This window comes from Porphyromonas pogonae (assembly GCF_036320655.1).
In the GTDB taxonomy this organism is placed as follows: domain Bacteria; phylum Bacteroidota; class Bacteroidia; order Bacteroidales; family Porphyromonadaceae; genus Porphyromonas; species Porphyromonas pogonae.
In genome coordinates this window covers 980,415-1,095,757 of record NZ_CP143258.1, presented here as the reverse complement: position 1 = coordinate 1,095,757, position 115,343 = coordinate 980,415, and the positions used below count along the sequence as shown (strand labels likewise).

General features: G+C 41.3%; 89 protein-coding genes, 1 tRNA gene, 2 pseudogenes and 2 riboswitches (2 of these 94 cut by a window edge). Of the genes and pseudogenes, 19 read left to right on the top strand and 73 right to left on the bottom strand.

Annotation, left to right across the window (positions count from 1 at the left end; genetic code table 11):
• Both VYJ22_RS04165 and VYJ22_RS04160 read left to right on the top strand, forming a co-directional pair.
• Positions 1-270, top strand: the 3' portion of a protein-coding gene (locus tag VYJ22_RS04165; RefSeq protein ID WP_329905226.1) for a GLPGLI family protein. Its footprint begins 567 nt before the window's first position; 270 of the gene's 837 nt are visible here — the last part of the coding sequence; its start codon lies off the left edge, out of view; the stop codon is at positions 268-270.
• A 10-nt stretch (positions 271-280) separates the two neighbouring features.
• Positions 281-2,893: a carboxypeptidase-like regulatory domain-containing protein gene (locus VYJ22_RS04160; RefSeq protein WP_329905225.1), complete on the top strand. Its 2,613-nt coding sequence runs from the start codon at positions 281-283 to the stop codon at positions 2,891-2,893.
• 174 nt (positions 2,894-3,067) lie between these two features.
• Here the strand turns inward: VYJ22_RS04160 and VYJ22_RS04155 are convergent, their stop codons facing one another.
• The 4 genes from VYJ22_RS04155 to VYJ22_RS04140 form a co-directional block, all read right to left on the bottom strand.
• Positions 3,068-3,535, bottom strand: coding sequence for an energy transducer TonB (locus VYJ22_RS04155; protein WP_329905223.1), 468 nt, complete (start codon positions 3,533-3,535; stop codon positions 3,068-3,070).
• A gap of 106 nt (positions 3,536-3,641) precedes the next feature.
• On the bottom strand, positions 3,642-4,475 hold the full coding sequence (locus tag VYJ22_RS04150) for an energy transducer TonB (RefSeq protein ID WP_329905222.1): 834 nt from the start codon (positions 4,473-4,475) through the stop codon (positions 3,642-3,644).
• Between the two features lie 141 nt (positions 4,476-4,616).
• A complete protein-coding gene (locus tag VYJ22_RS04145) occupies positions 4,617-6,152 on the bottom strand; it encodes a M56 family metallopeptidase (protein ID WP_329905221.1) in 1,536 nt (511 codons plus the stop codon).
• 248 nt (positions 6,153-6,400) lie between these two features.
• Positions 6,401-6,775 carry a BlaI/MecI/CopY family transcriptional regulator gene (locus VYJ22_RS04140; protein WP_329905219.1) on the bottom strand — a complete coding sequence of 125 codons (375 nt, stop codon included), beginning with the start codon at positions 6,773-6,775 and terminating at the stop codon, positions 6,401-6,403.
• 338 nt (positions 6,776-7,113) lie between these two features.
• On the opposite strand from VYJ22_RS04140, the gene VYJ22_RS04135 reads away from it, so the two are divergent.
• The 3 genes from VYJ22_RS04135 (at position 7,114) to pepT (ending at position 11,305) form a co-directional block, all read left to right on the top strand.
• Positions 7,114-7,902: a TIGR02757 family protein gene (locus VYJ22_RS04135; protein ID WP_329905218.1), complete on the top strand. Its 789-nt coding sequence runs from the start codon at positions 7,114-7,116 to the stop codon at positions 7,900-7,902.
• A gap of 195 nt (positions 7,903-8,097) precedes the next feature.
• Positions 8,098-10,083 (top strand): OPT family oligopeptide transporter, encoded by a 1,986-nt coding sequence (locus VYJ22_RS04130; RefSeq protein WP_329905217.1) that lies wholly within the window; start codon positions 8,098-8,100, stop codon positions 10,081-10,083.
• Positions 10,084-10,087: 4 nt separating this feature from the next.
• Entirely contained in the window at positions 10,088-11,305 is a 1,218-nt protein-coding gene (pepT, locus tag VYJ22_RS04125; protein ID WP_329905216.1) for a peptidase T, read from the top strand.
• A 1,031-nt stretch (positions 11,306-12,336) separates the two neighbouring features.
• Here pepT and VYJ22_RS04120 read toward each other — a convergent pair.
• From VYJ22_RS04120 to VYJ22_RS04035, 18 genes and pseudogenes are all read right to left on the bottom strand, one after another.
• Complete coding sequence (locus VYJ22_RS04120; protein ID WP_329905214.1) at positions 12,337-12,483, bottom strand: hypothetical protein; 147 nt, start codon at positions 12,481-12,483, stop codon at positions 12,337-12,339.
• A gap of 305 nt (positions 12,484-12,788) precedes the next feature.
• On the bottom strand, positions 12,789-13,616 hold the full coding sequence (gene murI, locus VYJ22_RS04115; RefSeq protein ID WP_329905213.1) for a glutamate racemase: 828 nt from the start codon (positions 13,614-13,616) through the stop codon (positions 12,789-12,791).
• 105 nt (positions 13,617-13,721) lie between these two features.
• Positions 13,722-14,219, bottom strand: coding sequence for an OmpH family outer membrane protein (locus tag VYJ22_RS04110; RefSeq protein ID WP_329905212.1), 498 nt, complete (start codon positions 14,217-14,219; stop codon positions 13,722-13,724).
• 81 nt (positions 14,220-14,300) lie between these two features.
• Positions 14,301-14,813 carry an OmpH family outer membrane protein gene (locus VYJ22_RS04105; protein WP_329905211.1) on the bottom strand — a complete coding sequence of 171 codons (513 nt, stop codon included), beginning with the start codon at positions 14,811-14,813 and terminating at the stop codon, positions 14,301-14,303.
• Between the two features lie 59 nt (positions 14,814-14,872).
• On the bottom strand, positions 14,873-17,635 hold the full coding sequence (locus VYJ22_RS04100) for a BamA/OMP85 family outer membrane protein (protein ID WP_329905210.1): 2,763 nt from the start codon (positions 17,633-17,635) through the stop codon (positions 14,873-14,875).
• Between the two features lie 25 nt (positions 17,636-17,660).
• On the bottom strand, positions 17,661-18,425 hold the full coding sequence (locus tag VYJ22_RS04095; RefSeq protein WP_329905209.1) for an isoprenyl transferase: 765 nt from the start codon (positions 18,423-18,425) through the stop codon (positions 17,661-17,663).
• A 192-nt stretch (positions 18,426-18,617) separates the two neighbouring features.
• Positions 18,618-20,003, bottom strand: a complete 1,386-nt coding sequence (locus tag VYJ22_RS04090) for a DUF6242 domain-containing protein (RefSeq protein ID WP_329905208.1) — start codon at positions 20,001-20,003, stop codon at positions 18,618-18,620.
• A 161-nt stretch (positions 20,004-20,164) separates the two neighbouring features.
• On the bottom strand, positions 20,165-21,349 hold the full coding sequence (spt, locus tag VYJ22_RS04085) for a serine palmitoyltransferase (protein WP_329905207.1): 1,185 nt from the start codon (positions 21,347-21,349) through the stop codon (positions 20,165-20,167).
• Between the two features lie 814 nt (positions 21,350-22,163).
• The gene (locus tag VYJ22_RS04080; protein WP_329905205.1) at positions 22,164-23,645 is read right to left on the bottom strand and encodes a PepSY-associated TM helix domain-containing protein; all 1,482 of its coding nucleotides are present in this window, start codon (positions 23,643-23,645) and stop codon (positions 22,164-22,166) included.
• A gap of 94 nt (positions 23,646-23,739) precedes the next feature.
• Complete coding sequence (locus tag VYJ22_RS04075; protein ID WP_329905204.1) at positions 23,740-26,085, bottom strand: TonB-dependent receptor; 2,346 nt, start codon at positions 26,083-26,085, stop codon at positions 23,740-23,742.
• A gap of 169 nt (positions 26,086-26,254) precedes the next feature.
• Positions 26,255-26,483, bottom strand: a riboswitch (cobalamin riboswitch).
• A gap of 223 nt (positions 26,484-26,706) precedes the next feature.
• Positions 26,707-27,858: a galactokinase gene (galK, locus tag VYJ22_RS04070; RefSeq protein ID WP_329905203.1), complete on the bottom strand. Its 1,152-nt coding sequence runs from the start codon at positions 27,856-27,858 to the stop codon at positions 26,707-26,709.
• Between the two features lie 119 nt (positions 27,859-27,977).
• A complete protein-coding gene (locus tag VYJ22_RS04065) occupies positions 27,978-29,243 on the bottom strand; it encodes an MFS transporter (RefSeq protein WP_329905202.1) in 1,266 nt (421 codons plus the stop codon).
• An 83-nt stretch (positions 29,244-29,326) separates the two neighbouring features.
• Entirely contained in the window at positions 29,327-30,388 is a 1,062-nt protein-coding gene (locus tag VYJ22_RS04060) for an aldose epimerase family protein (protein WP_329905201.1), read from the bottom strand.
• 538 nt (positions 30,389-30,926) lie between these two features.
• On the bottom strand, positions 30,927-31,709 hold the full coding sequence (gene bioC, locus VYJ22_RS04055; protein ID WP_329905200.1) for a malonyl-ACP O-methyltransferase BioC: 783 nt from the start codon (positions 31,707-31,709) through the stop codon (positions 30,927-30,929).
• Entirely contained in the window at positions 31,700-32,374 is a 675-nt protein-coding gene (locus VYJ22_RS04050; protein ID WP_329905199.1) for a DUF452 family protein, read from the bottom strand. Before VYJ22_RS04050 ends, bioC begins: the two co-directional genes overlap by 10 nt.
• Positions 32,364-33,503, bottom strand: coding sequence for an 8-amino-7-oxononanoate synthase (locus VYJ22_RS04045; protein ID WP_329905568.1), 1,140 nt, complete (start codon positions 33,501-33,503; stop codon positions 32,364-32,366). The genes VYJ22_RS04050 and VYJ22_RS04045 overlap by 11 nt, the downstream gene beginning before the upstream one ends.
• Before the next feature lie 581 nt (positions 33,504-34,084).
• Positions 34,085-34,627: pseudogene (locus VYJ22_RS04040) on the bottom strand (toprim domain-containing protein); the annotation flags it as partial.
• A gap of 362 nt (positions 34,628-34,989) precedes the next feature.
• On the bottom strand, positions 34,990-36,180 hold the full coding sequence (locus tag VYJ22_RS04035) for a VapE domain-containing protein (RefSeq protein ID WP_329905197.1): 1,191 nt from the start codon (positions 36,178-36,180) through the stop codon (positions 34,990-34,992).
• A 479-nt stretch (positions 36,181-36,659) separates the two neighbouring features.
• Here VYJ22_RS04035 and VYJ22_RS04030 point away from each other — a divergent pair, with 479 nt between their 5' ends.
• Positions 36,660-36,932 carry a helix-turn-helix domain-containing protein gene (locus tag VYJ22_RS04030; protein WP_329905196.1) on the top strand — a complete coding sequence of 91 codons (273 nt, stop codon included), beginning with the start codon at positions 36,660-36,662 and terminating at the stop codon, positions 36,930-36,932.
• Between the two features lie 8 nt (positions 36,933-36,940).
• Entirely contained in the window at positions 36,941-37,234 is a 294-nt protein-coding gene (locus tag VYJ22_RS04025; RefSeq protein ID WP_329905194.1) for a helix-turn-helix domain-containing protein, read from the top strand.
• 7 nt (positions 37,235-37,241) lie between these two features.
• Here the strand turns inward: VYJ22_RS04025 and VYJ22_RS04020 are convergent, their stop codons facing one another.
• The 8 genes from VYJ22_RS04020 to VYJ22_RS03985 form a co-directional block, all read right to left on the bottom strand.
• Positions 37,242-37,691 (bottom strand): DUF1648 domain-containing protein, encoded by a 450-nt coding sequence (locus tag VYJ22_RS04020; RefSeq protein ID WP_329905193.1) that lies wholly within the window; start codon positions 37,689-37,691, stop codon positions 37,242-37,244.
• Positions 37,688-38,632 (bottom strand): hypothetical protein, encoded by a 945-nt coding sequence (locus tag VYJ22_RS04015; protein ID WP_329905191.1) that lies wholly within the window; start codon positions 38,630-38,632, stop codon positions 37,688-37,690. The genes VYJ22_RS04020 and VYJ22_RS04015 overlap by 4 nt, the downstream gene beginning before the upstream one ends.
• Before the next feature lie 12 nt (positions 38,633-38,644).
• Positions 38,645-39,664: a radical SAM protein gene (locus tag VYJ22_RS04010; protein ID WP_329905190.1), complete on the bottom strand. Its 1,020-nt coding sequence runs from the start codon at positions 39,662-39,664 to the stop codon at positions 38,645-38,647.
• 280 nt (positions 39,665-39,944) lie between these two features.
• Positions 39,945-41,123: a site-specific integrase gene (locus VYJ22_RS04005; RefSeq protein WP_329905189.1), complete on the bottom strand. Its 1,179-nt coding sequence runs from the start codon at positions 41,121-41,123 to the stop codon at positions 39,945-39,947.
• A 5-nt stretch (positions 41,124-41,128) separates the two neighbouring features.
• Entirely contained in the window at positions 41,129-42,358 is a 1,230-nt protein-coding gene (locus VYJ22_RS04000; protein ID WP_329905188.1) for a site-specific integrase, read from the bottom strand.
• Positions 42,359-43,754: 1,396 nt separating this feature from the next.
• Complete coding sequence (locus VYJ22_RS03995; protein ID WP_329905187.1) at positions 43,755-44,543, bottom strand: TrmH family RNA methyltransferase; 789 nt, start codon at positions 44,541-44,543, stop codon at positions 43,755-43,757.
• Positions 44,533-45,297 (bottom strand): biotin--[acetyl-CoA-carboxylase] ligase, encoded by a 765-nt coding sequence (locus tag VYJ22_RS03990; RefSeq protein ID WP_329905186.1) that lies wholly within the window; start codon positions 45,295-45,297, stop codon positions 44,533-44,535. The genes VYJ22_RS03995 and VYJ22_RS03990 overlap by 11 nt, the downstream gene beginning before the upstream one ends.
• Complete coding sequence (locus tag VYJ22_RS03985; protein WP_329905185.1) at positions 45,294-45,662, bottom strand: MmcQ/YjbR family DNA-binding protein; 369 nt, start codon at positions 45,660-45,662, stop codon at positions 45,294-45,296. Before VYJ22_RS03985 ends, VYJ22_RS03990 begins: the two co-directional genes overlap by 4 nt.
• Before the next feature lie 91 nt (positions 45,663-45,753).
• Between VYJ22_RS03985 and VYJ22_RS03980 the strand changes: the two genes are divergently transcribed.
• Positions 45,754-46,344 (top strand): non-canonical purine NTP diphosphatase, encoded by a 591-nt coding sequence (locus VYJ22_RS03980; protein WP_329905184.1) that lies wholly within the window; start codon positions 45,754-45,756, stop codon positions 46,342-46,344.
• A gap of 33 nt (positions 46,345-46,377) precedes the next feature.
• Positions 46,378-47,778, top strand: coding sequence for a C1 family peptidase (locus VYJ22_RS03975; protein WP_329905183.1), 1,401 nt, complete (start codon positions 46,378-46,380; stop codon positions 47,776-47,778).
• 222 nt (positions 47,779-48,000) lie between these two features.
• Here the strand turns inward: VYJ22_RS03975 and VYJ22_RS03970 are convergent, their stop codons facing one another.
• Entirely contained in the window at positions 48,001-48,267 is a 267-nt protein-coding gene (locus VYJ22_RS03970; RefSeq protein WP_329905182.1) for an HU family DNA-binding protein, read from the bottom strand.
• A gap of 436 nt (positions 48,268-48,703) precedes the next feature.
• On the opposite strand from VYJ22_RS03970, the gene VYJ22_RS03965 reads away from it, so the two are divergent.
• Positions 48,704-49,705 carry a malate dehydrogenase gene (locus VYJ22_RS03965; RefSeq protein ID WP_329905180.1) on the top strand — a complete coding sequence of 334 codons (1,002 nt, stop codon included), beginning with the start codon at positions 48,704-48,706 and terminating at the stop codon, positions 49,703-49,705.
• Between the two features lie 224 nt (positions 49,706-49,929).
• Here the strand turns inward: VYJ22_RS03965 and VYJ22_RS03960 are convergent, their stop codons facing one another.
• The 10 genes from VYJ22_RS03960 to VYJ22_RS03915 all read right to left on the bottom strand — a co-directional run bounded on the left by VYJ22_RS03960 (position 49,930) and on the right by VYJ22_RS03915 (position 63,909).
• Positions 49,930-52,149, bottom strand: coding sequence for a GH92 family glycosyl hydrolase (locus VYJ22_RS03960; protein ID WP_329905179.1), 2,220 nt, complete (start codon positions 52,147-52,149; stop codon positions 49,930-49,932).
• 102 nt (positions 52,150-52,251) lie between these two features.
• Positions 52,252-52,806, bottom strand: coding sequence for a pyruvoyl-dependent arginine decarboxylase (locus VYJ22_RS03955; protein WP_329905178.1), 555 nt, complete (start codon positions 52,804-52,806; stop codon positions 52,252-52,254).
• Positions 52,807-52,873: 67 nt separating this feature from the next.
• Positions 52,874-54,124, bottom strand: coding sequence for an ABC transporter permease (locus tag VYJ22_RS03950; RefSeq protein WP_329905176.1), 1,251 nt, complete (start codon positions 54,122-54,124; stop codon positions 52,874-52,876).
• A 4-nt stretch (positions 54,125-54,128) separates the two neighbouring features.
• Complete coding sequence (locus VYJ22_RS03945) at positions 54,129-55,301, bottom strand: ABC transporter permease (RefSeq protein ID WP_407989323.1); 1,173 nt, start codon at positions 55,299-55,301, stop codon at positions 54,129-54,131.
• Positions 55,301-56,338, bottom strand: coding sequence for an HlyD family secretion protein (locus VYJ22_RS03940; protein ID WP_329905175.1), 1,038 nt, complete (start codon positions 56,336-56,338; stop codon positions 55,301-55,303). Before VYJ22_RS03940 ends, VYJ22_RS03945 begins: the two co-directional genes overlap by 1 nt.
• An 8-nt stretch (positions 56,339-56,346) precedes the next feature.
• Positions 56,347-57,726, bottom strand: a complete 1,380-nt coding sequence (locus tag VYJ22_RS03935; protein WP_329905174.1) for a TolC family protein — start codon at positions 57,724-57,726, stop codon at positions 56,347-56,349.
• A gap of 5 nt (positions 57,727-57,731) precedes the next feature.
• The gene (locus VYJ22_RS03930; RefSeq protein ID WP_329905173.1) at positions 57,732-58,646 is read right to left on the bottom strand and encodes a hypothetical protein; all 915 of its coding nucleotides are present in this window, start codon (positions 58,644-58,646) and stop codon (positions 57,732-57,734) included.
• 44 nt (positions 58,647-58,690) lie between these two features.
• Positions 58,691-59,263 (bottom strand): DUF3256 family protein, encoded by a 573-nt coding sequence (locus VYJ22_RS03925; protein WP_329905172.1) that lies wholly within the window; start codon positions 59,261-59,263, stop codon positions 58,691-58,693.
• 215 nt (positions 59,264-59,478) lie between these two features.
• Positions 59,479-60,240 carry an HAD family hydrolase gene (locus VYJ22_RS03920; RefSeq protein ID WP_329905171.1) on the bottom strand — a complete coding sequence of 254 codons (762 nt, stop codon included), beginning with the start codon at positions 60,238-60,240 and terminating at the stop codon, positions 59,479-59,481.
• Between the two features lie 1,182 nt (positions 60,241-61,422).
• Complete coding sequence (locus VYJ22_RS03915; protein ID WP_329905170.1) at positions 61,423-63,909, bottom strand: TonB-dependent receptor domain-containing protein; 2,487 nt, start codon at positions 63,907-63,909, stop codon at positions 61,423-61,425.
• A gap of 278 nt (positions 63,910-64,187) precedes the next feature.
• Here VYJ22_RS03915 and VYJ22_RS03910 point away from each other — a divergent pair, with 278 nt between their 5' ends.
• Together VYJ22_RS03910 and VYJ22_RS03905 are read left to right on the top strand one after the other, a co-directional pair.
• Complete coding sequence (locus VYJ22_RS03910; protein ID WP_407989319.1) at positions 64,188-65,723, top strand: MBOAT family O-acyltransferase; 1,536 nt, start codon at positions 64,188-64,190, stop codon at positions 65,721-65,723.
• 196 nt (positions 65,724-65,919) lie between these two features.
• Positions 65,920-66,141: riboswitch (cobalamin riboswitch) on the top strand.
• 59 nt (positions 66,142-66,200) lie between these two features.
• Positions 66,201-68,258: a TonB-dependent receptor plug domain-containing protein gene (locus VYJ22_RS03905; RefSeq protein WP_329905169.1), complete on the top strand. Its 2,058-nt coding sequence runs from the start codon at positions 66,201-66,203 to the stop codon at positions 68,256-68,258.
• 93 nt (positions 68,259-68,351) lie between these two features.
• Here the strand turns inward: VYJ22_RS03905 and ybaK are convergent, their stop codons facing one another.
• On the bottom strand, positions 68,352-68,837 hold the full coding sequence (ybaK, locus tag VYJ22_RS03900) for a Cys-tRNA(Pro) deacylase (protein WP_329905168.1): 486 nt from the start codon (positions 68,835-68,837) through the stop codon (positions 68,352-68,354).
• Positions 68,838-69,155: 318 nt separating this feature from the next.
• Here ybaK and VYJ22_RS03895 point away from each other — a divergent pair, with 318 nt between their 5' ends.
• The 3 genes from VYJ22_RS03895 (at position 69,156) to VYJ22_RS03885 (ending at position 73,207) form a co-directional block, all read left to right on the top strand.
• Complete coding sequence (locus tag VYJ22_RS03895; protein WP_329905167.1) at positions 69,156-69,815, top strand: hypothetical protein; 660 nt, start codon at positions 69,156-69,158, stop codon at positions 69,813-69,815.
• A 1,028-nt stretch (positions 69,816-70,843) separates the two neighbouring features.
• On the top strand, positions 70,844-72,193 hold the full coding sequence (locus VYJ22_RS03890) for an IS4 family transposase (RefSeq protein WP_329905166.1): 1,350 nt from the start codon (positions 70,844-70,846) through the stop codon (positions 72,191-72,193).
• Between the two features lie 207 nt (positions 72,194-72,400).
• Entirely contained in the window at positions 72,401-73,207 is an 807-nt protein-coding gene (locus VYJ22_RS03885) for a glycoside hydrolase family 16 protein (RefSeq protein ID WP_407989315.1), read from the top strand.
• Between the two features lie 224 nt (positions 73,208-73,431).
• Here the strand turns inward: VYJ22_RS03885 and secG are convergent, their stop codons facing one another.
• From secG to VYJ22_RS03865, 4 genes are read right to left on the bottom strand one after another with little or no spacing between them, the layout of a single operon-like run.
• Positions 73,432-73,830 carry a preprotein translocase subunit SecG gene (gene secG / locus VYJ22_RS03880; RefSeq protein ID WP_329905164.1) on the bottom strand — a complete coding sequence of 133 codons (399 nt, stop codon included), beginning with the start codon at positions 73,828-73,830 and terminating at the stop codon, positions 73,432-73,434.
• 15 nt (positions 73,831-73,845) lie between these two features.
• Positions 73,846-74,628 carry a tetratricopeptide repeat protein gene (locus tag VYJ22_RS03875; RefSeq protein WP_329905163.1) on the bottom strand — a complete coding sequence of 261 codons (783 nt, stop codon included), beginning with the start codon at positions 74,626-74,628 and terminating at the stop codon, positions 73,846-73,848.
• Positions 74,629-74,634: 6 nt separating this feature from the next.
• The gene (lptE, locus tag VYJ22_RS03870; protein WP_329905162.1) at positions 74,635-75,171 is read right to left on the bottom strand and encodes an LPS assembly lipoprotein LptE; all 537 of its coding nucleotides are present in this window, start codon (positions 75,169-75,171) and stop codon (positions 74,635-74,637) included.
• Positions 75,155-76,447: a sigma-54 interaction domain-containing protein gene (locus VYJ22_RS03865; protein WP_329905161.1), complete on the bottom strand. Its 1,293-nt coding sequence runs from the start codon at positions 76,445-76,447 to the stop codon at positions 75,155-75,157. Before VYJ22_RS03865 ends, lptE begins: the two co-directional genes overlap by 17 nt.
• Positions 76,448-76,558: 111 nt before the next feature.
• On the opposite strand from VYJ22_RS03865, the gene VYJ22_RS03860 reads away from it, so the two are divergent.
• Positions 76,559-77,485: a hydrogen peroxide-inducible genes activator gene (locus VYJ22_RS03860; protein ID WP_329905160.1), complete on the top strand. Its 927-nt coding sequence runs from the start codon at positions 76,559-76,561 to the stop codon at positions 77,483-77,485.
• Between the two features lie 1,057 nt (positions 77,486-78,542).
• Here VYJ22_RS03860 and rpoN read toward each other — a convergent pair.
• Both rpoN and VYJ22_RS03850 read right to left on the bottom strand, forming a co-directional pair.
• A complete protein-coding gene (rpoN, locus tag VYJ22_RS03855) occupies positions 78,543-80,006 on the bottom strand; it encodes an RNA polymerase factor sigma-54 (RefSeq protein WP_329905159.1) in 1,464 nt (487 codons plus the stop codon).
• Positions 80,000-81,313 (bottom strand): UDP-N-acetylmuramoyl-tripeptide--D-alanyl-D-alanine ligase, encoded by a 1,314-nt coding sequence (locus tag VYJ22_RS03850; protein ID WP_329905158.1) that lies wholly within the window; start codon positions 81,311-81,313, stop codon positions 80,000-80,002. Before VYJ22_RS03850 ends, rpoN begins: the two co-directional genes overlap by 7 nt.
• Before the next feature lie 230 nt (positions 81,314-81,543).
• Here VYJ22_RS03850 and VYJ22_RS03845 point away from each other — a divergent pair, with 230 nt between their 5' ends.
• On the top strand, positions 81,544-83,796 hold the full coding sequence (locus tag VYJ22_RS03845; protein WP_329905157.1) for a beta-N-acetylglucosaminidase domain-containing protein: 2,253 nt from the start codon (positions 81,544-81,546) through the stop codon (positions 83,794-83,796).
• A gap of 1,253 nt (positions 83,797-85,049) precedes the next feature.
• Here the strand turns inward: VYJ22_RS03845 and VYJ22_RS03840 are convergent.
• From VYJ22_RS03840 to VYJ22_RS03830, 3 genes are all read right to left on the bottom strand, one after another.
• Positions 85,050-85,607: an RsmD family RNA methyltransferase gene (locus VYJ22_RS03840; RefSeq protein WP_329905155.1), complete on the bottom strand. Its 558-nt coding sequence runs from the start codon at positions 85,605-85,607 to the stop codon at positions 85,050-85,052.
• A gap of 80 nt (positions 85,608-85,687) precedes the next feature.
• A complete protein-coding gene (locus tag VYJ22_RS03835; RefSeq protein ID WP_329905153.1) occupies positions 85,688-86,539 on the bottom strand; it encodes a DUF3822 family protein in 852 nt (283 codons plus the stop codon).
• On the bottom strand, positions 86,539-87,174 hold the full coding sequence (locus tag VYJ22_RS03830; RefSeq protein ID WP_329905151.1) for a hypothetical protein: 636 nt from the start codon (positions 87,172-87,174) through the stop codon (positions 86,539-86,541). The genes VYJ22_RS03835 and VYJ22_RS03830 overlap by 1 nt, the downstream gene beginning before the upstream one ends.
• A gap of 115 nt (positions 87,175-87,289) precedes the next feature.
• On the opposite strand from VYJ22_RS03830, the gene VYJ22_RS03825 reads away from it, so the two are divergent.
• Positions 87,290-88,732 (top strand): ATP-dependent DNA helicase, encoded by a 1,443-nt coding sequence (locus VYJ22_RS03825; RefSeq protein ID WP_329905150.1) that lies wholly within the window; start codon positions 87,290-87,292, stop codon positions 88,730-88,732.
• A gap of 8 nt (positions 88,733-88,740) precedes the next feature.
• Here VYJ22_RS03825 and VYJ22_RS03820 read toward each other — a convergent pair whose 3' ends face one another.
• The 19 genes and pseudogenes from VYJ22_RS03820 to VYJ22_RS11620 all read right to left on the bottom strand — a co-directional run.
• Positions 88,741-89,781, bottom strand: a complete 1,041-nt coding sequence (locus tag VYJ22_RS03820; protein ID WP_329905149.1) for a glycosyltransferase family 2 protein — start codon at positions 89,779-89,781, stop codon at positions 88,741-88,743.
• Positions 89,782-89,834: 53 nt separating this feature from the next.
• Positions 89,835-90,767, bottom strand: a complete 933-nt coding sequence (locus tag VYJ22_RS03815; protein ID WP_329905148.1) for a lysophospholipid acyltransferase family protein — start codon at positions 90,765-90,767, stop codon at positions 89,835-89,837.
• 10 nt (positions 90,768-90,777) lie between these two features.
• Positions 90,778-92,088, bottom strand: a complete 1,311-nt coding sequence (gene mtaB / locus VYJ22_RS03810; RefSeq protein WP_329905147.1) for a tRNA (N(6)-L-threonylcarbamoyladenosine(37)-C(2))-methylthiotransferase MtaB — start codon at positions 92,086-92,088, stop codon at positions 90,778-90,780.
• A 48-nt stretch (positions 92,089-92,136) separates the two neighbouring features.
• Positions 92,137-92,538, bottom strand: a complete 402-nt coding sequence (locus VYJ22_RS03805; protein ID WP_329905146.1) for a hypothetical protein — start codon at positions 92,536-92,538, stop codon at positions 92,137-92,139.
• 8 nt (positions 92,539-92,546) lie between these two features.
• On the bottom strand, positions 92,547-92,912 hold the full coding sequence (locus VYJ22_RS03800; RefSeq protein ID WP_329905145.1) for a DUF3276 family protein: 366 nt from the start codon (positions 92,910-92,912) through the stop codon (positions 92,547-92,549).
• A gap of 261 nt (positions 92,913-93,173) precedes the next feature.
• Positions 93,174-93,740, bottom strand: coding sequence for a xanthine phosphoribosyltransferase (gene xpt, locus VYJ22_RS03795; RefSeq protein WP_329905144.1), 567 nt, complete (start codon positions 93,738-93,740; stop codon positions 93,174-93,176).
• A 30-nt stretch (positions 93,741-93,770) separates the two neighbouring features.
• A complete protein-coding gene (locus tag VYJ22_RS03790) occupies positions 93,771-95,120 on the bottom strand; it encodes a nucleobase:cation symporter-2 family protein (protein ID WP_329905143.1) in 1,350 nt (449 codons plus the stop codon).
• 144 nt (positions 95,121-95,264) lie between these two features.
• Positions 95,265-95,339, bottom strand: a tRNA-Pro gene (locus tag VYJ22_RS03785).
• On the bottom strand, positions 95,330-95,563 hold the full coding sequence (locus VYJ22_RS03780; protein WP_329905141.1) for a hypothetical protein: 234 nt from the start codon (positions 95,561-95,563) through the stop codon (positions 95,330-95,332). Before VYJ22_RS03780 ends, VYJ22_RS03785 begins: the two co-directional genes overlap by 10 nt.
• Positions 95,564-95,604: 41 nt before the next feature.
• Positions 95,605-97,881, bottom strand: a complete 2,277-nt coding sequence (locus VYJ22_RS03775; RefSeq protein ID WP_329905140.1) for a TonB-dependent receptor — start codon at positions 97,879-97,881, stop codon at positions 95,605-95,607.
• Positions 97,882-98,627: 746 nt separating this feature from the next.
• Positions 98,628-99,026 (bottom strand): YraN family protein, encoded by a 399-nt coding sequence (locus VYJ22_RS03770; protein ID WP_329905138.1) that lies wholly within the window; start codon positions 99,024-99,026, stop codon positions 98,628-98,630.
• Positions 98,984-99,982, bottom strand: coding sequence for a GNAT family N-acetyltransferase (locus VYJ22_RS03765; protein WP_329905136.1), 999 nt, complete (start codon positions 99,980-99,982; stop codon positions 98,984-98,986). Before VYJ22_RS03765 ends, VYJ22_RS03770 begins: the two co-directional genes overlap by 43 nt.
• 6 nt (positions 99,983-99,988) lie before the next feature.
• A complete protein-coding gene (locus tag VYJ22_RS03760) occupies positions 99,989-100,810 on the bottom strand; it encodes a 1-acyl-sn-glycerol-3-phosphate acyltransferase (protein WP_329905134.1) in 822 nt (273 codons plus the stop codon).
• Positions 100,811-100,932: 122 nt separating this feature from the next.
• Positions 100,933-102,333, bottom strand: a complete 1,401-nt coding sequence (locus tag VYJ22_RS03755; RefSeq protein ID WP_329905133.1) for a methyltransferase RsmF C-terminal domain-like protein — start codon at positions 102,331-102,333, stop codon at positions 100,933-100,935.
• Entirely contained in the window at positions 102,330-103,040 is a 711-nt protein-coding gene (locus tag VYJ22_RS03750) for an SAM-dependent methyltransferase (protein ID WP_329905132.1), read from the bottom strand. The genes VYJ22_RS03755 and VYJ22_RS03750 overlap by 4 nt, the downstream gene beginning before the upstream one ends.
• A 9-nt stretch (positions 103,041-103,049) precedes the next feature.
• Positions 103,050-104,078 carry a hypothetical protein gene (locus VYJ22_RS03745; protein ID WP_329905131.1) on the bottom strand — a complete coding sequence of 343 codons (1,029 nt, stop codon included), beginning with the start codon at positions 104,076-104,078 and terminating at the stop codon, positions 103,050-103,052.
• Between the two features lie 299 nt (positions 104,079-104,377).
• Positions 104,378-105,925 (bottom strand): RagB/SusD family nutrient uptake outer membrane protein, encoded by a 1,548-nt coding sequence (locus VYJ22_RS03740; protein ID WP_329905130.1) that lies wholly within the window; start codon positions 105,923-105,925, stop codon positions 104,378-104,380.
• Positions 105,926-105,945: 20 nt separating this feature from the next.
• Positions 105,946-108,915: a SusC/RagA family TonB-linked outer membrane protein gene (locus VYJ22_RS03735; protein ID WP_329905128.1), complete on the bottom strand. Its 2,970-nt coding sequence runs from the start codon at positions 108,913-108,915 to the stop codon at positions 105,946-105,948.
• 1,031 nt (positions 108,916-109,946) lie between these two features.
• Positions 109,947-110,119: pseudogene (locus VYJ22_RS11620) on the bottom strand (IS5/IS1182 family transposase); the annotation flags it as partial.
• Between the two features lie 540 nt (positions 110,120-110,659).
• On the opposite strand from VYJ22_RS11620, the gene VYJ22_RS03725 reads away from it, so the two are divergent.
• Positions 110,660-110,821 carry a hypothetical protein gene (locus tag VYJ22_RS03725; RefSeq protein ID WP_329905127.1) on the top strand — a complete coding sequence of 54 codons (162 nt, stop codon included), beginning with the start codon at positions 110,660-110,662 and terminating at the stop codon, positions 110,819-110,821.
• A 335-nt stretch (positions 110,822-111,156) separates the two neighbouring features.
• On the opposite strand, the gene VYJ22_RS03720 is transcribed toward VYJ22_RS03725, so the two are convergent.
• The 3 genes from VYJ22_RS03720 to VYJ22_RS03710 form a co-directional block, all read right to left on the bottom strand.
• The gene (locus VYJ22_RS03720; RefSeq protein ID WP_329905126.1) at positions 111,157-112,416 is read right to left on the bottom strand and encodes a DUF1302 family protein; all 1,260 of its coding nucleotides are present in this window, start codon (positions 112,414-112,416) and stop codon (positions 111,157-111,159) included.
• A complete protein-coding gene (locus tag VYJ22_RS03715; protein ID WP_407989450.1) occupies positions 112,416-113,150 on the bottom strand; it encodes an outer membrane lipoprotein-sorting protein in 735 nt (244 codons plus the stop codon). The genes VYJ22_RS03720 and VYJ22_RS03715 overlap by 1 nt, the downstream gene beginning before the upstream one ends.
• Positions 113,151-113,247: 97 nt before the next feature.
• Positions 113,248-115,343 carry the 3' portion of an efflux RND transporter permease subunit gene (locus VYJ22_RS03710; protein WP_329905124.1) on the bottom strand. It continues 313 nt past the right edge of the window, so 2,096 of the gene's 2,409 nt are visible here — the last part of the coding sequence; its start codon lies beyond the right edge, outside the window — the gene reads right to left on this strand; its stop codon occupies positions 113,248-113,250.

The window sequence follows — 115,343 nt, the reverse complement described above, 5'->3', positions numbered from 1 at the left end:
CCGGGTTTGATCATGGAAGCATACGATAGTGAACGCTTGTATGTTTTTACTGCCGTAGGACTTGAAAAGGTAACAGACAATCCCATAGTCATCATCCGTAACCCCAATATGAAAGGATACGTCAAGACTACCCGCAAAGAATTTCTTAAAGGCAAGGAACAATACACCAAACATCCTATGGCTCACATCGAGGCACAACTGGGGATAAAAATTGGCGATGAGTCACCAAATCAAGAACAGTACGAGCCAATAGAGTTCTTAGAGAAATAAAATATCTACAATGAGACACCACGTAGTCATTATCTTTTTTGTATCACTTCTATGCGCATGGGCTGGCAATGCACAGACTACCCCATTACACGGAATAGTAAGCAGGGCTAAAGACAAAAGTCCTATTGAGGGGGTCATGGTAGTATTGCAGACCCGTAATCCCACTAAAATAATAAGTTATGCTGTGAGTAATGCTGAGGGTGAATATAGCATTCCGTTTATTCCAAGTAATAAACAGTACCAACTCAAATACTCCATGATGAGCTTTGAGACTGTCACGCAACTGGTCTCGAAAGATCGTGATACATATAACGTGGAAATGAAAGAAAAAGCTATTGCACTCAAAGAAGTGGTGATCAAATCTAAAAGCATCATGGACAAAGGAGATACTGTCATTTACAGAGTATCAGCATTTGCAGAGCAACAAGACAAATCACTTGCCGATGTCCTTAAAAGAATGCCGGGGATTGAACTTTCTAAATCAGGACAAATCAAATACAATGGGATACCCATCAATAAATTTTACATCGAAGGAAAAGACATGCTGGGAGACCGATACGGTTTGGCAACCAATAATATCAGCCAAGAAGATGTAGCTCGCATAGAAGTCATGGAAAACCATCAACCAATCAAAGCGTTGGCAGATATCTCATTCTCACAAAATCCGGCAATAAACATCCGCCTCAAAGAAAAAGCGAAATCCCGTTATATTATTGTAGCTCGTATGGGAATAGGGTGTACACCTCTACTTCATCAGGGGGAAATATCTTTGATGCGCTTCAAGAAAAACACTCAAACACTAAACACCTATAAAACAAACAATATCGGTAAAGATGTAACACATGAGACAAGTAATCAAGAAATAAAAGACATGTCTTCCTCCTTCGGAAACAACTATAGACTGAGAGACTACCTGCATACCCAACCTTCGTTATTGACAGATCTTGAAGAAAACCGTAGTTTGTTCAATAATTCGCATGCAATTTCTACAAACAACTTATGGGGTATGGGGAAAAACAGTAATCTCTCTTCTCAATTTACTTATATTCATCATAGATACAATACTGATAGGCAGACCGACGTGACTGACTATACCGTAGACTCTACTATCATCACCGAGAATAAGGAACACGGATACAGTACGAGCAATAAGTTCACCGGTGATCTGATATGGGAAACAAATAGAAGTGAATATTATCTAAAAAATAAGTTTTCTACAGATATAGCCTCTAATCGCACAAGCATAGAGAATGAAGGAACCTATAATAACACCCAAACAGCATCTTTACCATCCATATACTTGATAGATGATCTACATCTGATAAAACGAATTGGCAATAGATACTATACTTTACGGTCATTTAATCGCTATGAAAACAAGCATCACAGGTTGAATATAAGCCGTAGATATAGTGATGTTGATCAAGACATCCAATCCAAAGTATTTTTTACCAATACGCATACGCAATTGGCTTTTTACTTCAGTCCCTTTACTTTATCTATGAAGGTTGGTGTAATAGGTGTATACCGGCATATTAACAGCATGGCTCATGGTTTGGAAAACACGGTACAGTTGCCAGAAAATAATCTATCTATGGAATACCTGCATCCTTACATCTCACCTGAAATATCTTATAAAAAAGGGGAATTAGAGATAAAAGGGACATTGCCTCTCAGCTATGCATCTTACAAATATCATGAACGAGCAGAAGACATAAGGCTCAATCACCAAAATATATACTTTTTTCCCGGTCTATTTATCCGTTACTTCTACTCTCCTCACTTAAATACATCTCTTTCACTAAATATAGGCAAACAACTTCCGGACGAACAAGGAATTTACAAAGGGGCTATTTTGAGCAATTACAGAAATATATTTACGGGAATTATGGATTTTCATACAGGATATGATAAGCGTGTGAGCTGGAATGTATCCTATAAAAACATACTCAAATCCATCTTTGCCAATGCAGGAGTGAGCCGGAACATCTCTTCTTATCCCTATGTAGCTAATAGGAAATTCAAACATGAATATATAATACACGATTACCTTCGCAAAGATAACAATGTAAAGACTTGGATAATAAATGGAAATATCAGTAAAGGGGTGGAATGGCTAAACGGATTTGTATCACTCGCTGCCGATGGGTTGAAATCCCAAGGTTCATCATTCCAAAATAATTCCTTGTATCACTATACGTCACGAATCTATAATATAACACCCAAAATAACAAGCAGACTGAATAGATGGTGCAATCTGACTTATAGCCTTTCTTATTCACAAAATAAAATGACTATTGCCGAACTCAATTTGAGTAATACATTCAATAGAATATGCGGGCAATTCACCCTTGGTATTTCTCCTACAAAAAGTTTGACGGCACGTTTGACAACGGAACACTACCATAACGAATACATAATAAATCAATACAAACATTTCGTATTTACAGATATCGACGTGACTTACAGCCTCCATAGTGGAATAGAGCTTAACCTTGCCGTGAATAACTTATTAGGCCACAATACTTACGACTATACCATCATGGGGAATCTGACTAAAACACAAACCATATATCAAATACGTCCTCGCAATGCTATGGTCAGTATATACTTTAAGTTGTAAGCTGTTAGACAGACGGGAATGGTACGCCCCTGGTAGTCCCACATATCTTAAAGAAAGTTGATAAACAAAATCACCCGCATAAGATTATGGAAATATCAGGGGGTAGTCCTAATGTTTCGTAATGAGATAAAGCCACTTCATCTGCAACGCCCTTACAAGGATCCGCAGATATCTTTACTTATCCTTGTAGAAAATAGCAGCTGGCTTGTGGAATATAAATGGAAGACTGAAACTTGCTTTCTTAGGATTACCGCTTTCGTCCAATGCCGGAAGCCATTTGGGCATCAGAGATATTACCCGTAAAGCTTCATTGTCCAAAATAGGATCTACAGAATGTGCCACTTTAGCATTAGTGATAGTTCCATCAATATTAACATCAAACTTTACAATAACCTGACCATATAACCCTTTTTCTTTGGCCTGATCAGGATATTTGATGTTTTGTCTCATAAACTCCATAAGCGCTTTGTTGCCACCAGGGTACTGAGGTAGAGGCCTTGTGACAGACTGCTGTGCTTGCAAAGTATAGGTGGCTCGAGGTCTTATCTCTTTTTCGCCATTGTACGATGTAGATTGGGCAGCCCATGATGCCCCTACGAACATGAGTACTGCAGACCATGCTTTCATATTAATGTATTTCATCTTCATATCTTTTTTAGTTACCATTCTATTTTTATTTCATAACATTGTATGCACTTATAACGTTTAAAGCAGTAGATATAATATGGATTACTCTGCCAAACTATCCTCAGTATATTTTCCTGTTTGTGGGATTGCTATAATCAAATTTTATATTCATCGTATATTTAGTATTTACCAGCTTACCTTTTTGTACAGCAGGCACAAAGGAAGGCAACAACTTCAATACCCTCAGGGCTTCATGATCCAGCGTAACATCGCCCGATGATTTTTCTATCTTCAAGTCACACACTTTACCCTCTGTATCTACCAGAAACGTGACGGTAGCCACCCCCGTAATATTGTCCCTCAAAGCTCGCTCAGGATACTCTAAGTTCTTATAAATAAATGCAAGTATTCCAGCATCACCACCTGGAAATAGTGGTGTCCTATTGTTTTCGTCCATATATGAATATCTACTTGTCATCGTGGGTTTGTAAGGCCATTGATCCTCTTTATTGCCCCCTTTTTTATAGTCAAAGGTTATAGGCACTACTAACTGGCTCTTAACAGCCTGTCCGTCATAAGAGTCTGGCTCCCATTTTTCAGCTTTCTTTATCACATCCACCAAGGCTCTGTCTATGTAGTCTATGCCTCCACTCTTCAGCACAGTAGTCTCTATCAGATCACCACTCCTGTCAATGACCAATTTCAGCACCACCTTGTATTTCAGCTCACGTTGTATGCTGTCGGGCAGTTTTATGTTTTGCGATATATAGTAGTAGAGCGCTTTCATTCCTCCAGGAAATTTAGCTTTTTTGTCTACATACTCGTATAGTTTATTATCTGAGATACTGTCGGTTATTTTCTCAGTCCCCGAGGCTCTAAGTACGTAGCTCGTGCACTTACCATGATATATATTCAATGTCATGAAGGTGAGTAGCAATATCAGTGTTGTTTTCACGCTGGTGTATATTATAGGTGTTTATTATGTGACCCAAATTTATACAAATATTTCCACTCACGACTCTGATGTACACACGAAAGAGGCACACCATACCCATGGCAGGTGCACCTCTCTACTGTTTTTTATGGAACGATACTATTATTTTTTGTTCAGCATGAATACTACAGGCATCGTATACCTCACACGTACAGGTTTACCATTTTGTTTTCCGGGAATCCATTTAGGCATCGCTTTGATAACGCGCACCGCCTCTGCATCTAAAACAGGATCTACTCCTCGCGCAACTTCGATATCACTTATACTACCGTCTTGATTTACGATATAGCGAACTATTACTTTTCCTTGAATATTTGCCTTGATTGCTGTTTCGGGGTATATCATTGTATTTGCCATGAATTTATACATCTCACCTGTTCCACCGGGAAATAGGGGTTGCTCATCCACAGCTTCAAAAACACCGTCGGACTTAGTCTTTGCTGTAGCGTCTTTAAAGACTTTTTCTTGCTTAGTATTATTCAACTTATATACTACAGGCAAGGCAAATTTACATCTTACAATCTCTCCTTTTTGTTTACCGGGCTTCCACTTAGGCATCCCTTCAATCACACGCAGAGCTTCTTTATCCAAGGATGTATCCACACCTCTCGCGATATTAATATCAGACAAACTACCGTCTTTATTTACAATGAATGTTACTACAACCTTGCCCTGTATATTTTTCTTTTGCGCATCAGCGGGATATTGAATATTTTTCGCCAAATATTTCATCAGTGCTGCTTGACCTCCGGGAAAGCTTGGTAACTGCTCTACTACGGTATACACTTTATCATCCTGAGGAGTCTGAATTTGCAAGAGTGGATTCTCGTTAGCACTCGTAAGTGTTTCTACCGATACGTCAGGAAAAATATTTTCCGTCATAGACATAGGTGCCTGCACAGGCTCGGCTTTTGCCAAAAAGAGATTTCCTGCCGTTATAAGCAATGCCCCCATGGGGATGATTGCTAAATACCCTAACTTAGTTATGGAGCGTGAAGCTTTTTTATTCATCATTTCAATTCTGTTTTTCAAGTTTTGTACATCATTATAAGCACTACACAAAGGCATATGAGGTTGGTTGCTCATTGTCATTGTAAGCAATTGGTATTGATATTTCTTTTTGTCAGTACAACTATTTATCACATCCCTATCTGCCAAGTATTCCAGATTCTCCTTTTGATTATTTATGAGAAGATGGGCCAAGGGATTATACCAATTGGCAATCCTAAATAGTTCTGAGCAGCACACATCAATAAAATGGAATCCACGTACATGAGCAGCTTCATGAATAAGGATATTCTGCATCATATCACTATCCTGAGAATGTGGGGATAGAAATATCTTTCCCAGCGTGCTAAAGGGTGAGATTATGCCTTTGCCTTGTAAGAGTTTGACTTCTATACCGTCATGACGGTATAGATAGCGCGAACCTCGGAGTATCTTGTAGAGTGATACTAGCCTAACTGCTAATATTACCGTATAGATAATTATCCCCAACAACCAGACTCCCACTACAATTTGATGAATACTTAGCTCTTGCCACCAATTACCACTCACACTTTGCACTGTTGTATCAATACCCTCCACTTGTGGTATTTCTATTACAGCTTCGGCTCCTGCAGGTACAGGGCGTGACATGAAAGGTAAATGTAAGTTCAGGGGCAAAAGCATACCTAATATCGGCATCAGTACACAACTTGCCATTGCAGTAAGATGATAAAATCGTCTTAACCCAAATTCAGTATTTCGCCTAAACATCAGCCAATCTATAATGTAGAATAGCATGATGCCTACTGTCGATATTAACAAGAGCACAACGGTTGTCTTCATTGAAATGATGTATTATTAGTCTTAGAATAACTTTTTTACAAAGCACGGACAAAAGCCTATCGACTCTCTCCTTTTTCTATTAGATCTATAACTTCACGGAGTTCCTCTGCCGATATTTTACTCTTTGCAACAAAGTGCTGCACAAGCTCTTTGTAACTTCCGGTAAAAAACTGCTGCACCACTCTGCCTACAGTACTCTCAGAATAATCTTTTTCTGTTATCAAAACACTATACTCATAACACCTACCTTTGTGTACACCTCTTACATATCCTTTCGCTTCGAGGTTCTTCACTATAGAAGCTACTGTAGTATAGGGAGGCTTAGGAGACGGCAACATTTGGATGATATCCCTGATTATTCTTACATGACCAGACCAAAAAGCCCTCATTATACTCTCTTCCTGTGGGGTTAATCTTTCAATTCTATCCATATTTGCAAATATTTATTGTAACGTTACATCACAAAACTACGAAAAAAACGTAACAACACAAAGAAAAAAGAAAAATATTTACGAAAAAATAATAGATAGCTATATATCAATGATAAAAACAAATAAAAGAGTTGATAAAAATGAAAAGCTCAGCATCAATTAAGAATGAATAAACAATGGTAAATAGCAAGACATTAGAAACTATTATTTAATTTAATTACCTTTAAAATAATAAACCAAATCATAAAGAATTGGTAGGATATTAAGTAATAATAGGCTTTGTCAAGTTATAGAACTATTGAAGCTTCATGATACTAACTATCCTCAAATAGAAACTCATGATTTTACCTAATTTACAAGATAACCCAAACGAACTCAAGAGTCTCTTAGATTATCATACAGAAGTAAGTAATAATATCAGATTTATAGAGAAGGATCCGATTTCCATACCACATCTATTCACATCTAAGCAAGACATAGAGATCAGTGGGCTTTTTGCCGCAATTTTGGCTTGGGGACAAAGAAGTACCATCATTGCGAAATGCAATGAACTAATGCAACGCATGGATAATAGTCCATATAATTTTATCAAACATCATAGTGAAGCAGACCTCAAAAATCTTTTAGGCTTCAAGCATCGTACATTCAATGATACTGACCTACTCTACTTCATTAATTTTCTAAAGACTCACTATAGCAAATACAACAGTCTGGAAAATGCTTTCCTTCTCGAATCCAATTGCTTCACAATGGAAAATGCATTAAATAAATTTTCGAATTATTTTACAACGTCATCTTACTTTCCAACTCGTACACGTAAACACATCGCCAGCCCGGAAAGAAAATCAGCATGCAAACGACTCAATATGTATTTGCGATGGATGGTAAGAAAAGATCATAAAGGAGTAGACTTTGGTGTATGGTCACGTATTCCCGGTAAAGCTCTTATTTGTCCCATTGATGTACATGTAGAGCGTACGGCTCGCGCACTGGGATTAATCCGGCGTACGGCTATTGATTGGCAAACAGCCATCGAACTTACAAACAACCTCAGGATATTTGATCCCAATGATCCGGTCAAATATGACTTTGCCCTCTTCTCTATTTCTAACCATGGGTTACTATAATCAGACTAAAAGTATTACCCCCTATAATCAACTGCATAGAAAAAAATTACATCTAATATAATCCCCCACACTGCTTCTTCTCTTATTTTCCTTATAGATAAATAGATGTTGTAAGGAACTTTTGTTATTTTTGTTCAAAGCCTTACACACAAGGCTTCATTAGGCGTTAACATACACTTCATAATCACACCACTTATGGAAGAAGAAAAGATTATCAATAAGCTGCCCGAAAACGCTTATCGGGAGCTTAAACCGGGCGAAGAATACAGCCCGATTATGCCTCCCGGAAAAAATCCGTTAGAGGTCACTCCCTATTCTGTTTCGATGGGGATAGTCATGGCTATCATTTTTTCAGCCGCAGCAGCCTATCTAGGACTCAAAGTAGGTCAGGTATTCGAAGCCGCCATACCCATAGCTATTATTGCCGTGGGTGTAGGAAGTCTTTCAGGAAAGAAAAATGCACTGGGACAAAACGTGATCATCCAATCTATCGGGGCGAGTTCTGGAGTTGTTGTTGCAGGAGCCATATTCACCTTGCCTGCTCTGTATATATTGGGGTTGGAAGCTCAATTTTACCAAATCTTTCTATCATCGCTTATCGGAGGATTTCTCGGCATTTTACTTTTGATTCCTTTCAGAAAATATTTTGTCAAAGATATGCATGGCAAATATCCTTTTCCAGAAGCTACTGCCACAACGGAAGTATTAATTTCAGGGGAAAGCTCCGGCAACCAAACGAAATTGCTTGCCATAAGTGGTCTTATCGGAGGTTTGTATGATTTCATAGTAGGGACTTTCGGTTGGTGGCGCGAAGAGGTATCCACCCGTTTTATGGGTTGGGGACACACTATTGCGGATCAATATAAAGTAGTAGTCAAGCTCAATACCAGTGCTGCCGTTTTAGGATTGGGTTACATCATAGGTTTGCAATATGCCGCTCTCATTTGTGCCGGTTCTTTTGTCGTATGGTTTGTGTTGATCCCTTTGATCAGCTACTTTGCTCCGGGCATGGCTACCCCCGTAGGCGAGGGTGTTACGTCTCTTATCGGTAATATGAGTCCCGAAGAGATTTTCAGTAATTACGCACGCCCTATCGGTATCGGTGGTATCGCTATGGCTGGTATCATAGGTATCATAAGATCCTCCAATATTATTGGCAGAGCTCTCAAATTAGCTGTCAGTGAGCTTGGAGGTAAAAAACCGGAAGCTGTAGACGTTGAACGTACTCAACACGACATCACGATGCGTACCATTATGAGTACAGTGCTTGCATGCCTCATTGCAGCTTTGTTCTTCTTCCAATTTGGAGTTTTGCACAACTGGGGATTCGCTATCGTAAGTACTCTCATCGTATTTGTGATCTCCTTCCTCTTCACTACAGTAGCAGCAAATGCCATAGCTATAGTGGGAACAAACCCTGTTTCGGGGATGACTTTGATGACACTCATTCTTACGTCTCTTATCTTGGTAAGTGTAGGGCTGTCAGGGCAAAGCGGCATGATGGCTGCAATGCTCATAGGTGGAGTAGTCTGTACGGCACTATCCATGGCAGGCGGGTTCATTACCGACCTAAAGATTGGTTACTGGTTGGGAACTACTCCTAAGAAACAGGAGAAATGGAAATTCCTCGGAACATTGGTATCAGCAGCTACAGTGGCAGGAGTAATGATCATATTGAACAAGACATACGGCTTTGTAGGAGAAAATGCATTGGTGGCGCCGCAAGCCAATGCTATGGCTGCTGTGATAAAGCCACTTATGGAAGGAGGAAGCACTCCTTGGATGCTTTATTTCGTAGGAGCAGTATTTGCATTGATACTTACGCTGATCAATGTACCTGCATTAGCTTTTGCATTAGGGATGTTTATACCGTTACAACTCAACCTACCTCTTCTCGTTGGGGGTATTATCAGCCACATAGTATCTACACGCAGCAAAGATATTTCACTCAATAAAGCACGCAAAGACAGAGGTACCCTCATAGCATCAGGCTTCATAGCAGGAGGCGCACTCATGGGGGTTGTGAGTGCTATACTCAAATATTTGGAAGTAGACAAGCATGTATTTGCCACGATTTGGAACAAAACGAGTGGAGCCGAGTTGGTTACTGTATTGGCTTATATAGCCATCATTATTTATTTTGTATGGGATTCCATCAAAGCAAAAAAGGATATAGAATAAAACAATGGAACTGAAAGAACGATTTTTGAAATATGTGAGTTTCGATACACAAAGTGACGAAAACTCCACTACATTTCCCAGCACCGACAAACAATGGCATCTGTTACGTTATCTCAAAGATGAGATGGAGCAGCTGGGACTCACTGATGTCACTATCGATAAATATGGATATGTAATGGGATCATTGCCTGCCAGTAAGGGGTATGAAGATAAACCTGCCATTGGCTTTATTTCACACGTAGACACCAGCCCGGATATGAGTGGCAAAGACATAAAACCTCATGTCATAGAGCAATACGATGGTAAGGATATTCAACTCAATCCTAATCTATGGATGAAGGTGGAAGATTTTCCCGAACTGGCAAAACTTGAGGGACACACTATTATCCATACAGATGGTACCACTCTGTTGGGAGCGGATGACAAAGCCGGAGTAGCGGAAATTATGACCGCCATGGAATGGCTTATAAACCATCCGGAAATAAAACATGGACCCATCAAGATAGGTTTTACTCCCGATGAGGAAATAGGGAGAGGTGTAGACTATTTTGATGTAGAGCGATTCGGTGCAAAATTTGCCTATACCATGGATGGAGGATATGAGGGAGAGCTGGAATACGAGAATTTCAATGCGGCAAGTGCCAAGATACACATACAAGGCCGTAATATACATCCCGGGACTGCCAAAGGGAAAATGATAAATGCCTTGCAGGTAGCCATGGATATTCACAACATATTACCGGTAGAGCAACGCCCTGAGTTTACAGAGCATTATGAAGGTTTTTTTCATCTCATAGGACTTGGTGGAGCGGTAGAAGAAGCCAACATGCACTATATCATACGGGATCACGATCGTACGTTGTTTGAGAGTAAAAAAGATCTTATCACTGCAACCGTAGATATGGTAAATAAAAAGTATGGCAAAAGCATCGCTACTCTTGAGCTGAAAGATCAATATTACAACATGAGAGAGATGGTCGAACCTCATCCTGAGCTTATCGAAAAAGCGACAAAGGCAATGGAACGTATAGGAGTAAAACCCCTCATCCAACCCATACGAGGAGGTACAGACGGATCAAGGCTAAGTTATATGGGACTACCCTGCCCCAACCTATTTACAGGAGGAGCCAATTTTCACGGTAAATTTGAGTACGCTTCATACACCACTATGCAGCGTGCCGTAAAAACTATTATTGAGTTGGCTAAGCTCTGGGCTGAATAGGCATATGCAATGTACCATACAAAAGAAACCTTACAGGCTGTTTCATAGCACAATACCTTGAAACAGCCTGTACTCTTATACTCCAACATTTAGCTCTTTGATATTCATCACTTAAATCATGCTCATGGATAGACATATATAAGTCGGGAATAGTATGAGTGCTTCCTCCATTATTAGTTGAAGAAGTAATACGACTACTATACATCAAACCACTCCTCTTATCCATCATCCAGCATATGGAATATTATATTATGAGATCCATATATTTGTGGCATCCTACTGCTGCAAAAGTATCCTATTATCATAGAAATTCTGTTCTATACTCTATGCATTCATTTCTTCGGCACTTTACCCCAATAAAATGGCTCAATCTCTTGACAAAGGGGGGTGTGGTGTTGTATCTTTGTTCTGTACCCAATCACTTTTTATACCGCGTGCAGAAAATATATAAAACAAATAAATACTAACCCGACCGAATGAAAGCTCTACTCCATAGCATAAGATATATAAACATATATTTTTTCAAAATATATGACATGAGCTGATATTCCAACTTACATTTTGTCAAAATCACATCATAAGATAGAAAAAATGAATTGACATAATGTAAAAACCTACTCGCCAACAAAGGAAAAGCCATAAAGAGGAACAAATGTCTTCTTTATGGCTTTTCCTTTGCGGTAGCATACGCACTGCTTTTTTCTTAACTACGCTTTACTATTTTTCTAACTACGTGATGCTATTTTCTTAACTAGGCCATTGGATTTTCTTAGTTAGAAAAATATAGAAACCTAACTAGAAAAATTACATCACGTAGTTAGAAAATTATTGAGAGCTTTTTTTCATTGTTATTGATGTGACAATCAATACCCAAGCCCTGACACCATACTATCAGAAAGAGTCCTACATAAGATAAAACATATCATTTTAATACTTTTGTAGAGATTTTGACAGCATTCTAACATACACATTATCGCAAACTTTTGGTATCCTAAATATTCCAATACATTTAATACAACTCCAATAATTCCCTATAAAGGCGTTGCTAGCAAACAACTATTAATCCAGGAAAAGTTATCTCCAAGCCTCGGGTAGTAAGATATGAAAAGATGTATTAATGGAGACCATTGCATAGCAGGCAAATTGCTTCGTTGCTTGCGAGATTCGCGCTTGGTCATTTACCTGAAGTAAACTCCCTGTGCACTCATTCTTAGCGCCTTGCACTTTACCCTCTCTGCCCGGTCAAAGTGTCTTTTGTCGGCTTTGCCTCCAAAATCCACAAGACTGTTGACTTTTGCAACAGTCTCTAATGGAGTCAAATAAATCATTCGTCTGAAAGGGAAAAGATATCTTTGAGATATACCTTTTTTTGTCTTATCGATAAAGAGATTTTTTATACTATACAGATTAAAATCAACAGAAAAATCAGGGTCGACAGTTTTTCTTTGAATATCTTCCAATTTTTGCCTACCGGCAATACTACTTAGTCAATCTTTATGTACTGTGATTCGATCCTATCTGAAAGAAAAATAGAAGCCAGATCTGAAAACTTTTCGGGGCATTCGGTAGTATAGTAAGTCATGGAACCTTCACGACTAAGCTTGCTATTCATTTCAGGATGTCTATTGAGATAGTCTTCCAAAGACTTAGCTACATATTCCCCCTGTGATATCACATTAATAGTAGGGGTAAGCAAACGCTTCATCTTGGGCTTGAGTATAGGATAATGAGTACAACCGAGTATGATAGCATCAATCATATCATCCTTAGCAAAAAGATTGTCAAGATGTTTGCGAACGAAATAATCAGCTCCGGGACTATCACTTTCACCCGTTTCTACAAGTGGCACCCACATAGGACAGGCTTCTTCGGAAATAATCATATCCGGATAAAGCTTGGCGATTTCTAACTGATAAGAATGCGAGGATATAGTACCGGGAGTACCCAATACTCCAATATGGCGATTAGAAGTAAGCTTGCCTATAGCCTCCACAGTGGGACGAATAACTCCCAAGACCCTCCTTTCGGGATCTGACGAAGCAGGAAGGTCGACTTGCTGAATGGTGCGTAGAGCTTTGGCTGAAGCTGTATTACAAGCCAAAATAACTAAAGGACATCCAAGTTCAAACAACTTACTCACTGCTTGTTTAGTAAAATTATAAATTACGTCGAATGAGCGTGTACCGTAGGGTGCTCTGGCATTGTCACCCAAATAAATAAAATCGTACTGAGGCAAAAGAGTCCTGATCTCACTAAGAATAGTGAGTCCTCCATAACCGGAATCAAATATACCTATAGGTGTTCTGTTCATATAATCCAAACATATTCATAAGGTATTACAAAGATAAAAAAAAGAAAGGGATCACCACACGGGCAATCCCTTTATTCATAAAGGATTTAATCCTATTGAATGATTTTATTTAATCCCCAAAGAAGCCTTAACTTTATCGGTAAGATCTACAGCTGTGCTACCGACATAAAGCATCATCGTAGACTCCATAACATAAGTGCAGGCATTGGCATCACCTACTTTTTTGATAGCATCAGTTACCTTCACTTGAATAGGTCTCAACAAAGTTTCTTGTTGTTTCTGAAGGTCTTCTTGCATCACTTGATAAGATGAAGTAATACGATTTTGGATATCTTGGAGTTCTTGCTCTTTACGTAGACGAATACTCTCCACCAAGGTAGCCTTTTCTTTGGTGAAAGCTTCGGCTTTTTTCTGAAACTCGTCTCTCATGCCATTTAAGTCAGCTTCATATTTCTTGGTCAGTTGTTCCATCTTTGCATTAGCATCCTTCACATCAGGAAGCTTAGCCATAATTTCTTGAGTATTTACGATACCTATCTTTTGTTGCGCAAAAGAGCAAATAGGAGCAATGGCCATAATAAGAGCCAAAAATAACTTTTTCATATTGATTTAATTGATTTATAATATTCTTCTAAATACTGTGTTTATATGAGATCAGCCAAAACTGTCTCAAAGATAAGTTTTTTATTTATTAATACCCAACTTTGCCAACACAGAAGTGCTGATATCTATCGAGGGATCAGCATAAACAATTTTGGAAGAAGAGCGATCAATAATCATCATCAGTCCATACTCTTTGGCCATGGATTTGAGAGATTGCCATACGGCATCTTCAAGAGGTTTCATTGCAGCATTACGTTTTTTGACAAGTTCCCCTTCGGGACCAAAAAACTTCATTTTCAGCTCCATGACCTCTTTCTCTTTAGCAACGATCGCTTCTTCACGACTCTTTTTCTGATCAGGAGTGAGAGTAGCCAGATCGGCCTGATACTTCTTGTACATATCTTTGGCTGAGTTTTCCACAGCCTCCAATTGTTTCTGATATGCCGAAGAAGCCTGCTCAATCTGCTTGGTCATTACTTCATAGTTGGGGATACTCTTCATTATATAATCCATGTCCACAAAAGCATATTTCTGGGCCATAGCTCCTACTGCAGAGAAAAAGATCAATACAAATGAAATCAAAAACTTTTTCATAATCAAATGCTTTTAAAGTGTATTCTATTTATATGAGTAACGAAGTTTGTAGTGATTTATTATAAATCACGTCCGAGTACAAAGTGGATATTGCTACCACCTTTTTCCGAATATCCGCGAGGTTTATCGAAACCATATGCCCAGTCAATACCTATGAGTCCCACCATAGGCAACATGATGCGTACGCCTAAACCGGCAGATCTTTTCAGATCAAACGGGTTATAATTGTCCAGCTTTTTCCAGGCATTACCTGCTTCAACAAAAGCCAAAGCCCATATAGTAGTAGACTGCTCAAACACCAATGGATAACGAAGTTCCATGCTCATTTTCATGTATGAGTAAGCATAATCATAGTTGGCACCGGCAATAGATCCGTTTTTATAACCCCTAAGACCTATGTTTTCGTTCATATAGCTACCCATCATACTCGACATCATATCTCCCCCCATATAATATGTGCCAAAAGGAGAGCGCTTATTATTATCGTAAGTCCCTATGATACCACCTTCGATCTTACTCATCAAAACAGGAGTGCGTTTTACTGTCATAGGATTCATGAGAGGTGTAAATACCTTAGCCAGATACTTCCACTTGTGATACTCAATAAATCTGTAGCGATCGGCAAGTGGCAGGTTGGGATCGGCATAGTCTTTTTTATCCCACATGGAATAAGGAAGAGTAGCAGACAATGACACCATAAACTCTGATCCTCTACGGGTATATACAGGATTGTCAGTGGAGTTTCTCATCAAACGCAACTCCAAGTTAAGGTCGTTGGCACTACCTTGATGGAAAGTACCAAAGGTAGGATAGATCCAGTTTTTAAGTTTATAGCGGGTATAGTTGAGGGATGCATACACCTGGAACCAATTGTCAGGCCAATTCAATCTCTTACCATAGCCAATAGACAAACCAAACATCTCAAGGGATTTATCAGGGTCATAAGAGTTTTCCATCAGCTGACCTCCGGCATAATAAGGATTATAGCCACCTCCATAACCACCATAGCCGCCCATACCACCGTAACCACCCATACCTCCATAGTAAGGATTGGTATAATATCCGGAATAGGCCATACTATTGTACAAGTCATTCATTCGCGTATTATAGTATTTCTCATCCATGGCAGTAACCTTGGAATAGAAACCACTAACTTCAAATAAATTAGGGCGCTTGCCTCCAAACCAGGGATCGGAGAAACTAAAGCTAAGTTGCTTATAGTAGCTACCGTTGGTCTGTCCGCTCAGTGAAAGTGTTTGGCCATCACCCTGTGGTATTATACCCTTGTACATGCTGGGGTGAAAGAGGTTTTTGATAGAAAAGTTTGTAAACTTCACACCTACTCTACCTACAAGACCCGTTTGGCTCCATCCGATAGAAAGCTCAAGCTGGTCATTACTTTTGGGCACGAGTGGATACTCGATATCTACAGTACCATCATATGGATCAGGTAATGGTCTAGGCTGAGATTTTTCTGCATCAAAGTGCCCCAACTGATTGATCAGACGATAAGAATCCATCAAATCCTGACGGCTAAACAATTTACCCGGCTTTGTATAAAGCTCGCGACGTACCACATCTTCATACACAAGATTGTTTCCCTTGATAATAACCTTATTGATTGTTGCGGGGTTACCCTCGGTAACACGTACATCCAAAGTAACGGAGTCTCCTTCTACTTTGGTCTCAACGGGTGTAATACGTGAGAATATATATCCATTGTTATAGTAGATATTGGATACAGCATCTTCATCCACAAAAAGACGATCGTTCAATCTTTTCTGATTGTAAACATCACCAGGCTTGATGCCGGCATACTGCTTGAGGAGTTCTGAATTGTATTTTGTATTTCCTACAAACTGAATATCCTTGATGTAATACCGCTTACCTTCTTTGACGTCTATATAGATATCTACAACTTTATTATTTCCGGGAACCGGCACAATAGAGTCATGAGTGATTTCAGCATCTCTATAGCCTTTGGCCTGATATTTTTTGATAATATTTTCGAGGTCATTCTTGTATTCGTCATCAACAAGTTTCTTACTGCTAAATATCTTCCTGATTGAAGACCAGATATGCCCCTTGCGCAAACTAAACATCTCGTTGGTCTTCTTCATCGCCATGCGGAGATCAAAGTCAGACACATGATCATTGCCTTTAAAGAAGATTTCGCGTATTTTAGTTTTATTGTTTTTGTCAATATATATATCCAAATCGACGAAGTTTTCTTCCGATACATTGGGGGTCTCTTTCAGCTCAAGAGACATGCTTCGAAAACCCTTTTCATCATAGTACTTTTTGATAAGGACTTTAGTCCTATCCAAAACATTGGGAGTAAGAGCTACACCTTTGGAGAGACCCAACTTCTTATCTAAATCCTCTTGCTGACTTTTAGAAATCCCATGGTATTTTACGCTGTATATACGAGGTCTTTGCTCCACCTGAATTTGTATCCAAGCTTTGTTACCCACATACTTACTTACGCTGATCTTGACATCCGAAAAATATCCTTGAGCCAACAGCTTGTTTACAGCAGAGGTAAAAACAGGGCCGGGTATTTCTACTTTGTCACCGACATTGATTCCTGAAAGATTCAAAAGCAAAGATTCATCAAAGTTCTTAGCACCCGTAATTTTTACGTCAGCAATGACCTTTGTAGTTGGTCTTGCATAGTCTATTGTAGGGTTATTGATCACACCTTCCTTCTCTTGCTTGATCGAATCAGTCTTCAGCACAGCGTCCTTGCTCAGAGCCTGAGCGCTGAGACCCAAAGAGGAAACACAAAGCGAAACTACGATTAATGAAAACGGTTTGTACATTATATATTGATTTCGATATATTTCGTTACTTACATTCTTCGGCAATTTGCTCGCTCGTTTTCCCGAAGCGCCTTTCCCTTGCCTGATAGTCACAGATCGCCTTTTTCAATTCATCATAACCAAAATCGGGCCAGAACGTATCTGTAAAATAAAGTTCGGCATATGCAGCCTGCCATAATAAGAAATTACTTATTCGCACCTCTCCGCCGGTACGTATAAGAAGATCAGGATCAGGGATCTCAGCCGTATCCAACAAAGATGAGAATAGATCTTCATCTAAAGCATCGGGACTAATCTCACACTTACTGATCTTTGCAGCCAAACGGCATGTTGCATCCATAATTTCTTGACGCGACGAATAACTCAAAGCTACTACAAGATTCAACTTGGTATTGTGAGCCGTAGCATCTTTTGATTCTTGGAGTATCAATTGCGTATCCTGGGGTAACTTTTCAATATTACCTATGGTAAGCAATCTTATTCCATCCTTGATAAGATCCGGAGTTTCTGATGCCACGGACTTCGCCAAAAGATCCATCAGGGCAATCACTTCATCCGAAGGCCTTTTCCAGTTTTCAGTACTGAATGCGTATATTGTCAGATATTTTATACCCAAATCAGAGGCTGCTTTTATGGTATTGCGAAGAGAATCGACTCCCGCTATATGACCTTCACTTCTATGTTTCCCCCTCATTTTGGCCCAGCGTCCATTGCCATCCATTATAATAGCCACATGCTTAGGCACCTTATTCTCATCAAACGGAGAATTGTTTTGCAAATTATCTGTCATGTCAAAAACTTCTCAATACTGTTTTCTATAGTTCCCAAAGCGTTGGTGTCCGCCATAAAGATTTACCTCAATTAGACTTCAACAAACCCGCTTCTGTACAGAACCTCTTATAAATAGCAGAGAGTTTTATAATTATAAAATCATAAAACTCATGTACCGGCTCATCTATAAAAAGTAGATTTTAAAAGACATTTAGTTATTTGATATTTTTAAGTTACCTTTCCAAATATCATTGAAATATTGCCCTGCAGAACTAACGCCCCCAACTAAATACATATTGCTTTGTTCGTCGGCAAAAGCCACTACATTACCTACCCTTGTTCCATATTCATCAAGCTTTGGAAGCATCACGGAGCTTTTTCCTTTTGTCCATGACAAACCCTCATCTTGCGAATAATATACTGTGAGCTTATTCTCTTTGTCAGACCCTGTGTATAAATAAATAGCCTTACCATAAGATGTCACAGACATTTTATATTTTGAAGGCTCTATGGCATCTCCTTTGGATGCTGTATATTCCAACCAATCCAAGCCATTGGTAGTATACCATATCGAACCAACACTTTTACCACCAAGGTCTACTCCACCCAGAGTCCTCACACCATAGCTATTGAATGCCTTTGTAGGTAATGAGGTAAATTTGGTTACCGGATAATTTATCGGGGCTAAAGCACCTCTCGTCAGTTTACCATCTTCAAAATAACCAAAAGTATAGTTCTTACCTGAATTTTGCTCCTTAGCAAGTTCCACTGCCGTAGCAGGCAAGAGAAGCAATATCTTTTCCTTCCCGGTGATTTTATCAGGCATGATTCCCAAAAGAGCTACAGCTTTGACATCTGAGAGTATTTTAAAAGCCTCTCCATTATCAGAAGAGTGTAAAGCTCCTTGGTTATCTACAGCCACAAATTTATTATCTTTTGTCTTAGCAATCTGCTTCACACCTGCAATTCCGGATATTGTTTTGGACTCCCACTTGAGCACATTGGAAAATGAAGCAACTTTCAATGCAGTAGCATTACCTTTTGAGGTGTAGATAAGCACTTGATGGTCTCTCACGAAAGCTTCGCTATAATCTGCCGATGTTTCGGGTAAGTTCTGAGCGTTAAGCTTATTCCAATTAAAAGTCATAGGGTCTGCACTATACTGATTGATCTTGATATCATAAAGTTTCTGATATTTCTGATCAGGTGTCATTACCCTGACTTTCATATTATAGTTCTTATTACCGATAAAAATAGAATCGGTAGGGACATAAGGCTTGAACTCTCCGTCTCCAACAGCAAGTTCTACTTTATCTCCCGAAGCCACGTTGATAAGAAGTGCCACTGAATCGATTTTTTTATAAAAGTCGACAGGAATAGCATTGTAAATCTTATTCTGATCCTGATCTATAGAAAAAAACACTTTATTAAGCTCCAAATCATTCTTTTTGGATAGCTTGAATGATTCCACCTGAATACTCTTAATGGTTACATCTTGAATCTTGGGCGTGTTTTTACTACAACTCGACAGTAAGAAGCTACAACCTACCAGATTAGCCAATAAAAAACAATTCCACTTATAATTTGACTTCATCATAAACACCTTAATTTAAGCAACAAAGTTAGTAAAAGAAAACAAATACTTAACTGCATAACGCCTTACATGGATAAAAAATAAGCTGCCTCATTGATATTTTACAATGAAAAGGCAGCTTGTGATAATATTCAAATACCGGCCACACTCATATGAGCAGGTTATTAGAGAACACCATTTTCTTTGAACACCTTGTATAATTTGTCTATTGCATAGTCCAGTTGTTCATAAGTATGTGTCGCCATCAGTGAAAATCTTATCAATGTATCGTCCGGTGCTACTGCCGGAGATACCACAGGATTTACAAATACGCCTTCATTAAATACGTCACGAGTAATCTTAAATGTAAGGTCATTATCACGTATGAATAACGGAATAATAGGAGTCGAAGTATGTCCGATCTCAAATCCTTGTTCGCGGAATCGTTTGAGACAGTAATTAGTTTTATCCCACAAGCTCTGAATACGCTCAGGTTCACTGAGCATGATATCCAATGCAGCATCAGCCGCCGCCGTAGATGCGGGAGTACAGCTGGCACTGAAAATATAAGATCGGGCATGATGCCTCAAATAATTGATTATGGTTTTGTCCGCAGCGATAAAGCCTCCCAAAGAAGCTAAAGATTTGCTAAATGTACCCATGATAAGATCCACATCATCCGTAAGTCCGAAATGATTACAAACGCCTCTACCATGATCGCCCATTACTCCTAAACCATGGGCTTCATCGACCATAACTGTAGCATTATAACGTTTGGCTAGAGCTACTATCTCAGGCAGATTACATACATCGCCTTCCATACTGAAAACACCATCCACAACAATAAGCTTCACCTTATCAGGATCACATTGCTGCAATCTCTTTTCAAGAGAAGACATATCATTATGCTTAAATTTAAGCTTATTGCTAAACGAAAGACGCATACCTTCAATAATAGAAGCATGATCCAACTCGTCCCAGAGAATATAATCTTCACGCCCGGTGATGCATGCCACGACCCCCAAGTTTACCTGAAAGCCTGTAGAGAATATAATGGCGTCTTCCTTCCCCACAAATTCAGCGAGTCTTTTCTCAAGGGCCAAATGTGTATCCAAAGTACCATTGAGAAAACGGCTTCCGGCACATCCCGTGCCATATTTTTCTGTAGCTTTTACAGCTGCCTCTATCACTTTAGGATGATTCACAAGGCCTAAATATGCATTGGAGCCGAACATCAAAACCTTACGGCCATCGATGACGACTTCTGTGCTTTGGTCACTTTCAATCTTACGAAAGTAAGGATAAATGCCTGCAGCTTGAGCTACTTGTGGGGCATTGTAACGTGACAACTTGCTTTGCAATAACTTCATTTTATCGTTTGTTAAACATTTTGTAAACTTTTTCGGCAAATCGGGTATGATATCATTATCTCGAATTGTGAAGGGAAGACCTTATTACCTATCAAAGCAAATGCTTGAGAAACAGGCGCAATCATCCAAGTCTACAAGTATGCAATATTTTGGATTCAAAAATACACATTTTAAAGCAAAATGTGTATTGCTCTGAGAAATTTTATTATTCAAATTGCTTTTTATGAAGATTTTTAATGAGACAACTCTTAATCTTCATTATATGGCATCCCTTTTACCATTTATGGCTTTGGTTTTGTATATCATTTTGGGATAATGATATCGGGTGCTGTTTGATTTAACAGTAAAATAGTATTTTCTATCCTGGTACTACAGCATGGGCAAGCCACATGCCCCATAACACCACCTCTACACTCACTTTAGTCGAGAGAGACGAATAGTCAAGATATTTTGCACCTACACAATTATTATCTTACACTCCAAGCTTTATCATTATTCAAACAAAAGAACTCCATAGACTTAACTAAGAAAGTAAAGAGGGGCTAAATATTTTTCAAAAGCATGGTTGAGATTTATGTAAAAGGTAACCGGAATAATTCCGGAATATAAAGACTATCTTCCTGATCAGAATAATTTACCCGCACAATGGGTATATACAAAACCGTTTTTATCTCTTCCCACGCTTATTGCCGGGTTGCAAAGATAATAGAAGATATGCAGACAAAAAAGAGAAGAGGAACCCGATGATGATTTTTATCCCCGGCTTCCTCTATAGCTTACTGACTTATGAGTATTTTATTTCCCTAATATATTTCTAATTGCGATGGCACCTTCTTCTCACAAGTCGCTTAATGTAATCAATACTCAACCATAATCCCGTAGCAGAAGCCACAAGCCCGATGATCATAAAAAGCCACATAACTATGGTCCATATCACAGGATGGTTCGCAAGGAAAGAAAAATTTAGGCTGTGGAATTTCCTGAATCTCCACGCATCCTCTCGAGCTGCATTGTCAATGATGCGACATTGTGCTGTCTCAGGATTCACATATAATGTATGTTTATCAGGAGTGTTTACCGACACTCTCACAACAGGCAGGCTAAGCTTACCGCTATGGCTTATATAATAAGCATCATACTTGTCCATCACCCTATAATCATATTTATACTTAGAGCCAAAAACCTTTTGGGCTTCTTGAAGTATAATTTCAGAGCTTAGGTTTAAGCGATTAGGAATCGAGCTATTACCGTCAAAGTAATAATCCTGCTGCGGAGTCATCACTTCTATTACCGGCACATCACCCAGTCCTGTAAAATTAATGCTTTTGACATCAGGGATCATCTTGAGTAAAGCATTGAGATCCGTATGATAGGAGTCGAGACTCAAGGTGTTTCCCGACAGTTTTTCGGTTTTGAACTCTTTGGACTTATTATCAGAGAAATGTATAACCGACATCATCCCGGTAAAAACCCATAAAATAATAAGAATACCACCAACCGTACCAAAGAAATGATGCCACTGATAACGTTTTTTCCTGAATGGAGAATACAAACGCGATGCCTTGGCTCTCTTCCGATTCTTGTAATAAATCTCAATACCGAGATAAAACCCTGTAATAGTCATGAGTGTACCCAGAGCTCCAAGAATTATGATAGTCCAAATCCAAGCCTCACGGTGTTGTCTCAAGAAAGTAAAGTAAACCCAATGAGGTATAGCTCCCAGCCAAGCCCATACACGCTCTTTGTAGGTAGATTCCTGTAAGATTTTTCCGGTATGAGATGATATATACACCCTACGATCTTCATCCCCCGATAGCCTAATCCTATAAAAAGGGAGATCGTCTTTGAGATTCCCAAAAGGCGTCCATTGATCCAGCTTGTTCAACGTATCCACGGCAATCACTTTACTATTCCATCGGGCAGCAACTTGCTCAAGATACGAATAGTTCACCACTATGGGTTCAGGTTTACTTCCCCGCAAGTCCATCTTAATATCATTCCCTTTGGCAGGACTTATGACTATAAGAGGTGAAGCTCCCCCAATTTCTGATCCTTGAATGCGCAAACGTTCTGTTTTCAGAGAATCTCCCCCCATCGTCTTGATAAGTTGTCCCAAACTATCAATCTGAGGCAAATTTGTCCCATTAATTGACTGCAATTGTTGCATCTGCTCTTGATGCGAATAACGAGGGAAATGATGATAAATGAGTACCAACCCGGAGATGAACCAAGCAACAAAAAGAATACTGAGAATAGCCCCTAAGATGCGATGGGTATTAATGATAAATTTTCTCATGGTGAATCTTTTAATTAATAGCGAAATAATATTTGCCGTAAGGCTGTAAGAATCTACAATCAGAACTTACGGCCTTACGGCAAAACCAGACTTTTTATAAAGAGTATTTCAAAGAAACAATGAAATTCGTCGGAGCGTTAGGCATCAATTGATTTTGATTCAATGCTCCTACATAGGTCTTTTTATTCAGGACGTTATTTACATTCACTCCCAAAGTGAAGTTACAGGGCAGTTGGTATTCTGCACCTAAATTGAGTAAGGTATACGGCTCAAAATATAAGTTGTCAGCATATGATCTGTAGATCTTACCTGTATAAGTAAGCGCATAGTTCAATGACAAGCCTTTGATCCATCCCTTATCAAAAGCATAAGAGCCATAAGTGTAGAAATTGTGTTTGGGCACATTGTTCAGAGGAGTGTTCTTTGCTTGGTTGTATTTCAGATATTCATTGTCCTTCATCTCGCCCACCCTAACATCGTTAAGCGCATAGCCGGCAGAAAGACCCAGATTGGGCAGCGGGGTATACTTTACTTCTACTTCAAAACCCTTGCTATTGACAGAAGCGACTTGCCCCAGTAGTCTTTTGGACACTTCCTTACCATTTTCCATGATTTTGGTAGTCCCCAGTGACATTACATCATTATTTTTTCGAATGTAAAAACCTGATACCATCGCAGAAAGCTTATTGTTGATTTCGTATCTTGCGCCAAGTTCCAGTTGGTAACCGCTGGTAGGTTTGAAGATTGATTTGGTATGTTCCACATCTATCCTTTTTCCGTCTGCATTAATATATATGTATCGAGGATCAGCGATACGTCTGTCGGGGATATAAAAACTTCCTACCGACGAATAAACGGAAAGATTCTCCATAGGCATATATACAAGACCAAAACGGTAGCTCAAAGATCCGGACTTAGTACTACCATACTCGGATGATGCCGGGTCATCAAACTTACGCTTACCGTCTATAACCGGTATTTTATCATTGAGAGCTCTATAGTCATACCAGTCATACCTGAATGAGAGCATTCCCTTTAGCCGTTGAGTAAACTCCATTACATCGGAGGCATAAATACCATGAACCCACATACGAGTAGGAGAAGCTTTGCTGAAGCGACTTGTCATAGGCCCTTTACTCTCAGGATTAAATACAGAAACTACAGAGTTAAGTCCGGGACCTTGAACATCTTTACCCAAATCATATCCGGAAAAAGATGTTCTTCTCATATATGAAGTACTATAGCCAGCAAGGATATGATTGGACACACTACCCATTTGGAATGTCCCTGCGATTTCCAGTTGATTTTGGAATGTTCGAGCAATGTGAGAGAAACGAAGAGGGAAAACGAGCTGCACACTATCTATATCGATATATTTTTTACTACTCTTATTCTTGATGTAGTAAGGATAGATAGGCTTGTCACTGGTTCTGTAACCCAACTCCTCCGTACCGAAATAATCTATATCATCATAACTGAATGATGAATAGTTGGATAGTTTCCAATCATTATTTATCGTATAAGTATACTTTAGAGAAGTGTTCCAAGCCTTATTGTACATAAAATCCGACTCATTATTGAATCTCTTGTCTCGAGGTATACCCGGTCTTACAGCTCCTTTGGGCAAATAAAATTTATTATCATCGGCTGTGTATACCGTATCAGGCATAGTGGGTGGCAGTCCTATTTCCGTACCATAGGAATCACTTCGAGCCTCTGCTCTCCAAACAAATTTATGAGCACCATGGGTATAACCTAATGCTGTATAAGCAGAAAGGCGTCTGTCACCGGTATTTCTCCAGTGATCACCACCAGAATAGAACACTCCGGCATAAAAATTGAGAGGTCCGGTGATATTTCCGCCCAAAGATAAAGCTGCCTCACGATAATTAAAACTTCCATATCTCAAATGAGCATTGAGTGAGCGCTTATACGTAGGCTCTTTGCGCACAATATTGAGAATTCCACCTACAGCTGAGTGACCGTAAAGCACAGAAGCCGGGCCCTTCAGCACTTCTATCTTCTCTACATTATATAGATCTCCAAAAGGATAAGAATTAATAGTCGTACGCTCGTCCCTCACCCCATCTATCATAATAGGAGAATCATTGAATCCTCGAATAGATAAACGTTGAAAAGCTCCATATGAAGTACTCATATTTACCCCGGGTACAAACTTTAGAGCTGTTTGCAGATTAGTTATCCCCCGCTGCAATAGTACATCTGTATTGAGATTATTCACTGTAAGAGGGGTTTTCTTCAAAGAAACGGGGATTTTGTTGAGGTGAGCTTCCTTACGAAAAGCAATCACTTCTACACTGTTCAGATTCTTCACAGAATCTTTGGCAAATTCGTAATAGTCGTCTTTCTTCTGCGCATGAGCACTGACAGCAGTAAGCAAAGAAGCACTCAACAGACAAAGAGTAATTTTTTTGGTCATAAATATCTATTGTTATAAAAAGATGTTACAATGCAACTATCCCGGACACTAATCACAAATAGATATTTACTTCCCAAAGGCTCATTTGCTATCACCATAGCATTGGCTACGGTACATAGTGATACTCATATTAGGGTAAACATTTCATGACCACAACTCCCGGATCAATTCATTTATAGTTTCAGAGGCAGGTTTCCTGGCTCTTCCCATTATCTTTGCGCCTTCCCATTTTCTTTCTATGCTGATATAGTGGCGTTTGCAAAGACTATCCGTAAAAATCAATAAGCCTACTTAAATATTACGGAAGGAATTACAGTAGCGGGTACTGCTTCGGTATTGCACCGAATTCCCTTTTATGCGCTGTTATTCAACGCATCACCTTTGAATCGGGTAGCAAAGATAATGAATTATTTAGTCAAAAGGAATTTTTAGTCACAAGACTAAAGGGCATGCCTAAATTGACATGCCCTTACTCGCAATTTGAGACTGTTGCAAAAGTCAACAGTCTATATTAGCACGTATTAAAAACACATCAATACCCAAACGTTATAATATAGATAGAGGGGCATTCATTGTGAATCCCCCTCTGTCTATATTATAAGTAATTCGGAGTAAAGCGGACTATGCCTCTAACTTACGAGATCCGTCGGAAATAACGACATCATAGATCTTTGGTTCACGTCCGTATTTTTCTTTATATTCTTTGGTCACTTCTCTCACAAAACCATTATAGAGCCCGTCTCTGACAAGATTAATGGTGCACCCCCCAAAGCCTCCGCCCATAACTCTCGAGCCGGTAACGCCACTTTTGCGAGCAAAATCATTGAGAAAATCCAGTTCTTCACAGCTTACTTCATAAAGCTTGCTCATGCCATGGTGGGTTTCATACATTTTTTGCCCTACTGTTTCATAGTCTCCTTTTATCAAAGCATCACAGACATCCATTACTCGCTGTACTTCTTCTATAACGTACTCAGCACGCATGTAATCCTCTTCCGTCACTTCCTTCTTTACTTCTTTGAGCATTTCCATGGAAGCATCACGCAGAAACTCTACTTCAGGGTGACGAGCACGGATAGCGGCAGCCACTCTTTCGCAGCTTTCGCGACGTTTGTTGTAAGCACTACTTGCAAGCTCATGCTTCACTACACTATCTACAAGCACCAAGCGGTATCCTTTAGGATTAAAAGGGTAATACTGATATTCAAGGGATTTACAGTCAAGGCACATCAGGTTATCTTTCTTACCGAAAACCGACGCAAACTGATCCATAATACCACATTTGACACCGCAGTAGTTGTGTTCTGTAGCTTGCCCTATCAGAGCCAATCGGAATTTATCAATATCCAGTTTAAACAGGTCATTGAGAGCGAAAGCAAAAGTGCTTTCGAGAGCAGCAGAAGAAGACATCCCCGCCCCCAGAGGTACATCACCTGCAAATACCGTGTCAAAACCTCCTATCTTGTAACCCAATTTCTGAATTTCACGACACACGCCAAATATATATCGAGCCCAACTTTGAGAAGGAGCATCTTCCTCATTGAGGCCAAACTCAGCAGACTCATTCAAATCCAAAGCATAAGCACGTATTTTATCAGTATGGTTGAGTTTGATTTCAGCGACCATAGCTTTGTCTATAGCTCCGGGAAATACAAATCCGCCATTATAGTCGGTATGCTCTCCAATGAGATTGACACGTCCGGGAGAAGTGTATAATGTACCTTCTGATTGGTAAAGCTCTTGAAATTTGTTTTTGATTGACTGGATATCCATAGTTTAGAAAATATTTATGAGATTAAATGTATTAATGAAATAAGCTCCTGCAAGGCCTCTACACAAAAGCTAGAGGTAAGTGCAGGAGCTTAACTATTGATCAAAATCCGAGGTTAAGTTTATTGTACTTTGTTCATATTAGGATCAAAGTCTTCAGGCAATTGTTTTACTTTATGTCCTACCAAAGCATAATAAAGAAGGTAAACTTCTCCGATGACTACGATAGTCCAAGTCCACTGCCAACTGCCGATGCTATCAGCAAAAATACCTTGAATCAAGGGTAATACAGCACCACCTACTACACCCATCATCAGTGCACCTGAGCCCTTTGCGGTATATTTGCCAAGTTTGTCTATAGCAAGAGCAAAAATAGCAGGCCACATAATAGAATGGAAAAGGCCTACGAATACAAGCAGAAGAGGATTACCCGTAAACATGGACAATGTAACCAACACTCCGGCTCCTATAGTGGTAAATACCAACTGGGTATTGGCTGATATCTTGCTTATAAAGCTACCACACAAACGACCAATAAGCATACCGAACCAATACATAGATGCAAGCTGGGCAGCAGCACCGGTGGTATATCCATGATCCTTGATGGCATATAGGTTGATGTTACTACCTACAGCAACTTCCACACCTACATACATAAAGATAGCTATTACACCCAAAGAAAGATGGCTAAAACTCCATACGCTGCGCGAAAGTTTTTCGTCCTTAGCTACAGAAGTTCCTGCAAGATTAGGCAAGTTGAGACGGCGTACAATAAAATAAAGAATCGCAACAAAAGCAATCAATACCACCATAGGGATGAATAGAGATTGTACTTTAATATCAGCTCCACTGGCACCACCAAACACTACAAATGCAATGAAAAGCGGACCTAAGGTAGTCATCACCGAGTTACCTGCACCGGCAATACTCTGACGTTGTACGCCACTGGTGCCCTTCACATCACAAGCCACAATGTAGGGATTCACCGATGCCTGCAAATAGGTAAGACCGGTACCTGCAATAAAAGAACCAATAATGAATATGAAATAACTAAGAGGCAATACAATAGATCCAAAATTGAATGTTACAGGCCATTTCACATATTGAATAGCACTAAACTCAAAGAAAGCCAAGGCAAGCACCAAGAGAGCTATACCTACAAGGAGAGCTTGCTTGTAGCCTTTTTTCTCCAAAGTGCGTGCACTTGTAGGCCCCATAATCAGATATGCCAAGAAGAACGAGAAATTAATAAACGTGGTCAACGTATTCGTCATATCTCCCGCATCCTGAAGGAAGGCGGCCTGCATAGGCGCTTGGAATTGCTGGTTGATGCTGGTAATAAACCCGATCAAAGCCATCAAAATTACCATGGTAATAAATGGTCCCATGTAATTTTGTTTCTGTTGTGGAATTGTTGATTGAGACATTTTGTAGATGAATCTTATTTATTATTAATAATTAATTTTGATTTCTATTTTTTTGAAAAAGCAAATACTGTAGTACTCTCAAACTTCTCATCCGGGTTGAGGCGTGTAGTGGGATAATCAGGTCTATTAGGGCTATCAGGGTAGTGCTGAGTTTCTAAACAAAAAGCTGCACGAGCCGGATAGCGAGCATCATGTTTTCCTCTCATATTACCACTCATCCAATTACCTGTATAGAGTTGCACTCCGGGCTGATCTGTATACACTTCCATAACTATATTGGTCTTGGGAGAATAGCATCTGGCACAGAAACCCAGCTTACGTTGCGGTTTGTCCAATATATAAGTATGATCATACCCCCTTGCCCATACGAGCTGATCTGTCTTTTCATCTATACGCTCCCCTATTTCTTTGGGTGTAGTAAAATCCATGGGAGTTCCGGCTACATCCTCAGGTTTTCCATAGGGAATAGCCGTTTCATCTGTTGGGAGATATTGCTTGGCATTGATTTCCAAGATGTGATCGTGCACTGAGCTATCTCCATTGCCAGACAAATTAAAGTAAGAATGATTAGTGAGATTAAGGACTGTAGGTTGAGAAGTCGTAGCTTCGTAATCGATAGCTAATTCGTTTTGGTCAGAAAGGGTATAAGTTACTTTCACTTTGAGTTCGCCGGGGTATCCTTCTTCTCCGTCTTTTGACGTGTAGTTCAGCTCAAGCTTATTATCGGCAAGTTGCTTAGCATCCCAAATCACACTATTAAAACCCTTTATACCTCCATGCAATGCATTGGGGCCGTTGTTCACGGCAAGGGTGTATTCTTTATCATCGATTGAAAATTTACCTCGAGCGATACGATTGGCATACCGGCCACAAATCGCACCGAAGTATGCTTCCTCAGAGTGGATATAATCTTCGAGACAGTCATGCCCTATCACTACATCTACAAACCCTTTGTCTGATGGGATCATCAATGATACAATCTTAGCACCTTGATTAATGATATGAGCTTCGGCCCCATTCTTATTTACAAGAGAATAAAGACGCACCTCTTTGCTGTCTATCTTACCGCTAAATTTTTCGGGAGACAACTTTGCTTTATTTTCCATATCCATTTACTTAATTTATAAAATTAAGAATAATCCCATCCATAGGACTGCACAATGCAATCTATAGAGAATTTTATTCCTAAACTAATTTAATAGTGGCTTTATCAGGCTAAGTTCTTAATAGCATCCTAAAAAAATAAAAACAGAACTAAAATATTTTATTAAACGCCCTCTAAATCCTTGCAAATTAATAGTGTATTAAATCTACAAGGTTCAAATTTAATCATTTTTTTAGTTTATTGTAATATTTAGCCTGTCCTAAATAAAAATTATTTATAAATGAAGGTATCCTAAAATGAAAAGGCTGAATATTTTGCATGTAATCAGTACATCAGCCTTTGATGGGGCAAACCATCAAGCACGATAATATCCCTGTAAGCATAAGTTGAAGATCAAGAAAACGCCAAGGGCATTCAGATCACTTTTACTCATTTGCACTAACTAAATATCAAAGAGTCGATAAAGTCTACAAATGATTTTGCCCTACAATTATATAATAAAAATGGAAGTCCCCTGACTAACCAATAATGACGCTATATTACAATCTTGCAAGGATATAGATCGGATTGTAAGTCAAAGATACTTTACCTTCAGCATTGCCAAAAAGATCTCTATAGTCCTTTTCAAAACATCGAAGTTTGCAAGGTGTCCAAAAGTTATTAGTTGCGGACACGGCATTTACTCCCGTATGCTTGAGATGTTCCAGCACTTCGCGTGGAGAAGTAAACTCCATGTTATAGTGTTCTTCCTGAAAATAGCAAAGCTCAAAATGTTTTTCGAGCATTGCTTTCAAATCATCACCCTTAGGATAATGCAGACCGTGCCCTGTCAGCGTCTTAATTTCTTTAAGATTATCAGGGCCGAAGGTGCTAAGCAAGAGGTATCCGTCTTTTTTGAGATGATTCTTGATTTTAAGAAAAAAAGCATTCAGATCATGAAACCACTGCATAGTGGATGAGCACACAATAAGATCATAAGTGCCTCCGTAATTTATCTCCTCCGCGTCGCCTGCTATAAACCTTACTTTACTCCTGGTATTCGTACGAAATGACCCATGATCATAGCATTCCTCATTAAGATCATTGAGAGTCCAATACTTGATACCAAACTCATTATCCAGCAATTTGGTCATCCCGCAAGTCCCGCAACCGATATCGAGAGCAGACTTAAATTTAATCTCAGGGCAATATGCTGTGATGATGCGCAAAAGTTCATGTTGTATATGCTTTTGGGCTACAGCATTATTATCATAGGTATCTATGGCCGCTTTGAATCGCTGTGCCACAATTTCTTTATCTATCTTTTTTCTATTCAATTCCATAATTCTTCCCATCTTTCGAAACAAGAGAAGGCATAGTGGGCTTCACCATCCAGCTCTACGATCTCTACATTCATTCCAGACCAGTAATTTATCTGATTCTGCGGGGGTATTATACGATCCTTAAGTCCCACAAAAGCCCTTGTCCATAATCCTTGAGCAAGAAGTTTGGGTACAGGATGAGACTTTCCCATCTCATCGCTCATGACCCTGCCAAGCTCATCCTTTATTTCTTGAGTAGGTCTTTTTTCCAACGCTTCAAAAAGCGTTCTCAACGACTTTCCACCACACATACGACGATTAAATTTCGCACGATTTTCTTGCGAGAGGCTATCGTAAGTTCCTCTAAATATTTGCTCGGGGATGCCATAAGCATCATCACAGGGATATCCGGTACCACATACCGCCACAGCTTTTTCTATAGGCAAAGATAAACTATTACAAAATTTATCCGCAGCCCATACTCCCATTGACCACGCACATAATATGATGCTATGGTACGGAGTAAAATCAAAATCAAGGTTATCCTCCCTATAATCCCATACCGAAAGCAGGTCATAACCTGAAGGAATGATGAGTCTTTCCACCGTTTCCGGAGTCATGGCCCAACCGTTAAAAAAAAGAATGAGCTGTTTATTTTCCTCCTGATGATACAATTTATATTGCATAGTGAACTAATATTTCTTGAAGATCTTTGATTAGAGATGCTACAGGTGTAGCTGAGGTCAGTGAAAAACGAAGTCGGGATGTACCTGCAGGGACTGTAGGAGGACGTATAGGAAGTACATAATAACCCAATTTTTGCAATTGCTCAGCTACTTGGATTGTTTTGTGATTGTCACCTATCAGGAGGGGTACGATGTGACTTTCGGATGGCATAGGATAACCAAGGTCTTCAATGCTTTTTCGCAACAAGGTTGCATATTCATCCAGCATACGCCTCTTCTCTCCCAGCGTCGGGAGCGTGGTGAATATATGCATATTGAAACTCATGGTAAGGGGAGGCAATGCTGTAGAAAAGATAAGTGATCTGCATTTATTGACAAGATACTCCTTGATCACAGCATCACAGATTATATAGCCACCCATAGAGCCAAGAGCTTTACCGAAAGTCCCCAACAAAAAATCTATATCTTGTATCGTTCCGGTTTCCTCTGCGAGTCCCAATCCATTCTGTCCACGTACACCTATGCCGTGAGCTTCGTCTATGTACAGCATTACCTGTGGGAATTGCTTTTTCAAAGCCACCAGTCCACGCAAGTCTGCGATGTCACCATCCATGCTATAGATGCTTTCTGCCATGACGATGACAGATTCATAATCTCCTGCACTCTTCTGCAATATCTTTTTTAGGTGATTCAGATCATTATGTCTGAATCGTTCAAATTTACATCTTGAGAGCCTGATGCCATCAATCATGCTGGCATGTACAAGTTTGTCGGCAATAACCAAAGTATGATCATCTGCCAAAGCCGGTAAAATACCCGTATTCATATGATAGCCACTGTTGAATACGAGAGCAGCTTCTCTACCGAAAGTTTTTGCCATAGCATTCTCAAGCCTATCATATATCTCGTAGTTTCCGGTAAGTAAGCGAGACGACGCACTACCGTAAAGCTCTCCTTCATAAGGCTTCTTCTCTTCGGCAGCCAATCCCAAATAATCATTACCCGAAAGATTGAGCATTCGGGCTCCATCCTTTATTACATAAGCTCCGTCATGTAGAATGTGGTGCAAAGATCTCCTTTGCCCCATCTCATCCAATCGCTGTAATTCTTGAGAAAATCGTGATAACATTAATTGATCCATTTGTCCGTAAAGATACAGATTATCACTTTGGCAAAACACACTTACCCACGAAGAATGACTTTAAAAATACAAATACTCCAAATATTGCTGTTGTATAAACAATGAGCCATCAAAAAATACTTAATATGTTGATATATAATAAAGTAATATATCTTACTCTGTGATTTCTCTGCCAGTCTCTGTATCTTTATATCACAAAATCTGCAAAAAGTAATGTTAAATGCAAGAAAGCCACACCCACCTTTATTCAGTAATCTATCAGACTTGCTTAATAAAAAACCATCCATTATTCATACTAAGTCATAAAATAAGAAAGGGATGTTAAATAGAATTTTCTTTTCGGATCAGGCATTAATTGGAGACAATAATTATGCTAAATTAGGAGAAACTTGAAGAAATAAAGTCCGATCAAAGTTTCTCCAACATAATTTAGAACCCCTAAAAATGAAATAATGAAAAAGATAGAACATACTGAAAAAGAACTGAAACGAATAGCCTCACAACTACGCTGTCCTGAGGGGAAAGAAGGTATTGACATGGCAGAAAAAATGTTTCAGACAAATACTAATATATGTCTTGTCGTCCCGAAGCTCATACCCTCCAGCACGGTTGGCAAAGCCGATGGCAGAATACTCTCTTCCTCCTACCTCGTAGCGGATATGACGGAGATAGGGACTTGCCACGGCAAGGTCTATCTTGCGTATCTCTCGGAGATAGCTTTGCAGATGTAGGGGTAACGCTTCGCTAATGGAGAGAATCCGCCTTGTACTTGTGAAATTGGTCGTAGTAATGGTTGTTCTTTCACGATGAAAAGAAGAGGGGGCGAGGGGTGTCGCTTTTCTTTCGGCAAGATGCGCCATTGCTTTGTAGGCACTGCATCCTTGCATCTTCATAACAAGGTCGATGATGCTTCCGCCTTGGCTCGTGCCATAGTCGTGCCACAGGTTTTGCCGAAAGTCCACTTTCAGGCTGGCGTTGGGGTCTTCTCGGTAGGGTGCGTGATAAAGGGCATAGCCGTTGTAACGCTTGGCAGGCTCGATACCGCATGCGTGCAGGTAATCGGCTATCGGTATTGCCTTGATAGAGAGGAGGTCGTAATATTCGTTGTTCATTGTTGTTATCGTTGGGTTTGGATTATTCGTATTCATTGTTCGTTATTTCATTGTTCGCTCTATTTTCTCTTTTTGGAATTTTCCCCTTTTTATCTTACTACCTTTCGACACTGTGATAAGTAATTGACAGTGAAAGAGAAAGGTGTAACACTTCGTTCGCTTTTATCCTTCGACATCTCCTGTCTACACCTTCGCTCATTCATTCTGCCGTAGAAGCGTAGAAAGATGGTAGTAAGCTGTGTCGCAAGATGGACACCTACTGCAATCCTTTCTCTTTCATTGTGTTATCCTTAGTTGTAGTAACGTAGTAAGGAGAATAGGAAAGAAAAGAGAAAAGACTATTACAAGGGGGATACAGAGTGCTATGGCGGTTGCTCGGGATAAACCTTACGGACGGCATAGACATACACGGGATTGCCGTTTATCCTGCGACACTCCCTCGTATAACCTGCCTTTCGCAAGGCTTCCCCCATCCGCTTGGTGGAGAGCGATTGTCGGGTATAGCAAGAGAGACACCCCACTATCTCCGAATTGGTCATATAGAAGCGTTTCGTTGCCGTTTCCACCTCCGTGGGAAAGGTGAAATAGCGGAGCAACAGCTCCATCTCTGTCGTATAGACTTGGAAGGCTTCGCTATTTCTATGCAACTCGATAATCTCTTCATCATTGAACCAATAGCGAAAGCCTTCATTCAATAGGGTCTTGGCTTCGCTGTAAACGGCATCCATCGGAATGCTCTTGGCTCGGTCTATCTCTATCGTCAGCACTTCAAAGGGGAGGAAGCGTCTGCTTCCTGTCGGGTCGGTAAGGAAGTCGTTGCCATTGACCGAAGCCACGAAACTTGCCAAGTGGGGTCGCTCCTCGATGTGCTTTTCGTAAGGAATACGGTACTTTATCTGCGGACAGGTAATAAGATTCTTCAGCTCGTTCTCGTCTCGTTTATTGAGGGCTTTGAGTTGGTCGTCAATATTGATGATGAGGTTTTGCCCGATAAGGCTCAGCACGTCCTTCTCCTGCGGATATATCTTCCCCGTATAGCGGTAATCGGAGAGGGGCGGTGGACAGAGCAAGTCAAGGAACGTGGTCTTGAACTTGCCCTGCTCGCCTGTCAGCACAAGGCAGGTATGGTTACGGCATTGTCTGTCGTCCATCGCATTGGCGACCACTGCCACCAACCACTTGATAAGGTATTCTTTCCATTTCTCGGGATTGGTTACACTCACGCAGTCGGCAAGGGCGGTAATCGCTTCTGTATTCCTATCCGCCAGCGGTAAGGCGTGGAAATAGGCTTGCACGGGATTGATGCGTGGGGAGAAATCGCTTTCGATGATGCTGTACAGGTTCTCGGGCGAGGTCTGTACATCGGCTTCCTTGTCCAACGCTCGCTTGAGGGTATTGATGCGGTAGCGGTCTATGGCTGTGTAATCGCTCGTTCCTCGTGGACGATATTCCGCTCGATGCAACACGGTGTTGTACCGAAACTCATACCGTGCCAAAAGGAACTCCTCTATTTGGGCGTTCTTGGAGGGATTGTCCTTCTCTTCTTTTTTCATTGTTCGTACTTCTTCTGTTTGCTTGGTTTTGAACTTTCATCCGAAATGGGATGCTGAAACCAAGTTACAGAGGCGAATACAGAGTCCCAAGGTTAGTGTGTCTGTTGCTTCGAGGTACAGAAAAATGCTCCGAGAATGGAGGGGATAAACAATGGAAATCGGGACAAAAACGCACGAAAGGTGAGAACAGAGAGGGGAACGGCTCTATAAGCGACTTCATCGGATTGCTAAAATCTGCATCCTTTTTCTTCAGGCAAGAGAGGGGCGTTTGTTTTCATCGGTAAGAGAGCCACTTCTAACCATATCAGAGCCACAAGTACGCACTTAGAGAAAAGGGGGTAAAACAGGCGGTTTGTGCTTGTACTTTTGCCTCAGACTTCCTTCTATTTCCCTTGATTTCATCAGGTCTGGAAATAAGGGATTCGCCTGCGTACATTTGCACCGAACGAAGTGAAAATGACAATTAAAACGATATTGATATGAGATTTACCGCCATTGACACCTCCGCTTGGGAGGAATTGAAAAAGAGCATCGAAGAGCTGGCTCTTTGTATGAGAGAAGAGTTCGGCACAAAGTCCGAAGTCCCCGACCTGTTGCACAACGGGGACGTGTGCCGAATACTAAACATCAGCAAGCGAACGCTCCAGCACTATCGGGACACGTCCGTGCTGCCCTTTATCCAAATCGGGCATAAGTGCTATTACAAACGTGAGGATGTGGAAGCACTCCTTACTAAGTCTAACCGTCAATAACCGCAACTATGGAGTATGAAACCATTAACAAAGAAACGCCCGAGATGAAACAACTCATCTCAGGCATCAAAGAAGTGAGCAAACGTCTTCGGGAGATTGCCCAAACACATCGTCCGCTATTCGAGGGAGAAATCTACCTCACAGGGCGAGAGGTCTGTGAACGGCTCTTCATCAGCCCTCGCACCTTGCAGGACTATCGGGATAAGGGCATTATTCCCTACACCCAAATCGCAGGGAAAATCCTCTATCGTCTCTCCGACATCAACAGATTACTGCAAGAGAATTATCACAAAAGGAGTTAGTGTATTTTCACTTGTTTTTCATCAATTGGATTACTCCATAAAGCACGCTAATGATAGGGAGTGAAAGTATAAACACATAAAGAAGAATAGGAATCTTCTCTACCGATAATGACATAAAGAGAATAACACATGCCACAACTAAACTGACAACGAGACGTAATACGGCAACAAATAGAGATCCTGAAGCATAAACCTTTTCTCTATTCTTATCCGTTACTTTGAAAGGGTAGTTGTATACTTGTGGGTATTTAGTCAAAACACCAAGAAAAATATTAATGACTATGTTACCAATAACAAAGTACCACAATGTGTTCTTACTTCCCCAAGAATCAACTTCTCCATTAAAACCATAATGTGTAGGGATCAGAGAAGGAATTTTCTCGTAGAATGCAATAAAAAAAAACAGCGTTACAATCACGGTAATTGTCGCCAAAGCGTTAAATACAGTTACTCTCATGGCAGATAGATATTGGATACCACTATATTTTTTACAACTTCTCTATTCGCATTTGTGATACTCCCTGGATAAGCTCTTTCTACTTCATTGATGAATGATTCAACTTTGTCATTTAATTGTTCATTTAAAAGAATAGACGACAGCGTTGGATCTCCATTTTTCAACATCCAGACCCTTAGAGCAGTATTTCTCACGCCCACGCCCTTTTTGTCGATTTTATCTTCTTTATTGCCAGATGTCACAAGAGCATGTTTAGTAATCGCAACTGCAGCCCCCGCAGCAAGAGTAGCTCCAAGTGCGTAGTTGACAACTACGGCACCAAGGAAAACAACAGCCGCAGTAATCACAAAAATCGTAAACCCAACAGCTCCAAGATGAGGAGTTGGAGATGGCAACGTAAAATCGACATTGCTACCTGTCATTGTAGAGATTGCCTTTAGCAAAGATGGGTTATTCATGATCTCTTCCTTCAAAAGCATCAACCATTGACTATCATCGTTTTTGTCAATATAAAGATTTAGTTCTTTTAGTCTTTCGATGAATAATTTTAGGTCTTGTCCTTTTACAGCCTTGTTTACAATAGGATCAGAGAATGCCACAATCATATCAATTAATTGATTATCTCGAATCAGATTTTCGTCAACATTTTCAAACCCTCTTGCATTGAGAAATTCTTGCCTATTGTTCAAAAACTCTTCAGCAGACTTGGGGTTATTGATAAACTCTTCAGATAGCGTTGTGATTAGGTTTAAGAAAATGGACGCTTTAAGGTCAATTGGAACAGACACGGAATTATTTTCGTAATCCTTCGCCTTAATAGCAATATTCATAGCCTCAATGTCCAAACCATTCATATAAGACCCCATATCGCATGATTCAATCAATATGGATGTCGCTAAAACGGCGGCAACACCTTTTAATGCGTTATTCTTTTTACTCATATCGATTCCTTTTTATTTGTTTAGCATTCTTCTTTTAATATCATATTCTAAAAGGACATTTCCTGCATATTTAGACATATTCTCTGCTATATAATTAGCATATCTTCGGTCTAAAAAAAGCTCTGCACAGTCAACACAAGGATGTCTTCTTTCTTTGTTTTTCTCGGGTATTTTCATATCAGATTTCAAGATTGATAAGACTTTATGAGGGCCATAGCAATATATCCAAATTTTAAGAAAATCGGAAAATTGATTTTCGTGCAATTGAGACATCTGCCCTCGTTTTTCTACACTTCCTAAGCGTAAGAACGGAATGTATTCAGCAGTGATACCACAGCAAGCCATTAAATTCGAATACGGATTTATTGAAATTGTTGTAAATAAATTGTCGCACCCATCGTTAAAGTCACCAAGTACGCTTTCTCCGTATGACAATGATTCCGCATTTTCAAATGTTACCCACAAACCATTTTTAATAACAAGCCGACCTCCTGAATTATCCGACAAAATACGCTTAACTTGCGGATTGTTTATGAGATTAGTACTCGTATACAACGCATCTCTCTTGTATTCAACATTTACTGCGCAAAATAGATTCGCCCAATTTGCCGCAAAAATTGCATTTACGATATTGTTTTCAGGTACAAATTTTTGATGTTCATCTCCTGTACTATAGTTGATTTCGTCTAATCCAGACTTCTTAAGTCGATCAACAATCTTCTTTGCTTCGCCTAAAGATCGAGCCCAATGAGCATTCGTTACAACTCTGACCACTAAGCCTTGCTTTTTTCCATAGGATATTATCCGACAGAGTTTATCCATATTCAGCGTGCATTCCCCTCCTGTTATAACTAAAACTTTAATTGTGGAAAAAGATTGGAGAGCCTCGTCTATGAACGCATAAGCATCTTTTTCTGATATTTCGGCTGTCTCTTTTGGAGAGCATTTAAAGCAACAATTCAAGCATGCAGCGGAGCATTTTCTAGTTATTATAAGAGAGATGGTATATGGGCAAACTATTGACTTCTCCATATTTATAAATCTTCTTTGGTAAACCTTGTCTATTGCTCTTCTATTGACAATCTCAAGTTTTGCTAATATCTCGAACTATTCTTTTTTATCTTATAAGATAGCGTTTTAATCTACACCTAAGAGAATATTCAGCCAGATTTCATCGTTCAAATAAACAATGTAACATGTCAAGAATGTAATAATAAAAACAGAACTAACAAAGAGATTCAGTGCAAAATCAGAAAAAGCCCTACATACATATGGCTATAATTAAGAATACAAGTATTTCACATGCTTCAAATTACAAAATATTAATGTCCATCAACTTGTCCATATCCCTTGCAATCTTTTGGTCTGTGATTTGGGCGTAGATTTGTGTGCTGGCAATGGAGGAATGTCCCATCATCTTGGCAATGCTCTCTATCGGAATACCAGCCTCCAAAGTCAACGTGCCGAAACTATGTCTTGCAACGTGGTAGCCCAGTGGAGTACGAATACCACAAGCCAAGCCCACAGCTTTGAGGTGAGTAAGTAGCTTGCCCTTGCTCATCGTATCGGGAAATATTTTGTAATCTTCCTTGCTTTCCTCCTTTGTGTAAAGCGAAAGTATCTGCTCCGCTATCGGGTGTAGGGGGATCAAACTCTCCACTTCTGTCTTCTGTCTTGCCTTGCGGATATATCGCTTCCCCTCGCTATTCGTTTCGATTTGCGAAGCTCGCAAGCTCTGCAAGTCAGCAAATGCCAAACCCGTGAAGACGGAGAAAAGAAACATTCTTCGACTTAGTTCCGCCCCTTCGTCCTGTAAAGGGAACGCCAAGAGCTTTGTCACATCTCCTTTACTTAGAAATCGAGGTTTACGCTCTACGGCTTCGTACTTCACCTCTTCAAATGGATTAAAGCGTATTGTTCCCTGACTGACGGCTCGGTACATCAAACTACTCAACCAGCACAAATGCCTGTTTATTGTTGCAGGAGCATAGCCCTCTTTCTTCAAATAGAAACGGTAATCATCAAAGAAATCTATCGTAATAGCCGTTAGGGGAATATCCTTCTCTCCACGACTTCGTACAAAGGAGTTGAGCTGTTTGTCCGAACTTCGATTGTTGCTATACGTTCCCTCACTCTTGCTTTCTCGTTGGGCTTTGAGTTCTTCTGCGCTAAGGGCAAGGAGTGTTGTTGGAGTCCTCCCGATGCCTTGTAGGTAATTCTTCAGAAGCTCGGCACTCACTGCTCCATATTTGTAGAGCAAGGTATTGTACCCTTGTTCTATTCCCTCCCGAAAGGTTTGCAGGCGTTGGTTGGTCTTCTTGTCTGTTGTTTCTCCTCGCTTCACCTTCCACTCGTAAGGAACGACACTTTCCCCAGTGCTTATCACTACGTTCGTTCCGTCTATGGTGATACGGCAAAGGATTGCCGTTGTGCCGTCCGCTTTGGTCTTGTTCTTATTGATGTAGAATAGGATTTTGAATGTACTGCGCATAGGTCTTACAGGGTTAAGGTTAGGTTTTCAGTGAAAGAGAGAAATCGTTCAAACTCATCGAAGAGCTTCTTCGGGGTTACGTGGGCATATCGCTCAGTCGTTTGGATATTACTATGTCCCAACATTCGGCTTACCGTTTCGATGGGAACGCCTCGTTCCAAAGTAATCAAGGTGGCAAAAGTGTGGCGACCAATGTGTGCCGAAAGGGGAATGGAGATACCGGCTCGAAGTTGCAGGGCTTTGAGTTGAATGAGATAAGCCGAATAGGCAGTGGGAGCAAAGAGCGTGCTGCGTTCATCAGACTGATACCGCTCTATCAAACGCACCGCTTCGGATAGGAGTTTCACACGGCAAAGGGTATTGGTCTTCTGTCTACGAAACTTCAGCCATAAAGCCCCCTCATCGTCCGTAAAGAGGTGTTCCCGATTAAGGGCAACCATATCGCAATAGGCAACGCCCGTATAACAGGAGAAGAGGAAGAGATTGCGAGCGGTTTCTAACTCCACCTCATACGGATCAAAAGTCAAGCCCTGCAACTTATCCAACGAAACCTTATCCAAAGCCCGAGGTTGTTTGTTCTCTCCTCGTTCTATCTCCACGTGCGCAAACAGTTGTCGTTCTGTTAATCCTTCACGATACGCCAAACGACAGACTTTCTTTACCACCAATGCCATCTTACGATAATGGGCTTGCGAATGGCGTAGTTTTCCGACCGAGTAGTGTTGCAAGCATTCCAAGAAATCTTCTTCTATCTGTCCAAAAGGAATGTCTGCCATATGGTACTTCTCTCCGATAAAGACTTGCAGATGCTTACGGATAGTATAGTAACTATACATAGTCGTAGCCTTTATTTCGATGCCCACCTTTTGTTCCAACTCTTCGACCATTCGGTCGTATCGTTCCAAAAAGGTTGTTTGGCTTTGCATACTTCCTTGGAACTGCTCCTTGATGTCTGTTGCCGTAAAGACACTCCCTCGCTCACAAAGAACTCGATAAGCCGATTGCACAGAGAGAAGCAAGCGTTCCAACTTGCCATTTGTTGTCACCGCTTCACGGCTCTTGCCGTTCAACCTGCTCTCACGAGCATTCCACAACTTCGGGTCGCACGAGAGTTTACAACTGAATTGGGCGATGGTTCGCCCGTAGGTTATACGCCCCATTATCGGAGCTTGTCCCGACTTGTCCAATCCGCTCTTTTTCAGGTAGAGCAACACCTTGAATTTGTCTGTTTGCATACGCTTCTTTTTTATGGGCAAAGTTACCCGTTACCGAAGCGTTTTCAGCTACGCAAAACATTGTGATACAAAGCATAAGCACCGTAATAGTAGAAAGTAGAGTTACCGAACACTCTTCTGTCGGTTACCTTCTCCTACCTCTTCGTTACCATTCGAGGAATGGGCTAACGATTTGGTAACGGAACTTCTGCACAAATCCACATCTTCTGCACTTTACCCCTCTGTGCAAACCACCGAGATATGATGCAAATCTCTCTCATTTCCATTTACTTACCTTCAATCCTCACACTAATACCCTTTCTTCTAATAGTTGCACAAAAGAAGTAGAAAAAATGCTGAAAGATGCGAGACTAAACGATATTGTAATGATAAAGAAGTCAGAAAAGACTATCAGCAAACTGGGAGATGAAGTAGTACGAAAATACGTCATTGCAAAGGCAATAAAAGCAACATAATAAGAAACCGTTGCATAGCAGGCAAATTGCTTCGTTGCTTGCGAGATTCGCGCTTGGTCATTTACCGGAAGTAAACTCCCTGTGCACTCTCTCTTAGCGCCTTGCACTTTACTCTCTCTGCCCGGTCAAAGTGTCTTTTGTCGGCTTTGCCTCCAAAATCCACAAGACTGTTGACTTTTGCAACAGTCTCAATAAGCAATAAATACTACCTAAACCGAGCTTGTAGCAGATAAACCAAACCAATAGGTTGGTTTCATTTTGCTTTATCCCCCCCCTTAGTCCATATTTACAAAATACCAAATAGATACATAACACCGCCAAAACAAATCCAAATGACACATATTACCACCAAATAAAATCTTTAAGACAATGAGAAGTGGACTAAAAACCCTCTTGATATTTTTGTAACTAAGCGGCATTATTTTCTTAGTTACGTTTCATTATTTTTGTAACTGAGAAACCGGAATGACGTAGTTAGAAAAATATCATCATATAGTTAGAAAAATAATGAAACGTAACTAAGAAAAACTCACATTACAGCGCATCAATAAAAAAGCCGTATAGAGGATCAAATATCCTCTATACGGCTTTTGTTCATGATTTTAATAGATATTTCCTACATTCTGACAATTTGATATTTTACGGTGCGAGTCTGATTTTGACAAAATGTAAGTTCCGGGACTTATACTGCCTCGTTGTAACAGACACAGAAAGGTGCTTCTCACCACAGAGTATAGTGTGGAATATTTCATTTTTCAGAGCATTCATAGTCTTTCGATTTGTATTATCTTTTCTCACAAAGATACAACATCACACCCCCCTTTGTCAAGAGCCGGTGCATAATTGTACTACTCTTCGGGAAAAAATCTCTGCTACGCTGTTTAGCAGTATTAAGCCATGAGTAAGCAATCAGACGAAAATCAAAGAAAGGTGCTTACATTCTACTTTTGACTCAATGTATGACGCCTTACCTCCGAAAGAACGATGGCACAAGCTATGCTCACGTTGAGTGACTCGGTATGTGCTTTGTTTTCGAAGGGAGGTATCGTGATCTTGCGAGTAACATACTGCTCTACACAAGCGGTTATACCGTTACCCTCATTTCCCATTACGATAAGTATAGGGTGATCTGGGGTATTCAAGAAATTATCACAATAAATATTTTTCCCATCCAGAAAAGTTCCTAAAACAGGGATGTTTCTATCCCTAATCGATTGCCAAAACACATCTGCCTCACGTATAGTAAAAACCCCCACTCTTGCTAAAGCACCCATGGCAGATTGCATTACTTTAGGCGAATAAGCATCGGCTGTCTCGGGGGTAACATATATAGATCGTATACCAAACCAATCAGCTGTACGAATGATAGTCCCCATATTGCCGGGATCTTGTACGCCATCAAGAAATAAGGCTACACCTCTCCAAGGAAAAAGCTCCGAAGTCTCGCCTTGATCGGGCAAACGGAACACTGCCAATAGAGGCTGTGGAGACTTCTGACTACTAATGCGGGTAAAATCAAATGCATCGGGAACTTCCTCGACCCGTTCAACAGCCTTTTTATTAAATCCTTGCAGGGTCGAGGAGGTACCTATGAGCAATGCGCAGTGATAAGCACATATCATTTCAGTTATAAGCTTAGGCCCTTCGGCTACAAAGAGCCTTTGTTCTAAACGATCATGCTTTTTGGTCTGAAGACCTTTGATCCATTTAATGTCCGATTTAGTAACCATCAAAAACGATTTCTTTGAAAGCAAAAGTCTGCTCGGTTCCGTCTCTTTTTTCAAGGACAAGGCAACCATTGGGTTCTACTCCTTTGATCCGAGCTTCAAATGATTGATAAGCATCATGAAAAAGATGGAACTGTCCGTCATTGCGATACATGTGTTTCAGAAAACGCTCATGAAGCTCCACCTTCCTCCCTTTTTTGATATAACGGTACTGATCCTGAAACTCTTGTAAAAGCACCTCCATAAACTCTTTCAATACAACTTCTCGGCCTATAATGTCTTTAAGAGCAATAGGATTGGGCAAATCAGACGGGAAATTATTTTCATTAATATTGATACCCATACCCACTATGGAGTAGTCTATAATATTGCCCGTAATGCTATGCTCTATGAGTATGCCCGCTATCTTCTTTTCACCATAGAAAATATCATTAGGCCATTTTATGGTAAGGATCTCCCGCTGTTCTTCGGAAAGGAAGTAAGCTATGGCACGAGCTACACAGATTGCTGCCAACTCAGATACTGCAAACTGCTCATCTACTTCAAGGAACTGAGGACGTAAAAGTATTGAGAAAGTTACATTCTGTCCGGGAGTAGAATACCATGAGTTACCTCTTTGGCCTCTACCGGATGTTTGGCAACGCGTAAAAACACCGTGTAGTTCGGGTAGATCCGGCTGTTTTTGCAACATGTCTGCCAGATAATTATTGGTACTGTTTACTTCGTCAAGAAGCGTAAAGTTTGTGAATGTCTTCATACCTCAGGTGATTTAGATTTGATTTTTTCTTTTTCTTTGCGTGTAAGTCCCTCCACTACTCTATCATATGAGTGTCGGATAAGCTCTAAGAGTAGTTTATCAGGGACATCTCCATTCAATATAATATTATTCCAGTGCTTCTTGTTCATATGGAAAGCAGATCGCACACTTTCATAACGGTCTCTAAGCTCAAGGGCATAGTCCGGATCACACTTGAGAGAAACAGAGTGTTCGGGGGTATCGAGCGGTGTGAGAGCAAACATTTTCCCACCCACCTTAAACACCAAAGTAACCTCATCAAAAGGAAAAGTCTCCTCTACATGGGGCAAAGAGATACAAGCCTCTCTCAATTGCTCAATATCCATAAAATATTAGCTAATTTTGTTTTATGCAAGCATGGTAATATTTTTTACCATAAAAGCTCTTATAATGAATTTAATGATATAAACAAAGTTAATGGAAAAACTCGTTTTTGCGACTAATAACCGGCATAAACTACATGAGATAAAAGCAATGCTGGGGGATAAAATTGAAATACTCAGTCTGGAAGATATTAATTGTAATGAAGAGATTCCCGAGACGGAAGAAACTCTCGAAGGCAATGCTTTACAAAAGATTGATTTTGTTTATGACAAATACGGGCATTATTGCTTTGCAGATGATACGGGGCTTGCAGTAGAAGCCTTGGGGGGTGCACCGGGAGTTTATACAGCCCGATATGCTGGCGAAGATTGCAAACCCGAAGACAATATCAGAAAACTCTTGAAAGAATTGGAAGGAATTCCAACACCCAGAAAAGCTATTTTTAGCACTGTAATAGCTTTGATAGACGAAGATGGTAAACATCTGTTTCGAGGGGATGTGCAAGGCTCGATTGCCGAAAAGAAAAGCGGCTCGGACGGATTTGGGTATGACCCCGTATTTATACCGGAAGGATACAATATTACCTTTGCTGAAATGGACGAGGACGAAAAGAATTCAATGAGTCACCGTGGCAAGGCTGTGGCAAAACTTATAGACTATCTACATAAAAGGAATAAACTTTAAATCTATACTATTAATAATAAAAACAGAGAAAGAATGAAAAAGAAACTCCTGATTGCATCCTTGGCTATTTGCAGCCTTGCGTCCATAAACTCTTGGGCACAAAAGGGAGCGCTGACTCCCGAGATGCTCAAAGAAATCCGAGGCTCGTACAAAAACTCACCAACAGACAAGGCTTTGAGAAATGCGGTAATCAATACCGGCATGAAAGACTTGGTAAAAAACACGGACAAAAGCTATGACATCGAAGATCATTTCAGTAACGAGGTCAAAGGTAAAGGGATTACGGATCAGCACAACAGCGGAAGGTGCTGGCTTTTTACCGGCTTGAATGTGCTAAGATCACACATGATCACCCAAAACAATATGGGACAATTTTTCTTTTCCCATAACTATTCTTTCTTTTGGGATCAGCTCGAAAAAGCAAATCTCTTTTTACAGGGCATAATAGATACACGAGACAAGGCAATAAATGACAAAATGGTGGAATGGTTATTCAAGAATCCTATAGGTGATGGTGGCCAGTTTACCGGAGTATCAGAAAATTTAATGAAGTACGGTGTAGTACCGGCGGAAATAATGCCCGAAACCACTTCTAGCAACAGTACGGCTGTTATGTCATCGATTCTTGCCAAAGTATTGCGTCAAGGCGGTATACGTATACGTGAGCATGCAGCGAAGGGAACTTCGATGCAAAAACTGGAAGCTGAAAAAGTATCTGTACTAAAGGATGTATACCGCATACTGGTAATGAATCTGGGAGTGCCACCGAGAGAGTTTAGCTGGACACTCAAAGATGCTAACGGCAAAGCAATATCGACTGAGACATACACGCCACAGAGTTTTTACCAAAAGTTTGTGGGTAGAGATCTTCGCAACAATTATGTAATGCTCATGAATGACCCATCCAGAGACTACTACAAGCTATATGAAATAGACTATGACAGGCATAGCTATGACGGGAAAAACTGGACATACGTAAACCTGCCTATGGAAGATATCAAAGGAATGGCAATAGCATCAATAAAAGACAGCACAATGATGTATTATTCTTGCGATGTGGGTAAAGAGTTGGATCGGAAGAAAGGATATCTTGATTTGGACAACTTTGACTATCAGTCCTTGCTCGGCATCAAACTGGACATGAACAAAAAGGAACGCATACAAACTTATGATAGCGGTTCCAGCCACGCCATGACCCTTATGGCAGTAGATCTTGATGCCAATGGCAAAGCCATCAAGTGGAAAGTAGAAAATAGCTGGGGAGCCGCAAACGGTTTTAAGGGGCATCTCATTATGACCGATCGTTGGTTTGATGCTTATACCTTCAGACTTGTAGTAGACAAGAAATACATTACGGATAAAGTAAAAGAGGTGATGGGAACTAAACCTATACGACTGCCGGCATGGGATCCCATGTTTATGCCTGAAAACTAAACGGATTGATAAAACATTTTCGTCTGAAAGGAAAAAATCCTCGGAGTAAACAACTCTGAGGATTTTTTTTGTCTATCATGAACCTAACAACTACAATTTTAATCCTTCATACACTTAAGCTCATCGAATATGAAAGAAAAGATGTATTTAGAAGGTTCATATAAGAGTTGACCTAGAACGGCCAATCCCTATTTTTAGCATTGAAATAATTATAACAAATGATTATTTCATATCAAGAGCAGAACCTGCTTTAAATTTCACAGCTTTACGTGCAGGAATAGTGATTACAGCTTTAGTTTTGGGGTTTATACCTTTGCGAGCTGATTTTTCGGTTACTGAGAAAGTACCGAAACCTAGCAAAGTTACTTTTTCACCTGCTTTCATTTGCTCACCGACTACTTCAGTAAATGCGTTGATTGCTCTTTGAGCATCGGCTTTAGTCATACCGGCTTTCATAGCCACTTCTGAGATAAATTCTGCTTTGTTCATAATTAAACTCTATTAATATTAAACATTTAAAATTGTTAAATAATCCAAATCTATTCTACCAAAATGCCTAAAAGGCAATTATTTCCTATGTAATAACAAATCAATTAGTTTGTAAAACTTCTGTTCAAAAGTAATAATTTTTTCTATCTATCCAAATTGAAAAGCATTTTATTTTAAGTGCTGAAGCCCTTTAGAGAAGATTTAATGAATTTTAAATAAAAAAAGAGGATAAAATAGAGTCAAAAAAGTTTAAAATTCATAAACCGATAATAATGAAAAGAAAAGAGATAGGAAGGAATATCTTTTTCAACTTAGCTAAATACATTAATTGAAGAAAAAAGTGTATATTTGTTTGAACGAAAAATCATTCACAATACAGACTTTATATCCATCTTAGTTAATAAGATATTTTGTAACACATTTAATAAATAGTATTATGAGTTTCCTGACAGAAGAAAAGCTCACTATAGTAGGTGCAGCAGGTATGATCGGCTCAAACATGGCACAGACAGCTGCTATGATGAACCTTACCCCGAATATTTGTCTTTATGATCCCTTTGCAGTAGGTCTTGAAGGTGTGGCAGAAGAAATCCGTCATTGCGGATTTGAAGGCCTGAACCTAACATTTACTTCTGATATGAAAGAGGCCCTTACAGGAGCTAAATACATCGTTTCCTCAGGTGGTGCACCCCGTAAAGACGGTATGACACGCGAAGACCTTCTTAAAGGTAACGCTGAAATCGCTGCTCAACTGGGCAAAGACATCAAAGCTTATTGCCCGGATGTAAAACATGTTGTGATCATCTTCAACCCCGCTGATATTACAGGCCTGGTTACTTTGATCCACTCAGGTCTCAAACCTTCTCAGGTTACTACTCTTGCAGCTCTTGACAGTACGCGTTTGCAAAGCGAGCTTGCAAAACACTTCGGCGTAAAACAAAGCCAAGTAACAGGCGCCCGTACATATGGTGGACATGGAGAAGCTATGGCTGTATTTGCAAGCACTGCTAAAGTCGATGGTACTCCACTGAGCGAACTTATCGGAACAGATAAGCTTACTAATGAACAATGGGAAGATCTCAAACAACGTGTAACAAAAGGTGGTGCAAATATCATCAAACTTCGTGGACGTTCTTCATTCCAAAGCCCTGCATATGTATCTATAGAAATGATCAGAGCGGCTATGGGTGGTGAAGCTTTCCGTTGGCCTGCAGGTTGCTTCGTAAATATCCCCAGCATGGAAAATATCATGATGGGTATGGAGACTACAATCAATAAAGACGGTGTTTCATACAGCAAAGAAATCAACGGAACAGCAGAAGAAAAAGCTGCATTACAGACAAGCTACAATCACCTTGTAAAAATGCGTGATGAAGTAATTGGAATGGGTGTAATACCTGCAGTAGAAGACTGGAAAACAGTAAATCCGAACTTGTAATCCGAACTTCTCATTCCTATAAACCGGAATACTTCTATAAAAGCAATGTGGAGCTCATGATTATGAATCATGAGCTCCACCCATTTCTATCTATAATTGCGAAAAAGTGATCAGCTTAACGTAGAAGTGTAAATTTAGGCTCTATGGCTTAGCTCCCATAAAAACATCTATTACTGTGTACAATAAATGGAGATAGATGGAAGTACCCTGATCTCTTTAAAATATTAATACCAAACAACCCCGGATTTGTCACCCATGATGAGTTCTACTGTGGCTCCCGACATGATCTGATCATATGTCAGGAAGGATTGATTGTAAGCTTTCCCATTGACTTTTACAGACTGAATATATTTGTTATCGGCAGATAAACCAGGAGCTTTTATAGTAAAGGTCTTACCATTTTCAAGATGAATTACGGTTTCCTTGAATGACGGGCTAAAAATTTCGTATTTTCCATCAAGAGGATTGATAGGATACAACCCGATAGAAGCAAAAACATACCAAGCAGACATCTGTCCACAATCCTCATTTCCACATAATCCTTTGGGTGTATTACTATAAAAATCGTTCAATACCTTATAGACAAGGTCTGTAGTACGCCAGGGCTCTCGCACATAATTATAAATAAAAATGGCATGATGCGAAGGTTCATTGCCTTGAGGATACTGTGCAATCATCCCTGTAGAGAAGATAGGCAGTTCGATATTCTTTGGGGTAGGCTGAGTAAAGAACTCGTCTAATTTGGCTTTTAGGGCAGATCTACCTCCCATAAGTTGTGACAGTCCCGGGATATCCTGTTGTACACTGAATAGGTACTGCCAGGCATTACTTTCTGTAAAATGCTTGGAGTATTCATAAGGATTGAAAGGCGACAGCCACTGGCCACTTGAGTCTTTGGGGCGGAAAAACCCTGTTTGTGCATCCCAAAGGTTGGTATAATATCGCGCACGCTTACTGAATACGGCGTATAGAGAATCATTACCCACATAGTGAGCATATTGCGCCACGGCATCATCATCATATGCATATTCCAGCGTTTTGGATACGCTCTCAGATTCTTTGGTCGATATATAGCCTTGATCACGGTATTCGTCCATACCTCTGTAATCCTTTCTATTTACAGTAGAGAGCAGTAATGGCATCACTTCAGCTGCATTTTCTTTGTACACACCTTTGAGTATAGACTCCACAATAACAGGGATGGAATGATGTCCTATCATCATATCCGTTTCGGAACCGAACATATTCCATACAGGCAAGTGACCTCCGTTCTGTTTACCGAAATCAATCATAGACTGCACCATATCCGCATTGATCGAAGGACAAATTATATTATATAAGGGATGAGCCGCCCTATAGGTATCCCACAAGGAGAAAGTACTGTATTTGGAATGCCCCTTCTGCATCTCATGGATTTCTCCATCAGGGCCTAAATATTTACCATCGACATCACTGTACAATGTAGGACAAACCATGCTACGATACAAAGAGGAATAGAATACGGTATCACTATGCCCTATAGGCTCCCGAACTTCTATGACAGAGAGTTTCTTATTCCATAGCTGGGCGGCCTTTTGGCGATAATCGTCGAATTTAAATCCAGAAAACTCATCTTCAAGATTTTTGGCAGCACCATCTTCACTTACGCCGGAAAGAGCTGTAACAAGCACAATAGAGTCATTGGCAGAAGGATGATAGTATAACCTGGCCGTATACCCATAGCCAACAATTTCTTTTTGATTATTGTAAAAAGGTATGGAATCGATCTTGACAGAATCAGGAGCCTCAGACAACTTCGTTTTGAAATAAACGCGTTGATTTCTGGCCCAGCCGTCAGAATACCTGTATCCCGATATTGTAGTACTATCGAGGAGGCTGATAGATGTTTGGACAGTTTTGTCCCAATTGAGAGAACGGTTGAGATCAAGATTGATAAAAGCCTTATCGGCAGCTTTATTAAAGGTATAGGCTTGTATACCGCAATGAGGGGTGGCAGTGAGCCTGACTTTGATATCATAGGGCTCCAAAATTACAGAATAATACCCTGCCGAAGCTTCTTCTGTTTTATGACTGAATTTGGCATGAATACCCAATGGAGCGTCTCCAATCAAAGCGGGTTCTACTACAGGAAGAAATGCGATATCATACAAGTCTCCTGCCCCCGTGCCCGAAAGGTGAGTATGACTAAAAGAAGCAATAGTACTATCAGGATAATAATAACCTGAAATACGATCCCATCCCGGCAAGCCGTTGTCAGGGCTTAGCTGAACCATACCAAAGGGTACTGTGGCGCCGGGATATACGTTGCCCACCCAGTCAGTGCCTATGAAAGGGTTTACCTTTGTGGAATAATTACCGACTGATGCTTTGTGTGACTCTCCGCACCCGGATAAAAATGCAACCAACAACCCAAATACGAAAAGATTATTTATAGATATTTTCATGAAAAAGAAAGTATGATCAATGTGTGGATAAAAGTAAAAAACGGCTCAAGCAACTATACAGGTTGCCAAAGCCGTTTTATATATATTTAAGAAAACCTCTGTTTATTCAGCTTTCTTATCTACCTCCGGTTGCACAAAATCGACAAAACACAAGCCGGCAAGTGCACTACCGTAGCGTTTTTCTATTGTAATACCCTCAGTAATAAAATTCAACTCACCCAAATAATATTGTGAATATGTTTTGATGTGCAAATCGTTGATTACACGAATAAGTCGAGCTTCCAACTCTTCGATACGATAACGACCGCTTACTTCGCAAACCAAACCGCCGACTTTTTCATCGAAATTCTCATCAGCATACATCCATGCATATACTACTCCGGCAGAAACAAACTCGTCTTGTTGTCCGTGTGATACTGCCATGATGGTTTTGAGTTCCGAACCAAAAGGTGGCAGATCGATCTCATCCATCGTAGCAAGATGAGCCGTAGCCGGAATAACCGATGAATAAGTCATGATATTGAAATCTGAAATCCCGGCGTCATACAAAGCCATATGGTAAGAACCGGCATGCATTTCCAAATCGGATTCTCCACTGCCTTTAGTAATGAAGAATGTGTGTGGAATGAGATTTCCAACAACTTTTGCTTTACTCATTGACAATAATAATAATTTGTAAATAATAGGTAATACTCGGCACAAAGATACAACATCCAAATGAATTTCACTCCATTGATTTTCTGTATCTATTTCTCAGATGCTCTATAAGTGCTTTGCGCAGACTCTTTTTACCCAGTGTCAATTGGTTGGAGTACCCTATGGTAGCAAGGATCATGTAAAAACCAGTTTGAAGCCAAAGTGTCTTATAATGCACTTCTATATCGGATAGCTTTGCACCCATAGTATTGATAGCTATCATTCCCTGGGCTCCTGGAGTAGATGGGATGAGGAAACCAAAAGCTCGCCAGAAAGGAGGAATGGCAGACCTCGGCCAAGATACACCCACAAGGAAAAGAAAGATCACAGAGGTAAATACCAACACAATAAGCGTAGTCTCCCTATTCTTGAAGAACAAAGAAATAAAAAGAGAGAAGAATGTACAAGCCAATAAAAACGGAATCAGGAAGAGTGTATAAGTCCCCGCCGAGCCCAGCATGGGTAGGTTGAACAACCAAGGCACAGCCACTAATGTCCATAAAGTATTGATCATATATATGAAAATATAGGAAAGACTTTTGCCCAACACAATACGCATAGGGCCTCCGTAGTGACGTGTAGCTACCGGCACGAGATAGTGAAATTTATTACGTTCGCGAGCAGTACCCGCAAGCATACACACACCCAAAAGCATTGTTTGCTGAATAATAAGAACCAATACAGGAGGAAGCAAAAATGACTCAAATCCACTTTGAGGATTAAAAACTGCTATGGAATGGCTTTCGATAGGTCTTACCTGTATTTTTGTAGCTTCTCCTGAAGGGCCGTAGTTCAAAGCGGCAGAGACTTCACGCCCCATCCTCAATGATATTTCATTGAGAGCCATCATATAGGCTTTATAGTATAATATACCTGAGAGATCTGAATGAAGCTCTACATGCGTCTGCACGCCGGTCATAAGATCTTTAGCAAATCCTTTAGGGATAATCAAGATCCCGAAAGCATCACGGGAGTCTACAAAGTGATTGGCTTCCTGCAAGTCAAGGGCATTGTAAGCTACAAAGACATCAGGCGTGGCATCCACACGGCGAATAAATTCCCTTGAATAGGAAGAACGGTCTTCATCCACCACCACCATTGGCACTTCCCTCACCGTCTCATGATTGTATATCCAAGCATAAAGTATGGGATAGATCAGTGGCACGATTATGAAGAATATAATCACTCCCTGATCGGCAAATATATATTTGAGTTCACGATTCCAGATATAGAATATATCAGAAAATCTATGGTAAAGAAAATCTCTCAACTTTTTCATCGCATCAAGGTATATATTTAATCTTTAGCAACGCTTGCTTCAACTGCTTCAAAGTAAGCATAGGCAGTATCATAAACAGCATGAGTGCGCTATAGGGTATTATGGAATAAAAGAAAGCTCGCCCATTGAGAGCCTGATCCACATAAATCAGATAATAATGCCGGAGCGGAAAGAGATTGGAGATAGCTCTTAAAGGCGGATCCATATCCGTAGCGGGAAAAGAAAAACCTGTAATGGAGAATGCCAACATCCCTACCAAACTTCCGAAACTCACACCCAACCTCAAGATAGGCAATACGGATATAAAAAATATGCCCATAGCCTCGGCAGCCAGAATAAGCATAAACAGAGCTATAATCATAGGCAACCAGCCTGAATTGAGCGGGAATTGAGAGAATCCGTATATATAACTCAGGCAGAAAAGACCTACTATAAAATAAATGATGGTATGCACTGTGAGTTTACCAAAAAGCCCCAGGGTAAGAGAATTTCTGGAAAGGCGTAGCCACTCCCTCGATGTGCGCTCCTTGATTTCAACCCCTATGGAATAAGCGGTCATCTGAAATATGAGCAATTGTAATATCCCCGGTATAAGCAGAGAATTCAAGTAAATAGAATAGCTGAGCCACGGATTGCCCATGATATCGCTTTTTACTTTTATAGGCTGCACTTTGGCCATAGTCACAGCCTTGCGTTCACCTTTTGCTTCACCGATCTGTAATCCCACTTTTCCCGAAGCCATCTCTGATATCACTTTCATATCTCTAAACAGCAAACTTCCCGCCATAAGATACGAGTTGTTGGTGTAGTAAGTAATTTTGGGTTGCTTACCTGCAACAGCATCAGACATAAAGTTCTTAGGGATATAGAATATACCGTAAATCTCACCTTTGCGCATAGCAGTAAGAGCTTCATCGTACGAACCCGCATGCATCACTACATCGGTTTGGGGGAATGCATCCAGATTACGGATCAGAGCTCTTGATGTAGATGTATTATCCATATCCACTACAGCCAAAGGAAGACTCGTGGGCAATCCATTACCCATAATAGACATCAGAAAAAACAAGGATATAACCGGAGCTACAATCATTCCGAAGAAATAAATGGGCTTTGAAGTGATACGCCGGAACTCCCGCTTCATCACCTCCCCGATTATATATAACCTCCTACGCATTACAACTGCCCTTTCTTAAGCACTACCGACATTCCTGAGACTAAGCCTTCCACTGAGTTAACAGGTTTGGCTGTCACCTCGAAGGTTCTCACATCGATCTGTCCTGTGGGCTTGGTAGCCTTCCAGGCTGCATACTCACCCATATCTTTCATTTTTGTGACACGCACATCAACTTCCCTGTCATTAAGAGCGGGGATATAAGCCTTGAGTACAGTATTGTGACGCACCTTATTGAGTTTGTCCTCTCGTATCGTGAATATCACATGCAGGGTAGTGGTATCAGAGATGTTCATTATAGGAGCTCCACTTCCCACCAACTCACCTTTGTGAGGAAATATGTCCGACACTACCCCATCTATGGGCGATATCAAAGCACCTTCTTTGAGATAAGCATCCACCTCTGATATTGCACCGGCGGCTTTATCCACCAATGCTTTAGCAGCAGCTTTATCTTCCCATTGGGTACCATTCATAGCCATATCGTATTGGCTGCGTGCCGCTCTTTCAGTTGCTTTCATGGCATTGAGCTGTGCCTCGACTTCATCATATTTCTGAGCAGGAACCACTCCTTCTTTATATAGCTTGGCTATGCGGTCGAAACTCTTTTGCGCTATCTCCACTCCGGCCTTAGCCTTTTGCCACATCTCGAAAGCACCCTCCTTCATCTCCTTACGGGCTCCGGCCTGTGCCTTCTGGCTTTGTGCAATAGCAGCACTCCTTGCAGCTTCGGCCTGTTCCAGCTTAGCATATACCTCAGGAGAATAAATACGAACCAACGTATCGCCTTGGCGCACGGACTGCCCCTCTTCTACCAAATACTCCGTAATACGTCCGGGCACCTTACCCGATATTCTTACCTCATCCACCTCTGCCTGTCCTATAATAATATCTTCTTTAGGTCTGAAGAAAATAAAACCGGCGAGAGCTACTAATACGATCACTACCAAAACAGCGATAAAGGTAAGGAGCATATTGTTTTTCAAAGCTTTGTCGCGTCCCTGTGTTTCTTCCATATTTCTATTGTTCTTGGTATCCATGTCACAATCTATTTTTCTGCTAATATACGTTTGAGATTACTTTCCGATAATTTCACACCTACTTGTGCTTCGATAAAAGAGTCTTTGGCTGAGAGCCAAGCAGTCTGAGCCATAGTATAGTTGAGCAGAGGTATCACCCCCTCATCATACCCCACTTTGGCATATCTGAGGTTCTCTTCTGCCGTTTCCAAGCCTTTCTGAGCAACCTGGAGTTGCTTGTGAGCTTCAGTATTGCTGAACAAAGCTTGCCTTATCTGAAGTTCTATTTTCTCCCTTGCATCAGCAAGTTCCAGTCTCTTAATCACACGCTCGGCCTGTGCCTGTTTTACCTTGAATCGCCCCGTGAGTATATCGGTAATAGGTATCTGCATCATAAGCCCGACTTGGAACTGCCCCCCAAATTCATTCTTGAATCCGTGGAATGAGTTGGGCTTAGTCGTAGTATAAGCCCCAAACATAGCCAACTTGGGCAGCATGGTAGCAGCCTCGTATTTTTCTTTTGCTCCGTAAATACTGTCGACAAGCTTGAGGCTCTTAATCTCAGATCGTCTCTCTACACTGGAGTTCACTTGTTGGGAGTTGTATGCGCGTGGCTTCCATGGAGTGGGGGCTATACTGTCGAGGTTCAATTCGTCTTGCAATACAAAATCTTCTTCGAGATCCAGCCCGCACAATTCACAGAGCAACATCCTCGAAAGCTTGAGACCGTTTTGGACTTTGGACAGCTTCACTTCCGCCTCACTGAGTTTCACTCTCACTGTGAGCCCATCCGACTTAGTAGCTACACCTGCAGCAATGGAAGCATCCACATCTTTCACCGTGCTTTGTAGCAAGGCAATAAGCTGATTTACAAGCCGCTCTTTACTTTTGAGAGATACAACCTGCCAGTATGTTTCGTCTAGTTTTTTCTCCACCTCATCATACTTAGTATCTTTCATCTGATATGTGAGCTTCTCTGCATAGGAAGCCATACGATGCCCGGCAGCAATCTTCCCCCCCATAAATATAGGCTGAACTAAAGATACATTGCCCACCCACGCATTGCTCATGTCGATGTGTGTCATATCTTGCACCTTGTACGGTACCAAGATACTAAAGGGGCCCAGCATGTCATCCCAGTCTACCAGATTGAGTGCTTTCTGCGAATGCAGATAAGCCCCTTGTGCTGATATCTTGGGGAAAAAGTTCATATCTACTTCCGCCTTTTTGAATTTTGCTGCTTCAATTTTGTAATTTTGCTGCTCCAATTCCTTATTATTGGCTACCGACAATGCTCGGCACGAATCAAGCGAAAGCACCCTCTGTGCATTGGCATTTGCAAGCATGGCAAAAGCCAAAATAGCAGTACTGATAAGCCTAACGAAGACCTTTCTTTTAATAAAATTCATCTCTATTATAAACTAAATACTTTTTGTCCGATAAGATTTCCATCTGCAAACAAATCCACACGGTATTGCCCCTGCAACAAAGTCTCCTCAATAGGCCAATACATCACTATCGAGACCTCTTCACCTCCATACTCTACGACTTTGCGACAAGAGAAGTTGATCTTCCCGCCTTCAAAAGCAAATACATCGCCGGGGCTTTTGGTGAGAGTCTCATCATTGGGCTGCAAGATGCGAGCATAAAAAGTTTTCTCTCCCACCGCTGCAGTAATGTTTTTGGCCACAGTGAAGCTGATCTCCAGAGATCTCACTCTACCGATATTCTTAGTCGATTTACCTCTTTTGTCCAGAGGTCTCACTTGTATCGATGTCGCCTGCAACTTGGCAGCAAGGTTCACCTTACCTGTGAGTTCTCTCTTCTCAGCCATTAGTTTGGAAGCTTCATTGCTTACTCGCTCGTAGTTTTGCTTCACCTGCGTATTCTCTGCTCTGAGCCTTTGGTTGGCAGCATTCAGGGAATCGATCTGCACTACATAGGTTTTGAGTACCTTGCGCAACGTATTCACCTCGCCTCGAAGCTCATTGATGCGCTTAGAGTTAGTAGATTTTACGACACTCAGTTCCTCCAACAGCTTACCCACCTTGGCACGCTCGCTGATAAGCTGGCTTGCCAATGAATCATTGGAAAACTGTAGCTTTTGCTCCCCATTGGATACACTTGCCAACTTGTTGTATTGAATGTCATACTCTTCCGAAAGTTTATCCAACTCATCCTGCATGGCCTCTTTCTCCAGATTGGCAAAGTTGACACGGTCTTGCTCGAGCTTGGCTTTTTCTCTGTGCAAAAGCAAAAAGAAAGCTGCCAATAATGCCACTACACCTACAGAAACAGCTCCGATGAGTTTGATTTGTTTTCTTTCCATACGGTTTATCTAATACTTATATTTCTCTTGTTTTTTATACCTAATTATTTTCTCATCCATCTACCGCTATCCCATTTATAGGTAATAGCAGGCATATGATCTATCTCATCCTTCAGTAATCGTGCATCCTCTTCATCAGTATCAAGATTAGCAGTAATTACCAGCTCATTATTATCGGGCTTCACCTGATAATTCAGGTAAAGGACACTGAGCAGTTCCGACATCTTTTTCCCTTTTACAGAATTTTTGTCAAGATCAGCAGGGTAAAAATCATTTGCAACCGGCTCGCCCTCAATGATGGGTGTTTCTATCTTTTTCCAGTCAGGAGAATAAAAAGCAATATTACCGTCTTTCACGGGTCTGGTCACTGTTTTCACCAAGGCTATAACGGAGGTATTGTTGACCAAAGGCAATAGTTTCATCTCGGTATATCCGACCTCACTTGTCTTGACTTTGGCGTAGTTATCGGTCAATTTCTCCAACACGATCTTACCTGTCAATTTTGAATCTACCTCAGAGGGCTTACCTACGGAATAAGTATCTACAAGTTTAGCCTTGTCCTGATCCGACACTTGAGGCATCATGACCTGAGGCATCTGCTTGATGCACTCGCTCATGTGATTTTGCGCCCCGGCCCATGAACCTATACATGCCAAAGCCAAACACGCAATTAGTCTAAAATATCTATTATACATATGTTATCTATTCGTAAATATTTTTTCTATGAATTTCTTTAGATTTCTTTTTCGGCTACAAAGATAGCCAAATACAAACTTAAAACGTTAATTTTCTCAAAAAATTGCACACTGTGCAGTTTTCAATTTCATTTCTGCTAAAACTTTTGTACATATAAAGTTGACTGAGAAAAAGCATTTACAATCTCAGGTAAATCTGCCAAAACCTCTGCCATATTATGATAGAGCAAATTAGCTCCCTCATTGATAAGTATTTCGTCCTTGAGAGGTCCCGTATTTATGGCAATAGTAAATATACCCGCAGATACGGCTGAGCGTACACCCATGGGAGCATTCTCAAAAACGATGCACTCCTCACAATTACAATTTGCTTTTTTCATGGCTATGAGATATGGTTCAGGATTGGGTTTCCCAATCTTCACGTCGTGTCCCGTAACCATATTGCCCGTATCGAACACTCCAGGATAAGCTACATTGATACGTTCCAGTAAAGATGGTTGCGAAGACCCCGTAACCAACACACGTTTATATGGAGCCATGTAATTGATCACCTTGTCTGATCCTGCGATTACATTGCCCGTATTGTACTTGGTAAAAAGCTCTGTTTTGCGAATGTAAATCTTGCGCACATCTTCCGGAGTGGGTATGCCACGCCCGTTTCTGCGAAAAAGTACAGCTATGGTAAAAGGAGCGGTTTGCCCCTCGTACATATAAAAATCTTCGGGGCTAGCTTGGAGTCCTGCTTCTGTCGCGGCTTCCATCCATGAGCAGCAGTGTGCCGGCATAGAATCAAACAGCACTCCATCCATATCGAAAAAGGCTGCTTTGAGAGGGCGTGGGGCATAATTACCGGCAGAAAGATATTCTCCCACAGCGGTGTCAATCAATTTTGTATCCATTGGGTCTATTCTCAAGTTTTGCTTAAGAGTGATACAAAGATAACTATTGTTGGGCGGTAAAGCTTATTCTGACAGGCAATAATCTTTACAGGAAAGGATATCCGATTTTGATTTACCCTCTACTGCAAGATATAACAAAAAGTCACCATATCGGCAATATCCCAATCATTATGACAGCATAACCCCACATGACAGAATGAAAAACTTTTTTATAATGCATTAACCACAAGCCAATTAAATTATATTCAAATCTTATTTTTCTTAAAGGATATATTGAGAGCGAATGTACTCTTGATTTATTTATAAATATTTAGGAATCAAAAAACAATTTGCACAGCATTCCGCACCCAATATAGGGGCATATGTATCACAGCTGAAAAGCTAGAGTGGCTTAACTAAAACGTTTCGATACTTTAGTTGTAACACCAAAACATTTTAGTTATAACACCAAATTATTTTAGTTAAAGCATGAAAACATTTTAGTTAAACCACCGCCGAGTTTTAACTAAAATACAGTCGCATTTTAGCTAAGAAACATGTGCTTTTTGGGAAAGAATGTTGCTTTAGCACGCTCCGTCACAAGGAATACGTATAGAACCGGGGAGCAAAATTTAAGGCTGATTAATACTCCGGCTACGAGCAAAGACGGTGCTTAGGAGAAAAGATATGGATGAGAGTACCCTGTCACAGGCCGATATGTCATTATACCCGGCGGGCATCGTTTGTAAAGCGGCCTAGGTCGCCACTTTATCTCAGGCAAGTAGCATACTACATAGAGGTAAAATATAGAGCACAATGCATTACCCGCACATACTACATGATAGTAGGTAATTAGAGGGGAGCTCCCAATAGATTCAATGACCCTAATCGTCAAGAAAAGGGAAATAATGGTATTACATATGAATAAGTATAATGACATGGCGCTACTTTTAAGGGGATGCTCTACAAATATACAACATCACCCTACCCTTTGTCAAGCCCCGCATCAGAAGAAGGGAGATATCAAATTGTAAGGAAAGTGACTTATATTCCATCATAATATCAAAGAATACAGCTTACCCTCTCAGCATTCTTCAGCATAGAATATCCCATGTATAAAGTCTCGCACACACAGGGCGTATGCGCAAGACTAAATTGAATATCCATGAGCGAGAGTGCGTACACAGCGAGTATGGTTCCGAATCACTTACCCTTGCCCTGGTTGTCACTACCAGACTTCATCAAGTCATCATTGACTATACCGCGCGTGACGCGTTTGATCTGTGATTTCATCTCACCGAAGCGATAGGATAGCGTCATTGTCAACACTCTGTCAAGATTAGTAGATTCCGAATAGCTCTTGAAGCCCTCTCCTACCAAACCTCTCTTATAAGTCACTCTTTTACGGAAAGGACTATTGAGCTCAAGGCCTATAGAGAGCTTTTTCTGAAGTAGTGACTTTGATATTGATATGCTGTTAAAGTCATTGTAATATGCTACAGGGCTTTGTAAACCACGGTCAAAACTGAAAAAACCATAGTAGAGAGAGAGGTAATAGTCATGTGGCAGGGTCACGTTGATATTGGAGTACACTATACCTGTCCAGAAGTGATCACTGATGTCGAGTTTTGTATTTCTTGCCCATGTGTGACCGCCATTGGCATTGATACCTAATTGCAACCAATCCAGGGGATTAAAACCACCATATAAATTGAAGTTCAATTTCTTGACTCTGCCCACGTTACCGTAAGTACGGTGGATGAGTTGGGGGTTCACAGAGTCCTTGAAAGAATACATCTCGATGGAGTTATTGGTAAAATTGTAGTTTGTGCTAAACTGGATGTTGAATTTGGGAGAAAATATGCTGTAGCGTAGCCCTACATCGTGTAGCTTTACAGACTTCAGGTCAGGATTGCCATAACTCACGGCGTACTCATTATTCTGATCTCTATAGGGATTAAGGTTGACAAGAGCCGGCCGTGCTATCCTGAAATTATATGACAGAGTGAGCTGCTGTGACTGATTGATATTATATCCGAGAGAGAACTGTGGCACCCAGTCGGTAAAGTTATATTTGAAGTCGGCATCATTCTGCTTCATATATTGAGCTTTCAAATTACCTGTTTCTATGCGTACTCCGGTCTTGAGGCTATAAGCTTTTGTTTTGAATCCATACCCCAGATAACCTGCAAAGATGTTTTGGGTATGCTTGAATTCCGTTCCTCTGAGACCTTTGTCAAAGATGGATCCCGGCTTCCACTCCGCCATAGCTTCATTGCGTATGAAATAGAGCGGATCACTGGTAGAGATACGATAGATGTATTTGAGTCCTGTCTCGATGGAGTGCCCCTTACCAAATGGTGTAGTATAATCGACCTGGAAGGTATGCTCGTCCATCTTACCGCTGGATTTCGACAGCTGTCCCTGATAAGTTCCGGCAATCTCTACCTCATGGTCCGGACTGAGCAGATAGCGGCTCAGCTCCGTACGCGTATCAAGGGGCGAGTGGTCATAGAGGTACGAGAATGTGAATAATTCATCAGGCTTGCGGGTATTTCTCTGATAATCGACATTGATATTATAGCCTCCGCGCTTGCTGTACAGATCAGTATGCTGGTTATAAATGCGCGAGAGCACGTCCCCTACCCATAGTTTGTCGCGTGAATCCTTACTTGTATTCATGTTGTAACGTGCCAGTTTTCCGGATACCGAGATTAAGTTTAGTGAGTCTATCTCATAAGTGATGGTTCCGGTACCGAAGTTACCGTTAAATTTATCTTCTTGACTACCATCGATCCTTGACTTAGTAGTGTTCGTCTCCGTTTCTGTAAAAAATAATCCGTCGATATTTCTACTCAGCACATGGTTATACCTAAGCGTCACCCCCAGTCTGCCATATTTAGCAGTGTAAAATCCACCTAAGCTCCAGCTCTTATTAGTCCCAAGATGAGCATTGAGTGTGGCAGTATAGCCCCCGAGCTTCATATCGTCGGTAACAATGTTGAGTATTGCACCTTGGTTGTCAGCATCGAACTTAACTCCGGGATCCGTAATCACCTCCACCTTCTTGATACTCGAGGCGGGGATGCCTCTGAGTACATCCTTAGGGCTACCGTTCATCATAGGTGATGGCTTACCATTCATATAGATCTTGAAGTTGGAAGATCCCTTGATCTGTACATTCTCTTTGCCGTCTACTGTGACGAGAGGTACACGGCGTAGCATTTCGAGTAAGCTTGAGGTGCGACTTCGAGGATCTTCTTTGATGCTATAAGTAAGCCTGTCTACATCAGAGCTTACCAAGCGCTTCATCGCTGACACGGAGACTTCGTTAAGTTCATGAGCATCTTCATCGAGTAAGATATCCTTCAGTTTGTATTTATTACTTTGTGCAGGAAATGTAAACTCATGCATATAGTTTTTGAAGCCTACGGAAGTAACGAGTATCCTATACTTGGGAGCTTCAGGCAAGGCTATATGGAACCGCCCTTTACTATCAGCAACCTGATTATATGTTAGAGAATCTTTCGTACCCAAAGGGCTGATACGCACGGTAGCAAATGAAGCCGGAGCATGTGTAATCTTCTCCGTGATATCGCCGTAAACTTGTCTGCTTAGCTCTACTTTCTGCGCACTCGTCATACTATACAAGCATGGTAAAGCCATAGCGAATAATAAGATTTTTCTCATGGACTATATAACTTTGTGATATTGTACCTCAACATTTAAAGAATTGCACCGCTACAATTCCCGGCACCGCTAACTATATATGCTTATTATTATTGCCGCGTCAAATATACAATAAATAATCAATAATACTAATTAATCTGATCATTATAATACCCTTGCACCGTATAGGAGCGCAAAATGTATTTTTGACAAATAAACAGGCCATCACCACTGTACGAATTAATCCGTTTGACTATCTTTGTCAGTCAATTCAGACGGCGGCAACTTAAAGTATATATATGACATTTTTAGAGAACCTCGATTGGTCAAAGCTTGTACAAATATTGAATTACGACAGCCAATCGCCTATGCTTTTTTCAAGCGGATTATTTTTCGCACTTTTTATCCTGTTTTTCCCCATTTACATCCTCATGCGCCGGTGTAAATCACTGCGCATCATTTATGTTACCCTATTTTCCCTCTACTTCTATTTCAAGAGTAGCGGTGTTTTTGTATTACTACTTATCCTCGCTGCTACAAGTGACTTCATTATAGGAAAAACTATGAGCCGCACTGAAAGCAAGCGTCGGATGAAAGCGCTTGCCACCTTGAGTGTCTTTATCAATTTGGGGATATTATCTTATTTCAAATATTTCAATTACCTTGCTGACGTAGGTATCGACCTTCTGCATCATATGGGTGTATGGTTCCTCATTCCCCAGCTTGAGAGTATCCCCCCCGTTCATGCCGATATTTTCCTGCCGGTGGGCATCTCATTCTACACTTTCCAGACCATGAGTTATATCATCGATATATACAGAGGTCGTATCAAACCGCTCAATCGTTGGATCGATTATCTCTTCTACGTATCATTCTTTCCGCAATTAGTGGCAGGTCCTATAGTGCGGGCTCATGATTTTATCCCTCAGATATACCAGAAACCACGCCTCACACGCAATGAGTTCGGCGAGGCTCTATACCTCATTATCATAGGACTTCTGAAAAAAGCTGTTATCTCTGATTACATCAGCCTTAACTTTGTAGACCGCATCTTCGATGCTCCTAATCTCTACACCGGACTTGAAAACCTGCTGGGGGTTTATGGTTACTCACTACAGATATACTGCGATTTTTCGGGATATTCTGATATGGCTATCGGTATCGCTTTACTTATGGGATTCAGGTTCAATATCAACTTCGACCTTCCTTACCAATCAGCAACGATAACGGAATTTTGGCGCAGGTGGCACATCTCGCTATCATCATGGCTCAAAGATTATCTCTACATCTCACTCGGCGGTAATCGCAAAGGGCGTATCCGCACTTACATCAACCTCATCATCACCATGCTACTCGGCGGGCTTTGGCACGGTGCAGCCACACGGTTTATCATCTGGGGTGGTCTTCACGGAGTGGGGCTTGCCGTACACAAGTTCTTCCTCTCACACTTCAAAGCATTCAAGAAGACGGGGGCTGAGATGTCTCCGCTGAGGCGTTTTATCGGTGTTATGATTACCTTCCACCTCGTAGCTTTCGGCTGGATATACTTCAGAGCGTCCTCCATGGATGTTGCAGCAAACATACTGCATCAAATATTCTACAATTTCCATGGAGAGATATTGCCTCAGTTTATATCAGGTTATCAGGGCGTATTTATCCTCATGCTGATAGGCTACGTGCTGCATTTCCTTCCCAAAAGATTTCACAACGGAGCACGTGGTATCATATCCAACTCTCCCTTTGTATTGCAATGCCTCTACCTCATGGTGGCGATATTCATTGTTTACCAAATGAAGAGTAGCGGCGTGCAACCCTTTATCTATTTCCAATTCTAATGCCGTAGGGTATCGGCTTAGTATAACCTCACCTCACATATCGCCATCCCCGACATCGTTAAGCGCTACAAAGCAGCCTTAATATCGATGTCGGGGATGGCTCGTTTTATGGTAATATCTCCGTGCAAATGCTATTTTCAAACAAACTGGACTTGAAAATTGGAGCACAATAAAAACCTATCATATAATTATTTATTGTACTTTTGCACTGTTTGGTAATGATGAGTCCATTCGGGATTCGTTGTTCAAGGGAATCCGGTTAGATACCGGAGCAGTGCCCGCTACTGTAATGCGCTTGCTTGCATCATCACGCAATCAAGGGGAGAATCTCTACAAGCCACTGTCCGCAAAACCACGGATGGGAAGGCTCTTCCGCAAAACGCTGAGTCAGGAGACCTGCCAAACCATTATGAGATATATAGAGTCGTCTCGGGACAAGACGATCAATAAAAACAAGTTTAACTCTATCATTTTTACATGGTACAAAAATTACTCTGTACACTCTGTGTGAGTGCAAGTCTTGCTTCTGCAGTTTTTGCTCAGAATGCAGAAGTGAAACATCATGCCAAGAAAGGCGACACTGATGAGGTTATCAACCTAAACACGGTGGTAGTCACGGGTACAGGCACCAAGCATTTTCTGAAAAACACACCCTCACCCGTGAAAGTATTGGGAGCTTTGGACATCAAAAGGGCAGGCATCACCAGCTTTCAGGAAGCCCTCACTATGCTCGATCCCTCCCTGTCTTTTTCCAACAACAGCATGGGATCATACCTCACGCTCAATGGTCTCAGCAATAAGTATGTGCTCATCCTTATTGACGGCAAGAAGCTCACAGGCGATACTGCCGGCAACATAGACCTCTCACGCATCAACGTAAGCAACATACGTAAGATAGAGATACTCAAGGGTGCGGGATCAGCTCTGTACGGATCTGATGCCATAGGTGGTGTGATCAATATCATCACCAACGAGCCCTCCAACCTCATTTCAGTTACATCCAACAGTAAAATAGAGACTCACAAGCAGTTTACCCAACAGCTCAATGCCGACATCACCACTGAAAAGATAGGATCGTACACCTCATTTACCCACGAACAATCCGAAGGTTGGCAACTTAGCGATGTTGATATCGACGGTAAGCCTACACCGTTCATGGCATCGGGTGGCAGCAGAAACAATATCTTCAACCAGAAGTTTACCTTCACGCCTATCAAACCCTTATCATTCTATTTGAGCGGTGGACTCTTCGATCGCACCGATGTACACGAGGGCTACCCCTACTCTATGGATTATGCAGGGCACAACATCGACTTCGGCAGCAAATATTACTGGGGACACGAGCAGTACATCTCGCTTGATATACACTCGGACAATTACAAAAGCGAGAAAACTTATCGCGAAGAGAATAAGAAAGCAAAAATCAATCCCGGGGACGTATCTCTGACCAAGAAACAACGCTATTTCTCGGGGAATCTCAAAGGAACATTCAAAACTTGGGATTGGGGACAAGCTATCTTGGGTGCAGAGTATATCCGTGAGAATCTCGAAAGACCGGATGCCAACCTCGACAAAGGAGTGTACACCATAGCGCTGTACGGGCAAGAAGAAGTATCCTTTGCCGACAAATTCAAAGCTGTATTGGGAGCACGAGCTGTGAAGCACGAGACAGCCGGATCATCATTCACACCCAAGGCCTTACTCATGTACTCTCCCGGGAAATTTAATTTCCGCGCCCAGTACTCTATAGGGTTCAGAGCTCCGGGACTCGAAGAACTGAATTATTTCCTGATCAAAGGCTCTACTTTGGTAATAGGCAATGAGAACCTCAAGCCGGAGAAAAGCAACTATGGTTCACTCAACGCAGAGTATGCCGGCAATAGCTTCAACTTCAGTGTCACGGGATACATCAATCACGTCAAAGACATGATAGCAGGAACTACCCAAATGTTGAAAAACATGACTGCAGACGAACAAAAAGCGATCAAAGAGAGAGTGGCGAAGGAATTTGGCGATGCTGCACTCAAAGCAGTAAAGAATGTGAAGCAATATGGCAACCTCGACCAAGCGTTGATCAAGGGTTTTGAAACAAACGCCTCTTATTTCTTCAACTTCGGGCTCACTTTATCCGCCAACTACTCCTATGTAAGTGCCAAAGGCAAGTCCTATGATACTAAGGCTAAAGAGTACTTGTGGACACCTCTCGAGAGAAGCATCCGCCACACCGGTACTTTCAATGCCAACTATACACACTCATGGGATCACTACAAGCTCAATGTTAATCTGTTGGGGCGTGTACAAAGCAAAAGATACTATGTATTGAGAGATGAAGACCGCTCTGCTCCGGGATTCGGGTTGTGGAACTTCGTTACCCGCCATACATTCTCAGGGTTCAAGGGTTTTATCTTAGAGCCTTCGGTAGGTGTCAATAATATACTCAATTACAAGGACGACCGCCCTTACGGTACCAACTATGCTACCATCAATCCGGGACGTACTTATTTCGCAAGCCTATTAGTGAAGTTCAGATACTAACGACCTGATTATAAGAATAGGGGGAGATTGCTACACAAATAGGCAATCTCCCCTTTACTTTTTATACGCCACTGCGGAGAGCTGTAAGATGCATCAATCTGCGATCAACTCGGTCATGGTTGCTTGAGTGTAAGAGACAAGCCTGTCAGGATCGATTCTCAACTGCAATCCCCTCACACCTGCGCTCACATAGATTTCGTCGAAATCCATACAAGTAGGATGTATGTAAGTAGGAAAGACCTTTTTCATCCCTATAGGGCAGCATCCTCCACGTATATATCCCGTTACGGCAAGCAGATCTTTCTGGGCTATCATCTCAGCCTTTTTGTTACCCGATGCTTTGGCAGCCTTCTTCAAGTCCACTTCGCTATCGCCCGGAACTACGCATACGAAGTACCCTGACTTATCGCCATGCAACACCAAAGTCTTAAATACCTGCTCCACATCCTCGCCCAGCTGCTCTGCCACATGTGAGGCAGAGAGATCTTTCTCATCCACTTCATACGGTACCAGTTCATATTTGATGTCAGCAGCATCCAACAGGCGAGCCACATTGGTTTTAGCTATTTTCTTTGCCATATCTTTATTCTCGGTATTTTCATTATTATTTACAGTAACCTCAAAATTAATCATTATCCCCCGTCAGTGCAATGCTCCCGCTATGGTAGAGAGGTGCAACATCACACTTCTCTATTCTCCTACGTGCCACATTGTTCCCTTTGTCCTAAATCATTTTTTATACTTAAATTTAAGTCTTCGAAAGAGGGACTATGAGACTATTGGAAATGAGGCTCCGCTACATAGTTGCTCAATCATCGAAAAAATTGATACTCTCTCTTATGATATTTACAAAGAAATCCATATGCCGTCTATAACCACCCAATATAACTTCATCCCATGATAAAGACTCGGCTATTTACAATAGTAACCCTGCTACTGGGTATCGCATCCATGTCTTATGCTCAAGACAGTATCCTGATCCACTACAACTCACCCGACAGGTACAATGCCATCATCAATGACCTCAACAACATCCAATACATAAGTATCGTATGCAAGGATGTCCACGCTCATGACAAAAAGTTTCGGTTTGTCATAGATGAATACCGTGAGGGCAAACTCATACTCTCCGACACCACAGCTCTCAAATGCGAGGAAGAGCTGATACCCATTGAAGTAAACGGCAGGATGGTCAATTACAAACTCTCGCTCTGCGACAAAAAGATGTTTACCCCCGGCGACAGCATCTTTCAGATTGATATTGCAGGTAAGTTAACGGACAAAACATTTAAACTCCTCATAAGATATCCGCAAATACAGGAGCAAAAAGAGTTGAAAGGTGATGCCGACTACTCACTGCGCACCATATCCTGCGACCATAACGAAAAACAACAGATCCTCGTAGGAAAACTCACGCCCGTACTCGCCTACTGCCCCCCATTTGACACAGGTCATGGTATGAATTCTTATTGTATTTTGGGCTCAGAAAATACAGCTGATTGGTACAAAAAGTTCAAGATCAAACACTACTATGTCATATCACTCGTAGTGCAGTAAAGTGATAAAAAATCCAATTTATCGCCATCATTGAGCTATTAAATAGTAAACAAAAACACCTAAATACGCCCGAAAATAGCATTACAAATACACAAAAAAGGTGTATTAGACACTATACTCTATCAATATGAAAGCTGAAAATCAGAAAAATTCATACAAAGCGGATTTTGTAAGGTAAGAAAAGGTGCGGTTAGTCTCCAAAAACTTTTAGGAATCAGAAATTCGAGAGCTAACTTACACATCAGCGAAAGTATCTCCGTACTTTAGTTAAAATGATTCCGTGTTTTAACTAAGATACGAAAACGTTTTAACTAAAATGTTTTGGTGTTTTAACTAAAATACAAAAGTGTTTTAACTAAGATACAACTCTACCTTAACTGTAACATCACCGCCATGAATGAACGATATTACGGTAAAGCTTCAACTCTGACACAAAAAATAAACGGGAGCAAAAGCGCTTTTACACTTTCACCCCCGTCATATACCCAAGGTATTACTTTTGTATGTAATCTTATATCGCTTCGCAGCTATCAAGCATCTTTCGTAGTACCGTATTTCAAATAGCCTGCTACTCTATTTACCCGGCTCTTCATCGACACTAAGAGTGTAGTTGCTGAAATCGTTGAGACATAACAACGGATACTTTGCATCTTTTCCCTATTCATTCGACAAAAATGGCACAGAGTACAGCCTATAAGAGCGATAGGTTGCACGGCAATAATCAAAAGCGATATAATAATCAAACTAAGAATCCTTAGAATAGCAAGTATCATAATCAATGGAATAAAGAGATGAGTATATTATTTAGGCATCCCCCTAAAAGGGATGTGACTGTGCAAAGATACAACATTCAGCCCCCCTTTGTCAACTAATCTATACACATATCTCAACGATTTAACATACTTTTATTCAATTTCTTGCATTGTATTCTCGTTGTTTTTTCGTATCTTTATATATGTAACTTAACATTTTCAGGCGTCATAAAAGATGCACGTATCGCTAAGCGATTATATTTCGTCTTGGCAGCAATGACACGTCGTGTGGACGGGGTCATGAACAGTTGTTTTAAGAATCATGCAGAAAGGCAGGGGGCTTATCGACTCCTAAATAATAAAAGATGGAAAATGGATCAGTTTTTGGACTGCGTTACCGCAAATAGCGCACAATGTTGCAAAGATCTTAAGCATGTGCTTTGCATTCAGGATACTACAGAGTTTACTTTTGATAATATCAGTGGCAGATTAAACCCTAATGACGAAGATTATGGGTATGGAACCAACAAGAGTTCGGAGTACAGCATCTTTGCTCATCCTTGCTTGCTCTTTGACCCTGAGACGGAAACCCCTATGGGTTATAGTTCGATTGAGTTGTATAACAGAGATCGCAAAGACGCACGCCAGAAGAAACAGCTGCGTAAAAAACTTGGATTTAATGAGAAAGAATCGTCTCGTTGGGCTGCATCGGCTAAAATGGCAAACGCGAATTTGCCAGAAAATTTACGTAAAACCATGGTGGGTGATCGTGAGAATGATATCTACACCGTCATGAGTAAGACGTTGGAAGAAGGATGTGATTTTCTGATTCGCTCCATTCACAATCGGCTTCTCGAGGGAGATTCAAAATCTAAAAAAGAACGTATCATCGAATGGTTGGATAAACAACCGGTTAGTTTCAGTTGCACATCCCAGATCACTAGGCAAAATGGGCGTAAACCTCGCAAGGCGTTGTTCGACGTCAAATATGCACCAGTCACTTTCGGCAACACAGGTAATGGTAAAGACGATGTTTCAAAGAGTATTAGCTGCCACTACGTTCATGTCAGAGAAGATGCCGGTAGCGTTCCCGAGGGTGAAAAGCCTATCGAATGGCGTTTGCTCACCTCGCACGAAGTAAAGAGTAAGGAAGATGCACTCCGGATTATACAGTGGTACAAGTATCGATGGCATATCGAAGAAGTCTTTAGATTAATGAAAACCAAAGGCTTGGGTATTACCTCTGCCCAATTAGAAAACGGTATGGCGATGAAAAAGCTTATGGCAATGGGGTTCTATGTTGTGCTAAAGTGTATGACTCTAAAGAAAAAATATGACACTGCCAATGAGAGCGTTTCATGTAATCGACTCTTTACAGAGGAAGAGTGCGAGATGCTGCATCTAGAGATGGAAATGCTACATAAAGAGTCTCCTCGATCAAAAGATGGGAATAATCCTTTTCGGGAAGATTCGTTAGCTTGGGCTTCGTGGATAATAGCCCGACTGGGATCATGGAAAGCTTATGTAAAATCTGGCGGACCTCCAGGATATAATACCATGTGCAAAGGTCTAAAGGTTTTCCATGAGCACCTCACTGTACTATCTTTCATGAAACAAAAATATTAAAAGATGTGTATAAAGATTAGCTTTGTCAAGAGGGAATTTAGATTAATTTAACCTATCAGATTAATCTAAAACCACATATACCTTACAATCATAAAGATTTTTTTCATTTTTAATGATTCAATGGGGCAAATAATCTTATTTCTGATAAGGATATTTCATTACTTTTATGTGGAGATTATACTCAATATTTATTAACTATAAAGAACTATGAATATGAAAACAATAATTGTTACCGTAGGTATTATTGCATGTACCACGCTCAGCTCATGTAATGCACAACTGTCAAACGAATTATCCACAGCAACTCCCCATTGGGAGATTACATGGCAAGATGATTTTTCAGGATCGGAACTCAATACGGCATGCTGGAGCAAGATACCACGAGGGACTTCGGACTGGAACAAACATATGAGTGACAATGACCACTGCTATGAACTCAAAGATGGCAAACTTATTCTCAAAGGCATAAAAAACACCGTGGATCCGACTGATAAGTCAAAATATCTTACAGGGGGCGTCTATACCAAAACCAAAAAGAACATCAAATACGGAAAAGTAGAAGTATGTGCCCGCTTCGAACATGCTCGCGGAGCATGGCCTGCCATATGGATGTTGCCTGAAACAGGAGAATGGCCTTTGGGGGGTGAGATAGATATCATGGAACATCTCAACCATGATAAAAAAGTATACCAAACGGTGCATTCATACTACATAGACAAGCTCTTTATGAGACTTTATCCCAAATACCATACTACTGCACCTTTCAAAGTAAATGAATACAATGTCTATGGAGTGGAAATAAGCCCTACCGAACTGAAGTTTTATGTCAATGGCTCATTGACGTTTGAATATCCAAGAATAGATACCAAGCTAAAAGGGCAATATCCCTTCGGTACCCCATTCTATTTACTTGTGGACATGCAACTGGGAGGTAGCTGGGTAGGAGCAGTCAAAGACAAAGAATTACCGGTGAATATGTATATAGACTGGGTGAAGTTCTACGAAAAGAAATAAGGAAGGCAAGTAATGCCGGCATAGAACAAGGGCTTCTAATCACTCATCTGGCAGATTACACAGAGAACTATTGCAAGACAAACAAGCCCCGAAAAAGATATGAGAAAAGGCTACAACCCAATGGGAGTAGCCTTTTCTCTTATTTGTTGTATGGTATATGTGAAAGCTCGGCTGAGAGAATTATGTGAGATAGATACAATCTCTTACTCGAGCTTGTAAATTGCTTATCGTGCAGAATCAGCAGGAGCTTTAGTCTCGGTTGCTGTCTGAGGAGTAGCGGGAGCTGTAGTTGCAGGAGCAGCTTCGTTACCAAAATTAGGAGTTGCTGCGGGAGCTTGAGTGGGAAGTACAGCTTTCTTTTCGATAGCTTGCTGATATTTTGACTCTTGTGTTTCTTTGGAAGCGTGGAGATAACGTGCAGACAAAATGCTAAGCACAACCACCAAGCCTACTAACCACCAAGTAGCTTTTTCGAGGAAATCGGTAGTCTTGCGCACACCCATGATCTGATTGCTTGAAGCGAATCCGGCAGCAAGACCGCCACCTTTTGAGTTTTGAACCATAACTACCAGAATCAACAGTACTGAAGCTAATAGAATAAGGATAGTAAGAAAAATGTACATAATTCTTTATATGTTTTATTTATTGTTATTAATCAGCTTTTCCAAAAATCTTATTTGGTCTGCAAAGTAAATATTTTTTTCCGGATAATTCAAACTAATAGAGCGAATTATTCTTAGAGCCTTGTCATATCGCTGCTGTTTGATGTAGATTTTGGCAAGAGTTTCCGTAAATAGTTCTTCTTTGAGTTCGTTTTCTTCCGTAGGTGTTTCTGTCGATGGAGTAGTTTCCTGACGGAGACTATCCTCTTGGGACATGGCAGAGGTGTTAGCCTCGAGCTCCTCTATATCAGTATTACCGGACATTTTACGCTGGGACAATGAGCCTATGAGACTAAGGGGATGTATGTCCTTGAGCACATTGAGCTCGTTCTCTGTAGAGTCTTTGGCCTCTTCATCAGAAAGCACGGCAGTGGTGCGGAAGTAATCGCCTTGCTCCAGAGCAGTCATGTAGTTGATCTCATTAGGCAAGTCGGCTCCTGCGGCACGCATCTCTCCCAAGAACTCTTCGATGAGATCAAACTTGTCCTGCTCTTCGGGCTTGTCGATATTGAAGTCATCAGCACCGCGCTTGGCCTCTACCATGCGGTAGAGTTTGCGCCTATCGGGCAGAAATATAGCCCACTTACGCAACTCTGATGTATAGCGCACATCTTCTGTGATTGCCAGATTGGTAAGGTATAGAAAAACGAAAGTGGAGCAATAGGGATAAGCCTCGACCAAAGCTTTTATCTCGGGCAGAGTCTCTGCCGAAAGCGACATAGGATCGGCAATGTATTTATATAGCTGCTCTTTATTCATGATCTCCTACCAATTCTCTACGGTAACATTGTATATCTGCTTGATCAGATCTTCAGTAATCTCTTCCAGAAGCGCATCTTGTACACTGGTAAATATGACAGAACTGTCAAACTCACGGAAAGCCGTAAATGTGCGATCCGTAAAATTTTGCTTCTCATCGGCAGCATTCTCAAAAGTAACACTTACCGTGACTGTAAACGCCGTCTTGGCTGCGTATGCATTCTCTTGAATAGCTACCGGTTTGGTATCATAGCCCACGATAGTAACATCCAGGAGCAAATCACCGTTGTTGGGTACTTGTTCGAGTTTGGTTCGCTTAGTGTATATATCCTTTAGGCCTTCTGTAAACTTAGGCGCAAAAGAGGGGTACACCATAGGTGCCTGATTCTTTACATCTGTGATGGTAATAGTCTTGATCTGTGTATAATCGATGGTACCACCATTGAATTTGTAGGATACTTTACACCCTGCAAGGACTGTAGAGAGCAGTACCACTGTGACAAGACGAAGAGCAAAGACTCCGTACTTAGATGTCCATCCCATATTCTTTAATTTTTCTGTAAAGGGTTCGTTCTGAAATTTTCAAGTCATCGGCAGCCGGCTTGCGTTTGCCATTGTGCCTTTGCAAGGCGCTTTTGATCATATTGCGCTCCACTTCCTCCAGAGAGAGTGGCTGCTCTTCAAACTCGGGATCGTCATGCTCCGATGAAGATTTGAGGGGGATTTTATTGGGCAAGTCACTTCCCGCATCAGGATTGATAACAAGAAAAGGCGCTTCTGTGGTATGAGCTGCACCGCTACCACTCTCTGCCATACCTGTTACATGCAAGTCGGTATGACGCACATGATGCTCCTTAGTATTAACGGGCAGGTGCACGTTGCCTTGCATGATATCATTGACAAGACTCTTGAGCTCAGCCATATCATGCTTCATATCGAAGAGTACCTGATAGAGTATCTCACGCTCGTTGGCAAAAGAACGCTCCTGATCTTTCTGACGGGAAAGCAGTACCGGGTGTAATGACATTTCTGACTGATCCGGCAGGTACTTTTTGAGTACTTCCGCAGTAAGGGTACGATCTTCTTCCAGAATGCTTATCCTGTCGGTAATATTTTTGAGCTCTCTTACATTGCCCGGCCAGCGGTAATGCATGAGGATTTCTTTGGCATCTTCGGTAAGTCTGAGCGGTGGCATGCGGTATCTTTCCGCACTATCGGCAGAGAACTTACGGAATAGTAGCGGCACATCGAAAGAGCGTTCTCTCAAAGGCGGCACTTCAATAGGAACTGTATTGAGCCTGAACAAGAGGTCTTCACGGAATTTACCTTTGTTCACAGCATCCTTTAGGTTTACATTTGTAGCGGCTACGATGCGTACATCAGTTTTCTGCGGATGACTTGCTCCTACGGGGATAAACTCTCCGCTCTCGAGCACTCTGAGCAAACGGGCTTGGGTAGGAAGAGGCAACTCGCCCACTTCATCAAGGAATATAGTACCCCCTGATGCTTCTTCGAAATAACCTTTACGGTCAGAAACAGCACCGGTGAAAGAACCTTTGCGATGCCCAAAGAGCTCTGAGTCTATAGTACCTTCAGGTATGGCTCCACAGTTGACAGCTATGTAAGACTGATGCTTACGAGCACTATATTGATGAATAATCTTAGGGAAATTCTCTTTCCCTACGCCACTTTCCCCGATAACGAGTACAGACATATCAGTAGGAGCAACCTGCACGGCTACCTGAATAGCTCTGTCGAGCAGAGGGCTATTACCGATAATACCAAAGCGTTGCTTGATCTGTTGAATATCTATGTTCATTGTGGCACTATTTTATTAATTCTTTAATATCCTTGAGATGTGACATTCTGTCTGTGACAAAGGTAGCGATTTTCCGTTATCTTTGTAATAAATACAATAATCTTACGTGTTATGAACCTACAACAACTTGAATATATTTGCGCCGTAAACGAACTCCGTCATTTCGGGAAGGCTGCTGAGCTCTGCAACGTCACACAACCTACCTTGAGCACTATGATACAAAAGCTGGAAGATGAATTAGGGGTAAAGATCTTCGACCGTCACCAGCAACCCATCAAACCTACAGCTATAGGTGAGAAGATACTCAAACAGGCGGCCTTGATTCTCTTCCAATCAAGTCAGATGCAGGAGATCATCAATTACGAGGAGCATGCACTGGAAGGAACCGTCACTTTGGCTGTGCTTCCTACCATAGCCCCCTCATTAGTGCCTCTGATCTTACCTAATCTGGAGAAACACTTGCCCAATCTCAACGTAAACATCAAAGAATTGATGACGTCGGAGTGTCTCAGCGAGCTGAAAAAGGGAGAGATAGAACTGGCTATCATAGCCTCACAGGCAGATACGGAGGGACTCAATGATCGCTTACTCTTTTATGAAGAGTTTTTCGGCTATGTGTCTCGCAATGAAGATCTCTTTACGCATGAAGCCATCAGGAGCTCCGAGGTAAACGGCAAGCGGTTGTGGTTGCTGGATGAAGGTCACTGCTTTAGAGACCAGTTGGTAAAATTCTGTCATCTCAAGGACTTTCATAATAGGAAAATGACTTATCATAAAGGTAGTATGGAGACCTTCATGCGACTTGTTGAAAAAGGTAATGGTGTAACTTTCATTCCGGAACTGAGTATAGAGATGCTTTCTGATGAACAAAAGAAGCTTGTGCGACCGTTTACAATTCCCAAGCCTACAAGAGAAATACGAGTGGCTTTGAGAAACGATTTTGTGAAAGATCAGTTACTGGACAAGCTTTGTGAGATCATCAGAATGAGTATACCACCCCATATGCTCAAGCTTAAAACGGGACAAATGATCGTGTAATATCACCACACCACCATCTCCGTGAAACGATAGCTTCAGGATATTTTCCTGAAGCTATTTTCTTTTTTACGCCTTGAAAAAGTGGTTAATGTTTTATTTTATCAGCCCTGAAATGTTAAAATTTAGATTTTAAACAGGCCGAAGCATTTATTTTTCAGAGCTTATTTATCGGCATTAAGTATTTTATTTACTGCTTGTTTTAGACTATTATTTTGAATAATCATAACGGTAATCAGCTTATATAATGAAACCAAGCTCTTGTTTAATGTAGCTATTTGTTATATTTTTGCTAAAAATCCTGCAAAAATAGAATTTATTAGCTTAAATTAAGAAGTAAAAGAAAAGCAGGATGGGTTCTGTTTAAATTCTGCTGGTAATTAACAGGACTAATTATATATTATCTCCAAAATAGATTTTACAAAACGCAACAAGTTTGTTTTATTTAACTTTTTACTGTGGTGTATTTGATCTCTAATTTTATTATGCTGATGTTTGCTTTATTTGTTTGGGAGCTAATATTGATTAGTTCTGTTAATTTTCTAAAACATTTAGAGATTAATCGACCTCTTGCTCAGAGCACGAAAAGATCTGAGTTTAGTTTTTTCCTATCGCCAAAGTATTAACTTATGACTATTACTTGACATTATGCATCTTATTTGTCCGGCCTTTCATACGTGAGTGTAAAACAACCTCTACCAAGGGATTACTCAACCAAGACGCAACTTTATTTTACACCTCATTTCTATTTCATACAGTTTTCTTCCAACGTTTGCAATGAGCAACGTATACCTTGAGATGTGCAGCGAAGTATGGGATTACGAGCAACAATGTGTTGTATCGCTAACGAAAGGAAGAGGAGGAAATTGCCCCAAAACTGCCGAAATTATATTGTGTTTATTGAATTATTGTACACGGCAGTAAGATTGTGCACTTCAGGAAATGATCTTTTTTATTTTGAAGTATAATTCCTGACAGTGCACAATCTAATTTTATCCATCTATAATAAAAGGATTACTGATAAAATATCAGCAATCCTTTTACATTTATAACATCAATATTATAAAGTCTTTCTCAACCGTGCTATGGGAATACCCAGCTCATCACGATACTTAGCCACTGTACGTCTGGCAAGGGGATAACCACGCTCTGCCAATTTCTCCACCAACACAGCATCGGAAAAAGGAGAATGACCATCTTCACACGCCACGATCTCCTGTAGTGCATGTTTCACCTCACGAGTAGAAACCTCCTCTCCGCTCTCCGAAGCAATCCCCTCACTGAAAAAATACTTCAAGGGATATATACCGAAGTCCGTCTGTACATATTTACTATTACTCACACGTGATATAGTGCTGATATCAAATCCGGTGTCTTCAGCAACATCTTTCAGTATCATAGGCTTCAAATCCGAGATTTCACCTGTACGAAAAAAAGATTCCTGTCTGCGCACAATGGCTCTCATGGTACTTTGGAGCGTATTTTGCCTCTGCCGTATAGCATCTATAAACCACTTGGCCTGGTCCACCTTCTTCTTGATAAAAGTGATGGCCTTACGATCCTCACGGGTTCTTTTTACCTTCTCCCGGTGTATATCATTCAGCATAGCAGTATAGGTATTGCTGATGCGAAGCGGTGGCAAATCTTTCTCGTCTGCAAGGCTGATGATAAGCTCTCCCTCCTGCTCTTCTACAATAAAGTCAGGGTGCACACGAGACATGGCTGCTTCACCCTCATCACCCAATCCGTTTCCCGGCTTGGGAGTAAGAGTCATAATCAGTTTTATTACTTCCGCAAGGTCACTTTCGTTGATATTACATCCTGTGATAATCTTATCATAGCGTTTATTGGCAAAGTCAAGATAGTTATCTTTCAAAATCTGCTGTGCCAGCAACGATAATTCGTTACGCGGTTTACGCTCCAGTTGCAAAAGCAGACATTCCTGCAGGTTACGTGCACACACACCTGCGGGATCCAACTTTTGTACTTTATCAATAATGCCCTGTATCTCCACAGGCGAGGCCTCTATGCCCGCCCTAAACAATAAATCGTCCTCAATCTCCTCCACACTGCGCGAGAGGTATCCGTCAGCATCAATATTACCTATAACATAAGGAGCCAGCAAAGCCTCACGAGGGGTAAGTAACGTAAGCTCGAGTTGCTCCATAAGCTGTTCGTTGAGGGATGGAGCACCTGCTGCAAAAGGGATATCTTCACGTGGCGAAAGTTTCTCCTGTAGCAACCTCAGTTTGTATTCAGGTATTTCATCTTCGTCCCGATAATCTCCGATAGAGTAATCACTTAAATCCTCATGTATGATCATATCATCATTACCGTCGTCCCGATCATCTTCTTCCTGACTGTCATGCTTATCAAAATCTTCTTCCAAAGCCGGGTTTTCCTCCAGCTCTTTGATAATCCGCTCTTCCAATTCTATCGTAGGCAGCTCCAGCATCTTGATCTGCTGTATCTGCTGAGCTGTCAGTACCTGCTGCTGCTTCTGTATAAGTGTCTGTTTCAACATAGAGGTAATATCCTTTCTAAATGTATGCCGTTAGAGCCTTTTACCAATATTGCACTTCCTTCTATAGGATTGCTTTTGAGATAATCGCCCAATTCCTGTACATCTGCAAAAATCTTGATGCCGTCATGCTCACCTATTTTCGAGAAGCACGGACCACAAAGGCACACTTCCTTCCACACACCTTTCTCTTTAATATGTTTGAGCATCTCGGTGTGGGCATGGCTACTCTCTGTTCCCAGTTCGTTCATATCACCCAAGATAAGCACTTTGGGTTTGTCTGTTTGCAGTGATTCGAAGTTGTCCACAGCAGCGGTCATGCTCGTGGGGTTAGCATTATACGCATCAGCGATGAGTATATTATGCTCTGTACGTATGAGTTGAGACCTGTTGTTCGAGGGGGCATAAGTCTCCAATGCTCGGTTTATGTTGTCTGCACTTACATTGAAATAGCAACCTATCACCACAGCGGCCAATGCATTGGGCAGGTTATATCCGCCTACAAGTCCTGTTTTCACCACATATTCATTGTGAGGTTCCATTGCCGTATGCCAGCTAAAGGAGAGGAACGGATTATCTTTTACCTCTATCATACTACCAACAACCAATTCATTTCCTTTGGTGCCATAAGCAATATGAGGAATACCCTCCAGCATCCTCTTGAGCGTACAGTCATCTTCATTGAGAAAAGCAATCCCACTATTTTGCCTTAGGAAATCATAGAGTTCGCCTTTGGTTTTCTTCACCCCTTCGAGGCTACCGAAGCCTTGCAAGTGAGCCATGCCCACGTTGGTAATGAGTCCGTAATCGGGGCGTGCTATATCTACAAGCTCTTTGATATCACCCGGCTTACTGGCTCCCATCTCTACAATAGCCAATTGGTGCTCTTGGGTGAGTCGCAGGAGTGTGAGTGGTACCCCGATGTGATTATTGAGGTTGCCGTGAGTATACAGTATATTATATTGAGTAGATAGTACCTCAGCTACCAATTCCTTTGTGGTAGTCTTGCCATTAGTGCCTGTGATGCCAATAATGGGAATTCCCATCGTCTGCCTGTGATAAGCAGCAAGCTGTTGCAGTGTTTTCAGCGCATCTTCCACCACAATGTATTTATGGTCTCGGGCTTGAGAAGGATCATCCACCACGGCCAATGCAGCGCCTTGTTCCAGAGCTTGCGAAGCAAAGAGGTTACCATCGAAGTTGGCTCCTTTGAGTGCAAAGAATATGCACCCCGGGACTATAGCCCGGCTATCAGTTACCACAGTGGGGTGTTCACAAAAAATATCATAGATATCTTCTATCTGACTCATACGATCGGTTTTATTTTTATGTATATAAATATACACACAAATTTATATTCGCAAACAATTACCGCCTGCTACAGCTCATGCTTTTTGATCCGGAGTAAAACTCGTAGCCCTTTTGCTCGCATGAAGTAATTGCGACACAATACTCTCGTATCATGGGGTTGTTAATTGAACTAAGATTATTATTTTTGTTCTTCATCAAATTCCGCTTTGCCGGTTCAATTCGTTACACTATGAACAGTAAACAGATTATTTCGCTTATTCTTTTCCTTTTGCCCCTGGCATTGTCACCCAATTGCTACGGACAGTCAGTACCATCCATACACCCTACTCCTCAGAAGGTGACTGTGGGCAAAAATACAATCAACCTATCCCATGCCGTCTATGAGCCTGTGATATCAGCGCATACCGACTCCGCTACATTGAGTCTCATCAAAAGCAATCTCAAAACAGCTTCACAAGGCACTATCAAAATCATCTTGGGTAAAAAGGGAGATACTCATGTGGCAAAATACGAAAGTATGATCCCTCAAAAGCCTGAGGGCTATTACCTCGAAGTCCGCCCCCGTACCATTGTAGTAGCGGGGTATGACGACAGAGGCACGTACTATGGTGTGCAAACACTGCTCAGCATCCTCAAATCACCACGTGTCAAGGAGACAACCATTACAGATTACCCTGATGTGGCCGATCGAGGAGTAATAGAGGGCTTCTACGGAAATCCCTACAGTCACCGAGACAGACTGTCGCAATTTGACTTCTACGGCAAAGTCAAACTCAACACCTATATATACGGCCCCAAAGACGATCCTTACCATCGCTCCCACTGGCGAGAACTTTACCCCGCCTCCGAGCGCAACAGGATGAAGGAGCTGATACGCTCTGCAACACACAACAAAGTACGTTTTGTATGGGCGATACATCCTGGACTCGACATCAAGTGGACCGACGAAGACCGCCTTGCCATCCTACACAAATTCCAAGACATGTATACTCTGGGGGTAAGAGCCTTCGCCGTATTCTTTGACGATATCAGTGCGGACGATGAGTCTGCAAAGAAACAGGCTCAATTGCTCAATTATCTTGAAACAGAGTTTGTACACAAGCATAAGGATGTAGAGCCGCTGATACTCTGCCCCACGCAATACAATCAAGCATGGGCCAATGGTAACTATCTGGATATACTGGGCAATGATATGCTGCCCGAAATTCGCATCATGTGGACGGGTAAAACGGTAGTAAGCATGATAGACCATGAAACGATGACCTGGATCAACAATCGCATCAAGCGTAAAGCATATATTTGGCTCAATTATCCTGTCACAGACTACGTGGTAGATCACTTGCTCATGGGCAAAACATATGGCAACAGCCAAGATATAGCCCCCCTATTGGGAGGCTTCGCTGCCAATCCCATGGAATATGCCGAAGCTTCCAAAGTATCACTTTTTTCCATAGCGGACTATACCTGGAACATGAGAGCATACCGGCCGGAGGAGTCGTGGAAGGCAGCACTCCCCTTCCTCATGCCCTCATGTACGGAAGCATTCAAGATATTCTGTGAAAACAACGTCGACTTAGGACCCAATGGACACCGCTTCCGCATGGAAGGTGAGTCTATGACTTTCCGCAAAGTATCGGAAGCTTTTACAGCAGCGTATGACAAGGGCACTGCCACCCGCCACGACGCCGCAGCGGTAATAAAGCAGTTCGACTCCTTCATCAATTCCTGCCACACCCTTCTGCACTGTGGCGACAACCCTGAACTTGTAGCAGAGATGAAGCCTTGGATAGAAGTCTTAGACCTGATGAGTCGCAGAGGCAAGCTACTCTTCGATATGCAACGCTACTTGGAAGCAGGAAATCCCAAAGCTTTTATAGAGACTTACAAGAACGAAAAGCTACTGGAACAAAAGCAACTCACCATCAGGTCACGTGACTTCAAAGGCTCTATCAACGCACCTTACCCCAAGCCCGCCAACGAAGTAGTAGCTCCATTTATAGATGGGTTCAAACGCAAACTCCTGGCGTCTTATCGCAAAAAATACACTTACGCTTTGGGAGAATTGCCTGTCAATGTGATAGAAAACGGTAAGTACTACATCAAGTACCAGGGCAAATACCTCTCCAATATCGCTGGTAACAAGTCCAATAAACCTGAGCTTGTCTCTGCCCCTGACAGTATCAACCCTCAACGACAGATCTGGGAACTGAGAGTGCAGGAGCAAACAGGGCGGTATAAAATCACCAGTACGCAGGATCAGCGCAACCTGAATACCAAACTGGAATTACAGGAGGGTGATTACAACCCCACAGCGGCATCCTTTGTACTATGGAAACAGGGTAACAAATATGCTATACAAAACTCACCCGATGCTCTGAGCTACTTCTGGAAAATCGAAAAAGACAAGCTACGCACGGCAGATAACAAGATAGTTAAAAACGACAATTATGTCTTCGAGATCATACCTGTAGGCAAAGAATAGAGGTAAAGCGCCTTGTATAGAATAGTCTCCGTGTAATGCGGGAGATTTTAAACACATGATCGGCAAGTTCACTACGATATATCCACCTAGGACTTGCCGATCTGCTATAAGGGATTGTTTGTTATAGGAGACCGTTGCATAGCAGGCCAATTGCTTCGTTGCTTGCGAGATTCGCGCTTGGTCATTTACCGGAAGTAAACTCCCTGTGCACTCACTCTTAACGCCTTGCACTTTACCTTCTCTGCCCGGTCAAAGTGTCTTTTGTAGGCTTTGCCTCCAAAATCCATGAGACTGTTGACTTTTGCAACAGTCTCTATAGAGCATTACTACGCTCCTTGATATTTTATCTCTCGACTACATTACAGACAACCATGCGGTGAAGCGATGTAACAAACACTAATTAACAACCCGATACTCAAGTAATACTTTCTTTGGGATTATTTAACACACCCCCTACATTTCTTTTTCTAAAAAAAAAGCGGTAACCCCACTAACATTGCCAAAAACTATGGAATAAATAGCTGCATATATGAGTTGACTTTCTGAAAAATGTATCCATTGCTACAATAATTTATGAGCGTGATTGCCCCTCTTTCTGACATAACTCCATGTTGCATCACAATTGAAAACGTTACCATACTTTAGTTAAAACACGATTTTATCTTAGTTAAAACGTCACAGTACTTTAGTTAAAACACAATCGTATTTTAGTTAAGATACGGTGGTGTTTTAGTTAAAATACAACCGTGCTTTAACAGTGATACCATAACATTTATAAAAGCATAAAAATAAAAAAGCGAATACCCAAGCTCGTAAGACTTGCGAATTCGCTATATCCATGTATAAGTGAGAAATATTTACGCTTTGTAGCGAAATGCCGTATCTATAACTATATGAGCTCGACAACCACTATAAGCCAGCAACCATATAATACTGGTACTGACAGACATACCTACACAAGAGCAGATCTGGCGATATAATGATGTTCTGAACTGGGCAGTGCGTGAACGGAGAGGTAAAGGCTGTATAAAACATATTGAATAGAACAATGAGTGGTAGGAATGATATCACATTAGCAATTATAGGGAAGTATAAAACATATTGAATAGAACAATGAGGTGGGTGGATGAATAAAAGTAAAGTAAGGGAAATAAAAGCTCGCCTATTGCAAATATACATCTTAGCCTACCCCTTTGTCAACAGGCAAATGTAAAGAATTGTAAAATCACAAAAGAGAAGTCAATACAAGAGCATCACTCACCCGCTACCGGAGCCACAAAAAAACTAAAATTGACGGAACCGTACTCCCGATGCTCGGTAAACTCCGGCTCATTCTTGAAGTCGTAGGTACCGGGATGTTCCACAATGAGTAAGGCGCCCGGTTTGAGCTTGCCACTATCGAGTATGGCACGAGGTAAGATGCCCAGCTCTTTGAGCTTGTAAGGAGGGTCGGCAAAAACAAAATCGAAAGCTCCGAGATATGACGAGCTTTGCAAGAATTTGAAAACATCGCCCTTGACCATCTTGAGGCGTTGGGTTTCTTTGAGTTTCTGAGCCACACTCTCAATAAATGTACTATGCTCACGGCGTAGCTCCACAGAGACAACCTTGTCACAACCCCGTGAAATGAGCTCAAATGTGATGCTGCCTGTACCCGCAAAGAGATCCAAGGCTACAGCCTCGTCAAACTCTATCATGTTATTGAGTACATTGAAGAGATTTTCTTTTGCAAAATCAGTGGTTGGGCGCGCATTGAATGACTTAGGGACATCAAAACGTCTGCTTTTGTGTACACCACCTACAATTCTCATAAGTAAAATATTTGATTATAATTGATAAACTCAAAGACTTAAGCGTACTATAGTATGTGAGAAACTATAACACAACCTGACTAGAATGCCTGATAAGACTGGAGGGATACCTGTGAGATATAGGCCTCGAGAAGGCTTTGCAGCTGCTCTGCCATGCTTTGGAGTTCGAGAGTTTCTTGTGCACCTTCAGGCAAAAGAGCATAAAGAATCTTGACGGAGTCGACCTGACTATCCAGCGACAATGAACGCCATAGAGTAAAAGTATAAAAAATAATTTCGTCGATGCTCTCGGCGGGCAACGCCCCTGATGTGAGTATAAAACTATTGGTATATACCGTTTTTCCCTGATCGACCAGTAAGTAATCGATCCTCTCGGGTCGCAGATACAAACATAGTTTTTTCCCCTGCGTCACCCTCGATTCTATGCGAATATTCTCTAAAGAAGGTATGAAATAGGGAACAGCATGCACTACAAGCAAGGTGCGTTTGAGGAAATTGACCAAGTCACGGTAGTAATAAAACGCCAAAATCTTTCCTTCAGACTTCAGCGGATAGATGAGATCAATGAGATCGCCTTTGGACAGGTTGCAAGTAGCAGGATCAAATACGGCATCGAGCCACTGCGCTACTCGGCCTTGGGAATACAACTCTTCGGGGATGGCAACGGAGCATACTGGCTGATAGTACACGCTTACCGACTTGTATGGCAAACACAGCATGCTATGCCTGAAAAAAAGCTCTTTGATGGCAGCTTCATAGGATTGATGTCCGGACTCGGCAGGTAAAAAAGCAGCATACGATACCTCACCGTCCGAAGCAAGAGACAAAGTAAAAGTAAGTCCATCCGGCAAAAGCCGGATGGACATATTGTATAACTCCGCCGTTTGGACGGATAACTCGTTGAGATCGAATTTGATTCTATCCTCGGACATTACTCCCAGTTACCGGTGTTTTTAACTTCTGTCAAAGAACCGATCTTCAAACCGGGGAAACCATGAGCTTTAGACTTGGCCTGAGTAACCTTCTGTTGCAAACGTACCTTATCCAAATCACCCAAATAGTCTTCAAACTTCACACTTGCTTGAAATACCGGTACAGCTATAGTGTCCACACCTACGATTTGCTGGATGTAAGCAGTATCCACAGCGATAGTCTTGCCGGAAACGCCGGGAACATTCAGAAGGTCGGTTATGTCTGTATTATCCTTGACCAGCGAATCCTTAGCATTGATCCAAGTAGTATCACGCTTGATCAAACCTTGCGCAGCTGCTTGTTTTTCAGTAAGACCTTTCTCACGCATAGCATCGGTGTACTCACCCTCAGCATTGACATAGAACACTTTACCATTTTCCAAAAACGACACCAATTCGGGACCTGTAGCGTAACGTCCGTACACGTTCTCGAAAGCGGCTTCGTAGTTGGCAATTTTCTTAAGTCTCTTCTCAATTAACTTTTCACGTTCTGTCTGCTTTTTATCAAACTGTACAGGAGTATACACACTCATAAAGGTAAGATATGCCAGCAAAACGGCAGCAAGCCCTACTAATACTTTGAAAACTGTTTTCATCTTTATATTTTTAATTTGATATTAATTCTCGCCTTAAATATTTAGTTAGTGTACAAAATTAGCCGATAATCTCTAAAAAGAGTAACTTAGCAAGCACAAATATACAATTTGTAGTATGAAGGACAATTCTTTAGAGGGTCAAATTATAAAAAAATTGCAATTTATTCCTACATCAAGTCAAAAAGAAGCCATTTTACAGCTTCAAAATTACTTGAACGACCCTTCTCCTTATTCACTTTTTATACTCAAAGGATATGCAGGCACAGGAAAAACAGCCCTGCTATCTGCCGTAGTAGCAGTAATGGAAGAAGTAGGTGTATCTGTAGGACTTATGGCCTCTACAGGCAGGGCTTCCAAGGTTCTTTCTTATACGTCAAGGAGACCTGCGCATACCATTCACCGCCGTATATACAGAGCCTCAGCCGCAACCCCGGAGGAGGGTGGCAGCTTCAAACTGAATAGTAGTAGCAACAAAGGTGGTATATTATTTATTGTAGACGAAGCTTCGATGATAGGAGAGGGCAGCCATGAGCCTACTCCCTTCGGATCAGGTAATCTTTTGGCAGATCTTTTGGCTTTTGTGTGGAATAGTAATGGCTGCAAACTCATCCTATCAGGTGATACGGCTCAGCTGCCCCCCGTAGGCACTCAACTAAGCCCCGCTCTCAACGCTACTCTGCTGGAAAAGACCTATGGAATGAAGATATATGAAGCCGAACTTACCGATGTGGTGCGACAAGAGAGCGAGAGCGGCATACTCTACAACGCCACCATGCTGAGAAGACTGCAAGATGAATGTGTGTCAAAAGGGTGTACAGATAACATCAGCTTTGCGCTCAAGGTAAAAGGCTTTGGAGATGTAGAGGCGATTACGGGAGCTGAGCTCATCGAGACTATCGACCTCGCTTACCGTGACTACGAACCTGAAAATTGCAATATCATCACCTACTCCAACAAAAGAGCGCTGGCATACAACATGGGGATCAGGGGGCAAGTCCTCAACTATGAGGAGATGCTGGTAAGAGGAGAAAGACTGATGATAGCCCGTAACAATTACGGCTATGCCAAGAACAAAGATAAATCGGACTTTCTGGCCAACGGTGAGACTATCACAGTACGGAGGATCCATAAATATTATGATCTATACGGACTTCATTTTGCAGATGTTACTATCCTGGCGGATGAGCGGGATGAAGAAATGGAGGTCAGATTACTCTTGAGCTCGTTGACCAAGGAAGAAGCGCAATTGTCATACAATGCACGCGAACGATTCTATAGGGAAGTAGAGAAAGACTATGAGCATATAACCTCCGTAACAGAAAGACGGAAGGCGATAAAAAAAGATCCTTTTTGGGGTGCGATAGAGGTCAAATATGCTTATGCCCTTACATGCCATAAAGCACAGGGCGGGCAATGGCCTTGTGTATTTATAGATATGGGGTTCCTGAGCTTATTACCCTCGGATATACAATTGCTGAGATGGCTTTATACAGCTATCACGCGAGCATCGGAAAAGCTTTATCTGGTCAATACCCCCAAGGGAATGCTGCAAGAATAGTAAAGCAATTACTTACTCACATGCTTGTGTGGAAGCTGTGAGAATGTATTGCGACGCAACAGGTAATACTGGCTCACAATACAAAAGGGAGCTATGGCACGAGGTTGAGATTGTTTGGTTGCAGCCAAGTTCTCCTTTCGGGCAAGTCTGAACGTAGATCTCATAGCCATAAAATCCTTACGTGCCTTGAGTACTGCTTTGAAATTGGCAGTGTTGCCCTTGAGCAGAAACATCACGGCAGACATGTAGTCCAAAAAGAATCGTCGCGAAAGGACACGACGAAGTTTGTCCGAAGGAATATTTTTGTAAAGCATCACCAAGTTGTTGCGGAAATTGAGATAACATTTACGAGGACTATTCATATCCAAGCTGGCTCCTCCTACATGATATACTACTGATGAGGGAGCATATACTATACGATAGCCACGAGCATTGATACGCCAGCAAAGATCTATCTCTTCCTGATGGGCAAAGAAGCGCGCGTCCAATCCCCCGCACTCGATGTATACATCCCGACGAATGATGAGGCAAGCACCCGAAGCCCAGAAGATATCAGTGACATCATCATATTGTCCCTGATCTTTCTCTACCGTATCAAAAATGCGTCCTCTACAAAAAGGGTAGCCCAACCTATCAATAAAGCCACCGGCACCACCGGCATACTCAAAATATTCAGGATTACGGCAAGCACGTATTTTGGGCTGTACGGCTGCTATGCGCTTATCACTGTGAAGGAGCTGTAGAGGTTGGGAAAGCCAGTCCTGGGACAAAGCGGCATCACTGTTGAGCAATACTACAATAGGATGCTTGACGGATTGTACAGCGCGGTTGTACCCCTCGGCAAAGCCATAATTCTGATCGTAATCGATGAGTTTTACATCAGGGTAATGCTCATGCATAAACGCGACCGAGTCATCATCGGAACCATTGTCCACGAGGATAAGCTCTGCTACATCCTGCGGTGTATATTGAGTCCATGACGGCATGAACTCTTCCAACAACTTACGTCCGTTCCAATTGAGGACTATTACGGCTACTTCCTTCTCCATGAATATGACTTGGGTATTAAATCAACACTATTATCGTTCTTGTTACAAAGATGCTACAAGCCTGCAACTTTATCGACATGCGGAAAGCTGTTCACATCATGCTTCCAGCGCTTGTGACTCCAGAGCCAGTACTGTGGGGCACGGAGTATAGTACGCTCCATAAGGCGTGCATATTTCTCTATGATCTCATTAGGAGCACATTCACGAGGCGTTTTGGTGATGAGTTCGAAACGCCCTTTATATTCAAAACGGCCTTGTCTTGAAACATCCATGTAAACAACAGGCAGATTTAGTTTTTTTGCCAAACGTTCGGACCCGGTAAAGAAAGCTGAAGGCTGATTCAAGAAGTTTGTCCAATAATGAATATTAATCTTACTTGGCGTCTGATCAGATATAAAAGCAAGAATCTGCATTTCTGACTGTGGCTGTCGTACAAAGCTGAGTAAAGACCGACCTACATCATCTTTGGCAATACATATAGATCCGTTTCTCTCTCTCAATTCTTTCATCAGCTTGTCCAGTGCTCTATCTTTGAGTGGGCGGTAGATCTGGTTTTGGCGTACGCCTATGGGATCGAAATAAGATTGTGCTCCGCTAAAAAGCTCCCAATTGCCGTAATGCCCCATCATCATCATCACAGCAGGGAATCCCTGTGCCTTAAGCTCTGCAAAGAGCTCCACATTCTCAAGAATCAAGTGCTGACGTATCTTTTCTTCCGGCAAATAGAGGAGTTTGGGAGAACTAAGAATAAGTAGAGCAAAATGCTTGTAAAACCCGTTCTCTATATCTTTTATCTGCCTTAGATCCTTTTCAGGAAAACTCTGAAGCAAATTGGTCCTTACAGTGGAACGCCTATAGCGTACAATATCTTTTATAATAAAAGCGAGGATAAGGCTCTTATAATAAATCCACCACGACCGGTTGTGAGCCACACGCTTTATTTGTTGCTTGTAAAAAATATAACGGAGTTTTTCAATGAAGGTCATAAGCTTTTTATTATATCAAAAAGGTTTTATCTTCACTGAACTCACGCGGTATACAAGTCTCTACCCTACCGATGGAATTTGCATCGAAAGGCTTACCTACACGCACATAGTTTTCGGTAAAACCGGTCATGTATCCTTCTTTTTCCGAGTTTTCCCAAAGGACCTTGTGAGGTTTGTTAATTTCCGCAGCATAGAAAACTGCGAGTTTCTGCTCAGAAAGTTCAAGCAAACGTTGACTGCGTCGATGCTTTTCCCTTGTATCTACCACATAAGGTATTTCGAGAGCTTTGGTGCCGGGTCTTTCCGAATAACTGAAAACATGCAATTGGGAAAATGGAATGCTTTGGAGAAATTCAAAACACTCATCGAAAAGCTCAGGGCTCTCGCCTCGTGTACCCACAATAACATCTACACCGATAAAAGCACCAGGCATTACTTTCTTGATATGCTCTATGCGACGACGAAACAAATCTGTATCATATCTGCGCTTCATCAAACGCAATACCTCATCACTCCCGCTTTGGAGCGGAATATGGAAGTGGGGAGCAAAACGCTTGGAAGAGGCACAAAACTCAATGATTTTATCTGAAAGTAAATTGGGTTCGATAGAACTAATCCTGTAACGCTCTATCCCCTCCACATCATCCAATGCTTTGATAAGATCGATAAACGTCTCACCTGTGGTGCGACCGAAATCACCAATGTTGACCCCGGTGAGAACAATCTCCTTACCACCGGAGTCAGCTACGTCACGAGCCTGCTGTACCAATGAGTCTATAGTACCGTTGCGGCTACGTCCGCGTGCTTTGGGTATGGTGCAATAAGTACAGTGATAGTCACAGCCATCCTGAACTTTGAGGAAATGACGTGTGCGGTCGTCTGATGAGCAACCGGGTTGGAAGGTGCGGATATCTTTTGTTGCAGAAGAAATAACTTCATGCTTATCTTTCTTGAGCGAATCTATTTGTTGCAGATATTTGACCACATCAAGCTTCTGCTCAGCTCCCAGAACCAAGTTGACCCCCTTGATATGGCTCACTTCATCAGGCTTGAGCTGTGCATAGCAACCGGTGACTACCACAAATGCACCGGGATGGTCTTTTTGTATCTTGCGTATGATACCGCGACACTTTTTGTCCGCCAGTTCCGTGACAGAGCATGTGTTTACAACACATATATCAGCCACCTCACCTTCACGAGCTCTCCTTACACCTTGGTCAAACAAGGCTTTACCAATGGTAGAAGTCTCGGCAAAGTTGAGCTTACACCCCAGCGTAAAATACGCAGCTTTCTTATTCTCGAATATTGAATTGTCAGTCATGAAAAAGTAATTGTGAGAAACCCTCAATGGGTACAAAGATAATAACGATTAGAATATCAACCGAATATATCGGGTAGCCGTTATCATCAAAGCAGAGCCAAGTCCCGTGTAAAAACCGGCAATAAACACATCCGGTACTAAAGAAAACACACGCAACATTACTCCCAATGATATCATAAATATCATGATGTACCAAGCTTCCTTGGTAAAGCATTTATAGAGAGGTAGTCTATTCTCCTCAGACTTTTCAATAAAAGCAACATTCTTCTTTACAACTTTCGGGAATATAAAGAACCCGAAAAAAGATATCGATATTACGAGCCAAAGTAACTGAATAACTAAAGAGTCCGTAGCACTCCATGACTTAATACCAATGCGCAAAACATTGCCCCCTGCAATCAGCCACACTATAGCAGCCGTCGCATAGAGAGTTTTATAACTAAATCTCATTTATTGTTTTATTCGGGCCAGTCGAGTTTAATGGGTAATGAATCGTCGTCTATCAGAGATTCCGAATCCGCTTCACCCAAATTCATTTTCAAAGGGCTTATCAAATCCAAAGTAGAATCAATCTCCTCCTGCTCATTACCGATATGCAACATCACATCGCCAAAAGCTTCTTTGAATTTCTCAAAATCCTCCTTATAGATAAATATACGGTGCCTCTCCATCTTGCCTCCCGGCTCAGAGGATTTGCTCTCGGTCAATACGATATACTCGTTTTGTTTACTATCCCGTTTGGCATCAATATAGTAATATCGTTGACCGGCCTTTACACAGCGGGAATAAAACGTTTCTGAAGAAAACTCTTTATCTTTCATCATCTCTCCCTTAACCAACCTAATTAATAATCTACATCTATTCTAATCTGAGTCGCTAAGGTAAGCATTTTCAGACTAATCTTAAACACCTAAAACGTTAGATGATAAATGGGATCAATCGAAAGAGCGATTCAAAAAGAAATCATCAATCGATATATTATAATGTAAATATCGTATTACCAAATAAAAAACTATTAGAGGCAAACAGCATAGCATTGCAGTTTGCCTCTAATAGTCGTAAAGGATTCTATACGTATATTGTTATCAGCGTATCACAATGCGGCAATTACTTAGATCTTCGATGATTGCCAAAGATTCGACATGAATACCTTTGTCTCTGAGGATAGTGCCTCCGGACTGAAAAGCTTTTTCTATAATAAATCCCATCCCTTTGATCTCGGCACCGGCCTGTTCGATAAGATCCAACATACCCAGAGCAGCATTACCATTGGCAAGGAAGTCATCGATAAAAAGCACTTTATCATCCGAGCTAAGAAAGTCTGCACTGATACATACCTTATACTCTCGGTCCTTTGTAAACGAATGTACCGAAGTACTAAGCATATTATGCATCGTCTTGGGCTCTTTCTTTTTTACAAATACCACGGGCAAATGCATGATATACCCCACAAATATAGCGGGAGCTATACCACTGGCTTCTATGGTAACAATCTTGTTGATCCCTTTATCTTGAAACAAACGGGCAAATTCCTGTGCGATATTGTACATCAGAGCAGGATCCATCTGATGGTTAATAAAGCTATCTACTTTAAGGATACCTCCGGGGAAACACTTCCCGTCTTGCAAAATTCTCTGTTTTAAAAGTTCCATTTCACTTAAAGTTTATTGGTTATAGGCAATCTATTTACGAACAACTATATTGGATATAATAGCAGCTATACCACCGGTAGTGATACCCGAAGAAAAGATTGCCCTGATGCTCTCCGGTGCGGCTTTGAGGATATCGGGCATAAGCTCCACTCCCAAACCGAGAGACAAACTGATGGCTAAAACCATAGTGGCCTTGCGATCGATATCCTGTGATGCTATGATACGTATACCTGCTGCTGCCACAGTGCCAAACATCAACAATGTAGCTCCTCCCAATACAGGGTCAGGCATGAGAGAGAAAACGAGTCCAATACCGGGGAATATGCCCAAGATCAACAACATGGCTGCAATATAATATCCCACCCTGCGACTGGCTACGCCTGTAAGCTGTATGATACCATTGTTTTGTGCAAAGATGGAATTGGGAAATGAGTTGAAAATACCCGCAAGTAAAGAGTTGAAACCATCAGCCATCACACCGCCTGAGACTCTCTTGAGATACTTTTCCCCTTCAATATCTTCACCCGAGATGAGGGAGTTGGCGGTAATATCGCCTGTAGCCTCAATAGCGGTGATCATATAAATCAAAGCCATGGCGATAAAAGAGGAAATATTAAAATCAAGCCCATACTTAAAGGGTGTAGGGATATTGAACAAAGCTTGGCTTGATTGTCCGAAAGAAGCAAAGCTGACATGTCCCATTACCAAGGCAAGAAGATACCCCAAGATAAGGCCCAGCACAATGGAACTCATGCGGAGATATTTATTCCCGCTTTTGTTAAACAACAGCACACTCACCAGCACTACGGCTGCTATGAGTATGTTCTCAGCAGTACCGAAGGTCCCGGTTTGCATAGCTGTCTGTCCGCCTCCGCATGAGAATATGCCTACTTTGACAAGACTAAGGCCAATAAGTAGTACCACAATACCTGAAACTAAGGGAGTGATTACTTTTTTGAGGTAACGAAAAGTGCGGCTTACAATCATCTCCACCGGTGCGGCAGCAATAGTACAACCGAAGATAAGCGGAAGCCCGCCCACAAGACCAGCTGATATAATAGGCCCTATAAAAGAGAAACTAGTACCCTGGACACAAAGAAGCCCGGCACCCAAAGGGCCCACCCGTCGACACTGGATAAATGTAGATATACCCGATGCAAAGAGAGACATAGATACCAAAAATGCTTTGGTAGTGACATCACAGCCCAAAGCATCAGCAATAATAAGAGGGGGCGTAATAATACCCACAAAAATAGCAAGAAGGTGTTGTATTGCCGCAAAGAAACTGTCTTTGAAAGAGGGCTTATCTTCTATGCGATAAATAAGATCAGCTTTGGCAATAGGAGTAGTCTCGATAGACTGGGTGTTAGTGTCGCTCATTCCGTTTAAATATGATTAGGGTGAAGGATTATTGCTATCTTCATTTCGCACCAGGCTCTATCCGCCCACAACTCTACTGTGGCGGAGATAGGAAAAAACAAAAGGTATTCGATGTTTTACAACATATCGAATACCTTATTTAAGTCGGGGTACCAGGATTCGAACCTGGGACCCCCTGCTCCCAAAGCAGGTGCGCTAACCGGACTGCGCTACACCCCGATTACCTCTTCCGAACTTTCCCGTTCGTTAAGGTGATGCAAAGGTAATAGCTTTTTTGTAAAAAACAATAAGAATGAATTATTTTTTACACCACAGATATAATTGCCTCCTCCATAAGTCATAAATATTTGGATTAGCAAAGGACGGAAAGCTGCTTGAGGCATCAACTTCTTGAGAGCAAACAGGGGCTTTACCACTGCATACTCAACAAAGGAATGCGCCACAATAGGAGTGTTGTAGCGCATCCCTGAGATACAAATACATCTTAGAATTCGTAAGATGCAGATACTGTGAAATTACGTCCGGGCTCAGGTATAAATCCGGTAGAGTTTACGGAAGTCACGTAATACGTTTTGTCAAAAATGTTATTGACATTCAGCTGTAATTTCCAATTATCTCTTTTGTAATTGACCATGGCATGCATAAGAGTGTAGGCTGGGAAGTGGAGTGTATTGGATACATCAGCATATACTTTATCCGAATATTCTACTCCGCATCCCATTCTTATCTTACTAATCTTGCATAATGGCAGATTGTAAAAGGCCCAACCAAAAGCTGTGTTTTTGGGGACACGGTCGAGATAATTTCCGGCCGATACATTTTCAGCATAGTCATTACGAACATACGACTTCAACTTAGCAACAGTAAGGGCATAACCCGCATTAAACTCCAATGCCTCACAAGGAGCATAAGTCAAATCAAACTCTACACCCTTGGATTCAGCTCTACCCACCTGTCCGGAGACACGCTTGCCATCGGCAGTCTTACCGAGATTGACTACCATATTGTCTTTGAGTATATAATATGTTGCAAAGTTGGCCTGAAATTTAGTGCCTTTTGCGTAGTGAGCTCCCACTTCATACTGCACAGCTGACTCAGGCTTGAATACATTCTTGCCACTTGGGTCTATCACTTTACCTTTATTATCTATGTAAACGTAATCCTGAGCAGCAGCCACTCGCGTGGGTTTAAAGAAATTGGAGGTGGAAGCATACACATTAAAATCAGACGTTATATCATAAAGCAGCCCTATACGATAACTCAAAGCCGTATTGTGAGTATGATCTTGAGGGCCCTTGGACAGAATTTTCTTATCCTCCGTTTTAGCTAAACGAGCGATACGATTGTAAAAATCGACCCTCAAGCCTCCAAGAACAGCCAATTTACCCCAACGCATATAATCCTGTAAATATAAGCCATGAATATATTCACGATCGAGCCTCACAGAAGTATGAGGCATGTGTATGAAGCCCTGATTAAGCTCGGGATTTACAAGAGGCAGGTGAGCATATTTCCCGGGGCCTGATGCATCTGTCGCATACGAAGCTTTGTAACGAGGGATATAAATATAAGAAAAAGCATATCCTCCCAACAAATTGTGTACCGTAGCACCCCACTTGGCTTTACCGGCAAGTTCCAACTGATTCTGAACAAGCTCGGTTTTATAAGCAAAATTAAAACCACCACGCTCTATGGAGTCCAGAGAGATGTACACTTTCTTGTCTTTATTGAGGTAGTAATGCTTATATATCGGTTTGTCGGAAGTAAGGTATTTGAGCGACTCAGAAGCATAGTAGTCAATATCATCATGAAAAAACGAGCAGTACTCTGTAAGTACCCAGTCAGGATTATCAAAGTGATGTGTCCACTTTGCCATAGTTGTCACATTTTTATGTCCAAGGTGATCTTTGGGATCCGAATAGATTGTGCGCCTACCCGGAGCTGCGGGCAAATCCCCTTTTCTAAAAGCTAACTTACCCGCCATATCATATACATCGTGTGACAAATGAGGTTGCCCGTAATCACCTCGATACATATCATCATTGGTATTGACAGAAAAGCTCAGCAGATTACGAGTATTGATTTTATAATCCAATGCGAGATATGCATTGAAAAACCTCTCTTGTGTATGACGCCAGCCCTCTCCATAACCGGCTGACACATCAGCACGAAAAAGCAACTTGTCTGTAATAGCTCCCCCGGCACCGGCAGCCACACTGTATGTACCCCAGCTCCCAATAGAAGCACTGGCATTGGCATGAGTTTGTGATGTAGGTTTCTTATGTATCACATTGATTACACCTCCAAGAGCAGAGTGACCTACAGTAAGTGAAGATGCACCCTTGAGGACTTCAATTCTCTCTACGGAAGCCAACGTGCTAGAGGGAGCTGAGGAGTATAAGGTATGACGCTCATCTCTCATCCCATCATTGAGTACAACGAAATTGGAAAAACCTCTCATATAAAAACGCTGAAATGCACCATAAGTACGCATGGGTCTTACTCCCGGGACATTGCGCGTGGCCTGCACCAAATTGGTAAAATTAAGATCATGTATCTGCACATTACTTACTGAGGTTATGGCTATGGGTATCTCTTTCACCGGAGCAGCTACTTTACTTGTACCGGTAGAAGGTGAGATTTTGTCAGAAGTAACAGTGACTTCTTTGAGATGAATAGTATCTTGCAAAGATTGTTGAGCCAAAGCAAAGCCCGATGTGGCAAAACAACAGACACAAAATGTAAAAATTTTTTCTTTCATAGATTATTATAAATAAATTAAAGTAAGGCGCATTGGTTTTTTGAATAGCAAAAGAGCTACAACTGAACTAATAGCATATTGGAGGGTTTGGGAATAAAGCATGCACATAAACCATATTAGACTGTTGCATAGCAGGCAAATTGCTGCGTTGCTTGCGAGATTCGCACTTGGTCATTTACCGGAAGTAAACTCCCTGTGTGCTCACTCTTAGCGCCTTGCACTTTACCCTCTCTGCCCGGTCAAAGTGTCTTTTGTCGGTTTTGCCTCCAAAATCCACGAGACTGTTGACTTTTGCAACAGGCTCCATATATATGCCGCATGGGGTATACATCATTATAAGGATGCACAAAGACATTCCTTCATAAAAAATTCGTTTTACCTCAAAACAGAGGATCGACTTGTAAATAATGTCTCTCGAGACATTAATATCTCCTGACTCCGATATTTATCAATTTAAGGGAACAAAAGTACAACTAAATTATCCTTAAAACAAAAATAAGGTTCACACCTAATTGATTGCTATATGGTAAATATTACTGAGATATTTAGAGCAGTGAATAGGCTTTGATCAATAAGCTCTGAGGGGGCAATTTGATGAATATAAAAATCGAGATAATCAATCTCAAAATTTGACAAGATCAATCTCAAGCTTTGACATGCTTGATCTCAAAGTTTGACAAGGTCAATTTCAAAGGTTGATTTTGCAGAATATTTTTTCGTAAAAATAGAGATAAGAATGTGAGGGATCAGCGCCTTTTCTTGGGGTAAGGACGACGGCTCATGAGAGGTGCTACAAAGGCATGCTCTATGTGCTCTGTGGTGAAGGTTCCATCAAGCTCTGTCTCTACAGCAATAATATCAAATCGTACGGGGAGCAATAAGCTATGTTGCTTGATATAATGGTCGGCAGCAAGTACAAGATTGTGTATCTTATCATACAGGACGCTCTCACGAGGAGCAACCAGAGAGTCCATAGCACGTGTTTTGACTTCTACAATCACTACCTCTCGCTCATTGGAAGCAATGATATCGACCTCTTTGTGTCTATATCGCCAGTTGCGCTCCAAGATAGTATATCCCTTGGACTCCAATAGCCTACACGCTACTTCTTCGCCAGCCTGACCCTTCTCAATATGCGACGCCATAATTCCAGCCTTTTTCTTTTGGATATCTTGAATGAAAGGATGTGTCGTTGCTTCTTCTCTTCTAATATTTTATCTACAGCTATGAGTATACCTGTCTCTTCCACACCCCCAAACTCTGTATTTATAGCAGTGCCGAATGCCCTCATCTCAGGAGACAGGGACATATACGCATTGACTAAAGGAGGTATATTGATACCAAGAGCTCGCACCTCATGATTGAGAACTCTGTAGTTTTGTTTGAAGTTGTCTGACGGAAACAGTTGCTTCATTTGCTCTTCATCCACTTCGATAGGTAATGGCTCTTTGGGTACAACAAGCCTCTCAGGATCGTCAAAATGCTTCTGGAGGAAATGGAGGATAAGATTGCGGGCATAGCGGTTGTAATCACGGTACATAGTAACTTTACCATAGAAATACTTGACACCGGGATCCAATACCGTAAGAGCCCCGATACCATCCCACAGATTGTCCAGAGCAAACATGGATTTTGCTCCCATGCGAGATGACTGATAAGGCAACGAAACAAATGAGCGCCCCAACTCCACCGTATAAGGCAGGTAGTCTTGCATAAATTGTTCGCTGAAATCGAACATCTCTGCAGTGGCCAACTTGGGCCTACCCGATGAATCGATCTCAACCTCGGAACCATATATAAAGCGATAACCTCCAAGAATGGCTTGCTCAGAAGGATCCCACACTATAAGCTGAGAATATCCTTGAGGATCCGTATCAAACTCATCTATATCCACAGCTTTGCCGGTACCGCCCCCGTAAAAGCGGAAAGCTTCTTCGCGCAAGCGACCTATCTCTTGCATGGTATGTGGCGCTTCATCAGCTCTGAATACATATATCTCATTGCCGGCTTTGTTGGTCCTTCTTAATAGACGATCAGGTGTAAGCTCCTTTTTGATCAAATCTATATCGACACACTCTCTGATAGGTTCCTGCTGTAACATAATCTATTATTTTGATTGAGTCCTTAGCTTGTAGCTTATATCTCTTATTCGGGCTGCAATATCGATAGGTTTCTCTCCGCTTTCCTTGAGACTTTGCCATGGAATGGGTTCACCTACAATGACTTTATAATTTTTTCGTTTACTCCTAAACATCTCATCAGGCAATAATGCTGACCCTACATTGAATTTAAGGCTGAATAACTTCCTTATTAATTCTATTTGATAGAAGTGAATACTATTGCGCCCCACAAAATGTAGAGGCACTATATCTCTACGGTAGGTAATAGCGTGATTGACAAAACTCTTTTGCCAAGCCATATCCTGTATGCGTCCATTGATAAAACGAGAACAAATACCGGCCGGGAAAGTGCCCACAGGCAAATCTCCCATCAAAACTTCATGCATGCGCTGAATGGATTCTCTCTTTTGAGCCCCCAGCTTATTGACCGGAACAAAGATAGACTGCAAGGGTTTTAAATGAAAGAGTAAGTCGTTGACAACATAGCGTACATCCCCATACTTACGACCAAGCAAATAAGACAAGCAGATACCATCGAAAGCTCCCAAAGGATGATTGCATGCAAATATGTAACGCCCGTGAGAGGTGGGCAAGCGATCTTCACGCTCCCATCCTATATCAACCTGAAAGTATTCGATAAGGGCTTCCATAAATTGCACCCCATCCAAATGCCCATAGGTTCGTAATATATAATTGATTTCATCCTGGTGAATCAAACGCTCTATTAAGCGTGTTTGCCATTGCGGAAGATTTCTTCCACTCTTCCGTTTAATTATATCAGCAATATTGATTTCAAGCGATTCGTTCATAAAAAAATAGAGACTATCTTCCTTAACAAAGGTAATTTATTTGATATAAAAACAACTAATACATGCTCGTAAAATCTTACACAATGTAATATTTTAAAGCTCATTCTTCCATATAATATAATCTAAATCATAGAGTCTAAATTTCTAATACGCCACTCATTTGGCATGAGGCTATTGCATCTATTGCCTAGGTTTTTAACAAAACCAATAGGCACACCTTCATATAAAAGTAATATATACCCCTGAGGCACAGTGGATGGTAATGTAACGGCTTCCTTGGCCAGGAACTTGAGTGCTTTATCTTTGTCTACAGCATACTGCACAAATGCTTCTTGTCTCAAGCTTGTACTCAAAGCTAGACTATGGGTAGGGATGAGAGATCTCCCCTTGACTTCGGCTACTACAATACCGGCATAATGGATGCGTATTTTGGATTGATTGAGCTCAGCCACTAAAGGTAACATTTGAGGGGGCAAAGCGTATATCAGGCTATTGGGGAATAATTCCAGTTTATAAGTGTCCTTACATGACGACAATAACCAATCTTTGACTAAGTCGCACTCTTTTGCGAAAGCCGAGGGTTTATTTTTCGTTTTCTTTTTCTCTGCTCTTATGGAAGTATTGGTCGCACCATCCTTATGCATGAAGCACATGAACAGGCCCTCTCCACATACTTTATGCGGCATCATCCTATAACAAGGGTAAGGGCTGAAAGCAGAGAGTGCATGCTCATTTAGATATGCATTCTCAAGTGAGAGTGCTTGGAGGTCGTAATGATCCTTCATATATTGTATTTGCTCTTCATTTTCTTGGGTATTATAAGTGCAAGTACTATAAACAAGCAGACCACCGGGCTTGAGCATCTTCCATGCCATATCCAAGATTTCTCTTTGGCGCTCCACACAAAGCGCAATATTGGCTGTAGACCAATGACTAATAGCATCAGGATCTTTACGAAACATGCCCTCGCCGGAACAAGGAGCGTCGACCAAAATAAGGTCGAAGAGGTCGTGCATCTTGCGCCATTCGATAGGATTACTCTCTGTAACTATTATACGATCACTACCCCACTTCTGCATATTCTCGGACAAAATATTGGCTCTATGATGATTGATTTCATTACATACGAGAATACTATCGGAGGGTAATATTTGGTTTAACAACGTACTCTTACCTCCCGGAGCAGCACAAAAGTCCAATGCCAGGAGGGAACGCTGAGGTAAAAAAGATTGTACTTGGGCAAGAAGCATAGAGGAAGCTTCCTGGACATAATAAGCACCTGAATGAAATGAGGGATCAAGTGTAAAATTAGGGCGTGGGGATACATAGAATCCGCCGTCACACCAAGGTATGGGAACAAGCTTATGATCGGACAGACAAGGTGTAACAACCTTAGCAGGATTGAATCTTACAGAAGATGGAGCATCCTCACCTAATGCATTGAAAAAAGACTCTGCATCATCCCCTAGTAATGCTCTCATGCGAGTGACAAACTCGGGAGGAAAGTTATAATCATGCATCATAGTCCAAGCAAAAATATAGCAGGCTTTTTATGAATATCCGGTATCTTATTACGCCATTTGGCTAGGGGTAAGGTACGGGCATAAGCATCGGAACAAGTAAGATTACAAGCTATACAAAGCTTGGTAGAGGGCTTGCAATTGCGGATAAGCTCTTCCACGAGTTTTACATTACGATATGGTGTTTCTATGAAAATCTGTGTTTCCTTTTTGGCATATAGCCGGCTTTCGGCCTCTTTGATGGCCAAAGCACGAGCCTTTTCATCTATGGGCAGATAGCCGAGAAATGTAAATCGCTGACCGTTGAAACCTGATGTCATTAATGATAAAATAATGGATGAAGGTCCTACTAATGGTAATACTTCATATCCTTTGTCCTGGGCAATGGCTACTACATCTGCACCCGGATCAGCTATGGCCGGGCATCCTGCTTCGGAAATAACTCCTACGGATTTCCCTTCGGAAAGGGGTGAAAGGAAATCCGATATATCTTCAAAACGAGTATGTTTGTTGAGTTCATAGAAAGTAAGAGAGTCAATAGATATATCGGGACAGACGGATTTTAAAAATCTTCGTGCTGATCTTATGTTTTCAACAATGTAATGATTGATATGATTGATATATTCCAAGTTGACTACAGGCAAACATGTTGCTGCATCAACTTCTCCCAAGGGTACAGGTATCAATACTAATTGCGGCTTATCCGACATGCGATTATATTATTCTGAATTTTGACTGTTTTTTATTTTTCTCTTAAACCTCAACTTTTCAGCCAACAGAACGGTCTGCTTAAGGTAAGGCATTTCACTGCGAAGATAACTACTAAATAGCGTTCCGTCAAGTTGTCGCATGATTTGATCTACCGGCCACCACTTGGCCTCTAATGGTTCACAGTCAGCATTACTCAATAATGATGGATCAGAAAGATTGAAATAAAAAAGCTGGACTGCTACCGCCGCACCATTGCTTGTAGTATGTCTATACTTTACAATAGGGCGTAAATCGTCAGATTTGAAGTCAGGAATAAACTTTTTCACCATATCCAAAGCTATGCAGGAGGCACTGTTATTTCCCGTTACCCACGAAACGAAAGGAGTATCGTAGCAATCGTCCTCGATCAAATCATCTTCACAACGATTTACAAGATAGATCATTCCCTTGGACACGACTATTACTCTGACGACAGGCAAAATACCAACATGTAATGCTTCTTGGGAACGAAACACTCTACCCACAACATTACCGCAGGAATCTAATATAGGGATCCACTGCTCAGTCTTCAATTTCTTACGAATGAGCACCAGATTAATTGTCTCAACAATATATTCTCCCCAAATAATCACGAGGAATACATAACCTGTTATTAATGATAGGCCAAAGACTCCGGAGTGGTGTTTGTTAAAATAAATAACAAGACCAAGGATAAGAAAGAGAAGGGATATTAACTTGAGGAAACGTGACACTCGTGTGTACTCTGTAATTACAATCTGGTTATGTAAGGTACGTTGGTTAAAGCTTTTCAGACTATTGACCTCTCTTACTTCAGATAGTAAAAACTTATTGACTAAGAATAAGGTAGGTAAGAAGCAAAGCACAACAATACCTTGCCTGAAAAGAGACCAAATAAGATAATCCCCCCAAAGGAGGTATAATAGCCCTGAAGTGAGAAGGGTTAATAAGGTAACAATACTAGAGGGTCTTGTAGCCCAAGGCATTCTCCATGCAACAAGAGCTATTGATATCAACACAAAGGTCACCCAAGAAATTATATATGCTATTCCGAATGGAACAAAAGGGATCAAAGTCAGTAAAAAAATTACCGAGAGAAAACAACTCAATGGATGTGATCCCAAAAGAGGTCTTATATTCGGAGTTCTATCCATTTTTAACAAGTTCAAAACGATTTCAATAAATAAACACCCTCTTTATTGAAATGTTCGAAAAACAAGAGATTAAGAAAAAACGAAATAAAATTATAAATTGGAATGAAACACAAATGAGGCAACCAAAACTGGCTGCCTCACTATAATTTCAAGGGATAAATCAGTTAGTAACCCGGATTCTGAACTAAATTTTTGTTTACTTTCACATCTTGGCTAGGTAATGGCCAAACAAACTTATTGTCACCTGCTTTGATTTTAAGTGTATAATAAGAGTTTTGTCCTTTGGTCAGATAAGCAGAAACATCTTCAGAGTCTTTAGATTTCTGAGGGTCTAGACGATTCATGGGCATATTCCAGCGACGTAAATCCCAAAGTCTAAATCCTTCGAATGCTAACTCTCTCTGACGTTCATCGCGGATCTCTTTAAAAAGAGCATCGCCTACTACATTCACGACATCAAGTCCTCTAGATTTACGCAATGCGTTTAAATTAGTAGCAGCTTCTTCACTCTTGTTTAAATTATAAGCAGCTTCAGCAGCGATCAAATACATTTCTGCAAGGCGGAATACTTTAGGAGCCATACGTGAATCAGGAACAACCCCCCAAATAGCATCTTGTGTAGCAGCAAGTGCTGGATTACCTTTGAATTTAGTTACAACGCTCAAATCTTTATAGGTAGTACCAGAAAGTTCTACAGTAAATTTGTTATCAAAATAAAGAGGTTTACGTGTATCTTTATCAGAATACATATCAATAATTCCTTTGGTAGGCAAAAAGTCCGGAGTAAGTTTATGCTCTTTCTGATTAGGGTTCATATACAATCCATGTCCTGATGCACTTTCGTCTGGCCAGTTTATATAAACTTGCATGATAGATTCCTTGAGCCCGGCACCATCGCTACGCCACATAGCAGTCATGTTCTCTACAGAAGGAGTCATAAGAGCGTATGCTTTGCTCCCGATAATCTTATTAGCAGCAACAGAAGCTCCTTCCCAATCTTGCATATACAACTTCACACGAGCTTCAAGAGCTGTAACTGCATCAATGGTGATATAATTTGAATTTGCTGAACCGGTTACTGAAGCTAGCATTTTGGCACTTTCTTCAATATCTTTGAGGATTTGCTTATATACTTGTTCGTTAGTAGCACGAGCAGGTTGTACTTTGTAGTCATACTTCAGCAACAAAGGCACACTAAGGTCATTCGCAGCAGTAGCTTTATTGTATGACTTACCATAGCGTATAGCCAAGTTTGAGTAATAATATGCTCTAAGGAAATAAGCTTCGCCTAAAACTTTATTCAAGGCTTCTACTTGTTTTTTATCTGTTATCTTTTTAATGAGTTCGGGCATCTTCTCAAGAACAAAATTCACATCATTCAGAGATTTATAGTAGTAAGCGTAAATATCTCTTGTGTCATAATTTGTAGCCCTGAGAGACTCCCAACCATGATTATCCCCTCTTCTGTTTCCGAAGTCAGAGGTAGCATTTAGCTCATCCCCCTGTACATCTTGTAAGATATCATTATCTCCTGATTGGCGTGCCCTAAAAGAGTTCATCATACCATTTTTCCACGAAATTGCGTCTTCAAACGTTTCCATGGACTTGTCCTGAGCGACTTTATCAGTAGGAAAACGTTCCAAGTCACAAGATGTAAATCCGATAATAGTCAAAGCAAACAGGAAGGCTGTTTTTATTATATATTTTTTCATTTGATTCTTATCATTTAGAATTAGAAATTAATTTCGACACCTACAGATACCTGTTTGGTATTAGGGTTAGCTCCCAGCGTGAGGTTAGAGTCGATCTCAGGATCAGGACCTTCAAATTTAGTAAATGTAAGCAAGTTACGTCCGGTAAAGAACACCTTAGCTCCTTTGATCACATCTTGCTTAGATAAGATAGACTTAGGTACATTATATCCAAGGGTAAATGTCTTCATACGCATAAATGATGCATTCTGAATCATACGAGAGTCAAACTCAGTAAAGCGGCTCTTGTTAAAACCGGGAAATTTAGCTACATCACCTGGTTTTTTCCAGTAGTCCCGCACATCTTTACGTTGGTTAAAGTTACGTCCCCAGTGGTTTGGATTCTCAAAGAAGAATGCATCATTGACGATGAGGTGTTTACCAATTGTGAAAGCAAAATCAGCCTGCATATAAAATCCTTTGAGAGAGCCACTAAGGCCAAAACCACCATTTATAGGAGCATAACGTCTGATTCCTGTATTCTGGTCAAGATTATCGACAAATTCACTTGTGACTTTATCTTTTGTAGTTACTGCCAAATTTTCACCTGGTAAATACCACTCTGACATACCTGTATCTGTATTTACACCTTTAAAAAGAGGATAGAAATACATTACAGGTTTTCCTACTACATAGCAAACTCCGGTATTAGGTATAATCCAATGATCCAAACCTTGGAATAGTTTGATCATCTTGTCTGTATTGTAATTGAAGTTTACATAAGCAGATAAACCATCACCATCTTTACCTTGCAAGATATCGTAGTTTAGTTTGATGTCTACCCCTCTATTACGATATGTACCGATATTTTCAGTGATATTATTTCTTCCATTAGCATCGATGAATCCTGTGTAATATGGATAAGGTACATCCATAAGAAGAGAAGAAGTATTGCGATTATAAAACTCTACATTCAAATTTAATTTATTGAAAAATCCAATTTCAAAACCTACAGTTGTGGTAAATTGGTTTTCCCATGAGAGATCAGGGTTACCAGGCGTAGAAATACCCCAGCCGAAACCATTTTCATACTGACCTTTTTTACTGATGAGAGCATAAGAATTATAGTCACCGATGTCAGCATTACCCTGAGATCCCATACTGAATTTCAGTTTAGCATCAGACAACCATTCTACATCTGCTAAGAAATTCTCTTTTTTTGCGGACCACATGGCTCCGAGTGACCAGAAATTACCATTACGCTTGTTTTTACCAAAACGACTGGAGGCATCATTGCGATAAGTAAGATCTAAGAAATACTTTGATTGATAGTCATAAGACAGTCTACCAAAGTAAGAAAGGAAAGCATACTCAGCGGTCCTACTTTCTACAGTCTTTTCTTTTGTTGTCAGTCCCAGATCTACCATATTGTCGTTAGCTAGACCTTCACCTCTAGCGTTGAATCTATCGTATTTGTAAGAATTATATTCATGTCCTACCAGCGCTATGAAGTGATGGTCAGACGCTACATCGAATTTGTATTCAGCTGTGTTAGTAAAAGTCTTAGTGATAGATCTGTCAAAACGCTCACTGCGAGTACCGTTATTTAAATTACCACCAAAAGATGGATATCTTGTACTGGTAGAGCGAAAATCTGAAAACTCAAAACCAGCTTGTGCCCTCAATGTAAGACCTGTAATAGGTACGATCTGTAAGAATGACGCATTATTGAAGGTAACACTACCATTATCTGTGGGATTTTTTTCGCTCAGATAACGAGGGCTCCATCTATTCCAACCTGGGATACGATCATATTCTTTACCATCCGCATCATATGGAGTATACATTGGCAAAGCAACCATAGAGAGACCACCATTTGGACTATTCCAGTCATAAGGGTTGGTCTTATAGTCATCACTTGTCAAGGAATTGTTAGTTCCAAATGTTATCTTGTCATTGATACCACTATTAAGATTCAAGCGCAAAGTATACTTCTTATAATCGGATCCATAACGAAGACCTTGTTGACTAAATGTACCACCAGAGATGTAGTAATTAGTACGACCTGCACCACCTGAAACTGTAACATCTGTTGAATATGTAGGTCTATTTTTCATGAAATAATAGTCCGCCCAATTTGTATCATTGGGATATTTTTTCAAGAATTTGTCCAAGTCGGCCTGTGAAAACTGCTTAGTTTCCAACCAAAAATCAGCTAACTCTCGACTATTCATAAAAGAGTCATAATAAGAACGGTTAGCAAGGTTAGATACTCCATATTGACCACGCACTGTTACTTTCGCACGATCTCCACTAGCTCCTTTTTTTGTGGTGATGTATATTACACCATTTGCAGCACGGGCTCCATAGATAGAAGTCGCAGCAGCATCCTTAAGAACTTGGAAAGTTGCAAAGTCATTAGAGTTCATACTCATGACTGTACTAGCTGATACAGGCATACCATCAACAATGTACAATGGAGCACTTCCTGCACCGAGTGATCCTGTACCATGTAATCTTACAGATGAGATCTCAGAAGGTTCCCCAGAAGAACTAAATACCTGCAAGCCGGACACCTTACCCTGAATAGCATCAAAAGGGTTAGAAACTGGTTTAGCTTCCAAATCCTTGGCTTTCACTACGGCAACAGAGGATACTACAGATGCATTTTTACGAGCTGAACCATAACCAACAACGACCACGTCATCGAGCATTTTGGAATCAGACTTCATCATAATCTTCATGTTGGGCTGGATTTTGACTTCTACATTAGTCATACCAACAGAAGATACTACAAGAATTTTAGCATCAGCCGGAACTGAAAGAGTGAATTTACCGTCAATATCAGTAGCAGCACCAATCTTAGTATTGCCTTTCACGAAAACAGATGCGCCTATAATAGGCTCATTGTCTTCAGCAGATATGACTACACCTTTCACAACCTTCTGTTGTGCCAAAGCAATCCCTATCGAGGCAAAAAGGATTGCAAAAAACAGCGTAAATCTTTTCATACTCTAAACTTTAAAATTATTATAACGTTAGGAAATTATTGATGATTTAAAATTCGATTTTTTGCTTCTCATTATTTTTTTTTATAGTATTAGTACCGCTAATATAGCAGTTTGTTTTTTTAAATACAAAATACATCTAACAAAATTTCTCCTTAAAATGATTATTCCTATCAATTAGTAAACTTAAAAACATAACAACGTCAAATATATCCAATTATTTTAAAATAAAAGCATCATAATGAACAAATCTATCCAAATAGCACTATTTATTTAATTTTTAAAGTTTACTTTCATGTTTTTACAGCATTCCCTCAATGATTATAAATTTAAGGTTAGTTAGTCGTCGCTTAAAAAGGATTTACATCAACTGGAATAAATTTTCATTGGGATGTTGAGTGTATTAATTAGTGTTGTTTGAGCCTTTGTATCGCTTTTTTAGTTTGGATTAGTAGGGATTAGATCAAGCACAAAAGAATGCTCATAGGTCTTTTGAAGTTATATGCAGTAGTAGCTAACATCATGTTGATAGCATCACCAACGATTCCTTTCTAGAAGTTTCTTCCTTAACAATGGTCACTTTTCAAATGTCTGATGATGGGTTGTATGTCGGCGCACTTGCAGAAGAGTTTGTGTTTCTTGCGGTGTTCACAGTAGTTGTCTTTGGCTTTCGGTGTATCCGGGATCAATACTGTTGTGCCGTTTACCTCTGCTTTCTTCTCGCGTTAGCCTCTATTTCCGACCAATAGCCTAATGCTCTTCCTCGTGAGCCGACTTACTTTCTCAAAACTCGGCTGAATTGCATGACCATCATAAGGATTCCGGGAAGGACTGGCCCCTAAAGAGACCGTTGCATAGCAGGCAAATTGCTTCGTTGCTTGCGAGATTCGCGCCTGGTCATTTACCTGAAGTAAACTCCCTGTGCACTCACTCTTAGCGCCTTGCACTTTACCTTCTCTGCCCGATCAAAGTGTTTTTTGTCGGCTTTGCCTCCAAAATCCATGAGACTGTTGACTTTTGCAACAGTCTCCTAAAATTACACTTATTCTCGAGCTTATCATGGAGACTTTGTTGCCATATTCGATTTTTTATGCTCTTAACCTTCCCTCAAACACTGGACGTCGGGCTCATGAATGAAGTAAATCTTATGCGAAAAATTGCGTCGTTGTGAGAGGCTCCGTTCAAAGAGAGCAATGAGATACTCATAACGTAGATTTTCCCCTAAATTACGTTTCAGCTCTTGAACAAGACAACCGGCGATCGTGCGCAAACACATATCTTCTTTGATCACGCTTTTCCGATTCTTCAGATGGTTATGGAAACGCCCGTTTTGACAGATCACCTTGAGTAGAAATCTGCAGAGCAGACGAAAGGGAATATCCAGCTCTCTGAGAAGCTTAAGAAGCTTACCAATAGAGACTGTTGCACGAGAACATTCCTTTTAACCTTGTCTATATCTCTGAATATCATTATATTTGAGATATAAAACAGGAATCAAAACAGTCTCTAAATATTATAATGGATAATCCAGAGTATGATCACAAAATGACCGATACTCTGGATCAATACAATTCCAAATATAATATTTTATTTGAGAATAACTCTCAATACCTTATCCGTAGCTGGTACAGGGAACATCTTACCTACCTCTTTGGAGACTGTTGCACGAGAATTGTCCTTTTAATCTTGCCTATATCGCTGAATATCATTATATTTAATATATAAAACAGCAATCAAAACAGTCTCTATGAGTAAGGAAAAGAACACCAAGGCCCCATCTTTTGCAGAACTAGCAGTAGAACGTCGTCTGCAAGCCACCAAAAACAACTTTTTGTATCAGATTGACACCATTGTAGATTGGCGTCCCATCTCCAACTTGCGCCCAAGCTACTTATGCAACAAAGCGTAAGCTAGCCTCCGATTGAAGGGGCCCCCCTCAAGTAGCTCAAAAATGAGCTAAATCAAGAAAGTTAGAATCAAAATTCCTTCGTCTGTTCTCTAAAATCGCGAGGAAAACTGCTCGTCTTCTGTCTCTGTCTCTAGATCCGACTTTTTCAACGGTCTCTTGTCGGGAATATCTCCCATTTTGGCTCTATCCTTTGTACCCGACAGCCTATCTTTGGGAAGATGATGATAAAACATCTTCCCATCATAAAAAAAACATCACCGAACCGAAAGGGAGTTACGGGATACTACCCCACTGACACTCACCAGAGGATTCATTGCTCCAAAACGAGATTTATATCAAAAACTATATTTAGCTTTTATCCAAGCCTCGGAGTTCTTGCTGTACATACCAAACATCCCTTTATTTCCGCCAAACCAATCATATCCCAATGAGACATGTATAGGATCGCTCAATGCATAATCCGCAGCAAAACGGCTGAACCACCCGCCATAATTGAGATCGATATAAGTAAAATCGGACAACTGTAATGTACTGTTGAGTAACTTCTTGGACACATTGAGTGTAAAGAGTGTGCTGTGATGGGACTGTGCTACATAAGGTTCGTAGCCGAATATGCTTTCCGACGAAAGTTGTGCCATCAGCATCCATTCGGCAGGAGCATACCAGTCCATACCCACAAGCCAGTTGACGGTGTTGAATCCTTTTTGAGCCATACTCATGGCTTCAGGTTTGTATGAAAAATGTTTGCCTATATTGAATGCAACTTCTCCACGAATCACAAACTCCCCAAGAGGTTTGGAAAAATCCCCCCCCACAAACCCCATACGATAGTATCGGGGATTTATCTTGACCTCCCGGGGTGTCACTTCGGGCTGCATTACCGGCATCTTATTCCAGGTATGTAAAGCGGCAAAAGCAAAGTCAATACCCGGCAAATTGAAGGACAACCTACCGCCATACTCCATATTGGATATTTTCATCGCAGGTCGGCTGTGATTATCATTCCACTTTACCGGCAGAGGGGTATCTTTGGGTAGAATATTCCATGGGTTTGCGCTATCGGTAGGAAGTATAAACCCTTGGAATACGGGTACACCTACCAGCTCCAGCTTCACCTTATCATTGAAAAAAAACAGGCGCAGAGCATTTACCGGCAATCTGATATCATCATAGTCTTGAGCAAGGAACTCCGTCATATCCATGGGTGATACCAAGTCCGTAATACGCACTCCGTCGGCAGCTCCCCATATAACCAATTGACGTCCCAGCCTTGCCCCCCAATTACTGTCGCGATAATCCAAGTAAGCTTCACGCAAGTCAAACCCGGTACGCTCCTTGAGTAGTGAATTATATGTTGCGTTGAAAGATACGAAAAGCGTAGAATTACCCATATCTCCAGCCACCTCACCCCTGACACGAGTACGAGAACTCATAAAATTGTGAGGCGATTGCGAACGTACGGCATGATATGTATCTACAAATCCTTTGATCCTGAAAGCAGACGAATCGCTTTGGGCACTGAGCCAAAGAGGCAGACTGCCCAAAGCTATCACAATAAACAGTCTGTAACTTCTTATTGTAGACTTCGAGTACATTACAAGCTCCCTTTCTCCAGTGTATTTACACTGAACTTAGCCTCATCCAACTTCCGATTGAACTTAGGATTATTAATCTCCATTACAGTCTGATGACCTGTCTGCACGTTGGACATCTGCATCTTCTGAGCCAACCAGAAACCGTCTATTTTGTTGATATTGGACAACTCGAGTTTGCGATGCAGCTTACCCATCCTGTCATAATACTCCACTTTGATAGGTATAAGACAATCCTGACGTATCCATGCGATTTTTTTTGAATATATCTCTCTGTTGTTTTTGGGTGTAGATTCCAGTTTCCAGCATTTATACCCTTGCACCGCTTCTTCTCCCAAGAGGTTATGTGTGTCCTCATCCACATTACGACTACCCATATCGTCATAAGTAAAATCACTACCCATGAAGTACTCCGTCTTGGCAGAGCTTCCGCTGATACGGCGAGTCTTTTTCATAGCCGGCAAATAGAGCCACTTATCATCGTCTTTGCCCACCTTATCATAGTCCCAGGTAAGGAATCCTGTGCCTTTGACATCACCGGGATAGAGAAAAAACATAATGGATTTCTTGTCCTTACCCACATCTATGGAATAGGATATAAGCTTGCGTTCACGCACACTACCGCGTTTATTGACAAGTTTCATTACCAGCTCAGATTCACGGCTATCCCCGTCCGGACGGTCTTTTACTTTCTGAGCGACGTCACGCCCTGATAATTTCTGTGCACTTAGTCCCATACTTGCCCCCAAAAGGCAGAGGGAAATAATTACAAATTTTGATTTCATTTTATTGATAATTTATTGTGAATATTTATAAATGATTAATTGACGAAGATTATGACGGTTGTGTATCACCTATGGCGATATTATCCGCACCGATCTCACCCGAATGATCGGAACCGGACTCTTTACCGAAAATATTGAACTTGCGGAATAGTACGGGAGTGATACACAGATCCGCCAGCAATGCCGAGAGCATACCCGCTACAGACAAGATACCTGTGTGAACGAAAGAGAGACTTTCCGAAGTGGTATAGACAGCAAAGTTGGCCGCAATAACCAAACTGGTAAGAACCAATGGTGTACCCACAATGCGGAATGACTTTAGGATAGCATCCTTATAATTGCGCTTGCGATCAAATTCAAGATGCCCGTGATTGATAAAATGGATAGTATCGTCCACAGCCAATCCCAAGATCATGGGCATTATGGTAGCAGTCATCATATCCAATGGATAATCCATCCATCCCATCAAACCTCCCACTACAATGGCCGGCATTACGTTAGGAATAAGACCGATCAATCCTATGCGCACACTACCGAAGACAATCATAAGCAGAATACCGATTATCCCCAGCGCTATGGCGAAAGATACGATCTGTCCACGCACTACGTACTGCATCATGGCTGTAAACTGTGGCAAATTGCCCACTGTAGTGACTCCCGCTCCGGGAAATAGCTTGCGGGCAACTGCAGTGACATCAGCCAATTCACGCTCTGCCTCACCGGAGTTATATCCATTAAGCTCGACCATAAGGCGAAGTCTGCGATAGTCATAATCTACCCAGTATTCTGCCTCGCTTCCACCCGCATTCTCATACAGCAAGAGCAACTGAGCCACCTCGTCAGGCTTTTGCGGTACATTATAATAGCTTTCTTGTCCCGCATGTAGCGTTTGGTTGAGATCCTTGAGTATGTTGAGTACTGATGTAGTGCGTTTGGTAAGGCTGTAGCGACTTACATGCCCTGTAAGCGAATCCAAAGCTATGAGATTGCGAGGCAACTTAGCTTCTCCGTTATGAGGAAATTCTATCATTACATCGTATGCATACATGGATCCGAGTTCACTCTCGCTCACTTGCAGCAATCTATCCACATAGCCTATGCGGCGCCCCATGGTGCGCTCCACATCAAAAGCTGTCTCGATTTTGGTAAACTGATAAAGTAATATCAATGTTATAATGCCTGATACCCACATAACCAAAGTACTACGGCGCAAAACACAAGCGCCGAAGTTGACCAGCTTCCTATCGAGCCATCGCTCACCCGTTTCCTGCACCTTGGCATGCGGCACACCATCTTTGCCAATGCTCAAGCAGGCCGGCATCACCGTTATAGCTATAAGGAATGTGAGCATGACACAAGACGAAGTAGCTATGCCTATGAAGTGCATAGGCACCACGGGTACTGCCAAAAAAGAGAGCAAAGCAGCAAAAGTAGTAAGAGCGCTGAAGAGTACGGGCCATCCCATCTCTCCCACAGTCTCTATGACAGCTTGCTTACGTTTGCCATGGATCATAAATTGCCTTTTGAAATAGGAATACACATGAATGTTATAAGCAATAGCCACAGCAAAGGCCAGAAGCATGGGTATCATCATCATGCCACTATCTATTTTGAACCTCAGATATCCCATAATACCATAAGATATGACAATAGAAGCAATAGCAGTAACCACGGGAACAATAACCCCCCGAGCCGAACGGGTAGCAATAATAAGAACAAGGATGGCAAAAAGAGCAGCAAGCCCCATGACACGGGGCATCTCCTTACCTATCCAGTCCATTTTGCTCGAAGTAACAAAAGGCATACCCGTACCGAGAAGTTTGAGCGAGGCATACTTGGGCTTACTGATTATATGCTCCAACTGATGCCCTGTAAGTAACTCGGGAGAGACTGATTTCTTACCCTTGTTCCAGACAGAATCGTCAGGAAAGGGCCGAAGCTTGAGCAAAATCCAAGACAACTTACCGTCCTTAGACACCAATCGGCTGGCAATATTGGGCTTCAGGTAGGCATTGTGGCGAATTTCAGAGAGTCCGGCACTGTCATCGGGTATCACTTCCGGTACAATCTGCTCAATATTCATCCCATCTTCATTACCAACCATAAACTCAATATCAGTAATAGAAGTGATCTTATCTGCATATG

What these genes read in the sequence shown, in the direction of transcription:
- VYJ22_RS04160 (WP_329905225.1), top strand. Translation starts at nt 281, where the DNA reads ATGAGACACCACGTAGTCATTATCTTTTTTGTATCACTTCTATGCGCA.
- VYJ22_RS04155 (WP_329905223.1), bottom strand. Translation starts at nt 3,535, where the DNA reads ATGAAATACATTAATATGAAAGCATGGTCTGCAGTACTCATGTTCGTA.
- VYJ22_RS04145 (WP_329905221.1), bottom strand. Translation starts at nt 6,152, where the DNA reads ATGTCACGCCCTGTACCTGCAGGAGCCGAAGCTGTAATAGAAATACCA.
- VYJ22_RS04140 (WP_329905219.1), bottom strand. Translation starts at nt 6,775, where the DNA reads ATGGATAGAATTGAAAGATTAACCCCACAGGAAGAGAGTATAATGAGG.
- VYJ22_RS04135 (WP_329905218.1), top strand. Translation starts at nt 7,114, where the DNA reads ATGATTTTACCTAATTTACAAGATAACCCAAACGAACTCAAGAGTCTC.
- VYJ22_RS04130 (WP_329905217.1), top strand. Translation starts at nt 8,098, where the DNA reads ATGGAAGAAGAAAAGATTATCAATAAGCTGCCCGAAAACGCTTATCGG.
- pepT (WP_329905216.1), top strand. Translation starts at nt 10,088, where the DNA reads ATGGAACTGAAAGAACGATTTTTGAAATATGTGAGTTTCGATACACAA.
- VYJ22_RS04120 (WP_329905214.1), bottom strand. Translation starts at nt 12,483, where the DNA reads ATGACCAAGCGCGAATCTCGCAAGCAACGAAGCAATTTGCCTGCTATG.
- murI (WP_329905213.1), bottom strand. Translation starts at nt 13,616, where the DNA reads ATGAACAGAACACCTATAGGTATATTTGATTCCGGTTATGGAGGACTC.
- VYJ22_RS04110 (WP_329905212.1), bottom strand. Translation starts at nt 14,219, where the DNA reads ATGAAAAAGTTATTTTTGGCTCTTATTATGGCCATTGCTCCTATTTGC.
- VYJ22_RS04105 (WP_329905211.1), bottom strand. Translation starts at nt 14,813, where the DNA reads ATGAAAAAGTTTTTGATTTCATTTGTATTGATCTTTTTCTCTGCAGTA.
- VYJ22_RS04100 (WP_329905210.1), bottom strand. Translation starts at nt 17,635, where the DNA reads ATGTACAAACCGTTTTCATTAATCGTAGTTTCGCTTTGTGTTTCCTCT.
- VYJ22_RS04095 (WP_329905209.1), bottom strand. Translation starts at nt 18,425, where the DNA reads ATGACAGATAATTTGCAAAACAATTCTCCGTTTGATGAGAATAAGGTG.
- VYJ22_RS04090 (WP_329905208.1), bottom strand. Translation starts at nt 20,003, where the DNA reads ATGATGAAGTCAAATTATAAGTGGAATTGTTTTTTATTGGCTAATCTG.
- spt (WP_329905207.1), bottom strand. Translation starts at nt 21,349, where the DNA reads ATGAAGTTATTGCAAAGCAAGTTGTCACGTTACAATGCCCCACAAGTA.
- VYJ22_RS04080 (WP_329905205.1), bottom strand. Translation starts at nt 23,645, where the DNA reads ATGAGAAAATTTATCATTAATACCCATCGCATCTTAGGGGCTATTCTC.
- VYJ22_RS04075 (WP_329905204.1), bottom strand. Translation starts at nt 26,085, where the DNA reads ATGACCAAAAAAATTACTCTTTGTCTGTTGAGTGCTTCTTTGCTTACT.
- galK (WP_329905203.1), bottom strand. Translation starts at nt 27,858, where the DNA reads ATGGATATCCAGTCAATCAAAAACAAATTTCAAGAGCTTTACCAATCA.
- VYJ22_RS04065 (WP_329905202.1), bottom strand. Translation starts at nt 29,243, where the DNA reads ATGGGACCATTTATTACCATGGTAATTTTGATGGCTTTGATCGGGTTT.
- VYJ22_RS04060 (WP_329905201.1), bottom strand. Translation starts at nt 30,388, where the DNA reads ATGGAAAATAAAGCAAAGTTGTCTCCCGAAAAATTTAGCGGTAAGATA.
- bioC (WP_329905200.1), bottom strand. Translation starts at nt 31,709, where the DNA reads ATGGAATTGAATAGAAAAAAGATAGATAAAGAAATTGTGGCACAGCGA.
- VYJ22_RS04050 (WP_329905199.1), bottom strand. Translation starts at nt 32,374, where the DNA reads ATGCAATATAAATTGTATCATCAGGAGGAAAATAAACAGCTCATTCTT.
- VYJ22_RS04045 (WP_329905568.1), bottom strand. Translation starts at nt 33,503, where the DNA reads ATGTTATCACGATTTTCTCAAGAATTACAGCGATTGGATGAGATGGGG.
- VYJ22_RS04035 (WP_329905197.1), bottom strand. Translation starts at nt 36,180, where the DNA reads ATGAAAAAAGAAGAGAAGGACAATCCCTCCAAGAACGCCCAAATAGAG.
- VYJ22_RS04030 (WP_329905196.1), top strand. Translation starts at nt 36,660, where the DNA reads ATGAGATTTACCGCCATTGACACCTCCGCTTGGGAGGAATTGAAAAAG.
- VYJ22_RS04025 (WP_329905194.1), top strand. Translation starts at nt 36,941, where the DNA reads ATGGAGTATGAAACCATTAACAAAGAAACGCCCGAGATGAAACAACTC.
- VYJ22_RS04020 (WP_329905193.1), bottom strand. Translation starts at nt 37,691, where the DNA reads ATGAGAGTAACTGTATTTAACGCTTTGGCGACAATTACCGTGATTGTA.
- VYJ22_RS04015 (WP_329905191.1), bottom strand. Translation starts at nt 38,632, where the DNA reads ATGAGTAAAAAGAATAACGCATTAAAAGGTGTTGCCGCCGTTTTAGCG.
- VYJ22_RS04010 (WP_329905190.1), bottom strand. Translation starts at nt 39,664, where the DNA reads ATGGAGAAGTCAATAGTTTGCCCATATACCATCTCTCTTATAATAACT.
- VYJ22_RS04005 (WP_329905189.1), bottom strand. Translation starts at nt 41,123, where the DNA reads ATGCGCAGTACATTCAAAATCCTATTCTACATCAATAAGAACAAGACC.
- VYJ22_RS04000 (WP_329905188.1), bottom strand. Translation starts at nt 42,358, where the DNA reads ATGCAAACAGACAAATTCAAGGTGTTGCTCTACCTGAAAAAGAGCGGA.
- VYJ22_RS03995 (WP_329905187.1), bottom strand. Translation starts at nt 44,543, where the DNA reads ATGGTTACTAAATCGGACATTAAATGGATCAAAGGTCTTCAGACCAAA.
- VYJ22_RS03990 (WP_329905186.1), bottom strand. Translation starts at nt 45,297, where the DNA reads ATGAAGACATTCACAAACTTTACGCTTCTTGACGAAGTAAACAGTACC.
- VYJ22_RS03985 (WP_329905185.1), bottom strand. Translation starts at nt 45,662, where the DNA reads ATGGATATTGAGCAATTGAGAGAGGCTTGTATCTCTTTGCCCCATGTA.
- VYJ22_RS03980 (WP_329905184.1), top strand. Translation starts at nt 45,754, where the DNA reads ATGGAAAAACTCGTTTTTGCGACTAATAACCGGCATAAACTACATGAG.
- VYJ22_RS03975 (WP_329905183.1), top strand. Translation starts at nt 46,378, where the DNA reads ATGAAAAAGAAACTCCTGATTGCATCCTTGGCTATTTGCAGCCTTGCG.
- VYJ22_RS03970 (WP_329905182.1), bottom strand. Translation starts at nt 48,267, where the DNA reads ATGAACAAAGCAGAATTTATCTCAGAAGTGGCTATGAAAGCCGGTATG.
- VYJ22_RS03965 (WP_329905180.1), top strand. Translation starts at nt 48,704, where the DNA reads ATGAGTTTCCTGACAGAAGAAAAGCTCACTATAGTAGGTGCAGCAGGT.
- VYJ22_RS03960 (WP_329905179.1), bottom strand. Translation starts at nt 52,149, where the DNA reads ATGAAAATATCTATAAATAATCTTTTCGTATTTGGGTTGTTGGTTGCA.
- VYJ22_RS03955 (WP_329905178.1), bottom strand. Translation starts at nt 52,806, where the DNA reads ATGAGTAAAGCAAAAGTTGTTGGAAATCTCATTCCACACACATTCTTC.
- VYJ22_RS03950 (WP_329905176.1), bottom strand. Translation starts at nt 54,124, where the DNA reads ATGAAAAAGTTGAGAGATTTTCTTTACCATAGATTTTCTGATATATTC.
- VYJ22_RS03945 (WP_407989323.1), bottom strand. Translation starts at nt 55,301, where the DNA reads ATGCGTAGGAGGTTATATATAATCGGGGAGGTGATGAAGCGGGAGTTC.
- VYJ22_RS03940 (WP_329905175.1), bottom strand. Translation starts at nt 56,338, where the DNA reads ATGGATACCAAGAACAATAGAAATATGGAAGAAACACAGGGACGCGAC.
- VYJ22_RS03935 (WP_329905174.1), bottom strand. Translation starts at nt 57,726, where the DNA reads ATGAATTTTATTAAAAGAAAGGTCTTCGTTAGGCTTATCAGTACTGCT.
- VYJ22_RS03930 (WP_329905173.1), bottom strand. Translation starts at nt 58,646, where the DNA reads ATGGAAAGAAAACAAATCAAACTCATCGGAGCTGTTTCTGTAGGTGTA.
- VYJ22_RS03925 (WP_329905172.1), bottom strand. Translation starts at nt 59,263, where the DNA reads ATGAGCGAGTGCATCAAGCAGATGCCTCAGGTCATGATGCCTCAAGTG.
- VYJ22_RS03920 (WP_329905171.1), bottom strand. Translation starts at nt 60,240, where the DNA reads ATGGATACAAAATTGATTGACACCGCTGTGGGAGAATATCTTTCTGCC.
- VYJ22_RS03915 (WP_329905170.1), bottom strand. Translation starts at nt 63,909, where the DNA reads ATGAGAAAAATCTTATTATTCGCTATGGCTTTACCATGCTTGTATAGT.
- VYJ22_RS03910 (WP_407989319.1), top strand. Translation starts at nt 64,188, where the DNA reads ATGACATTTTTAGAGAACCTCGATTGGTCAAAGCTTGTACAAATATTG.
- VYJ22_RS03905 (WP_329905169.1), top strand. Translation starts at nt 66,201, where the DNA reads ATGGTACAAAAATTACTCTGTACACTCTGTGTGAGTGCAAGTCTTGCT.
- ybaK (WP_329905168.1), bottom strand. Translation starts at nt 68,837, where the DNA reads ATGGCAAAGAAAATAGCTAAAACCAATGTGGCTCGCCTGTTGGATGCT.
- VYJ22_RS03895 (WP_329905167.1), top strand. Translation starts at nt 69,156, where the DNA reads ATGATAAAGACTCGGCTATTTACAATAGTAACCCTGCTACTGGGTATC.
- VYJ22_RS03890 (WP_329905166.1), top strand. Translation starts at nt 70,844, where the DNA reads ATGACACGTCGTGTGGACGGGGTCATGAACAGTTGTTTTAAGAATCAT.
- VYJ22_RS03885 (WP_407989315.1), top strand. Translation starts at nt 72,401, where the DNA reads ATGAATATGAAAACAATAATTGTTACCGTAGGTATTATTGCATGTACC.
- secG (WP_329905164.1), bottom strand. Translation starts at nt 73,830, where the DNA reads ATGTACATTTTTCTTACTATCCTTATTCTATTAGCTTCAGTACTGTTG.
- VYJ22_RS03875 (WP_329905163.1), bottom strand. Translation starts at nt 74,628, where the DNA reads ATGAATAAAGAGCAGCTATATAAATACATTGCCGATCCTATGTCGCTT.
- lptE (WP_329905162.1), bottom strand. Translation starts at nt 75,171, where the DNA reads ATGGGATGGACATCTAAGTACGGAGTCTTTGCTCTTCGTCTTGTCACA.
- VYJ22_RS03865 (WP_329905161.1), bottom strand. Translation starts at nt 76,447, where the DNA reads ATGAACATAGATATTCAACAGATCAAGCAACGCTTTGGTATTATCGGT.
- VYJ22_RS03860 (WP_329905160.1), top strand. Translation starts at nt 76,559, where the DNA reads ATGAACCTACAACAACTTGAATATATTTGCGCCGTAAACGAACTCCGT.
- rpoN (WP_329905159.1), bottom strand. Translation starts at nt 80,006, where the DNA reads ATGTTGAAACAGACACTTATACAGAAGCAGCAGCAGGTACTGACAGCT.
- VYJ22_RS03850 (WP_329905158.1), bottom strand. Translation starts at nt 81,313, where the DNA reads ATGAGTCAGATAGAAGATATCTATGATATTTTTTGTGAACACCCCACT.
- VYJ22_RS03845 (WP_329905157.1), top strand. Translation starts at nt 81,544, where the DNA reads ATGAACAGTAAACAGATTATTTCGCTTATTCTTTTCCTTTTGCCCCTG.
- VYJ22_RS03840 (WP_329905155.1), bottom strand. Translation starts at nt 85,607, where the DNA reads ATGAGAATTGTAGGTGGTGTACACAAAAGCAGACGTTTTGATGTCCCT.
- VYJ22_RS03835 (WP_329905153.1), bottom strand. Translation starts at nt 86,539, where the DNA reads ATGTCCGAGGATAGAATCAAATTCGATCTCAACGAGTTATCCGTCCAA.
- VYJ22_RS03830 (WP_329905151.1), bottom strand. Translation starts at nt 87,174, where the DNA reads ATGAAAACAGTTTTCAAAGTATTAGTAGGGCTTGCTGCCGTTTTGCTG.
- VYJ22_RS03825 (WP_329905150.1), top strand. Translation starts at nt 87,290, where the DNA reads ATGAAGGACAATTCTTTAGAGGGTCAAATTATAAAAAAATTGCAATTT.
- VYJ22_RS03820 (WP_329905149.1), bottom strand. Translation starts at nt 89,781, where the DNA reads ATGGAGAAGGAAGTAGCCGTAATAGTCCTCAATTGGAACGGACGTAAG.
- VYJ22_RS03815 (WP_329905148.1), bottom strand. Translation starts at nt 90,767, where the DNA reads ATGACCTTCATTGAAAAACTCCGTTATATTTTTTACAAGCAACAAATA.
- mtaB (WP_329905147.1), bottom strand. Translation starts at nt 92,088, where the DNA reads ATGACTGACAATTCAATATTCGAGAATAAGAAAGCTGCGTATTTTACG.
- VYJ22_RS03805 (WP_329905146.1), bottom strand. Translation starts at nt 92,538, where the DNA reads ATGAGATTTAGTTATAAAACTCTCTATGCGACGGCTGCTATAGTGTGG.
- VYJ22_RS03800 (WP_329905145.1), bottom strand. Translation starts at nt 92,912, where the DNA reads ATGATGAAAGATAAAGAGTTTTCTTCAGAAACGTTTTATTCCCGCTGT.
- xpt (WP_329905144.1), bottom strand. Translation starts at nt 93,740, where the DNA reads ATGGAACTTTTAAAACAGAGAATTTTGCAAGACGGGAAGTGTTTCCCC.
- VYJ22_RS03790 (WP_329905143.1), bottom strand. Translation starts at nt 95,120, where the DNA reads ATGAGCGACACTAACACCCAGTCTATCGAGACTACTCCTATTGCCAAA.
- VYJ22_RS03775 (WP_329905140.1), bottom strand. Translation starts at nt 97,881, where the DNA reads ATGAAAGAAAAAATTTTTACATTTTGTGTCTGTTGTTTTGCCACATCG.
- VYJ22_RS03770 (WP_329905138.1), bottom strand. Translation starts at nt 99,026, where the DNA reads ATGGCGTCGCATATTGAGAAGGGTCAGGCTGGCGAAGAAGTAGCGTGT.
- VYJ22_RS03765 (WP_329905136.1), bottom strand. Translation starts at nt 99,982, where the DNA reads ATGTTACAGCAGGAACCTATCAGAGAGTGTGTCGATATAGATTTGATC.
- VYJ22_RS03760 (WP_329905134.1), bottom strand. Translation starts at nt 100,810, where the DNA reads ATGAACGAATCGCTTGAAATCAATATTGCTGATATAATTAAACGGAAG.
- VYJ22_RS03755 (WP_329905133.1), bottom strand. Translation starts at nt 102,333, where the DNA reads ATGATGCATGATTATAACTTTCCTCCCGAGTTTGTCACTCGCATGAGA.
- VYJ22_RS03750 (WP_329905132.1), bottom strand. Translation starts at nt 103,040, where the DNA reads ATGTCGGATAAGCCGCAATTAGTATTGATACCTGTACCCTTGGGAGAA.
- VYJ22_RS03740 (WP_329905130.1), bottom strand. Translation starts at nt 105,925, where the DNA reads ATGAAAAAATATATAATAAAAACAGCCTTCCTGTTTGCTTTGACTATT.
- VYJ22_RS03735 (WP_329905128.1), bottom strand. Translation starts at nt 108,915, where the DNA reads ATGAAAAGATTTACGCTGTTTTTTGCAATCCTTTTTGCCTCGATAGGG.
- VYJ22_RS03725 (WP_329905127.1), top strand. Translation starts at nt 110,660, where the DNA reads ATGAGTAAGGAAAAGAACACCAAGGCCCCATCTTTTGCAGAACTAGCA.
- VYJ22_RS03720 (WP_329905126.1), bottom strand. Translation starts at nt 112,416, where the DNA reads ATGTACTCGAAGTCTACAATAAGAAGTTACAGACTGTTTATTGTGATA.
- VYJ22_RS03715 (WP_407989450.1), bottom strand. Translation starts at nt 113,150, where the DNA reads ATGGGACTAAGTGCACAGAAATTATCAGGGCGTGACGTCGCTCAGAAA.